The 108,677-nt window shown below is 59.8% G+C and carries 106 protein-coding genes, 4 tRNA genes, 1 pseudogene and 1 riboswitch (1 of these 112 only partly in view); of the genes and pseudogenes, 56 read left to right on the forward strand and 55 right to left on the reverse strand.

The features are described 5' to 3' along the window. Both BLS87_RS26170 and BLS87_RS26175 read left to right on the forward strand, forming a co-directional pair. Positions 1 to 422, forward strand: partial view of an AAA family ATPase gene (locus BLS87_RS26170; RefSeq protein ID WP_074757190.1) — the end only. 3,223 nt of this gene lie to the left of the window's left edge; 422 of the gene's 3,645 nt are visible here — the last part of the coding sequence; its start codon lies off the left edge, out of view; it ends in the stop codon at positions 420 to 422. Further along, positions 419 to 1,018: a glutathione S-transferase gene (locus BLS87_RS26175; protein ID WP_074757192.1), complete on the forward strand. Its 600-nt coding sequence runs from the start codon at positions 419 to 421 to the stop codon at positions 1,016 to 1,018. The genes BLS87_RS26170 and BLS87_RS26175 overlap by 4 nt, the downstream gene beginning before the upstream one ends. Positions 1,019 to 1,082: 64 nt before the next feature. On the opposite strand, the gene BLS87_RS26180 is transcribed toward BLS87_RS26175, so the two are convergent. The 11 genes from BLS87_RS26180 to BLS87_RS26230 all read right to left on the reverse strand — a co-directional run bounded on the left by BLS87_RS26180 (position 1,083) and on the right by BLS87_RS26230 (position 11,595). After that, positions 1,083 to 1,460 carry a hypothetical protein gene (locus tag BLS87_RS26180; protein ID WP_074757194.1) on the reverse strand — a complete coding sequence of 126 codons (378 nt, stop codon included), beginning with the start codon at positions 1,458 to 1,460 and terminating at the stop codon, positions 1,083 to 1,085. Beyond that, positions 1,450 to 2,418, reverse strand: a complete 969-nt coding sequence (locus BLS87_RS26185) for a hypothetical protein (protein WP_074757369.1) — start codon at positions 2,416 to 2,418, stop codon at positions 1,450 to 1,452. The genes BLS87_RS26180 and BLS87_RS26185 overlap by 11 nt, the downstream gene beginning before the upstream one ends. A gap of 247 nt (positions 2,419 to 2,665) precedes the next feature. After that, positions 2,666 to 2,899, reverse strand: a complete 234-nt coding sequence (locus BLS87_RS26190) for a hypothetical protein (RefSeq protein ID WP_074757196.1) — start codon at positions 2,897 to 2,899, stop codon at positions 2,666 to 2,668. Further along, on the reverse strand, positions 2,896 to 3,087 hold the full coding sequence (locus BLS87_RS26195; RefSeq protein WP_074757198.1) for a hypothetical protein: 192 nt from the start codon (positions 3,085 to 3,087) through the stop codon (positions 2,896 to 2,898). The genes BLS87_RS26190 and BLS87_RS26195 overlap by 4 nt, the downstream gene beginning before the upstream one ends. 450 nt (positions 3,088 to 3,537) lie before the next feature. Further along, on the reverse strand, positions 3,538 to 3,720 hold the full coding sequence (locus BLS87_RS26200) for a hypothetical protein (RefSeq protein ID WP_074757200.1): 183 nt from the start codon (positions 3,718 to 3,720) through the stop codon (positions 3,538 to 3,540). A 189-nt stretch (positions 3,721 to 3,909) separates the two neighbouring features. Continuing rightward, positions 3,910 to 5,076 (reverse strand): lactonase family protein, encoded by a 1,167-nt coding sequence (locus BLS87_RS26205; protein WP_074757202.1) that lies wholly within the window; start codon positions 5,074 to 5,076, stop codon positions 3,910 to 3,912. 106 nt (positions 5,077 to 5,182) lie between these two features. Further along, positions 5,183 to 5,482, reverse strand: coding sequence for a DUF5629 family protein (locus tag BLS87_RS26210; RefSeq protein WP_074757204.1), 300 nt, complete (start codon positions 5,480 to 5,482; stop codon positions 5,183 to 5,185). A gap of 239 nt (positions 5,483 to 5,721) precedes the next feature. Continuing rightward, positions 5,722 to 7,047, reverse strand: a complete 1,326-nt coding sequence (locus tag BLS87_RS26215; protein ID WP_074757206.1) for an MFS transporter — start codon at positions 7,045 to 7,047, stop codon at positions 5,722 to 5,724. 314 nt (positions 7,048 to 7,361) lie between these two features. Further along, positions 7,362 to 8,945: an aldehyde dehydrogenase (NADP(+)) gene (locus BLS87_RS26220; protein ID WP_074757208.1), complete on the reverse strand. Its 1,584-nt coding sequence runs from the start codon at positions 8,943 to 8,945 to the stop codon at positions 7,362 to 7,364. Positions 8,946 to 9,150: 205 nt separating this feature from the next. Next, the gene (gene araD1 / locus BLS87_RS26225; RefSeq protein WP_074757210.1) at positions 9,151 to 10,143 is read right to left on the reverse strand and encodes an AraD1 family protein; all 993 of its coding nucleotides are present in this window, start codon (positions 10,141 to 10,143) and stop codon (positions 9,151 to 9,153) included. A 135-nt stretch (positions 10,144 to 10,278) separates the two neighbouring features. Further along, a complete protein-coding gene (locus BLS87_RS26230; protein WP_074757212.1) occupies positions 10,279 to 11,595 on the reverse strand; it encodes an MFS transporter in 1,317 nt (438 codons plus the stop codon). A gap of 221 nt (positions 11,596 to 11,816) precedes the next feature. On the opposite strand from BLS87_RS26230, the gene BLS87_RS26235 reads away from it, so the two are divergent. From BLS87_RS26235 to BLS87_RS26265, 7 genes are all read left to right on the forward strand, one after another. Then, on the forward strand, positions 11,817 to 13,559 hold the full coding sequence (locus BLS87_RS26235) for an IlvD/Edd family dehydratase (RefSeq protein ID WP_074757214.1): 1,743 nt from the start codon (positions 11,817 to 11,819) through the stop codon (positions 13,557 to 13,559). Between the two features lie 216 nt (positions 13,560 to 13,775). Continuing rightward, positions 13,776 to 14,498 (forward strand): FadR/GntR family transcriptional regulator, encoded by a 723-nt coding sequence (locus BLS87_RS26240; protein WP_074757216.1) that lies wholly within the window; start codon positions 13,776 to 13,778, stop codon positions 14,496 to 14,498. A 262-nt stretch (positions 14,499 to 14,760) separates the two neighbouring features. Next, positions 14,761 to 15,987 (forward strand): alkaline phosphatase family protein, encoded by a 1,227-nt coding sequence (locus BLS87_RS26245; protein ID WP_244165905.1) that lies wholly within the window; start codon positions 14,761 to 14,763, stop codon positions 15,985 to 15,987. 481 nt (positions 15,988 to 16,468) lie between these two features. After that, positions 16,469 to 17,716 (forward strand): HlyD family secretion protein, encoded by a 1,248-nt coding sequence (locus BLS87_RS26250; protein WP_244165906.1) that lies wholly within the window; start codon positions 16,469 to 16,471, stop codon positions 17,714 to 17,716. Further along, positions 17,713 to 18,951 carry a hypothetical protein gene (locus tag BLS87_RS26255; protein WP_244165907.1) on the forward strand — a complete coding sequence of 413 codons (1,239 nt, stop codon included), beginning with the start codon at positions 17,713 to 17,715 and terminating at the stop codon, positions 18,949 to 18,951. The genes BLS87_RS26250 and BLS87_RS26255 overlap by 4 nt, the downstream gene beginning before the upstream one ends. A gap of 1 nt (position 18,952) precedes the next feature. Next, positions 18,953 to 21,118, forward strand: a complete 2,166-nt coding sequence (locus BLS87_RS26260) for a glycosyltransferase (RefSeq protein WP_074757218.1) — start codon at positions 18,953 to 18,955, stop codon at positions 21,116 to 21,118. Positions 21,119 to 21,268: 150 nt separating this feature from the next. Then, the gene (locus BLS87_RS26265; RefSeq protein ID WP_074757220.1) at positions 21,269 to 22,711 is read left to right on the forward strand and encodes an efflux transporter outer membrane subunit; all 1,443 of its coding nucleotides are present in this window, start codon (positions 21,269 to 21,271) and stop codon (positions 22,709 to 22,711) included. A gap of 666 nt (positions 22,712 to 23,377) precedes the next feature. Here BLS87_RS26265 and BLS87_RS26270 read toward each other — a convergent pair. Both BLS87_RS26270 and BLS87_RS26275 read right to left on the reverse strand, forming a co-directional pair. Continuing rightward, the gene (locus BLS87_RS26270) at positions 23,378 to 24,070 is read right to left on the reverse strand and encodes a sensor histidine kinase (protein ID WP_074757222.1); all 693 of its coding nucleotides are present in this window, start codon (positions 24,068 to 24,070) and stop codon (positions 23,378 to 23,380) included. Next, on the reverse strand, positions 24,067 to 25,671 hold the full coding sequence (locus BLS87_RS26275; protein ID WP_074757223.1) for a response regulator: 1,605 nt from the start codon (positions 25,669 to 25,671) through the stop codon (positions 24,067 to 24,069). Before BLS87_RS26275 ends, BLS87_RS26270 begins: the two co-directional genes overlap by 4 nt. 466 nt (positions 25,672 to 26,137) lie before the next feature. On the opposite strand from BLS87_RS26275, the gene BLS87_RS26280 reads away from it, so the two are divergent. The 8 genes from BLS87_RS26280 (at position 26,138) to BLS87_RS26320 (ending at position 35,331) form a co-directional block, all read left to right on the forward strand. Further along, on the forward strand, positions 26,138 to 27,778 hold the full coding sequence (locus BLS87_RS26280) for a methyl-accepting chemotaxis protein (RefSeq protein WP_074757225.1): 1,641 nt from the start codon (positions 26,138 to 26,140) through the stop codon (positions 27,776 to 27,778). 484 nt (positions 27,779 to 28,262) lie between these two features. Beyond that, positions 28,263 to 29,903 (forward strand): malate dehydrogenase (quinone), encoded by a 1,641-nt coding sequence (gene mqo, locus BLS87_RS26285; RefSeq protein WP_074757227.1) that lies wholly within the window; start codon positions 28,263 to 28,265, stop codon positions 29,901 to 29,903. Positions 29,904 to 30,139: 236 nt separating this feature from the next. Next, the gene (locus tag BLS87_RS26290; RefSeq protein WP_074757229.1) at positions 30,140 to 30,355 is read left to right on the forward strand and encodes a tautomerase family protein; all 216 of its coding nucleotides are present in this window, start codon (positions 30,140 to 30,142) and stop codon (positions 30,353 to 30,355) included. An 8-nt stretch (positions 30,356 to 30,363) separates the two neighbouring features. Then, the gene (locus tag BLS87_RS26295) at positions 30,364 to 31,020 is read left to right on the forward strand and encodes a DsbA family oxidoreductase (protein WP_074757376.1); all 657 of its coding nucleotides are present in this window, start codon (positions 30,364 to 30,366) and stop codon (positions 31,018 to 31,020) included. Between the two features lie 51 nt (positions 31,021 to 31,071). After that, positions 31,072 to 31,785, forward strand: coding sequence for an SDR family NAD(P)-dependent oxidoreductase (locus tag BLS87_RS26300; protein ID WP_074757378.1), 714 nt, complete (start codon positions 31,072 to 31,074; stop codon positions 31,783 to 31,785). A 100-nt stretch (positions 31,786 to 31,885) separates the two neighbouring features. Next, positions 31,886 to 32,305, forward strand: a complete 420-nt coding sequence (locus BLS87_RS26305; RefSeq protein ID WP_074757231.1) for an organic hydroperoxide resistance protein — start codon at positions 31,886 to 31,888, stop codon at positions 32,303 to 32,305. 125 nt (positions 32,306 to 32,430) lie between these two features. Next, entirely contained in the window at positions 32,431 to 33,381 is a 951-nt protein-coding gene (locus BLS87_RS26310; RefSeq protein ID WP_074757233.1) for an enoyl-CoA hydratase/isomerase family protein, read from the forward strand. Between the two features lie 738 nt (positions 33,382 to 34,119). Beyond that, positions 34,120 to 35,331 (forward strand): site-specific integrase, encoded by a 1,212-nt coding sequence (locus tag BLS87_RS26320; RefSeq protein ID WP_074757237.1) that lies wholly within the window; start codon positions 34,120 to 34,122, stop codon positions 35,329 to 35,331. On the opposite strand, the gene BLS87_RS26325 is transcribed toward BLS87_RS26320, so the two are convergent. Beyond that, entirely contained in the window at positions 35,303 to 36,016 is a 714-nt protein-coding gene (locus BLS87_RS26325; RefSeq protein WP_074757380.1) for a hypothetical protein, read from the reverse strand. The genes BLS87_RS26320 and BLS87_RS26325 overlap by 29 nt on opposite strands. A gap of 246 nt (positions 36,017 to 36,262) precedes the next feature. On the opposite strand from BLS87_RS26325, the gene BLS87_RS35370 reads away from it, so the two are divergent. The 13 genes from BLS87_RS35370 (at position 36,263) to BLS87_RS26390 (ending at position 45,267) form a co-directional block, all read left to right on the forward strand. Then, positions 36,263 to 36,373: a hypothetical protein gene (locus BLS87_RS35370; protein WP_425262252.1), complete on the forward strand. Its 111-nt coding sequence runs from the start codon at positions 36,263 to 36,265 to the stop codon at positions 36,371 to 36,373. Continuing rightward, entirely contained in the window at positions 36,370 to 36,609 is a 240-nt protein-coding gene (locus BLS87_RS26335; protein ID WP_074757241.1) for a hypothetical protein, read from the forward strand. The genes BLS87_RS35370 and BLS87_RS26335 overlap by 4 nt, the downstream gene beginning before the upstream one ends. A 120-nt stretch (positions 36,610 to 36,729) precedes the next feature. Beyond that, positions 36,730 to 36,942 (forward strand): hypothetical protein, encoded by a 213-nt coding sequence (locus tag BLS87_RS26340; RefSeq protein ID WP_074757243.1) that lies wholly within the window; start codon positions 36,730 to 36,732, stop codon positions 36,940 to 36,942. Then, complete coding sequence (locus BLS87_RS26345; RefSeq protein ID WP_074757245.1) at positions 36,939 to 37,265, forward strand: hypothetical protein; 327 nt, start codon at positions 36,939 to 36,941, stop codon at positions 37,263 to 37,265. Before BLS87_RS26340 ends, BLS87_RS26345 begins: the two co-directional genes overlap by 4 nt. 1,465 nt (positions 37,266 to 38,730) lie before the next feature. Beyond that, positions 38,731 to 39,933 carry a phage major capsid protein gene (locus BLS87_RS26350; RefSeq protein WP_074757247.1) on the forward strand — a complete coding sequence of 401 codons (1,203 nt, stop codon included), beginning with the start codon at positions 38,731 to 38,733 and terminating at the stop codon, positions 39,931 to 39,933. 2 nt (positions 39,934 to 39,935) lie between these two features. Further along, positions 39,936 to 40,535 carry a tail assembly protein gene (locus BLS87_RS26355; protein WP_074757249.1) on the forward strand — a complete coding sequence of 200 codons (600 nt, stop codon included), beginning with the start codon at positions 39,936 to 39,938 and terminating at the stop codon, positions 40,533 to 40,535. Beyond that, complete coding sequence (locus BLS87_RS26360) at positions 40,535 to 41,053, forward strand: HK97 family phage prohead protease (protein WP_074757251.1); 519 nt, start codon at positions 40,535 to 40,537, stop codon at positions 41,051 to 41,053. The genes BLS87_RS26355 and BLS87_RS26360 overlap by 1 nt, the downstream gene beginning before the upstream one ends. Then, positions 41,050 to 42,294, forward strand: coding sequence for a phage portal protein (locus tag BLS87_RS26365; RefSeq protein ID WP_083370767.1), 1,245 nt, complete (start codon positions 41,050 to 41,052; stop codon positions 42,292 to 42,294). Before BLS87_RS26360 ends, BLS87_RS26365 begins: the two co-directional genes overlap by 4 nt. Continuing rightward, the gene (locus BLS87_RS26370; protein WP_074757253.1) at positions 42,291 to 42,695 is read left to right on the forward strand and encodes an HNH endonuclease; all 405 of its coding nucleotides are present in this window, start codon (positions 42,291 to 42,293) and stop codon (positions 42,693 to 42,695) included. Before BLS87_RS26365 ends, BLS87_RS26370 begins: the two co-directional genes overlap by 4 nt. Before the next feature lie 160 nt (positions 42,696 to 42,855). Further along, positions 42,856 to 43,176: a P27 family phage terminase small subunit gene (locus tag BLS87_RS26375; protein ID WP_244165909.1), complete on the forward strand. Its 321-nt coding sequence runs from the start codon at positions 42,856 to 42,858 to the stop codon at positions 43,174 to 43,176. After that, positions 43,173 to 44,669, forward strand: coding sequence for a terminase large subunit (locus BLS87_RS26380; protein ID WP_074757257.1), 1,497 nt, complete (start codon positions 43,173 to 43,175; stop codon positions 44,667 to 44,669). Before BLS87_RS26375 ends, BLS87_RS26380 begins: the two co-directional genes overlap by 4 nt. Then, a complete protein-coding gene (locus BLS87_RS26385; RefSeq protein ID WP_074757259.1) occupies positions 44,666 to 44,947 on the forward strand; it encodes a head-tail connector protein in 282 nt (93 codons plus the stop codon). Before BLS87_RS26380 ends, BLS87_RS26385 begins: the two co-directional genes overlap by 4 nt. Then, complete coding sequence (locus tag BLS87_RS26390; RefSeq protein ID WP_074757261.1) at positions 44,947 to 45,267, forward strand: phage head closure protein; 321 nt, start codon at positions 44,947 to 44,949, stop codon at positions 45,265 to 45,267. The genes BLS87_RS26385 and BLS87_RS26390 overlap by 1 nt, the downstream gene beginning before the upstream one ends. Before the next feature lie 291 nt (positions 45,268 to 45,558). Here the strand turns inward: BLS87_RS26390 and BLS87_RS26395 are convergent. Next, positions 45,559 to 45,635: transfer RNA gene (locus BLS87_RS26395), tRNA-Arg, on the reverse strand. Between the two features lie 313 nt (positions 45,636 to 45,948). Between BLS87_RS26395 and BLS87_RS26400 the strand changes: the two genes are divergently transcribed. From BLS87_RS26400 to BLS87_RS26410, 3 genes are all read left to right on the forward strand, one after another. Further along, complete coding sequence (locus BLS87_RS26400; RefSeq protein WP_074757262.1) at positions 45,949 to 46,200, forward strand: hypothetical protein; 252 nt, start codon at positions 45,949 to 45,951, stop codon at positions 46,198 to 46,200. Positions 46,201 to 46,252: 52 nt separating this feature from the next. After that, positions 46,253 to 46,450 carry a PA3371 family protein gene (locus BLS87_RS26405; protein ID WP_074757264.1) on the forward strand — a complete coding sequence of 66 codons (198 nt, stop codon included), beginning with the start codon at positions 46,253 to 46,255 and terminating at the stop codon, positions 46,448 to 46,450. A gap of 443 nt (positions 46,451 to 46,893) precedes the next feature. Then, positions 46,894 to 47,220 (forward strand): Arc family DNA-binding protein, encoded by a 327-nt coding sequence (locus BLS87_RS26410; protein WP_074757266.1) that lies wholly within the window; start codon positions 46,894 to 46,896, stop codon positions 47,218 to 47,220. Positions 47,221 to 47,349: 129 nt separating this feature from the next. Here the strand turns inward: BLS87_RS26410 and mgtE are convergent, their stop codons facing one another. Beyond that, entirely contained in the window at positions 47,350 to 48,792 is a 1,443-nt protein-coding gene (gene mgtE / locus BLS87_RS26415) for a magnesium transporter (protein ID WP_074757268.1), read from the reverse strand. A 321-nt stretch (positions 48,793 to 49,113) separates the two neighbouring features. Between mgtE and BLS87_RS26420 the strand changes: the two genes are divergently transcribed. Next, on the forward strand, positions 49,114 to 49,593 hold the full coding sequence (locus BLS87_RS26420) for a DUF4124 domain-containing protein (RefSeq protein WP_074757270.1): 480 nt from the start codon (positions 49,114 to 49,116) through the stop codon (positions 49,591 to 49,593). 42 nt (positions 49,594 to 49,635) lie between these two features. Here the strand turns inward: BLS87_RS26420 and BLS87_RS26425 are convergent. The 7 genes from BLS87_RS26425 to ltaE form a co-directional block, all read right to left on the reverse strand. Next, positions 49,636 to 49,712, reverse strand: a tRNA-Arg gene (locus tag BLS87_RS26425). 135 nt (positions 49,713 to 49,847) lie between these two features. Then, positions 49,848 to 49,924, reverse strand: a tRNA-Arg gene (locus BLS87_RS26430). A 107-nt stretch (positions 49,925 to 50,031) separates the two neighbouring features. After that, positions 50,032 to 50,122 (reverse strand) — tRNA-Ser (locus BLS87_RS26435). A 62-nt stretch (positions 50,123 to 50,184) separates the two neighbouring features. Continuing rightward, positions 50,185 to 50,373 carry a carbon storage regulator CsrA gene (csrA, locus tag BLS87_RS26440; RefSeq protein ID WP_020290522.1) on the reverse strand — a complete coding sequence of 63 codons (189 nt, stop codon included), beginning with the start codon at positions 50,371 to 50,373 and terminating at the stop codon, positions 50,185 to 50,187. Between the two features lie 183 nt (positions 50,374 to 50,556). Next, the gene (locus BLS87_RS26445) at positions 50,557 to 51,789 is read right to left on the reverse strand and encodes an aspartate kinase (RefSeq protein WP_074757272.1); all 1,233 of its coding nucleotides are present in this window, start codon (positions 51,787 to 51,789) and stop codon (positions 50,557 to 50,559) included. A gap of 103 nt (positions 51,790 to 51,892) precedes the next feature. After that, the gene (gene alaS, locus BLS87_RS26450) at positions 51,893 to 54,517 is read right to left on the reverse strand and encodes an alanine--tRNA ligase (protein WP_074757274.1); all 2,625 of its coding nucleotides are present in this window, start codon (positions 54,515 to 54,517) and stop codon (positions 51,893 to 51,895) included. 144 nt (positions 54,518 to 54,661) lie between these two features. Beyond that, positions 54,662 to 55,666, reverse strand: coding sequence for a low-specificity L-threonine aldolase (ltaE, locus tag BLS87_RS26455; protein ID WP_074757276.1), 1,005 nt, complete (start codon positions 55,664 to 55,666; stop codon positions 54,662 to 54,664). A gap of 184 nt (positions 55,667 to 55,850) precedes the next feature. Continuing rightward, positions 55,851 to 55,996, forward strand: a riboswitch (FMN riboswitch). Between the two features lie 127 nt (positions 55,997 to 56,123). On the opposite strand from ltaE, the gene BLS87_RS26460 reads away from it, so the two are divergent. Beyond that, the gene (locus BLS87_RS26460) at positions 56,124 to 56,618 is read left to right on the forward strand and encodes a 6,7-dimethyl-8-ribityllumazine synthase (protein ID WP_062389371.1); all 495 of its coding nucleotides are present in this window, start codon (positions 56,124 to 56,126) and stop codon (positions 56,616 to 56,618) included. 152 nt (positions 56,619 to 56,770) lie between these two features. On the opposite strand, the gene astE is transcribed toward BLS87_RS26460, so the two are convergent. From astE to acs, 14 genes are all read right to left on the reverse strand, one after another. Continuing rightward, positions 56,771 to 57,778 carry a succinylglutamate desuccinylase gene (gene astE, locus BLS87_RS26465; RefSeq protein ID WP_074757278.1) on the reverse strand — a complete coding sequence of 336 codons (1,008 nt, stop codon included), beginning with the start codon at positions 57,776 to 57,778 and terminating at the stop codon, positions 56,771 to 56,773. 14 nt (positions 57,779 to 57,792) lie between these two features. Further along, the gene (locus BLS87_RS26470) at positions 57,793 to 58,083 is read right to left on the reverse strand and encodes a topoisomerase II (RefSeq protein ID WP_074757280.1); all 291 of its coding nucleotides are present in this window, start codon (positions 58,081 to 58,083) and stop codon (positions 57,793 to 57,795) included. Positions 58,084 to 58,161: 78 nt separating this feature from the next. Then, complete coding sequence (gene astB, locus BLS87_RS26475) at positions 58,162 to 59,508, reverse strand: N-succinylarginine dihydrolase (RefSeq protein WP_074757282.1); 1,347 nt, start codon at positions 59,506 to 59,508, stop codon at positions 58,162 to 58,164. A gap of 175 nt (positions 59,509 to 59,683) precedes the next feature. Further along, entirely contained in the window at positions 59,684 to 61,153 is a 1,470-nt protein-coding gene (gene astD / locus BLS87_RS26480; RefSeq protein WP_167362108.1) for a succinylglutamate-semialdehyde dehydrogenase, read from the reverse strand. Continuing rightward, complete coding sequence (astA, locus tag BLS87_RS26485) at positions 61,150 to 62,175, reverse strand: arginine N-succinyltransferase (RefSeq protein WP_074757286.1); 1,026 nt, start codon at positions 62,173 to 62,175, stop codon at positions 61,150 to 61,152. The genes astD and astA overlap by 4 nt, the downstream gene beginning before the upstream one ends. 103 nt (positions 62,176 to 62,278) lie before the next feature. After that, entirely contained in the window at positions 62,279 to 63,310 is a 1,032-nt protein-coding gene (aruF, locus tag BLS87_RS26490) for an arginine/ornithine succinyltransferase subunit alpha (RefSeq protein ID WP_074757288.1), read from the reverse strand. 175 nt (positions 63,311 to 63,485) lie between these two features. Beyond that, positions 63,486 to 64,706 (reverse strand): aspartate aminotransferase family protein, encoded by a 1,221-nt coding sequence (locus BLS87_RS26495; RefSeq protein ID WP_074757290.1) that lies wholly within the window; start codon positions 64,704 to 64,706, stop codon positions 63,486 to 63,488. Positions 64,707 to 65,130: 424 nt separating this feature from the next. Then, on the reverse strand, positions 65,131 to 66,120 hold the full coding sequence (locus BLS87_RS26500) for a GlxA family transcriptional regulator (RefSeq protein WP_074757292.1): 990 nt from the start codon (positions 66,118 to 66,120) through the stop codon (positions 65,131 to 65,133). Positions 66,121 to 66,267: 147 nt separating this feature from the next. Continuing rightward, positions 66,268 to 67,032, reverse strand: coding sequence for an ABC transporter ATP-binding protein (locus BLS87_RS26505; RefSeq protein ID WP_074757293.1), 765 nt, complete (start codon positions 67,030 to 67,032; stop codon positions 66,268 to 66,270). 21 nt (positions 67,033 to 67,053) lie between these two features. After that, positions 67,054 to 68,166 carry a succinylglutamate desuccinylase/aspartoacylase family protein gene (locus BLS87_RS26510; RefSeq protein ID WP_074757295.1) on the reverse strand — a complete coding sequence of 371 codons (1,113 nt, stop codon included), beginning with the start codon at positions 68,164 to 68,166 and terminating at the stop codon, positions 67,054 to 67,056. Position 68,167: 1 nt separating this feature from the next. Beyond that, the gene (locus BLS87_RS26515) at positions 68,168 to 68,866 is read right to left on the reverse strand and encodes an ABC transporter permease (protein WP_074757297.1); all 699 of its coding nucleotides are present in this window, start codon (positions 68,864 to 68,866) and stop codon (positions 68,168 to 68,170) included. Further along, entirely contained in the window at positions 68,863 to 69,552 is a 690-nt protein-coding gene (locus BLS87_RS26520) for an ABC transporter permease (RefSeq protein ID WP_074757299.1), read from the reverse strand. Before BLS87_RS26520 ends, BLS87_RS26515 begins: the two co-directional genes overlap by 4 nt. A 90-nt stretch (positions 69,553 to 69,642) precedes the next feature. Continuing rightward, a complete protein-coding gene (locus tag BLS87_RS26525; protein WP_074757301.1) occupies positions 69,643 to 70,419 on the reverse strand; it encodes an ABC transporter substrate-binding protein in 777 nt (258 codons plus the stop codon). 651 nt (positions 70,420 to 71,070) lie between these two features. Beyond that, positions 71,071 to 73,026 carry an acetate--CoA ligase gene (gene acs / locus BLS87_RS26530; RefSeq protein ID WP_074757303.1) on the reverse strand — a complete coding sequence of 652 codons (1,956 nt, stop codon included), beginning with the start codon at positions 73,024 to 73,026 and terminating at the stop codon, positions 71,071 to 71,073. Between the two features lie 450 nt (positions 73,027 to 73,476). Here acs and BLS87_RS26535 point away from each other — a divergent pair, with 450 nt between their 5' ends. Next, positions 73,477 to 73,743 carry a DUF2790 domain-containing protein gene (locus BLS87_RS26535; RefSeq protein WP_074757305.1) on the forward strand — a complete coding sequence of 89 codons (267 nt, stop codon included), beginning with the start codon at positions 73,477 to 73,479 and terminating at the stop codon, positions 73,741 to 73,743. An 82-nt stretch (positions 73,744 to 73,825) separates the two neighbouring features. On the opposite strand, the gene BLS87_RS26540 is transcribed toward BLS87_RS26535, so the two are convergent. Beyond that, entirely contained in the window at positions 73,826 to 75,379 is a 1,554-nt protein-coding gene (locus tag BLS87_RS26540; RefSeq protein ID WP_074757307.1) for a sigma-54-dependent transcriptional regulator, read from the reverse strand. A 285-nt stretch (positions 75,380 to 75,664) separates the two neighbouring features. Here BLS87_RS26540 and phhA point away from each other — a divergent pair, with 285 nt between their 5' ends. From phhA to BLS87_RS26565, 6 genes are all read left to right on the forward strand, one after another. Then, positions 75,665 to 76,453, forward strand: coding sequence for a phenylalanine 4-monooxygenase (phhA, locus tag BLS87_RS26545; RefSeq protein ID WP_074757309.1), 789 nt, complete (start codon positions 75,665 to 75,667; stop codon positions 76,451 to 76,453). A gap of 14 nt (positions 76,454 to 76,467) precedes the next feature. Next, on the forward strand, positions 76,468 to 76,824 hold the full coding sequence (locus BLS87_RS26550; protein WP_074757311.1) for a 4a-hydroxytetrahydrobiopterin dehydratase: 357 nt from the start codon (positions 76,468 to 76,470) through the stop codon (positions 76,822 to 76,824). After that, positions 76,825 to 78,021: an amino acid aminotransferase gene (locus BLS87_RS26555; protein ID WP_074757313.1), complete on the forward strand. Its 1,197-nt coding sequence runs from the start codon at positions 76,825 to 76,827 to the stop codon at positions 78,019 to 78,021. 618 nt (positions 78,022 to 78,639) lie between these two features. Next, positions 78,640 to 78,777 carry a hypothetical protein gene (locus tag BLS87_RS34285; RefSeq protein WP_167362109.1) on the forward strand — a complete coding sequence of 46 codons (138 nt, stop codon included), beginning with the start codon at positions 78,640 to 78,642 and terminating at the stop codon, positions 78,775 to 78,777. 76 nt (positions 78,778 to 78,853) lie between these two features. Beyond that, positions 78,854 to 79,033, forward strand: a complete 180-nt coding sequence (locus BLS87_RS26560; RefSeq protein WP_074757315.1) for a hypothetical protein — start codon at positions 78,854 to 78,856, stop codon at positions 79,031 to 79,033. A gap of 187 nt (positions 79,034 to 79,220) precedes the next feature. Continuing rightward, positions 79,221 to 80,435, forward strand: a complete 1,215-nt coding sequence (locus tag BLS87_RS26565) for an MFS transporter (protein WP_074757317.1) — start codon at positions 79,221 to 79,223, stop codon at positions 80,433 to 80,435. Between the two features lie 48 nt (positions 80,436 to 80,483). On the opposite strand, the gene arfB is transcribed toward BLS87_RS26565, so the two are convergent. Both arfB and BLS87_RS26575 read right to left on the reverse strand, forming a co-directional pair. Beyond that, on the reverse strand, positions 80,484 to 80,897 hold the full coding sequence (gene arfB / locus BLS87_RS26570) for an alternative ribosome rescue aminoacyl-tRNA hydrolase ArfB (RefSeq protein WP_074757319.1): 414 nt from the start codon (positions 80,895 to 80,897) through the stop codon (positions 80,484 to 80,486). A gap of 143 nt (positions 80,898 to 81,040) precedes the next feature. After that, complete coding sequence (locus BLS87_RS26575) at positions 81,041 to 82,465, reverse strand: amino acid permease (protein WP_074757321.1); 1,425 nt, start codon at positions 82,463 to 82,465, stop codon at positions 81,041 to 81,043. A gap of 219 nt (positions 82,466 to 82,684) precedes the next feature. Between BLS87_RS26575 and BLS87_RS34290 the strand changes: the two genes are divergently transcribed. From BLS87_RS34290 to BLS87_RS26580, 3 genes are all read left to right on the forward strand, one after another. Continuing rightward, positions 82,685 to 82,876, forward strand: a complete 192-nt coding sequence (locus BLS87_RS34290; protein WP_167362110.1) for a hypothetical protein — start codon at positions 82,685 to 82,687, stop codon at positions 82,874 to 82,876. A gap of 123 nt (positions 82,877 to 82,999) precedes the next feature. After that, on the forward strand, positions 83,000 to 83,137 hold the full coding sequence (locus BLS87_RS34295; RefSeq protein WP_167362111.1) for a hypothetical protein: 138 nt from the start codon (positions 83,000 to 83,002) through the stop codon (positions 83,135 to 83,137). Positions 83,138 to 83,211: 74 nt separating this feature from the next. Further along, on the forward strand, positions 83,212 to 84,183 hold the full coding sequence (locus BLS87_RS26580; protein ID WP_074757382.1) for a CgnE/CgnB domain-containing protein: 972 nt from the start codon (positions 83,212 to 83,214) through the stop codon (positions 84,181 to 84,183). 119 nt (positions 84,184 to 84,302) lie between these two features. On the opposite strand, the gene rluB is transcribed toward BLS87_RS26580, so the two are convergent. The 6 genes from rluB to BLS87_RS26610 all read right to left on the reverse strand — a co-directional run bounded on the left by rluB (position 84,303) and on the right by BLS87_RS26610 (position 89,233). Next, positions 84,303 to 85,529 carry a 23S rRNA pseudouridine(2605) synthase RluB gene (gene rluB / locus BLS87_RS26585; protein WP_074757323.1) on the reverse strand — a complete coding sequence of 409 codons (1,227 nt, stop codon included), beginning with the start codon at positions 85,527 to 85,529 and terminating at the stop codon, positions 84,303 to 84,305. Between the two features lie 209 nt (positions 85,530 to 85,738). Beyond that, positions 85,739 to 85,927, reverse strand: a complete 189-nt coding sequence (locus BLS87_RS26590) for a DUF1289 domain-containing protein (RefSeq protein WP_074757325.1) — start codon at positions 85,925 to 85,927, stop codon at positions 85,739 to 85,741. Between the two features lie 160 nt (positions 85,928 to 86,087). After that, on the reverse strand, positions 86,088 to 86,879 hold the full coding sequence (scpB, locus tag BLS87_RS26595) for an SMC-Scp complex subunit ScpB (protein WP_074757327.1): 792 nt from the start codon (positions 86,877 to 86,879) through the stop codon (positions 86,088 to 86,090). Positions 86,880 to 86,896: 17 nt separating this feature from the next. Next, on the reverse strand, positions 86,897 to 87,595 hold the full coding sequence (locus BLS87_RS26600) for a segregation and condensation protein A (protein WP_167362112.1): 699 nt from the start codon (positions 87,593 to 87,595) through the stop codon (positions 86,897 to 86,899). 131 nt (positions 87,596 to 87,726) lie between these two features. Continuing rightward, on the reverse strand, positions 87,727 to 88,359 hold the full coding sequence (locus BLS87_RS26605; protein WP_143024490.1) for an L-threonylcarbamoyladenylate synthase: 633 nt from the start codon (positions 88,357 to 88,359) through the stop codon (positions 87,727 to 87,729). Positions 88,360 to 88,372: 13 nt separating this feature from the next. Next, positions 88,373 to 89,233: a PHP domain-containing protein gene (locus BLS87_RS26610; RefSeq protein ID WP_074757331.1), complete on the reverse strand. Its 861-nt coding sequence runs from the start codon at positions 89,231 to 89,233 to the stop codon at positions 88,373 to 88,375. Positions 89,234 to 89,298: 65 nt separating this feature from the next. Here BLS87_RS26610 and BLS87_RS26615 point away from each other — a divergent pair, with 65 nt between their 5' ends. The 6 genes from BLS87_RS26615 to BLS87_RS26640 all read left to right on the forward strand — a co-directional run bounded on the left by BLS87_RS26615 (position 89,299) and on the right by BLS87_RS26640 (position 93,602). After that, positions 89,299 to 89,907 carry a septation protein A gene (locus BLS87_RS26615; protein WP_074757333.1) on the forward strand — a complete coding sequence of 203 codons (609 nt, stop codon included), beginning with the start codon at positions 89,299 to 89,301 and terminating at the stop codon, positions 89,905 to 89,907. A gap of 1 nt (position 89,908) precedes the next feature. Further along, complete coding sequence (locus tag BLS87_RS26620; protein ID WP_074757335.1) at positions 89,909 to 90,208, forward strand: YciI family protein; 300 nt, start codon at positions 89,909 to 89,911, stop codon at positions 90,206 to 90,208. Between the two features lie 159 nt (positions 90,209 to 90,367). Beyond that, a complete protein-coding gene (locus BLS87_RS26625) occupies positions 90,368 to 90,787 on the forward strand; it encodes an SH3 domain-containing protein (RefSeq protein WP_074757337.1) in 420 nt (139 codons plus the stop codon). Between the two features lie 7 nt (positions 90,788 to 90,794). After that, a complete protein-coding gene (locus BLS87_RS26630; RefSeq protein ID WP_074757339.1) occupies positions 90,795 to 91,472 on the forward strand; it encodes a response regulator transcription factor in 678 nt (225 codons plus the stop codon). Between the two features lie 250 nt (positions 91,473 to 91,722). Next, positions 91,723 to 92,157 carry a Spy/CpxP family protein refolding chaperone gene (locus BLS87_RS26635; protein WP_074757341.1) on the forward strand — a complete coding sequence of 145 codons (435 nt, stop codon included), beginning with the start codon at positions 91,723 to 91,725 and terminating at the stop codon, positions 92,155 to 92,157. Positions 92,158 to 92,261: 104 nt separating this feature from the next. Then, positions 92,262 to 93,602: a sensor histidine kinase gene (locus tag BLS87_RS26640; RefSeq protein ID WP_074757343.1), complete on the forward strand. Its 1,341-nt coding sequence runs from the start codon at positions 92,262 to 92,264 to the stop codon at positions 93,600 to 93,602. An 83-nt stretch (positions 93,603 to 93,685) separates the two neighbouring features. Here the strand turns inward: BLS87_RS26640 and BLS87_RS26645 are convergent. Then, positions 93,686 to 94,247 (reverse strand): annotated as a pseudogene (locus tag BLS87_RS26645) (nitroreductase family protein). 172 nt (positions 94,248 to 94,419) lie between these two features. On the opposite strand from BLS87_RS26645, the gene BLS87_RS26650 reads away from it, so the two are divergent. Beyond that, entirely contained in the window at positions 94,420 to 95,874 is a 1,455-nt protein-coding gene (locus BLS87_RS26650) for a TrkH family potassium uptake protein (RefSeq protein WP_074757345.1), read from the forward strand. A 136-nt stretch (positions 95,875 to 96,010) separates the two neighbouring features. On the opposite strand, the gene BLS87_RS26655 is transcribed toward BLS87_RS26650, so the two are convergent. Beyond that, on the reverse strand, positions 96,011 to 97,018 hold the full coding sequence (locus BLS87_RS26655) for an AraC family transcriptional regulator (protein ID WP_074757386.1): 1,008 nt from the start codon (positions 97,016 to 97,018) through the stop codon (positions 96,011 to 96,013). A gap of 137 nt (positions 97,019 to 97,155) precedes the next feature. Between BLS87_RS26655 and BLS87_RS26660 the strand changes: the two genes are divergently transcribed. Continuing rightward, positions 97,156 to 97,467: an Mpo1-like protein gene (locus tag BLS87_RS26660; protein WP_074757347.1), complete on the forward strand. Its 312-nt coding sequence runs from the start codon at positions 97,156 to 97,158 to the stop codon at positions 97,465 to 97,467. A 154-nt stretch (positions 97,468 to 97,621) separates the two neighbouring features. Next, the gene (locus BLS87_RS26665; RefSeq protein ID WP_074757349.1) at positions 97,622 to 98,227 is read left to right on the forward strand and encodes an HD domain-containing protein; all 606 of its coding nucleotides are present in this window, start codon (positions 97,622 to 97,624) and stop codon (positions 98,225 to 98,227) included. A 126-nt stretch (positions 98,228 to 98,353) separates the two neighbouring features. Here the strand turns inward: BLS87_RS26665 and BLS87_RS26670 are convergent, their stop codons facing one another. From BLS87_RS26670 to recQ, 6 genes are all read right to left on the reverse strand, one after another. Then, a complete protein-coding gene (locus tag BLS87_RS26670) occupies positions 98,354 to 99,169 on the reverse strand; it encodes a UDP-2,3-diacylglucosamine diphosphatase (RefSeq protein ID WP_074757351.1) in 816 nt (271 codons plus the stop codon). 468 nt (positions 99,170 to 99,637) lie between these two features. Beyond that, on the reverse strand, positions 99,638 to 100,537 hold the full coding sequence (locus tag BLS87_RS26675; protein WP_074757354.1) for a bestrophin family protein: 900 nt from the start codon (positions 100,535 to 100,537) through the stop codon (positions 99,638 to 99,640). A 121-nt stretch (positions 100,538 to 100,658) separates the two neighbouring features. Further along, positions 100,659 to 100,955 (reverse strand): Rdx family protein, encoded by a 297-nt coding sequence (locus BLS87_RS26680; RefSeq protein ID WP_074757356.1) that lies wholly within the window; start codon positions 100,953 to 100,955, stop codon positions 100,659 to 100,661. A gap of 3 nt (positions 100,956 to 100,958) precedes the next feature. Beyond that, positions 100,959 to 103,268: a FimV/HubP family polar landmark protein gene (locus BLS87_RS26685; RefSeq protein WP_143024491.1), complete on the reverse strand. Its 2,310-nt coding sequence runs from the start codon at positions 103,266 to 103,268 to the stop codon at positions 100,959 to 100,961. Positions 103,269 to 103,404: 136 nt separating this feature from the next. After that, positions 103,405 to 103,839 carry a MarR family transcriptional regulator gene (locus BLS87_RS26690; RefSeq protein ID WP_074757358.1) on the reverse strand — a complete coding sequence of 145 codons (435 nt, stop codon included), beginning with the start codon at positions 103,837 to 103,839 and terminating at the stop codon, positions 103,405 to 103,407. A gap of 524 nt (positions 103,840 to 104,363) precedes the next feature. Further along, entirely contained in the window at positions 104,364 to 106,490 is a 2,127-nt protein-coding gene (gene recQ, locus BLS87_RS26695) for a DNA helicase RecQ (RefSeq protein WP_074757360.1), read from the reverse strand. 211 nt (positions 106,491 to 106,701) lie between these two features. Between recQ and BLS87_RS26700 the strand changes: the two genes are divergently transcribed. Both BLS87_RS26700 and BLS87_RS26705 read left to right on the forward strand, forming a co-directional pair. Beyond that, positions 106,702 to 107,289, forward strand: a complete 588-nt coding sequence (locus tag BLS87_RS26700; RefSeq protein ID WP_074757362.1) for a UPF0149 family protein — start codon at positions 106,702 to 106,704, stop codon at positions 107,287 to 107,289. 10 nt (positions 107,290 to 107,299) lie between these two features. Next, entirely contained in the window at positions 107,300 to 107,713 is a 414-nt protein-coding gene (locus BLS87_RS26705; protein ID WP_074757363.1) for a YbaN family protein, read from the forward strand. Positions 107,714 to 108,557: 844 nt separating this feature from the next. Here the strand turns inward: BLS87_RS26705 and BLS87_RS26710 are convergent. Beyond that, positions 108,558 to 108,677, reverse strand: a 120-nt coding sequence (locus BLS87_RS26710; protein ID WP_143024435.1) for an IS3 family transposase, incomplete at its 5' end; no start/stop codon positions are given.

Genomic DNA, 108,677 nt, shown 5'->3' on the forward strand with positions numbered 1-108,677 from the left:
TAGATCTGCTGGTGCATCACGCCAACGCGCAGCTCAAACAACTGGTGCGGCGTTATCGCCTGAAGCGCGGCGGCAGCATGCTCGGCTTGCTGGTGATGGACACCGAAATGGGCGATGAGCTGCGTTCGGTGCATTCGTTGTCAGGCGGCGAAACCTTCCTGGTGTCGCTCGCCCTCGCACTCGGCCTGGCGTCCATGGCGTCCAGCACCTTGAAAATCGAGTCGCTGTTCATCGACGAAGGCTTCGGCAGCCTCGACCCCGAATCGCTGCAGCTGGCGATGGATGCCCTGGATGGCTTGCAGGCTCAAGGGCGCAAGGTGGGGGTGATTTCCCACGTACAGGAAATGCACGAGCGGATTCCGGTGCAGATTCAGGTGCGCCGCCAAGGCAATGGCCTGAGCACCGTGGAGGTCAGTGGATGAGCACCCTGCTCTATTCGTTCCGACGTTGCCCGTATGCCATGCGTGCGCGCATGGCAGTGGCGTATTCGGGCGTACCGGTTGAGTTGATTGAAGTCAGCCTCAAGGCCAAGCCACCGGAGATGCTCGAGCGCTCGCCCAAGGGCACCGTGCCGGTGCTGGTGTTGGATGACCAGGTGCTGGAACAGAGCCTGGACATCATGCGCTGGGCACTGGCCCAACATGACCCGGACGATTGGTCCATGGCCTCTGATCCGGAGGCGCAGCGGCAGATCGCTGACCTGATCGCGGAGAACGACACCGGTTTCAAGACCGATCTGGATCACTACAAATACGCCGTGCGCCATCCGGAATTCACTCAGGCCGAGTACCGCGCACGTGGGGAAGTGTTCCTGAATAAGCTGGAAGGTTTGTTGAGTGATCGCGACTTTCTGGTGACTGATCACCTGACGCTGGCAGACATTGCGCTGGCGCCTTTCGTGCGCCAGTTCTGCGGTGTCGATCCGGACTGGTTCTGGCAAGCGCCGTATCCAAGACTGCAGGGATGGCTCACGCGGTTTCTGGAGTCGGGGTTGTTCAAGCAGGCGATGAAGAAGTAGATACGGCACGCCCCGGCTCTCGTAGCCGCACGGCTTGCCGGCGGGGGCGTATTTGAGTTCGCCGTCAGAGTATTTTTCCGGCCAGCAACAGCTGAACAAACATCACCAAGAGCAATACGGCCCCCGTCACATTCGGAATAATGGCCCAACGTTTGAGGTGGATTGGCATGTTTTTAACATCGTCTGGGTCTACTAAGCCTTTGCGCGCATACATTTTTGTGAACAACAATGCCCCCGTTGCCGTTGCGTACCTCCATTGACGCCCTTGCAACCCTAAATTCTGACGCTGTCGCCTGGAATCGATGATGATTTGGCAATTTCCCAACGCGTCTTCTATTTGCTCCAGCCTGAAGAGTGCGGCCCACAACGAGACCGCCCCATCGACAAGTAAGATAACCATGCTCAAAACCATGCTCCAGTCCAGGATGAATTTAGCGTCCATGGATTTCCTCGTATAACAGGATGGTTGAGTCTTCTCCCACCATCGATCCGATTTTTCCACCACCCCATGCTGTAACTGCTCCTGCCACTACGGCGCATGCAGCTAATATCATCCCGCCGGACGCGGCCCCCAGCCCAACGCAAACTGCTTCGCCCGCCAGTGTTCCAACAGTTCCGCCAGCCCAGGAGCCTGCTATCCCCCCTGCCGTTTTCCCGGTTTCCACATATTTCGCCCTGGTACATTCCTCCGCTCGTCCCTTAGAACACGCCTCTTTGATCTCCAGCGCTCCAGCGCCCACGTCGAGGGCAATTCCTACATAAGCCCCTTTGCTCAATGCTCCTGCCAGTTTGGAAACACCTCTAACATTTTTCGCATACCCCCGGATCTCGCCCGTATGCAGATAACTCTTGCTGGAGATACCGAGTATTCGCTTCATCTTGCCATCCCTGCCGAGGCCCGACCCAAAGCGACCAATTCCCTTGAGGTTGGCTTCAATACGGGTAAACAAGACACGGCGCTGTGCGAAGAACTCGTCGTTGGTCACACCACTAGCACGCCACCGCCGATGCAGCGCCTCGGTCTGCTTTAGCAAGTCCTCCAATTCCTTGAGATATTTGCTCCATACAGACGTGGTGGCTCCGATACCAATGGACCCATACGACATGATGCTCTGGATCATGTCGTAGTTATGCACCATCGCGTAGCTGGCGTCCCCTTCCACGCCAATCAGCGCGCCTCGAACGTCCGATGCCAATTGCATCAATTGGGTTTCTTCCGGAGTGCACAGATGAGTGGAGCCTTCACTCACTACCACTATCTCTCCCGGCATCACCACGCCGTTGCGAAGAAAAGGATTGAGTTGATCGAGTTTCGCGCGAGTGCTCGCGGGCAGAAGGTTATCGCGCATATGGTTGTAGATACGGATTTCGTCGTTAACGAAAGCGTAGGGTTGCGACACGTCAGGCTCCTTTTGCGTGAAAGGACTGCCGCCGCGCAGCGTCCTTTCCATTTCCATGGAAGCCGGACAGTAAGTTCAGAGCTTGGCGATGTCATTAAACAAACTGATGAAAAAGCCATAACTTCGAGATTTTCAGAAATGCCCTACATACGCAACTCAACGTCCCACCTGGCAGCATGGTTTGCTGGCGCGAGTGTCTTGGAATCGCTATCGCCGAAAAGCCGCACTGCTACGTGGTATCCGGAGATCACGCCATCGTGTTCAACTGAAAAACCAACGAAAACAACTCGCCGTGTTTCGGCGGCGGGTTGCCGGCGTTGAGCTGTTGCGCGCGCTGCATTTCGATGGCTTCGGCAACTTCGGTCTTGAATTCCATGCTGCGCGCCACACCGCCCACCGACCCTTCGCCGTGACCCAGCAACGAGCAGCCGTTGTTGATCAGGGCGAAAAACACGATCACCCAAAAATTCACGCCTCTCACGACGCACGCTCCTGCGTGTTGACAGCAGCACGATCAAGTTTGACGACGGACGATTGAGCCGACACCGATGCCGGTGCAGTCAGTTGTGGATTCATGCTGGTAACGGTGACCACTGCAATGAAAACAACATACAACGCGATGGCGGTGTAAGCGCCGTGTTTAAGTGAATGAAGAATGGCAGTGGCCATAACAGTTGCTCCAGGATGTTTCGTTTCTGGCGCCCAGAATGCCCGGAGTGACTATTAATGAAAAACGATGCGCAGCGATTCAAAAGATCGATTCGGTTGATTATTTAAGAACTTAATCAAGCCGATAGCGTAATGCCTTTTGTAGGAGCGCACGCCTACACAACAACACTATTAAGATGAAGGCATAAAAAAATCCCCGTCGCTTATTCAGCAGACGGGGACCAAAGGGAGGGAATTCAACGCTTTCGCGAGCAAGCTCGCCGACATTTGATGCATGGCCTGACACGCAGTGGTCAGTGGGTCGCATCAACCTGTTAAAGGCGAATTTGCTCGCGAAAGCGTTCTTGCACTCGGAGCAGGTATAACAATTGAACCCGTTCACTTCTTACAAATCCATTCCCCGGTATCGTGTGCTTCGTTAACGGGGAATGGATTCACATCGAGTTCTATTCATTGCTGGGTCTTATGATCCAGAGCCGCATAGAAGTTAGCACTTTGTTGCAAGTACTTCGGGGTGTAACTCTGGGTCGAGCTGACTTTTTTGTCTGTGACGTCGACACTGGCACTGGCGGGCAATGCAACAGTAGCGGAGATGGCAGACGCGGCGATGATGGAGAAGATATTGAAGTTCATGGGGTGTACCTCGGTGTTGATGTTTCGTTTCAAGTCTTGACCGTCTAGGCCGTGGAATTAAAAGTACGCCCGAGGAGCTTTCAGAAAAAATCTTTTCTGGCACTAGCCCTTATCACCTGAATTAATACATGGCTCCAGCCCTTGATTTTCAAGGGCTGGAGCCTGCGTCAACGTGTCACTTGCCAGCCGTCACGGCTTCAAAAAACGGAAATCCGAGGGGGAATCGAAGTCGACTTTCTGCACGGTGTCGCCCAACACACCGGTTTTGGGGTCCACACGGACCGTCACGATCTGGTTGCTCTTCTGGTTCGCAATCAGCACGAAATGACCGCTAGGGTCGAAGCTGAACTCACGAGGCTCCTTGCCTTCCACCGAGCGGCGCTGGATTTCCTTCAACTGGCCAGTGCCCGAATTGATGCTGAAGACCAGCAGTTCGTTGACCTCGCCCCGATTGGCGACGTAAAGGAACTTGCCATCCGGCGAGGTGTGCAAGCCACCGGCTGCGCGGTATTGCTGACCGTCTTTATTGGCCAGGTCCACCAACGCCGTGCGCTTGAACACGCCATCGTGGTAATCGAACACCGCCACCTGCGCGCTCATTTCCATGGTCAGCCACGCGTGCTTGCCGTCCTTGCTGAACAGCAAGTGACGTGGACCGCTCCCCGGCGGCAGGTCAACCGATGGCGCTTTGGCGGGTGTCAGGGGTTGGGTTTTCTTGCCGTCGTAGTTGAAGACGAACATCTTGTCGGCGCCCAGGTCCATGGCGATCAGGTACTTGCCATCGGGGGTCGGCACGGCGGCATGCACGTGGGATGACGCCTGGCGTTCCGGGTTGACCTTGCTGGCTTCGTGCGTCGCAGTCTGCGCGACGGCAGACAGCTTGCCATCCTTGCCGACCGGCACGACCGCCAGAGAACCGCCCGGATCGGGGTGTACGGCGTAGTTGGCCACGAACAGGAAGCGCCCATCCAGACTCAGGTTCGAATGCGTCGGCTCTTCACCCTTGCTCTCGATCTGGTTGATGAACGACACCGCGTGGGTCTTGGGGTCGATGGAGAAGCTGCTGACCTTGCCGACGACGTCCGTCTGACCGGGACCGTTCTCGTTGACCGCAAACAGGTGGCGCTGGTCTTTGGAGAGGGTCAACCAGGACGGGTTTTCGCTTTTGATCACCTGACGTGGCTTCGCTTCGAGCTGGCCGGTCTGGGTGTTGAAGCCATAACGATAGATGCCTTCGCTGGCGCCAGCGGTGTAGGCACCCACCAGTACGTCGTAGTCGGTCATGGATTTCGCCTGAACGGAAACAGCGGTGAGGCTGCTGGCAAGCACCAGCCACGGCAGGAGTCTTGGGGTCATTGGGGCATTCTCTTTTTGAAATTGTTGGCGCGGTAAACGCGAGAATCAGGTCTATGACAGCGGTTTCAGCGCAGTAGTTGCCTGGCCTCAACACTGCAGGAAGGAATCAGCCCTGCTCGCCTTCCTCATCCTCATCACGCGCGGAGAAGCCGCTCAAGACAACGATGCGGTGATCGGCATTGCCGTCGTTGATGACCCAACTCTGCAGTTCGCTGTCGAACTCGGCAGAATCGATTTGCGCCAGCGAGAATCGCCAGACCTTGCGTTCGCGTCCGTCCATGCTTTCGATTTGCAGCATTTCGTCCAGCCTGAACTCGTAGGAGTGAAGGCCGTCGATCTGCAGCATGCTGTGAGACGTCAGTGCAGTATGCAGCGCGGTGCGCAGGGTTTCGGGGGTGTCGGTCATGGCAGTCGTTCGCGTAGGTTAAAGCGCGAATGATAGGACAAAAGCCGCCATCGCGGCGTGCGCCCAGGTTAAGCAACGCTGCATACACCTCTGTGGGAGCGAATTTATTCGCGAGAGGTCGGTGCATCCAATGAAGATCCATCGTCTGGGCCCTCTTCGCGAATGAATTCGCTCCCACAGATTCGGTGCTCGGCAACATTTACCCTGCCGCGCTCAAGCTCGCTCCCATCGGTTTCTTTTCAATCCTGAAGCGCTTCCTTCGCGTAGTAACGCTTCGGAATGCCCCACACGATCAGCGCAATGGCCAACACGCTTACCGCAAACAAGGCGAACAACGCAGGCGTTGCCGTGCCGGTGAGGTCCTTGATGCGCCCGACCATGAACGGCGCAATGATGCCGCCCAACTGACCCAGCGAGTTGATCAGCGCGATGCCCGCCGCTGCGGCGATACCGGTCAGGAAGCGTGGCGGGATGGTCCAGAAGATCGGCATCCAGGCAATGATGCCGGTCATGATCATGGTCATGCCGATCATCAAGGGCAGCAACTGGCCGGGGAACAGCGCGCAGACCAGATAGCCTGCGGCCGTCAGGGTTGCGCAGGCCGCCATGTGCCAGCGACGTTCGCGATGACGGTCGGAGCTGGCACCGATCAGCAGGTTACCGATCACCGCACCGATGTAGGGAATCACCGTCAGCCAGCCGATGTTCATGGTGTCGGTCACGCCCGCACTCTTGATCAGTTGCGGCATCCAGAACAGCAGACCTGTCAGCGCCATCACCAGGCAGAGGTAGATCGCCGACATGACGTAGGTGGTCGGGTGTTTCCAGATGTCCTTGACCTTCTGCGGCGTGGCGGGTTTGGCCTCTTTGGCCATGCGCGACAGCACCACCTGTTTTTCCTCAGCGCTGAGCCAAGGGGCGTCTTCGATGCGGTCCTTGACCAGCCAGAACACCACGCCGCCCAGCAGGATGGACGGGATGCCTTCCAGCAAGAACAGCCAGCGCCAGCCGGCCAGGCCCATGACGCCGTCGAAGTGGCCGAGGATCAGGCCGGCAATCGGACCGCCCACAATGCCGCACAGGCAGATGGAACTCTTGAAGTAGGAATTGACCCGAGCCCGTCGCGTGCTTGGGTACCACTGGGTGAAGAAATACAGCACGCCCGGGACAAAGCCGGCTTCCATCACGCCAATCAGAAAACGCAGGGTGTAGAACCAGAATTCGGTCTGCACGAACATCATGCAAGCTGAAGCGATACCCCACGACACCATGATCCGGGCGATCCAGATTCTCGCGCCGATCTTGTGCAGCAGCACGTTGCTGGGGACTTCGAAGAGGAAGTAGCCGACAAAGAACAGACTGGCGCCGAGGCCGTAAACGGTCTCGCTGAAGCCCAGGTCGCTGGCCATTTGCAGCTTGGCGAAACTGATGTTGACCCGATCCAGATAAGCGAACAGAAAACAGCAGATGAACAACGGGACGATGCGCCAGCTTACCTTGCGGTAGATGCTGTCCTCGAGCGCGTCGGTGTCGAGCTGTTCCAGCGGTATTGCATTGGCGGTCATGGGGCGCACCTCGTTTGTTTTTATGTGGGTGTCGGGTGTGTTGTGTTGATCCTGCGTTGAACAACTCTTTTGACCTGATCGTGCCCACGCTCTGCGTGGGCATGCAGCTCGTCACGCTCCGCGTCACAAAACGTCTGACGCGACAGGTCAGGTCGACCGCATTCTCTGGCTTTGCTGCCGGTTCCCGGCAGATCGCGGGACAAGCCACGCTCCTACAGGGGTTTTTGATCGTTCCCACGCTCTGCGTGGGCATGCAGCTCGTGACGCTCCGCGTCACCAGGACGCGGAGTGTGGGAGCGATCAGGTCAGGCGTATCAACCTACTGCTGCGGTGGTATTCACCCCGTCCACCAACCGCTGAATCCCCAGCGGGTTGGCGTTTTTCAGGGCGTCGGGCAAGGCACTGTCAGGGTAATTCTGGAAGCAGACCGGGCGCAGATAACGGTCGATCGCCAAGGTGCCGACCGACGTGCCGCGTGCATCGGAGGTCGCAGGATACGGCCCGCCGTGGACCATCGAGTCCACCACTTCAACCCCGGTCGGATAGCCATTGATCAGGATGCGCCCAACTTTCTGTTCCAGCAGGCCGGTCAATTCGCTGAAGCGCTGCATGTCGTCGCCGTCGACCAACAGCGTCGCCGTGAGCTGGCCATGAAGCCCGAGCAAGGCCTCGGTGAGCTGTGCCTGGTCGGCGACTTCAACCACGATTGAGGTCGGGCCGAAGACTTCTTCCTGCAGCAGTTCGTCACTCTCCAGCAACAGGCTGACATCGGCTTTGAACAGCTGCGGATGGGCCTGATCGCCCTTCTGCTCCTGGCCCGCCAGATGCTGGATGCCCGCATGAGCGTTCAATGCCTTGAGGCCACGGGTGTAACTGCTCAGGGTCCCGGCGTTGAGCATGGTCTGTGCTGGCTGGTCGTTGATCTGTGCGGCGAGACGCTGCTGGAATTCGCTGAAGGTCGGTGAACTGACGCCGATGATCAGGCCCGGATTGGTGCAGAACTGCCCGCAGCCTTGAACGATGGAACCGGCGAGTTCTGCGGCAATGCGTTCGCTGCGCAGCGCCAACGCTTGAGGCAGGATGATCACCGGGTTGATGCTCGACATTTCCGCGAACACCGGAATCGGTTGCGCACGCGCAGCCGCCATGTCACACAGCGCACGACCGCCTTTGAGCGAACCGGTAAAGCCTACCGCCTGGATCGCCGGGTGCTTGACCAGCCACTCGCCGACGCCGCCCCCATAGATCATGTTGAACACGCCCTTGGGCATGCCGGTTTTGTCGGCGGCACGCAGCAACGCGTCGGCGACCCACTCGGCTGTCGCCATGTGACCGCTGTGTGCCTTGAACACCACCGGGCAACCGGCCGCCAGCGCAGAGGCTGTATCCCCGCCAGCCGTGGAAAACGCCAGCGGGAAGTTGCTCGCGCCGAACACGGCCACCGGGCCGAGGCCGATGCGGTACTGGCGCAAGTCGGGTCGTGGCGCGGGCTTGCGATCCGGCAATGGCAGATCGATACGTGCGCCGTAGAAATCACCGCGACGCAGGACCTTGGCGAACAGACGCATTTGCCCGGTCACACGACCGCGCTCGCCTTGAATGCGCGCCGTCGGCAGCGCGGTCTCGCGGCAGACCGTGGCGATGAAGTCGTCGCCCAGTGCGTCCAGTTCGTCTGCGATGGCATCGAGGAACTGTGCGCGTTTTTCTGCGCTCAACGACCGGTAGGCCGGGTATGCGGAAGCGGCCGCTTTCGCCGCAGCGTCAACCTCTTCGACCGTGGCCTGATAGAAGTCGTGGGGCAGGTTTTCGCCGGTGCTGGCGTCGACGCTGTAAACGATGACGGTGCCAGCGGCACTGCGCTGGCCGCCGATGTAGTTGTGGCCGAGTATTTGGGTCATGAAAGGAGCTCCAGAAGCTTTTGACTCTGGCCGGAGGCCGTGGGAGCGTGGCTTGTCCCGCGAACGGCTGCGAAGCAGTCGTAAAACCGTATAACGCGATATGTCAGGTCAACCGCATTCTCTGGGTTTGCTGCCGGTTCCCGGCAGATCGCGGGACAAGCCACGCTCCTACGCCCTCCGGGCAGAAGCGATAGTGCGTGGTTGGTTAAAGCTGCTTGATACCGCCGGGCTGGAACACGCCCTCGGTTGGCGCAATGCCGTTGGTCAATGGCGCGCCGAATTCGCGCTGGCTGATCTCGAACGTGTCACCCGGCTGGGTCTTGATGCCGTCGGCGAACGACAGCGTCGCGGTGCCGAAGAAATGCACGTGCACGTCGCCCGGACGCAGGAACTGGCTGTATTTGAAGTGGTGGTATTCGAGGTTTTCGAGGCTGTGGCACATGTTGGCTTCGCCGCTCAGGAATTCCTTCTCCCACAGCACCTGACCGTCGCGCAGGATGCGGCTGGTGCCGGCCAGGTTCTGCGGCAGATCACCGACGCGCAGTTCCGGCCCGAACGAACAGGCACGCAGTTTGGAATGCGCCAGGTACAGGTAGTTTTTGCGCTCCATGACGTGGTCGGAGAACTCGTTGCCGATGGCAAAGCCCAGGCGATACGGTTTGCCATCGTTGCCGATCACGTACAGGCCGCTCAGCTCGGGCTCTTCGCCCGCGTCTTCGGAAAACGGGGGTTGCGGGAACGCAGCGCCAGGACGAACCACGATGCCGCCGTCACCTTTGTAGAACCACTCCGGTTGCACACCTGCCTGACCGGCTGCAGGTTTGCCGCCTTCGATGCCCCATTTGAAGATGCGCATGGTGTCGGTCATGGCCGATTCGTCATTGCCGTGCTGGTGCATCTTGTCGCGGGCCGAGGCACTGCCCAAATGGGTCAGACCGGTGCCGCTGACCAATACGTGCGCAGGATCCGGATGGTCCAGCGGCGGCAGGATCATCAGGTCGGCACGCAGTTGCGAGTAATCGTGACTGTCACCCAGGCCCAGGCTGTCGACCTGTTCGGCCAACGAGATCTTCTTGTCGATGGCTGCCAGCGCCAGTTCACGGGTGCTGGTCGCACCCTGCACTTCGCGCACCAGCGCGCCGTCCACCAGACCGACACGGCGTTCGCCGTTACCCAATTCGAATTGAACCAAATGCATGAAATGTCTCCTTTCCAGATGGTGTGCACGGTCCCTGTAGGAGCGCGCTTGCCCGCAATAGCTTTTTGCCTGAGACATCTTCATGCCTGACACAAAGCCTTCGCGGGCAAGCGCGCTCCTACACAGGCCGCGTCTTTAACGAGAGCTGCGCGCGCTGGCCGCGAATTTGGATTCCGGCAAGACGTGCTTGCGTTCCAGGACGCGGTACACGACGCCGGTGAGGATCAATCCGCAGATCATCACGCCCGACAGGAAATACAGGCCGGTGGCCAGGTTGCCGGTGATTTCCTTCAGCCAGCCAATAACGAACGGGCCGATATAACCGCCGAGGTTGCCGACCGAGTTGATCAGCGCGATACCGGCCGCTGCACTGGCACCGGCGAAGAAACGGCCCGGCAAGGTCCAGAACACCGCGGTGCAGGAAAACAGGGAAAACGCCACCAGAGACAACGCCGCCAGTTGCAGCACCGGCACGGTCAGGTAAGCCGACAGGAACAGGCCCAGCGCGCCGATGACGTAGAGCACGGCGAGGTGACCGTAGCGATCGTTCAGGCGGTCGGAGCTGCGGGGCACGATCAACAGACCGACGATGCCGAAGATGTAAGGCACTGCCGAAACGAAGCCGGTGACCAGATCGCTGCCGCCGAACTGTTTGATCAGCGTCGGCAACCACAGGCCCAGGCCATAGATGCTCAACGTGACGGGCAGATAGAACAGCGCCAGCAACAGCACTCGCTTGTCCTTCAGGGCGTGCAATGGATTGCCGTGACGGGTCTGGCCGTACGCTTCCAGGTCTTTTTTCAGCTCACCGGCGAGCCAGTCTTTTTCGACCGGATCCATCCACTTCACGTCTTTCGGGCCATCCGGCAACCAACGCAGCACGGGCCAGGTCAGCAGGATCGCCGGGGCGCCGATGCACAGGAACAGCCACTGCCAACCGTGCAGGCCGCCAACGCCTTCCATGCCCAGCAGACCGCCGGAAATCGGGCCGGTGATCATCATCGCGATGGGTTGGGACAGGATGAAAAGACCGAGGATCTTGCCGCGATGGCGCACCGGGAACCACTGAGTGATGTAGTACAGCACGCCCGGAAAGAAGCCCGCTTCGGCCGCGCCGAGCAGGAAGCGCATCACATAGAAGCTGGTCGGCCCTTGTACAAAGGCCATGCCCATGGTGATGGCGCCCCAGGTGATCATGATCCGCGCAAACCAGCGCCGCGCGCCGAAGCGTTCAAGCATCAGGTTGCTGGGGATTTCCAGCAGGAAGTAGCCAATGAAGAACAGCCCGGCGCCCATGCCATAGGCCGCGTCACCGATGCCGACGTCTGCGCCCATGTGCAACTTGGCGAAGCCGACGGCAGACCGGTCCACATACGCGATCAGGTACAACAGGATCAAAAAAGGGATGAGTTTCAAGGTGATGCGGCGAATAAGCCTGAGTTCCTGGCTCATGTATGCGGTCTCCACGTTGTTTTTGTTATGGAAGCTTCCGGGGATCGCCTCTGCCTTCGTGTGTGCCTTACTGCGATGAGTCAGGCTGGCAGGGTCGTCCCTCGATGGGAACCGACTATATAGTATTACTATTTGACGTTACAACACTTCCACTCAGACGATTTTCGGCCTATTTTAGTCAGCACGCGAAGCCTTTAGTCTTACAATAAGAGTGCTGATTTATGTCTGATTCCAATAAGAAACCCACCCTGCGTTCTGCCCAATGGTTCGGTACCGCCGACAAGAACGGCTTTATGTACCGCAGCTGGATGAAGAACCAGGGCATTGCCGACCACCAGTTTCAGGGCAAGCCCATCATCGGCATTTGCAACACCTGGTCCGAGCTCACACCGTGCAACGCCCACTTCCGCACCATCGCCGAACACGTCAAACGCGGCGTGATCGAAGCCGGCGGTTTCCCGGTTGAATTCCCAGTCTTCTCCAACGGCGAATCGAACCTGCGTCCAACTGCAATGCTGACCCGCAACCTGGCGAGCATGGACGTGGAAGAGGCGATTCGCGGCAACCCGATTGACGGCGTGGTGCTGTTGACCGGTTGCGACAAGACCACCCCTGCCCTGCTGATGGGCGCGGCGAGCTGCGACGTGCCGGCCATCGTCGTCACCGGCGGGCCGATGCTGAACGGCAAACACAAAGGCAAAGACATCGGCGCCGGGACCATCGTCTGGCAGATGCACGAGTCCTATAAAGCCGGGCAGATCAGCCTGGATGAATTCCTCTCCGCCGAAGCCGGCATGTCGCGCTCGGCAGGCACCTGCAACACCATGGGCACCGCCTCGACTATGGCCTGCATGGCCGAAGCACTCGGCACTTCGTTGCCGCACAACGCCGCCATTCCAGCGGTGGATTCACGCCGTTATGTATTGGCGCACATGTCCGGCATGCGCGCGGTGCAGATGGTCAACGAAGACCTGCGCCTGTCGAAGATCCTCACGAAAGAGGCGTTCGAAAACGCCATTCGCGTCAACGCTGCCATCGGCGGCTCGACCAACGCCGTGATTCACCTTAAGGCCATCGCCGGTCGTATCGGCGTGGACCTGGAACTGGACGACTGGACCCGCATCGGTCGCGGCACGCCGACTCTGGTCGACCTGCAGCCTTCGGGGCGCTTCCTGATGGAAGAGTTCTACTACGCGGGCGGCCTGCCTGCGGTACTGCGTCGTATGGGCGAAAACAACCTGATTCCCCACCCTGAAGCGCTGACCGCGAACGGCAAAACCCTTTGGGAAAACGTGCAGAACTCACCGATCTACGGCGATGACGAAGTGATCCGCGCCATCGACAACCCGCTGGTGGCCGACGGCGGCATCTGTGTGCTGCGTGGCAACCTTGCGCCGTTGGGCGCTGTGCTCAAACCGTCCGCTGCGACGCCCGCCTTGATGAAGCATCGCGGTCGCGCGGTGGTGTTCGAGAACTTCGACATGTACAAGGCGCGAATCAACGATCCGGAACTGGACGTGGACGCCGACAGCATTCTGGTCATGAAAAACTGCGGGCCGAAGGGTTATCCGGGCATGGCAGAGGTTGGCAACATGGGCCTTCCGGCCAAGCTGCTGGCGCAGGGCGTGACGGACATGGTGCGGATTTCCGATGCGCGCATGAGCGGCACGGCGTATGGCACGGTTGTGCTGCACGTTGCGCCGGAAGCGGCCGCGGGCGGTCCGTTGGCGGTGGTGCAGGAAGGTGACTACATCGAACTCGACTGCTCGACCGGACGCTTGCATCTGGACATCTCAGAAGCAGAACTTGCCGCGCGTCTGGCCGACTGGCAAGCGCCTCAGCAACTGCTGATCGGCGGTTATCGCCAGCTGTACATTGACCACGTCATGCAGGCGGATCAGGGGTGCGATTTTGACTTCCTGGTAGGGATGCGCGGGTCGGAAGTGCCAAGGCATTCTCACTGATACCTGCTTGCTGCATACGTACTGCGTGAACTGTAGGAGCGCGCTTGCCCGCGATAGCGGTGTGTCAGGTTCAAATAATTTGCCTGACACACCCTGATCGCGGGCAAGCGCGCTCCTACAGGTCTGGGTGTGACATCGAATTTCGCGTTGCGCCGCCCATTCCCCGCCAATGCTATGATGCGCGGCATTCACCGCTCAGGATCGCGCCGCGCCCCCATGGATTACCGTAAGCCCTCCGACCGCAAAAGCATGCACTCACGCATCGTCCAGGACATCGGCATGCAGATCGTTTCAGGCCGCTTCAAACCTGACGACAAGCTGCCCGCTGAAGCCTTGCTCTGTGAAGAATATGCCGTCAGTCGCCCGGTGTTGCGAGAGGCCACGCGTGTGCTGGTCGCCAAGGGCCTGGTCTATTCCCGTCCGCGTGTCGGCACGGTGGTCAAACCTCGCCGCGAATGGCACATCCTCGACCCGGACGTCCTTCACTGGCTGATGCAAAGCTCGCCGCAGAACGAGTTCTTCGCCCTGCTCACCAGCGTGCGCAGCATCATCGAACCCGCTGCCGCTGCCCTCGCCGCGCAACATGCCACCACCGATGAAATCGCCGCCATCGGCGAGGCGTATCAACGCATGGAAGCCGCGCCGACAGTGGAAGCCGTGCTGCAACCGGACCTGGATTTCCACAGCCGTATCGCCGACGCCACCCACAACGATCTGCTGGCCCATTTGTGCAACATGCTGTCGCTGGCCTTGCGCGAAGCGTTGAAGCATTCCAACAAACGCCCGAACCTGCACGAACTGGCCCTGCCCCGGCACAAGGCGATTCTGACCGCCATCGAAAACCGCGATGCCCTCGGCGCTCACCACGCCACGCTGGTCCAGTTGGACGACGCGCGTAACGCGCTGAATGTGGTGCTGGGACAAGGATTGAAGCTGTAGGCCGCCACGCAATTGTGCGAGCTTGATCTGGGCGGCATGCCGACGAATGCGTCAGTTCCGAGACATCGATACCGGATGACCCACCGCCTTCGAGATCAAGCTAGCCCCCCACCATCGCGGGCTTAGCCCGATGTCGTCTCTGCAGCCTGCACCCCGCCAAAACTCCGCTATAACCAATAGAACCCAATTCGCCATCGACACGGATTAGTCGCCCTTTCATGCCTTATTGCCCGCGACCTCAGTGCAAAAAATGAGGCTCATCATGTACCCAATCGCCAGGCTCTGCGGTATCGCTGTGCTTCTGGGGTTATTGGCAGCGCTGCTCCTGAAAAACATGCTGTTGGGCGACGCGGTCGACTTTCATCGGCACAAAGCCCTGCTGATCGGCATCGACGGTGTGCAGTACGAACAACTCAAACACGCCATGGATGCCGGCAAAGCCCCTTTCATCACCCAGCTTCATCCGGCCATGAGCTACACCGGCGGCATCATCGGCAGCTCGACTCAGCAACCCACGTTCAGCGGTCCCGGCTGGGCCACGGTGCTGACGGGCGCTTGGGTCAACCGTCACCGAATTGCCGGCAACAACAGCAGCCTGCGCAACAAGACCGACAGTCTGTTCAAGCTGATCAGCCTGTCCTCCCCCACGCGTCACACCGCGAGCATCGTCAGCTGGAACCCGATCAACGATAACTTCATCGACGACATCAACGCCGGGTTCATCGAACTGGGCGTGAAGTGTGGGGGCGATGATCAATGCACGACCGACCGTACGGTTCAGGAACTGCGCACCGGCAATTTCGACTTTATCTTCGTGCACCTCGATCAAGCGGACAACGCAGGGCACGAAAACGGGTTTGGTCCTCGCTATCAGGAGGCAATCGCGCGGGTGGACCTGCAGATCGGGCAAATCCTCGGGGCGCTGGACAAACGCAAACAACAGAACCCCGACGAAGACTGGCTGGTCATGCTGACCACCGACCATGGACGGCGCCCGCCAGACGGTTATGACCATGGCGAACAGAGCCGCAGCGAAAAAACCACCTTCATCGGGCTTAACAAACCGGCCAACGAGGAGCTGACGCACCCAATCGGCGACCCGTTCGACAGCAGGCTTGACGGCCTGTACGGGTTCGCCAGCGTCGCCGACATCGCCCCGACGATCCTCGCTCATCTGGGGATCAACTCGGATCCGGAACGCTATGTCATCGACGGCGTGCCGCTGATCGGGCATGTCGGTGTGCGACAGCTCACCGCAACCCTGAACACCGCCACGCGCTCGGTCAGTCTGCGTTGGCGCGTCACTGAAGGCAGCAAACAACCGCTGCGCATTTATCGCTCGGGTCAACTGATCGCCAAACTCACGGACTCCTCCCGCGAATACATCGACACTGAGCTGCCACAGCCCATCGGCCCCCTCAATTACACGGTGGTGCTTAATGACGTTCCCGTTTCCAGGCTGATCACGGAGCCGCCCGCCAAGCGCTGAACCATTGGCATGACAAACGGGATCCTTATATTTTTTTGCGCTGTCGCGCTTTTCACTCTGGCTTTAATCGCAGAAACGACCAAAGGTTGGCAGTATCTGGCGCCTTCATAAACATCGCCAGATCAGTGGGTTACAGGCAACCAAAAAACCCGCCTGCCGTTCATCGCGCCAAAAAAGCGTGCCACCAAACCGGCGCCAATCTTTGAGCGCGCGCAGGTGATTGACAGTAAAAGACTTCCCGCCTAGCGTAACGGCAGTGATCGTTTTCTCCTGCCTGGATCACTTCGGCTGCATTTCTACAAGACGGGACGTATCCAGCCTTTTCAGTCCTGCGCTTTCAACAAGACAGTTCCCTTACCTCGCCTCTGACCGGGCGACGCTTTCGTATGCCTTGGTTTAGCTGTCGTCGACCTGACGCAGTCACGGCGCCTGCGTGCCCGTCTGCGAACTGATTTCTACACGCTCGACCCTGGAGTGCCGGATGATGACCAATTTGTCGATCGAGCCGATCGAGATGACGGGCAAGCCTTCGAAGCCGCGCTTTTTTACGCTGTCGCTGCTGCCCAGGCTGGTGGGATTCAGCGTGCTGTTTTTCATCGTGTGGCTGCTGTTCTCCACCCTCTTCATGCCCCTGCTGTCATCGTCCGCCACCCGCGCGATCCTGAACGCTCCGGTGATTTTGCTGACCACGCCCATCGACGGGGTGGTCAGCTCGCTCAGGATCAAACCCGGTGAGGCATTCGAGAAAGGTCAGACCATCGCCACCATCGAAAACCCCCGTGCGAATCAAGAAACCCTGCTCACCTTGCAAACCCGTCGCCTTACCCTGGAACAACAACTCGCGTCACTGAAAAGTCAGGCCGAGCATGACCAGCAGTTTTACGACGCGCTGGACAAAACCAGTCAGCAATACCAGAGCGCGTACCGCACCCGACAGCTGTACGCCCAGCGCGCGCTGAAAGCCGAAAGTGTCGCGGCCGATGCCCGTCTGCAGGACGCTCAGGCCACGGTGACCCGCAACCTGGAGTTGTTCCGTCAGGGCGCAATCAGCGAGGCGGCAGTGACCTCGTCCAAAGCTCAACTGGCGTCGCTGCAAGGCGCCGCCGAATCGATTCGTTCGCAGGTGCGCATCAACAGCGGCGACGTCTCAGCGGCCAGCGAACAGGTGTATCTCGATCCGGACCAACTGCGCATGTTCGACCTTCAGGCGCAGATGACCACCTTGCAGCTGAGCCTGGCGAACCAGACGAAGAACCGCGCGACGCAACAGGAGGAACTGGACAATCTCAACCGTCTGATCGAGACCGAACAGAACCGGGTCAGGTTGATGGCCGCCTATAACGTGGTCGCCTACGCACCGGGCACCGTGCAGGAGCTGATCGCGCCGGAAGGCACGCTGGTGCGCGCCGGTTCCACGCTGGTGCGCGCCACGCATTGCAATGAAAGCAACGTCATCGCGGTTTTTCCCGAGCGCATGGCAAGCAAGATCACCCGCGATACGGTGTTGAAAGTCAATGTCGCTGGCCTGAACCAACCGTTGCAGGCCCACGTGGTCCAGCTGCTGTCCAAGCCCAGCGATACCCAGTCTGCGAACTACAGCGTGCCCTTCCCGTTCGCCGAGCAAAACTCGGTGTACGTGGTGGGCGCCTTCGACGAAGGCCTGTCAGAAAACGAGCGCGCCCGCACCTGCAACCCGGGCAACTGGGTGACGACCGAGGTCTGGCGTTGAAAGCCTTGCTGACGTCGCTGCTGATGACCCTTGTCATCACGCCCGCGCTGGCCGAACAAAGCCGCCCCCAGCTCGAACGCCTGACCTGCGCGGCCCTCGACCGTGCCGTCCAGTCCCTCCCCGACGGCCCGGTGATGCTCGCCAGTTATCCCGCGTTCGAGGGGCGTCCTCCGGCCATCGTCGCCCTGCGCGGCGTGGCCTTCACCTACGATAACGCGCTCGCCAGCATCGCCCTGTTCGGCTGCGGCAAACCGATCTCCGCGCAACGCATCGCCGATGCCCTTGTCTACGCCACCGACAACGATCCCGATTACCAGGACGGCCGTTTGCGCAACGCCTATGCCGCAGGTTCGGTGAAGCGACAGGGTCCGATTCTGCTGCCGGGCTACTGGAGCCAGGAACGCAACGCCTGGAATCAGGACGCCTATCAGGTCGGCAGCGCCACCGGCAATCAAGCCTGGGCGGTGCTGGCCTTGCTGGAAGCGTTCCGCCAGAGCGAGGAACAGCGCTATCTGCTGGCGGCGGAAAAAGTCCTGCTGTGGACCCAGCGCAACACCTACGACAGTCAGGCACCGGCGGGTTTCATCGGCGGCTTCTACGGTTATCCGCCCAACCCGGTGCGTCAGGGCTGGAAGTCCACTGAGCACAACGTCGATCTGGCTGCGGCCTGGGCCGCGCTGAACAGCATCACGGCCAGTCAGGACAGCGCCAAGCAGGCGCAAATTGCCCGGCACTTCGTCGACAGCCAGTGGCTCGCCACCGAGGGCCGGTTCCTGATCGGCACCCTGCCCGATGGCCGCACCGCCGAGCATCAACGCTCCGGCCTGGATGCCCAGATCTGGCCGCTGATTGCCGTGGGAAATCCGCCTACCGACTGGTCCCGCGTGTTTACCTTCATCGATCAGGTGCACCGTTTTGGCGGCGGTTACGGCTTCAACCGGGACCCGGACGGGCTGTGGACCGAAGGCACCGCGCAGGCCGCCGCCGTCGCGCAACTGACCGGCGCCACCGACAAAGCCAAGCCGCTGTGGTCACTGCTGATCGACCAGCAGGCAGCCGATGGCTGGCTCTTCGCGACGCCGCAACCGCAGATCAGCACCGGGCTGGCCATCGGACCGGATTCCACCGGCAACGACTTTTTCTACTACCACCTGCCTCATCTGGGGGCCACGGCGTGGGCGGCCATCGCGGCCAGCGGCGTGAACCCCTTCACCGGAGCCCAGGAGGCGAACTGACATGCACGCCCTCGATTCGCTGCAACTGTGGCAGCTCAACCTTGGCACCCTGGCCATGGTCGTGTTGTTCGCCTGCCTGACCCATCGCGACCAATGGGGCGCGCGTGCCGTGTTCGGCGTCATGACCGGGCTGCTGCTGATCAACTACGTGATCTGGCGGGTGCGCGAAACGCTACCGGACATCCATTCGGGCTTCGCCGCGCTGTGGTCGTACACGTTCCTGTTTTTCGAGATGCTGGCGATCACTTACACGCTGGTGTCGATCGTGGTCATGCTGGTGCGCAGCGACCACACGCAAGCCGCCGATGCGGGCGAGGAACGCCTGCGCGGCGCCGGCCCACACGTGCCTGCCGTCGATGTGTTCATCTGCACGTACAACGAAGGGCTGGACGTACTCGAGAAGACGATCATTGCCGCCAAGGCCATGGACTATCCCAACTTCAACGTCTGGGTACTGGACGACACGCGTCGCGACTGGCTGCGCGATTACTGCGCGCAAATGGGCGTTTACTACGCCCGCCGACCCGACAACAGCCACGCCAAGGCGGGCAACCTCAACAACGGTTTGCGCCAGTCAGAAGCCTCGACAAACGCGCCTTACATTCTGGTGCTGGACGCAGACTTCGCGCCGCAGCAACCGATCCTGATGCGCACGCTCGGCTTGTTTGAAGACCCGAAAGTCGCACTGGTGCAAACCCCGCAGTTCTATTACAACCCGGATCCGATTCAGCACAACCTTGGCTCGTCCACTTGCTGGGTCGATGAACAGCGGGTGTTCTTCGACGTGTTTCAACCGGCCAAGGACGGCTGGGACGCGGCCTTCTGTGTCGGCACATCCTTCGTCGTGCGCCGCGACCGGATCAACGAGATCGGCGGCTTTCCAACCGGCTCCGTGTGCGAAGACATCTACACCACCTACCGCTTGCTGCAACGCGGCTACGTGACGCGCTGGCTCAACGAGCGGCTGTCGATCGGCCTGTCCGCCGAAGGCCTGACCGAGTACATCAACCAGCGCGGCCGCTGGTGCCTGGGCACGATTCAGGTCGCGCTGCTTGCGGACGGTCCACTTCGAGGGCGCGGCTACACGCTCAACGACCGGCTGCATTACATCCACGGGATGCTGCACTGGTTTTCCAAGCCGTTCATTCTGATGATGCTGATCTCGCCGTTGCTCTACTGGTATTTCGGCATCGCCGGGTTCTACGCCAAGCCGATGGACTTTCTGGCGTTCGGCATGCCGGCGCTCATTGCCTTCTGGGGTTACGGCACGTGGGTCACCGACCGCAGGACGCTGCCGATCTTCACCGAAGTCACGCAGATCGTCGCCTCGCTGGCGGTGACGGCCACGATCATCAGCGCGTTGATTCGTCCCTTTGGCCGGCCGTTCAAGGTCACGGCCAAAGGACTGGACCGGTCGAAGACCATGGTGCACTGGAAGCTGTTCGGGTTCTTTTTCTTTCTCACGCTGTTCGCGCAAGTCGGTGCGTTCACGGCGATTGCGACCGCGGACACCTTCGACGGCAACGTGCAATTCAACCTGTGCTGGACGGTGGTCGCGTTGATCTACAACGTCGCCACGCTGGTGGCCTGCGTCGACCGTCCGCGCCTGCACGGCGAAGAGCGCTTCCCCTTCCTCAAACCGGCCGGGCTGCATCTGACCGGACGCATGTTCGCCGGACGCCTGACGGACATCTCGCTCACCGGCGTCTCGTTCGCCTGCGAACACGCCGAGTTGATCAAGCCGGGGTTGCGGGGCGAGGTCTGGGTCAACAAGGTGGGCCGCGTGTCCATCGAGGTGAAACGCCAGACCGGCGACGGCCGTTTGGGGCTGCAGTTCATCGACATGGACGACGCCTTGCGCCAGCGGCTGATCGGACGATTGTTCAGCGACGCCAACACCAACGTCGCGGGTAAGGCCATGCCGGGTGTCGCATTCAGCAGTTTGCTGCGCCGCTCGCTGATCGGCGAAAAACGCCCGCCTCAGCCGCTTCACACCCGCGCCGTGCGCCAACAACGGGCCGTGCGCGGCCGTCGACCGTTGCCGCGTTTCAAGACCGTCAGCATGCGCCTGCCCGAAGGCCCTATGCCAAGACTGTCGGCCCCGCGCGGGGACGTGGTGTCGTGGCTGTTCATGCACATACGCGCGTGGTTCGGGATGCGGTTGTGATCAGGTGGTTTCAACCGTCTGGGCTGAGTTGGAGCGCACTCCCTCCCTGTGGGAGCGAATTTATTCGCGAAAAAGGGTTCACCACAACGCTCAGAGGACGTTTGCCTCACAAGAATCTTTGGTTGTTCCACGTTTACCGAGAGCACGCCGATGAACAGTTCTCTACCCTTCACCTGCCTCACCCTGCTCCTGCTCGGCGGCTGCTCGCTGGAGCCGACCTATCAGCGCCCCGACGCGCCTATTGATCAGCAATGGCCTGCCAACACCAAAGGCGCGGTGGCTGATCCGAAGCGGGCGTTTCAGGAAGACTGGCACACGTTCATCACCGACCCGCGGCTGCGACAGGTGATCGATCTGGCGTTGGAGAACAACCGTGGCCTGCGCCAATACGCGGCCTCGGTGGAAGAGTCCCGCGCCGAATCCGACGGCGCGCATGCCTCGTTGTTTCCGTCCATCGGGATCAACACCTATGCAGGGCGCAGCAAGATCCCGCCCCTGGTGCGTACCCAGGGCGGTGGCGTCAGTTCGGGCAGCCTGGACAATACGTTTCAGGCCACTGCGGGTTTCACCTCCTATGAGCTCGACCTCTTCGGGCGCCTGCGCAGTCAGCGCAACGCGGCCGATGCGCGCTTCGAGGCCAGCGAGGCCGATTACCAGACCGCACGCCTGGGTTTGATCGGCGAAGTCGCCAGCACCTGGCTGACCCTGAAGGCCAATCAGACGCTGCTCAACCTTGCGGAAACCACCTACCAGTCCCAGCAGCATTACGGCGAGCTGCTGCGCAGCAGTTACAACGCCGGCTCGACGGCACGCATCGATGTGCATCAGGGCGACGCGATGACCAACACCGCCGCCGTGCAGGTCAACACCTACCGCATGAAGGTCGCACAGAACCTCAACGCACTGCGCGTGCTGGTCGGCCAACCGGTGCCCGACCAACTGTTGCCGGTCGGCGATCTCGGGAAGACGCTGGCGACGGCCGATGTCCCGTCCGGCTTGCCCTCCAGTCTGATCCAGCGACGTCCCGATATCATGTCCGCCGAGGCGCTGCTGCGGGCCTCCAACGCTGACATCGGCGCCGCGCGCAGTGCGTATTTCCCGACCCTGTCGTTGACCGGCGCGCTGGGCAGCCTGAGCGGGGATTTCTCGAAACTCCTCACCGGCCCGGCCCAGTTCTGGCAGTTGGCAGCGGCCGGCTCGATGACGCTGATCGACGGTGGTCAGCGACGTGCTGTGGTGGACGCCAGTCATGCCCGTTATGACGCCAATACCGCAGCGTACGAAGGCACCGTGCAAAACGCTTTTCGCGAAGCCGCCGACGCGCTGAACGCCCGTCAGGAAATGCTCGCGCAAGTCGCGGCGCAACAGCGGCTGGTCGGGGATTATCAGGAAGCCTGGCGCCAGTCGCGCTTGCGCTTCGAGGCCGGGCTGGACAGCTACTTCTCGACCATGGACGCACAACGCTCCCTGTTTGCAGCCCAACAGGAATACCTGAATCTGGAACTGGCACGGGAGGTCAATCAGGTCGATCTGTACAAGGCACTGGGCGGCGGATGGACGCCCCCGAAACTGAATGTCGCGGACGCGAAATGAGACACGCGGATCGCGGATGTTCCTGATTCTGGCCGGAGGCCGGAGCGCGCTTGCCCGCGATCTGGCGCGAAGCGGCAGCAAAATCAGTCGACCCGGTTCTTCCTGACGCACCGCATGTACCGGTTTTGCTGCCGGTACCCGGCAGATCGCGGGCAAGCGCGCTCCTACGCCCTCCGGGCAGAAGCAGAACCGTGCATGGGATCACGTGAGCTTCCTGCGGGCAGAAGCGGTGTTGCAAGCGCTCTCGGCTTTTGATTCTGGCCGAAGGCCGTAGGAGCGTAGCTTGTCCCGCGATCTGGCGCGAAGCGGCAGCAAAATCAGTCGACCCGGTTCTTCCTGACACACCGCATGTACCGGTTTTGCTGCCGGTACCCGGCAGATCGCGGGACAAGCCACGCTCCTACGCCTTCCAGGCAGAAGCGGTGTTGCAAGCGCTCTCGGCTTTTGATTCTGGCCAGATCCTGTAGGAGCGACCGGGGTGGCGCTCCACCTTGCCCGCGATCTGGCGCGCAGCGGCAGCAAAATCAGTCGACCCGATCGCTCCCTACACCTTCCAGGCAGAAACAATACCGTGCCTGGCGACCTAAGCCCTCCGGGCACAAACAAGGCAGTGCCTGGCATGACGTGCGCTTCCTGCGGGCAGAAGCGGGATCGCCTATTTTCTAGCTACGGCAAATAAATACTGAACAACCCGCCGCCTAGCTCGCCGCCGTTGGCGATCTCGATGTGGCCCGTCACGCCCTGACGCTGATGCTGCCTGGCGATATTCGCCGCGAAGTACAGACCGAGGCCGGTGCTGCCGCTGCTCTGGTTGAGGCCCAGTACGTAGTCGGTCTGGTGTTCGATCATGCGCTCAGGAAACCCGGGGCCGTCATCGTTGATGCGGATGACCAGTTGCTCGCCGACCTGACCGGCGCTGATCAGCACGTGCTGGCGGGCAAAGCGGATGGCGTTGATGACCACGTTCGACACCACCGAGCCGATCAGCTCGCGGTCGAAGAAGCCCGGCAATCCAAAGTCGTCCACGTGGTAGCGCGCCACGATGCCTCGGCTGTCGAGCACCTCTTGATGAAACGCCAGTTGCGCCTCGATGAAGTCGTCCAGCTCGTGATAATCCGGGCGCAACGGCAGCTGGTTCACACCCAGTTTGTACAGGCCCAACAACTGCACCAGCATGCCGTTCAGGTGCGCGAATTCGTACTCGATCACACCCTGCTCTGGCGTACCACGCTGTGCGTCGGGCAGATCCTTCACCCATTGCCCGTGGGCCTGGATCAACGACGCCAGCGAGTTCTTCATGTCGTGCACGGTGGAGGCAATCACCATGGAGAAATCAAGCCCTGTTTCCTGATCGTTCATTCGCCAAACGCCCTGAGTCGCAGTTTCTGATAACGGTCGTAACGTGGATCGGTGTCGGGCATCTTGCCCACCATTTTCAGACTGTTCTGGCACTCCAGCAGGCTGGCCGTGTCGAGGTTCTGCACGCCGACGTGCAGCAGCGACTGGGCCATGTTCAACGCGATACTGATGTTCTTCGGTTGCAGCGCCAGCGCCTGACGGAACAGGTCCTGCGCCTCGCCAAGCTTGCCCGCGCGGTAGCTTCGAATGCCCTGCAGGTTCAAGTCGATGGCCGCTTTGCCCGCGCTGAGGATTTCCGGATCGTCGGTCTGCCTGGCAATGCCTTGCATGACCACCGGATCGTCCCCGTAGATTTCCGCACAGCTTTTCAGAATGCCGGCCCCGGCAGATTCCTGACCCAGCTGTTTAAGCTGCGCGGCCACGGCCAGCGCCGCGTCGGCACTCAAAAACTGTTCCATGCCTTCCAGGCGCGCCATGGCCTGCTCGGTCAGCTTGGCGGCCATTTCCGGATCGGAGCTCGCAACGCTAGTGGCTTTCATCAACCGTGCACGCACTTGCAGGCCGGCATCGTTGGTGTGCTCTTTAGCGACTTCGCTTAACGTCGTGTTGATCTCCACACGGGTGCGCGCATCCAGACCACGCTCACCGCCGCGACTGATCAACGCCTGCGCCAGACCGAGGTTGGTTTCCGGGTCCTTGAAGCGCGAAAACTGACCCTGCGCCACCGCCTGACGATAGGCCTTGGAGGCGCCATCGAAGTCCTGGTTTTCCAGCGCCAACTGGCCAAGTAAACGTTGACGACGCACGGCGTAAGGGGACAGCCGGACAGCCTCTTCGAGCATCTTCTGCGCGCGCTTTTTGTCGCCGCTGGCGATCAGCACATCGGCCAGACCGTCAAACAACACCGGCATCGCATTGAACGCACGGATCGCGTCTTCGTAGACCGCCTGCGCTTCGGCATTACGTCCGCGCTTGAACAGCAGTTTGCCCAATGCCGCGTAGGCCCAAGGCTGAGGACGGTCGGCCAGAATCGATTTGAGAAAGGCTTCCAGCGGCTCGTGCTGGTTCAGATCACGCAGGGCGTCGGCTTTGTAACGCAGGCACAGCGGCGCGAAACGTGGGTCCTGCTTGGTCAGGTTCACGCACGCCGCCAGCACTTCGGCCGGCTTGCCGCGATCCAGTGCCTGAAGAATCGGCTTGAGCAGGTTCTTGCGCTGAACGATCTTTTCCAGACGCTGCGCAAGACTTGCGCGGTTGAACGGTTTGGTCAGGTAAGCATCGGGCTCCCACTCCAGCGCGCTCATGACCATCGCCTGACTGTTCTCGGCGGTGACCATGACAAAGACGCTTTCATGGCTGATCAACTTATCGGTCATCAGGTCTTCGAGCACCTGCTGACCGTTCTTCTTGCCATCGCCCAGGTTGAAATCGTGCAGGATGAAGTCGTAGCGCTTCTGCGAACACATCTTCAGCGCCTGTTCGCCGGTATCGGCAGTGTCCACTTCCTTGACGCCCAACTCGCGCAGCATCGACCTGACCGAACTGCGGAAATCGGAGAAATCATCGACGATCAGAAAGCTTTTTTGGTTCCACGCCAGCATCGAGATTCCTGTCACGGGAGAGAAAATCAGCCCAGGGGCAATTACGTTACGGGTCGGCTGCACCGCTCCCACTTTTTGGCGGGGGGAATGATAGCCAACATCAATTTGCCATCAAGCTATTTCGCGAAAGCTTTGGCCTGTTCAGGTGCGGCACGACGCCGCTTGTCCGGGTTATCGGCGGCACCAGGGTAAAGCTTAGGTGATGGCAGTGGGAAAAAGCGACTGCAAGGCGCCTCGCGCCGATTGCTGATGACGAATCTGTGACGCAGTGTGTCGGTCCCGAATCACCAAACATGAGCGAGGGATTTCTAACGCGTCAATGGATCCAATATCACCCCGAAAACGAGCCGAAAAGCGACGTTCATCGAACGTTATTTCAAATTGTGTAAAGTCCCTCATCCCCCCGCCGATAGGGAGTGAAAGCGGTGTTTGCATCGCCCACCCTTACCCTGTCCGAGTAATCGTCATGTCTTGGCTGACCAATTTGAAACTCAAGTCCAAACTCCTGTTTGCGTTTAGCCTGTGCGCCTTGATCACCATCGCAGTCGGGGTATTGGGACAAAACGGCATTTCACGCCTTTACGACCTGTTTCAAGGCACCGTCAACAATAACCTGGTGTCGATTACCAAGGTCGATTCGGTCAAGGCCAACGTCATCGCCACCAACCGCGACTTCTTCAAAGTCATCGGGCTGAGCGTGCTCAAAGCCAGCCCGGAAGACATCAGCTCGGCAATCCAGTCGCTCAAGGAAAACCAGGCGCAGGCAGACACTGATTTCCGCATCTACCGCGCTACGCCTCTGGCGGCCGATGAAAAAGCTGCCGGCGACGACTTCGAGCGTGACTGGCGAGCGTACATGGCGGCCGTGCAAAACACGCTCGCGGTTATCCAGAGCGGCGACCTCGATCAAGCCAGCAAACTGGCCGCCAGCAGCGTCACACCGAGCTACCGCAAAACCATGGGCGAGCTGAAAATCATCATTGAGTCCAACGCACGGCAGGCCGCCGAAGCCACTCAGGCGGGTGTCGACCTGGACCGTCAGGTGACGTGGATGCTGGTCATCGGGTCCCTGATCGCTGTGGTCTGCGCCATCACCTTGGGCCTGATCGTCACGCGGATGATCACCCGTCCGATCTATCAGTCGGTGGAAAGCGCGACGCGCGTGGCCAGCGGCGACCTGACCCATGCCATTGCCGTGGGCGGCCAGGACGAAACCGGTCAGTTGCTCAAGGCACTGTCCAACATGCAAGGCAACCTCAAAGGCACCGTGCAGCAGATTGCCAATGCCTCGGATCAACTGGCGTCGGCCGCGGAAGAGCTGACGGTGGTGACCGATGACAGCACCCGTGGATTGCAGCGTCAGAACGATGAGATTCAACAGGCGGCCACCGCCGTGAACCAGATGACCGCAGCGGTCGAGGAAGTCGCCCGTAACGCGGCCAGTGCCTCGCAAGTTTCGGCCCAGACCGCCGACGATGCGCTCAAAGGGCAGCGTCAGGTGCAGCAAGCGGTCACCGCCATGAACACCATGACGGTGGAAATCAACGATTCGACGCAACGGGTCGAAGCCCTCGCGGGCCAGATTCGCGACATCACCAAGGTGCTGGATGTGATTCGCGGCATCGCCGAACAGACCAACCTGCTGGCCCTCAACGCCGCCATCGAAGCCGCACGCGCCGGTGAGCAAGGCCGCGGTTTTGCGGTGGTCGCCGATGAAGTTCGCGCCCTCGCCCACCGCACCCAGGTGTCGACCGGTGAAATCGAATCGATGATCACCCAGGTGCGCAACGGCGCCGATGAAGCCGTGCAGGCCATGGGCAAGAGCCAGTCCATCGCGGCCAATACCCAGACGCTGGCCACCGAAGCCGGACTGGCACTGGAACGCATCAGCGAGGGCGTCAGCCAGATCAACGAACGCAACCTGGTCATCGCCAGCGCCGCCGAGGAACAGGCCCAGGTCGCCCGCGAAGTCGACCGCAACCTGGTGAACATCCAGGACCTGTCCGCCCAGACCGCCGCAGGCGCCAACCAGACCAACGCCTCCAGCCAGGAACTGTCGCGTCTGGCGGTGTCGTTCAACGCCATGGTGGGCAAGTTCACCCTCTGATTCTTGGCCGCCCCTGTGGCCGGCTTGCTGGCGAATGGAGAACTGTCGGCCACTGCCGATGTGGCTGAAAGGACACTTTCGCCAGCAAGTCGGCTCCACAAAAACGGTGTCAGTGCAGACACCGCAGCCACCCTTTAGCCACCTGAGACAAATTGGCGAATTGACTAAATCGTCCTACGATTTGTCGTAAATCTCATTTCGGGTACAATCCCGCCCCTCCCGCAGATCACTTGGACCTGATGACCGAGTCCTGCGGGGGTGTAGATGTTTACTCAAGCTGCTGAATCCAATGATCGAATAAAAAGCCAGCACCGAGGGACATAGAACGGGAAGTCCCGGACTCATTGACTTCCTGACCCTGCCTCCTCGTCTTCTGAGAGCGAAGCCTTCTGACGTTTGTACCCCGAACCGGGTTGCAGCAACGGCGGGACGTTGCCTGATGAAGGACCGCAGGTGGATAACTTTCTCTCTATTGGATGACTCAATGTTCAAGAAAACGAGCAAGGCTCTGTTGGGCCTGGCGATTTCGGCGACCTTCCTGCAAGCCCACGCGGCTGAAAGCAAGAAAGTCGACGTCCTGCTGATCGGTGGCGGCATCATGAGTTCGACCCTGGGTGTCTGGCTCAACGAGCTGGAGCCGGGCTGGTCGATAGAAATGGTCGAGCGTCTGGACGCGGTCGCCGAAGAAAGCTCCAATGGCTGGAACAACGCCGGTACCGGCCACTCGGGCCTGGCCGAACTGAACTACACGCCAGAAGACAAAGACGGCAAGGTCAATATCTCCAAGGCCATCGAAATCAACGAAGCCTTCCAGGTGACCCGTCAGTTCCTCTCCTGGCAGGTCCGCCAGAATGTCCTGAAGAACCCGCCTTCGTTCATCAACACCACTCCGCACATGAGCTTCGTGTGGGGCGATGACAACATCAAATTCCTGAAGAAGCGTTACGACGCGCTGCAAGCCAGCCCGCTGTTCCGTCCGATGCAATACTCCGAAGACCCGGCGCAGATCGCCAAGTGGGTCCCGCTGATGATGGAAGGCCGCGATCCTTCCCAGAAGCTGGCGACCACCTGGACGCCGATCGGCACCGACGTCAACTGGGGCGAAGTCACCCGTCAATACGTGTCCTACCTGCAGACTCGCCCGAACTTCGACTTGAAGCTGTCCAGCGAAGTCAACGACATCACGCGTAACGAAGACGGTTCCTGGCACGTCGAGTACAAGAACCTGAAAGACGGCACCACTTCCGGTACCGATGCCAAGTTCCTGTTCATCGGTGCAGGCGGCGGCGCGCTGAAGCTGCTGCAGAAATCCGGCATCCCAGAGGCTCGCGACTACGCAGGCTTCCCGGTCGGCGGTTCGTTCCTGGTAACCGAGAACCCGACCGTCGCCATGCAGCACATGGCCAAGGCCTACGGCATCGCTTCCACCGGCGCGCCACCGATGTCGGTTCCGCACCTGGACACCCGTGTGCTCGACGGCAAGCGTGTCATCCTGTTTGGCCCGTTCGCGACCTTCTCCACCAAGTTCCTGAAAGAAGGTTCGTACCTGGACCTGTTCAGCAGCATGACCACGCACAACTTCTGGCCGATGACCAAGGTCGGCATCGAGCAGTACCCGCTGGTCGAGTACCTCGCCGGTCAACTGATGCTGTCTGACGACGACCGTTTCAAAGCGCTGCAGGAATACTTCCCGCACGCCAAGAAAGAAGACTGGCGCCTGTGGCAAGCCGGTCAGCGCGTGCAGATCATCAAGCGTGACGCGGACAAAGGCGGCGTGCTCAAGCTGGGCACCGAAGTCGTGTCGTCTCAGGACGGCACCATCGCTGCGCTGCTGGGCGCATCGCCAGGCGCTTCGACCGCCGCTCCGATCATGCTGAACGTGCTGGAAAAGATCTTCAAAACCCAGGTGGCAACACCTGAGTGGCAAGCGAAGATCCATCAGATCGTGCCGAGCTACGGCACCAAGCTGAACGAATCGCCGGCCGCTGTTCAGCAGGAGTGGAACTACACCGCTGAAGTCCTGCAACTGGGCAAGCCTCCGGTCATTGACCAGACCGTTGGCACCAGCCCGGCGACGCCGTCCAAGCCGGCTGAAAGCAAGCCAGCGAACGACATGGCACTGTAAGACTCACTGCCGCTTGCCGGCATTGATGACGCAGTGAAGATAAAGCCTCGGGGCTGAAAACCCGTGGCTTTATCGTTTGAGGTCCGCACGTCAGGGGATTGCGACCCGTTTGATTCGTTACACCGCATCACAAATGAAGTACCCCGCCCCGCATTTATCCCGTCGCTGCAAGCTCCTAAAGTCAACTCCACTTGCTCTTCCACCCTCCCGGTGGGAAGCACACTGGAGACTTTTCCATGCCTTTCATCAGCGTTCGCATCACCCGCGATGGCGTTACCAAGGAGCAGAAAGCTCAAGTCATCGCCGAAATCACCCAGACCATGCAGACCGTCCTGAACAAGGACCCTCACCTCACCCACATCGTCATCGAAGAAGTGGACACCGATAACTGGGGATACGCCGGTATTACCACCACGGAGTACCGCAAGAACCTGGCGGAGTCAGCCTCGTGAACCCGGCCGTGAACCGTACCGTCAAGGTCGATTTCGTGTCGGATGTCGTGTGCCCCTGGTGTGCGTTGGGAGCGACAGCACTCGAGCAGGCCATAGCGAACCTCGCCGGGGAAATCACCGTCGAGCTGACCTACAAGCCCTTCGAACTGAACCCGGACATGCCGGCCGAGGGCGAGCACGCCGTCAAGCACATGATGCGCAAATATGGCCGCACCCTTGAAGAAGTCGGTTCCCGTAACGAGATGATCATCGCCCGTGGCAAGGCGCTTGGCTTTCGCTTCGACCTGGAAAAACGCAGTCACTTCTACAACACCTTCGACGCCCATCGCCTGCTGTTGTGGGCCACCCACGAAGGTCGTCAGGTCCCGCTGAAGAAAGCCCTGCTGAAGGCCTACTTCACGGATGGCCAGAACCCCGGCGATCAAGAAACGCTGGTGCGCCTGGCGGGTGAAACCGGACTGTCAAGCGACCGCGCCCGTGAAGTGCTGGCAGCCGGTGAGTTTGCCGACGAAGTCCGTGAGCTGGAGCGTTTCTACACCGACCGCGGAATCAATTCTGTCCCGGCGATGGTACTGAACGATCGCCAGTTGGTGGCCGGATCGCAGTCGGTCGAGCACTACGAAACCGTCCTCAGGCAGATGGCGCAAGAACCCGCCGCCGCTTGATAACCCACTTACCGATTCACACCCTATCCATTAATGAGCGAGAACATCATCATGAGCAATTCGAAAAAAGTCGTTGTGGTCACCGGTGCATCCCAAGGTCTTGGCGCTGGCATCGTCGCGGGTTTCCGCAAGCTGGGCTATCAGGTCGTCGCCACCTCGCGTTCGATCCAGCCATCGACCGACCCGGACATCCTCACCGTGGCCGGTGACATCGCCGACCCTGCGACCGCCGAGAAGATCATCCGCGAAGGTGTGGCCCGCTTCGGCCGCATCGACACGCTGGTCAACAACGCCGGTATCTTCCTGGCCAAGCCGTTCACCCAATACACCCGAGAAGACTACGTAAACACCGTGGCCACCAACATGGGGAGCTTCTTCCACATGTCGCAGCACGCCATTGCGCAGATGGAAAAACAGGGCGATGGCGGTCACGTCGTCAGCATCACCACCACGCTGGTCGACCACGCCATTGACGGTGTGCCTTCGGTGCTCGCGTCGCTGACCAAGGGCGGCATGAACGCCGCCACCAAATCGTTGGCGATCGAATACGCCAAGCGTGGCATCCGCGTGAACGCGGTCTCCCCGGGCATTATCAAGACGCCGATGCACGGCGAAGAAACCCACGCAGCGCTGGGCAGCCTGCACCCGATGGGCCACATGGGCGAAGTCCAGGACATCGTCGGGGCCGTGCTGTACCTCGACAGCGCCGCCTTCGTGACAGGCGAAATCCTGCACGTCGACGGTGGTCAGAGCGCCGGTCACTGATTGCCGACTCGATATCTTCAAAAAGCGGGCTACTGTTGGAAACGGCTCACGCCACGCTGCGCCATCCGGCGTAGCCCGCATTTATCGTAAGGAGCGCACCATGGACAAGAACATCGAGAAAGTGCTGTACACCGCCAAGGTCCACACGGCCGGTGGCCGCGACGGCACAGCGGTCAGTTCCGACAAACGCCTGGACATCAAACTCTCCTCGCCCGGCGCCAAAGGCGAGGGCACCAACCCCGAGCAACTGTTCGCGGCAGGCTGGTCGGCGTGCTTCATTGGCGCCATCGGCGTCGTAACCGCCAAGATGAAAGTCACCATGCCACCCGACACCACCGTGGATGCAGAGGTCGATCTGGGCACTAACGCCGGCGGCTACCTGATCCAGGCACGGCTCAACGTCGCATTGCCCGGACTGGACCGCGAAACGGCGCAAAAAGTCGTGGATGCCGCCCACGAAGCCTGTCCTTACTCGAAGGCAACGCGCGGCAACATCAATGCCGTAATCACGCTGGTTTGACGCGCTCACCTGATTGAACTGCGTGCACTGACGTAGCGTCGACGCCCGCTGGCCCTGCCTTTCCAGCCCGCTCTGCCCTGCGGCACGCAGTCTTCAAATAAAACTTCTTACGCTGGAGGTTCTATATGAAACTGCAAATGCTCACGGCTGCACTGATCATCGGTGGGCTGTCGATCTCTGGGGCCACTCAAGCCGCCGAAACGTCGACAGCCCCTGCGGCATCGGCTGGCAAAACCAGTGCAGTGAAACAGGAAGTGAAGCTGACCCGGGTGACGCCCGAGTACTGGCGGGTCACCTTTCACAACCCTCCGTTCAATATCTACGGCCCGGAAACCATGCCTCAGTTGAACGAAGTCATCACCGCCATCGAATCCGACCCCAAGCTGCGTGTTGTGGTATTCGACAGTGACGTGCCTGACTTTTTCCTGACGCACTACGATTTCGTACCGCCCCTGACCGACACGACCAGCATGCCAAACGGCAAGACCGGGCTGCCGCCGCTTCCCGACATGTTGGTGCGCCTGAGCAAGGCACCGGTCGTGTCGATCACCTCGATACGTGGGCGCGCCACGGGCGTGGGCAGCGAGCTTGCACTGGCAAGTGACATGCGATTCGCCAGCCGTGAAAAAGCCGTTCTGTCGCAATGGGAAATTGCCGCCGGCCTGGTGCCGGGAGGCGGACCCAGCTCTCGGCTGCCACGCCTGATAGGCCGCGGCCGTGCGCTCGAAGTACTGCTCACCGGAGAGGACATCAATGGTGATCTCGCCGAGCGTTACGGCTACGTCAACCGCGCGCTCCCCGATGGACAACTGGACGGTTTCGTTGACGCCATGGCGCGTCGTATCGCCCGTTTTGACAAAGAAACGATCGCAGACATCAAGAATCTGGTGAACAAATCCAGCCTGCCTGCTGACGAAGACATCGGTGCGGAATGGCAAGGATTCATTGATTCAGTGCAACGGCCAGCAACTCAACACCGCATCAAACAATTGATGGACATGGGTCTGCAACAGAACCCCGATGTTGAAAAACGCCTGCCTGTCTACACCGGTAAAACCGGGGAAGCCTCGAAATAAAGCGCGCTTGCCCGCGTTGATGAGCCCATTGCCTGAGCGCTCGGACGGTGGGCTTTTTTTGTCCTCGTGGATTTGCCACTGCCCGCTATCAATTCTTAAAAAACGGGATCGCCAGGTCACGTATATCGACGATGACGTCGTCAGGGCTTAAATCAAGGTCCGGCACTCGTTGAAGTCCCGGGCTGGACCGCAGCAGGACATTCGCCCCCTCAAGCCCCGCCCGGGCGCTGCCACTGATCATACGGCGTCATATCCGCAAGATCCGCACGTTAGCGCTGCCAGGCATGAACCACCTGCACCCCACCGACCGTGCGTTGCAAATCCACGCACTCATAGCAGGAAAAATCGCCCTCAGCGGCGTCGGGTCATAGCCGCTTCGCGCGAAACAACCGGTCGAGGACAGAAAATTTTCCTGCAGGTCGATCACCAACAGCGCGGTGGATTCAGGGTGGAGTAGACCGTCGTAGGGATGGCTGAAGCGCCGGGCTGAGATCATGGGGTTCCTCCGGACGCGGACAGGCGAGATTGGGAGGGAATATCGATGATTTTGGCGCGAGAAGTAGAAGATGGTGTCCCAGGCGGGGTTCGAACCTGCAACCTTCCCCTTAGGAGGGTTAAAAATACCCTATACCAATCATATAGTTACTTTATAAATCAAGTATTTATCGTGCAGTTGTGTCCGGTTATGCGTACTGATATGGTGCTTTCTTCTGTCACCCTGCTGTCACGGCTGAAACCATGAAGACAAAAATCACTCAGAAGCTAATCACCAGCCTGGCGGCAGAACCGAAAGTTTACCGAGTGCACGATACCCATCTACCGGGTTTTTTCATCCGCGTTTTACCCAGTGGGCACATGAGCTACATGGTGACGTGGGGACGCAATAAGAATGCCACGCTCGGCCGCGTTGGCGTGCTGACGCTCGATCAGGCGCGCAAGGAGGCTGGACGCTATCTCACTGATGCCCATGAGCACGGCGAGCCTCTTGCAATCACACAAGGTAGACGCGGGTCAACAACCCCCAGCCTGCGCCAGTTCATCGATGACACCTACATGCCTTGGTTCCGGGCACACCACCGCGGTGACGAAAAGACGCTCTATAACTTGGACAACAATTTCGACACCATTATGCACCAGCGCCTCGATGCAATCACGGGGCGCGATCTGGAACAACTGCGCACCGGCTGGCTCAACGCCGGGAACAAGGCCAGCACGGCGAACCGCAAGATGGGATCTATCAGTGGCGTCTTCTCGCGGGCCGTCGATTGGGAGTATCTGCCCTCCTCGCCTCTGGATAAGATCAAGCCTTTGAAAGTAGACACCAAAGGCAAGGTTCGTTATTTATCCAAAGATGAAACACGCAATCTGAGAAACGCACTGGAAGTTAGGGAGCATCGGGTCATATTGGAACGCGACAGTGCGAACCAGTGGCGAGCAGAACGGCGCAAGGAGTTATATAACGACCTGCGAGAAGTGGCATTCACTGACCATCTAAAGCCGATGATTCTGGTATCTCTAAATACCGGAATGAGGCGCGGCGAACTGTTCGGCCTGACTTGGCAGACGGTAAACTTTGACAGGAAGGTTATTACTGTGGGCGGTGATACTACAAAGACTTCGGAGACTCGCCACATACCAATGAACGGCGAGACATTCGACACGCTCAAGGCATGGAAAAAACAAAGCGGCGCCTCCGCGTTCGTGTTCCCTGGTCTGGACGGTGGCCGGATGGAAGACGTTAAAAGCGCCTGGCTTAAGCTACTGCAGGAAGCGTGCATCACTGGGTTTCGTTGGCATGATATGCGTCACGACTTCGCGTCACGCCTCGTGATGGCTGGGGTTCCGTTGAACACGGTGCGCGATCTGCTGGGGCACACCGACATCAAAATGACCTTGCGATATGCTCACTTGGCACCAGACGTCAAGGCAGCGGCGGTAGACCTTTTATAGATTTAGCTTTTTCAGGGTCTACCTTTTTCAGAAGCTCGAAAAGCTGGTCAGTTAGATAGTGAAGAGCTTCATTCTGTCGCCTAAGATTTTCCGACTCAATCGCCATCTGCTGGTAAAAGCCATCTGACTCGGTTATAGCTTTGGCTTTTCTCTCCTCAAGTTCTAAAGGTGTCGGCAGGCCAACATCCTCATAGCTAACCTGAACAATGCCGCCAGCATCTGCTATTCTTTGGAGTAAAGTTTCCCAGTAAGAACTTATTACGTCCAGTCGGGCGTTCCTCCACGGATTTGCCTCAGTCAGCACTCTAGGAGTGAATTTCCAAAACGGAGGGGATAACCTAATTGACTCCCATACAATGCTTTCGTCGAATGCCAAAAGACTAGGGTACTGAAAAGCCAATGTTACTAAACGAATGGCTTCGTCAGGCGACCACAGTTTTTCCTTAACAGCTTTGATCACGCTAATAGGTTCTGGAAGTGCCGGGCCCTTGTTGCCCTCGACAAGGAAGTCAGCAGGCATCATCACCTGATCAAGTGCTTTCTCCACTGACCACTCTACTACCCCTGTAACAGTTCGCTTCTGAACGCGAGCGGCGATGTCGATTGCATATTTGATAGCAGGGTCTACCCGCAAAGAAACGCTAACGGTTGAACTTTGATCGCTTGCTTTTCTCGGGCGCGCCACGGGCAATACTCCTCCTGATTTTGCGCAAATACTCTACGCAAACGCAAACACTGTCAATCGTCCGGTTACGTGCAGTATTTGCTTGCAACGTATTATTTTGCGTTTTACGATGCGCCCATCTGGCCAATTCAACCAACCTGCCAGGTGGAGAAAGCTATGTCACAACCTCAACCAGTTACGCCACTTGCCCTCGGGATTGACGACGCAGCAACGGCGATTGGCGTTGCCCGTTCTGCTCTCTACGCAATAGTTGCTAGGGGGGAGATCGAAAGCTTCAAGCTCGGTAAACGTCGCCTGATCTTGGTCAAGAACCTGGACGCGTACATCAACCGTGTTGCCAAGGAAGGTGCACGATGAACAACCAATTCAGCGACCTGTTCCACCCGTATCAACTGAGCAAACTGATCGTTGACTTCGACAAGGGCACGGTGATCGCCGAGGCCATTTCGGATATCGGCGTCACCCAAATCGACCTGCGCGAAGTCGCTCTGGCTGACATCGATGACGACGAGATCCTGGCGAAGTTCTTCGACTCCGGCGATCTGCAGGCGATCAAGGATTTCCGCTTTCAGCACATCGGGCAGTTCCTGTGAGCGTCCGCATCATTGGCAGGGGGCGGGAAGTCCTCGGCACCCTTCAACTACCGGCCAGCACCCGCTTGGCCGATCTGGAACCACTGCGCCGTCTCGGCGCCCATCGAGTAGAGGTGATCTATGAGCAAGCAACAGCGCGCCATTGAGGCGCAAGCGCGGGAGGTCGCGCAGAAGTATGGCTGCACGGCTGTGAAGTCCACCAAGCGTCTGCCCGTGAACGGTGGCGGTGGGTTTCAGGTAGTCGATTCAGAAACCTGTCTTGTCCGGGTCGGCCGGCACTTCGACATGAGCGCTGAACAGGTAATCAAATTCTTTGAGGGGGACGCAGCATGAACAATCAGGTGGCAAAAGGCGATGCAGAACTGATGATGGATGCCGGAATATTCATGAGCACCATTGCCGGTCTGATCAGTGATGACCTCTGCGAGCAGGCAGACGGGGAAGGGCGGTCATTCCTGAATCCGTACAGGCTTGAAGGTCTGATGAAGGGTTTGCTGCTGGCGGCTCACAGGCTGGAGGAGCGCAGCGAATGGCTGAGTGAGACAGTCGAGAATGAAGAGAAGCTGGCCCAGGCAGCGTTGGCGCGCTGCCAGGGTCGTGACGATCACCGGGAAAGCAATGTCGGGGCAGAGTGTGGCAGAGCTCGCGCAGCCTGACAATCCTCTGTTCTCAAGCGAGGGGGTGCGGATTCCGCTCACCCCTTTGCGCCTGTCTGTGAGTTCCTGAATGGCAAAGAAAAATGGTCTGCCCTACGACAAGGAGGGCGGGGTACAAGCGATCCAACGCCGCCTCACCCGGTCACAGGCATATCTAGGATTGAGCTGCCAGGCTAAAGCGCTACTCCACCTTATGCATTCATTTTGGACACCATCAGGCCCGGTAGGCTTCGGAGTTCGTCAGGCCGAAGAAGAAATCCCATGTTCGCGAAAGCTGGCCATGAGGGCTTTCTCTGAGCTTTCTGAGACGGGTTTTATCGTCATGGTCGACGAAAGCCTGTTCTGTAGTCGAACCCAGTCCAAAACCCGAACCTGGCGCCTTACCTGGATGCCGTGTTGGCGTCATCGGGCACCGACGAACGACTGGGAGAAAACTCAGATTTCGATTTCTACCGGTGTAAAAACGACACCTGAGAGGGTGCCACAGGTGTCGAATATGGACCATTGAGGTTCTTTTGGGCGTCCACAGGTGTCGTTTTCGATACCTGTGGAGCACTTTTCCGAGTTCTACAGGTGTCGTTTTTACACCACTCCTACTACGCCATACACACACCCTTTCCAATCACCTGCCAAACCACTGTCAAAACGCACGCAGCACCCCGGCGCGTCACTCGACGATACCTCGGCGGATCCAAACACCCGGAAAGCCGGGTATTCCACCGATGGCGGAACATCTCAAGGGCATCGTGAAACGCTACCCCCTTGCATCCACCCGAATCTGGGTATGTGCCTTCTCCTCAAATTGAGGGTATCTACCCCGCCAGATCGGCGGCCAGGGTAATACGGGAAAATCCCGTATCTAAACTCAGGTCCAAAAATCGGACCTCACGACTTTTGAAAATCGGACATATCGAAGACACGATTCCTGGCTGATTCGCTACGGACCACGACACATAAGGCCAGCAGCGTGTTTCTGCATCCATCCCAAAGGAGGAGCCAAAAGGGTCTGTGCAATTTGCAGACCCCTACCCCGTTGAATAGACGGGCCAGGGATCACATCCGATGTGATCCCTCCAATCCCCAGTGGGGCCGGACAACTCCCGCCGATGGCGGAAGCTAACTCTCCCCAGTGGGGGAAGTATCCGACCGGCGCTGGTGGATGGGGTAACGGATCGTTAGGACGTGGGGTGGTGAAATACCACCCCATCTGCAAGCAACGTTAACCCACCGTGAACCCACTGGGTTTTAACGTTGTATCGACACGGCATCCAGCCGGATGAGATGTCCTCAAAAGTCAGGAGATCTACCGTTCGTCAGAAACTACAAGAGACCGTTAGTATCCTCGGACACAACTGGACATAACCAGACATAGCGTCATTTAGGGGGACTGTAACCCTCTGTTTTGACTTGGAAAACGCGCCTATGGTGAGGCCTGAAGAACCCCACCCCATAGGATTTTCCCTGAATGAAACTTCACGAACTGCGCGAGAAGCGCACCGCCGCCGTCGAGGCCATGCGTACCCTGGTGGATACCGCTTCCGCTGCTGGACGTGACCTGACCGCCGAAGAGTCAACCCAGTTTGAAACGCTCAAGACCGAAGAGCGCAGCCTGTCTTTCCAGCTCCAACGCGCCGAGCACGTTGCAGATCTGGAGAAGCGCACCGCTGGCCCGGTGAGCAACGACACCTCCGAGCACTTGGAGCAGAGGGTCAGCGTTATTCGCGTCCTGCGCGCCCAGATGGAAGGCCGTCAAGTGGACGGCGCCGAGCGCGAGTACACGCAGGAAACCGAGCGCCGCACCGGTCGCAAAGCCGAGGGGGCATTCGTTCCGTTCGCTGCCCTGGAGCGCCGCGCCAACACCACCACGACCGCGCCCGAGCTGGTGGGTACTGACCATCGAGCAGACTTGTATATCGGCCCATTGCGTGAGGCACTGCTGGCGCGTTCGCTGGGCGTCCGCACCCTCACCGGCTTGGTGGGCAACGTCTCGATTCCGAAGTACGGCAGCGGCCTGGAAACTGGCTGGGTGACTGAGGGTCAGGCTGTGCCTGAAGGTCAGATGGGCTTCGATGGCGTGACCCTGACGCCGAAACACGTTGGCGGCAAAACCGAAATGAGCCGCCAACTGATTCAGCAATCGTCGCCAGGCATCGAGCAGTTGGTGCGTGAAGACCTGGCGTTCCTGATCGCCAAACAGATCGACCGCGCCATTATCACCGGCAGCGGTGCGGCTGGTGAACCGCTGGGCGTGCTGAACACTCCCGGCATCCAGACCGCTGCCATGCCCGACACTTGGGCCGAAGTTTTGGCACTGCTGGAAAAGCTGGATGACGTGAACATCACCAATGCGCGTTGGCTGACCACTGCCGCCATCCGCACCGTGCTGGGCAGCACCGAGAAGGTGGCCGGGTCGGGCAGTGGATTCCTGTACGACAACGGCACTCTAGCCAACCTGGCACTGGCGGCGTCGAAGAACGTTCCGGCTGGCAAGCTGATCTTGGGCGACTGGAGCCAGGTCATGCTGGGCGTCTGGTCCGAGGTGGACATTCTGGTGAACCCATACGCCGAACCGGCCTACAGCCGTGGCGGTGTGCAGGTCCGTGCAATGGCCACCGTCGATACCGCTGTACGTCATCCCGAAGGCTTTGTCGTGGCATCGGGGGCTTAACCATGAGCGCGCTGGCAATCGAATACACCCCGATGACCACCATCAAGCTATCCGGCTCGCTGGCGCGCCTATTCGGCCGTCTCCACAAGCGGCAGATTGACTCAGGTAGTGCGCGGGAATGCTTCAAAGCTCTGGAAGTGACCATTCCCGGTTTCAAAGAGGAAATTTCGAGACTTGCCCGTTTGGGTATGCGTTTCGCGATATTCCGCAACCGCGTCAATGCGTCAGAGAAAGAATTTGACCTTGCTGGCACCCGAGAGATCAGGATCGTTCCATTAGTGGCGGGCAGCAAGCGCGCAGGCATTCTCCAAACCGTGCTTGGAATCGTGCTGATCGTCGCCTCGTTTTTCGTGGCGCCAGGCTCGCAGCCTGCACTTCTTGCCGCCGGCATAGGCACGACTGCTGGCGGTGTTATCCAAATGCTGAGTCCACAAGCTGGCGGACTCAGGCAAAGTGCATCCCCCGACAATTTGCCGAGCTATGCCTTCGGCAGCGCAAAGAACACAACCGCCAGCGGCAACCCCGTCCCGATCTGCATCGGCGAACGTAGGTGGGGCGGCGCGATCATATCTGCCTCGATCGTTGCGGAGGACAAAGCGTGATGGAACGTCGCTCGTTCAGCATCGAGCAGAAAGGCCGGACCCTGTTCGGCTATGCAGCCCGTTTCGGTGATCCAACCCCCATTGGGGGCTGGACCGAGACAATCCAGCCGGGGGCTTTCAAACGCTCCCTTGCAGGGCCAGCCGCCGCCAGCATCCGTGCCGTTTACGAGCACAACGATGCAGCCCTTTTGGGCCGTGTCGGAGCTGGAACCCTGCGCCTATCCGAGGATGACGTGGGGTTAGCATTTGAATTGGATCTACCCGACACGACACTGGGTCGCGACCTGTCCGAACTGGTAAAACGGGGCGACGTGGCCGGGTGCTCGTTCGGGTTCATTCCTGTTAAGGAGGACTGGCAAGGCGAAGTGCGCAGCCTGCAGGACGTCGATCTGCATGAAATCACGATCACGGCCAACCCTGCCTATCAGTCCACCAGCGTTTCAGTGCGGAGCAAGAAGCCCGTCCAGGCCATCGCGCACGCCCGCCGCTATCTTGAATTCCTGGAGTGCATTCGGTGAAGAAGCTGTTTCGACTGTTCACCCGCTCCGACAACAACACACCGGCATACGATCGGTACTTCGACCAATTCAACCAGGCCAGTAATTCGGCCGGCGTGAACGTCACCGTCCAGACCGCCGAGTCGATCAGCGCCGTGTATGCAGCCGTGGCCGCGATCAGTGAGAGCGTGGGTAGTCTGCCGCTGGATGTTTACCGTCGCACCGATGACGGACGCGACAAGGCCCGCACCCATCCACTGTATCCGTTGCTCCACGACGCGCCGAACGATTGGCAGACCGCTCTCGAATTCCGCGAGCAGTTGCAGCGCCATGTTCTGCTGCGCGGCAATGGCTATGCCCGTATCCGTTGGAATGGTGCCGGTCGCGTGCAAGCGCTGGAACCGATTCACCCTGACGCCGTACAGATCCTGCGAAGCTCCGCAAGCGAGCGCTTGATCTATGAGTTCACCGACAGACACGGCAAGCTTCAGCGCCTGACCGCAGACGAAATGCTGCACATCCGCTACCACACAGAGGATGGCATTCTGGGGCGCAGTCCTATTCAGGTCGCCCGCGATACCGTGGGGCTGGCGCTGGCCGAACGCACTCACGGCGAACGCATGTTTGCCAATGGCACCAAGCTGTCAGGCGTCATCGAGACTCAGCCCGGTACCACGAAACAACAGGCCGGGGAGATCCGCGAGAGTTGGGCGGCTGGCCAAGGTGGGGTAAGCAACCACGGCAAGACGGCGGTACTGCCCCAGGGCGCCATATTCAAGACAGTCAGCATGACGCTCGAGGACAGCGAATGGATCGAGGCGCGACGTCTTTCTGTCGAGGAGGTGGCCCGCTTGTTCCGCGTCCCGCCTGTGCTGATCGGTGATCTGCGAGAGGCCAACTACTCCAACGCTGTCGAGCTGGCCCGTTACTTCGTGGTGCACACCCTGCGCCGTCACCTGGTTGCGTGGGAGCAGGCCATCAACAGCACCCTTCTCGGTACTGGGTTCTTTGCTGAGCACAACGTCGAAGGTTTGCTGCGAGGCGATAGCGTCACTCGTGCCGAGTTCTATCAGCGCGGTATCGAGGATGGATGGCTGCTTCGCTCCGAAGTGCGCCGCATGGAAAACCTGCCCACCGTAGAAGGTATCGATGATGTCCAAGCGCCCGCGCCTCAAGATGCTCCAGCCCCGGGTAAAGATGCTGGAGCCAAGGATCAAAACCCTGGATCAGCACCAAAAGGAAATACGGGAGAAGAAGCGTGAAGCCCGCCCGCCCGCGTTCGAAGTACAAGCCCAAGGCCAGGGTTATTCCATTATCCAGCGCGGCATGGAAGCGGCTGCGAGCACAGATTCTGGCTGAGGAGCCATTGTGCCGCTGGTGCTTGGCCCGGGGGCTGTATGTGGCCAGCACTGACGTGGACCATATCAGCAACGATGGCGACGACAACCGCAGGGATAACCTGACCGGCATGTGCCACTCCTGCCACTCCATCAAGACCGCACAAGACATGGGCAAGGGCACCACACGAGGACACGACCTGAACGGCCTCCCGCTCGATCCTGCGCACCCCTGGAACGTGATGAAAGGCGCACCAGAACAGTGCACTAGCGAAAGATCACGAGGAACCACCCTGCCGCTGAGCGCGCCCGACCTGCTTTCTTAACGCTAACTGCCTGAAAACCATGAAGACGACCGACCGACGCCCCCGATCTGACAGTGCCAAGGCCGCTGTAGCTGCCAGCCAGGCCGTAGCGCTTGGCCCGCTACCGCCGCCGGCTCATGTTCGGCTTCGTGACTGTGATCGGCCTTTCTGGAATGCCATCGTGACCGCTCGCCCACGCGATACCTGGACCGACGCCGACCTGGTGCTGGCCGGTAATCTCGCCCGGGCGTATGCCGATATGGAAACCCTGCAGGAGAGCATCGAGCGCGACGGCATGTTGATCGAGGGCAAGATAAACCCGGCGTGCGACCTGCTGGACAAGATGACCCGCCGCGCCCTGGCGACTGGTCGACAACTGATGGTCGCCACCATCGCCACCGTGGGCAAGGCCCAGGACATCCACAAGGGTGCCGCTCTGGAACGTGGAGCGCGCCAACATGAGGATGACGATCTGATCCCGACACTGGGAACGCTGCAATGACCCGCGCCGAAAAGATCATCGCCTTTATCGAGCGCTACTGCGTCACCCCCGAGGGTGCGGATGTGGGCAAGCCCATGAAGCTGGCCGAGTTCCAATGCCAGTTCCTGCGAGACGTGTACGACAATCCAGCGGGCACACGGCGGGCCATCCTGAGCGTAGCGCGCAAGAATGGTAAGTCTGGTCTGATCGCTGGCCTGCTACTGGCGCACCTGGTCGGTCCCGAGGCCAAGCAGAATAGCCAGCTCGTATCCGGAGCCATGAGCCGCGACCAAGCCGCGCTGGTATTCAATCTGGCCAGCAAGATGGTTCAGCTGTCGCCGTCTCTGACCAAGATCGTCCGGATTGTGCCAAGCGGTAAACGTCTGCTGGGGCTGAACCTGAACACCGAGTTTCGCGCACTCGCTGCTGATGGCAAGACCGCACACGGCCTGTCGCCTGTCCTGGCCATCCTCGACGAGATCGGCCAGATACGCGGGCCGCAATCTGACTTCGTCGACGCCATCACCACCAGCCAGGGTGCGCACGAAGCGCCGCTGCTGATCGCGATCAGTACCCAGGCAGCCAACGACGCCGACCTGCTGAGCCAGTGGATCGACGACGCAAAGATCAGCAAAGACCCACGCATCGTGTGTCGGCTATACGCCGGCGCCGAGGGCTGCGGTCTGATGGACGAGGAAGCATGGAAGGCAGCCAACCCGGCACTGGGCCTGTTTCGTTCCGAGACGGATCTACGCGAACAGATGCAACAGGCGCAGCGGATGCCCAGCATGAGCAACACCGCCCGCAACCTGCTGCTGAACCAGCGTGTCAGTCTGGACAGCCCCTTCATCAGCCCAGACGTGTGGGCCTCCTGCGACGCCGAGTCTGAGCCTTTCGAGGGACCGGTATACGCCGGCCTCGATCTATCGGCCCGGACCGACCTCACTGCCCTAGTGCTGATCGGCAAAGCCGGGGGCGTGTGGCAGGTTCGCTCCTACTTCTGGACACCCGAGCAGGGAATATTCGAGAGATCAAAGAAAGACCGGGCACCGTATGACGTATGGGCGCGGCAAGGATTCATCAGGACCACGCCAGGCGCTACCGTTGACCTGGAAGCGGTAGCGCTTGATCTGGCCGAGATCCTGAGCGACTGCGACGTGGCTGCAATCGCCTACGACCGCTGGCGTATCGACGTGCTCAAGAAAGAACTGGAGCGACTGGGCCTTGAGCTGCCTCTGGTGCCATACGGCCAAGGTTTTCGCGATATGGCTCCAGCCCTTGATGCTCTGGAAGCTGAGCTGCTGAACGGGCGAGTCGCCCACGGCGGCCACCCAGTCCTGACCCTGTGCGCAGCCAACGCTGTGGCAGTGAAAGACCCCAGCGGAAACCGCAAGTTGGACAAGAGCCGCCGCACCGGGCGAATTGACGGCCTGCAGGCCATGGCGATGGCGTTCGGCGCGTCCCTGGTGGCCGAGGCACCTTTTGAGATCGACACCGAGGTATTTTTTGTATGACCACCGTGACCCTGGACGAAGCAAAGCTACATCTCCGTGTCGACCACGAAGCCGAGGACAACTATCTCGAAGGGTTGATACTCGCAGCCGAAACGCACATCAGCACCTTCCTAGGCGATGACTGGCCCGAGCCTATGCCCGCCCCGGTAAAAGCTGCGGTACTGCTGCTGGTTGGAGACCTGTACGAAAACCGCGAGCGCCAGGCAGATCGAGCTCTGAACGAAAACCGTACTTACTCATTGCTGCTGGCGCCCTATCGTTCCATGGCGGTGCTGTGATGCAGATCGGAAAACTGCGTCACCCGATCGACATCCAGAAGCCTGAGTACACGCAAGACCCTGAGTCGGGCGAAATGTACGAGACGTGGGTGCGGGTTGCCCGAGAGTGGGCACGCGCTGAAGGGATCAGCGGCAAGGAGTTCGTAGCCGCTGCTGCTGAGCAAAGCTCGACGACCGTGCGGGTAACACTGCGATACCGGGAAGACCTGACCACCTCGATGCGATTCAAGCATGTAGGGAAGATCTACAACATCAAGGCAATTCTTCCCGACAACGATCACAAGTTGCTGGTGTGCATGTGTGAGGAAGGTTTGGCGTAGCGCGCCACGTTTTCGAATGCGCCGTTTCGTGGCGCGATAGTTCCAACCGGGGCCAGTCCGGTCGCCATAGGCGTGTCACTGGTGAGGGATTAGTCGGCGAGTACCCTCTCATGCAATAACCCCGACAGTCTGCGCAGACCATGCCTTCGGGCGCTCCGGGCCTGGTGGCAGATACAACAAGGCCCCGTCAGAGCGATTCTGCACGGGGCCTTTCTCTTGCCGCTTGCTGTCACGCTGCTGTCATACCAGAGCGATCTGTCACGAATAAACTGCTGGAAGCCTTTATTTATATGGTGTCCCAGGGCAGGTTCGAACTGCCAACCTTCCCCTTAGGAGGGGGATGCTCTATCCAATTGAGCTACTGAGACACTGTGCCGACGCTCTGAATGGCGCCAACGGGACGGCGTGCATGTTAACGGCAAGCCCTTGTTTTGTCATGTCGTCATTGTCTTTTTAGGGTGTAGTCCAGAACGCCCAACACCGGCGCCTCAAGGGCATCATGCAAATTGCAATGCCACAAAGTGACATCATTGCAAACTGCAACCTGCCTACCATCCAATCAATCGATAAGCATTTGATTTTATTGACATTTATTATGAATAAACGCTTGGCATGCAGACTGCATTATCCCTTTCTGTGCAATCCCCTTCACAACCCGAATTCCAAGCGAAGGTAATCGAGATGAACATGACTCTCTCTCTGTTGAACGCAGCGGCTCTCGTCGCTCTGGTGGCTTTCCACTTCCAGGACGATGGCAGCAAGGCAGGCAACGCTGCCAACACAGAAAGCGTGGCTGTTCAGGCTCAACCGCATTACCTCATGAAACAGGCGCCTCGCTTCGTCGCACAACCGGCACACCGCTCAGATGCGATGCTGGCCAATGACACTGACGAAGCGATCCCTGTGGATCGCTCCGAACGCTGGGTGTTTTGACGCTGAATGTGAAATCGGGCTTGCCAATCAGTCTTTCGTTTAGAGAACCGCCATGTCAAAAGCAGCACTGTCCTTTCTGATCCTGGCCATCATGGCGGTTGCCATTGACCAGTTGCTTCCACCGTCGATGGACACGCTGAGCACCGCTGCCAAGACGGCAGCTGGCGTATTCGCCAGCCTTTTCGTGGCGGCTCTGTTCGTCGGTCGCCGAATCAAGTTTGATCCAGTGCTGCGTCAAGCCAAACCCTGAGTCTCATACCTGATGGCGTGATCGGCATTTCGAGCGCCATTCGATCCGGTTCTGACACTCGCGCCGCCGAGCTGTCCACTTCTTTGACAGACCCTTCGTCTCTTTCTTGGCACCTTTCTCGTATTTTTCCTCAGACACCTCTACGCTGAAGACAGATAGCCACCATGGCGCAAACCCGCGTACCCGGCGGCTGTCGATCAGATGGACGGTGATCGGGAACTTTGCAAACCAGAACGCATTTCTGATAATTGGTGCTGGCTAAACGCCTTTATCTAGTTCAATATTTGTCACAGATTTGACGCCAAGGTTCCGGCGGACTGATGCATGATGACGGACCTTTATGTTGGACGGTTGAACATTTCGCCAAAATGACAGTCAGACCATGACATCAAGCGGCCTGATGCACGAACCGCCTCCCCCTTTGAACTAAATCGGTTAAATATATGAGCCCTATGAAACAGGCCCCTTATTCCAGTCGCACAGCTGACAAGTTCGTTGTCCGTCTCCCGGAAGGCATGCGTGAGCGGATCGCTGATGTCGCCAAGAATCATCACCGGAGCATGAACTCTGAAATCATTGCCCGCCTCGAGCAAAGCTTGATTCAGGAAGGCAACTTGGGAGACGAGCCAAGCCTGCGTCTGGACAGCCCTGAGCTGTCACTGCACGAGCGTGAATTGCTGCAGCGCTTCCGCCAGCTCGCTCATCGCCAGCAGAACGCTCTCGTGTCCCTGATCGCACACGACACCAAGATGACGAACGACGACGAATAAGTCGGCGCATCTCAGAGACTCAAAAGCCAGCCTCTCGCTGGCTTTTTTGTGCCTGTGATTTTGGACTTTCATGATTGCCGGGCACAAAAAACCGCCACAAGGGCGGTATTTGTGGGTGCTTTTATATGGCTAGAGCAAGAACAGGGTCGCCAGACCGAGGAAGATGAAGAACCCTCCACTGTCCGTCATGGCCGTGATCATAACACTGGCGCCCATGGCAGGATCGCGGCCGAACCGCGCCAAGGTCATCGGAATCAATACACCCATGAAGGCGGCGAGCAGCAGGTTAAGCGTCATCGCAGCCGTCATGACCACGCCCAGCGACCAGCTGTGATAAAGCAGGTAAGCCACGACGCCAATCACCCCACCCCACACAAGACCGTTAACCAGCGCAACGCCCAGCTCCTTGCGCATCAGTCGTGAAGTGTTGCCGGTACTGACCTGATCCAGCGCCATGGCGCGGACGATCATGGTGATGGTCTGGTTGCCGGAGTTACCACCAATGCCGGCAACGATCGGCATCAAGGCGGCCAGTGCCACCAGTTTCTCGATGGAGCCTTCGAACAGGCCGATGACTCGCGAGGCTAAAAAGGCAGTGATGAGGTTGACTGCCAGCCATGACCAACGGTTGCGCAACGAGCGCCACACTGATGCGAAGATGTCTTCCTCTTCACGCAGACCGGCCATGTTGAGGACTTCGGTTTCACTTTCTTCGCGGATCAGGTCAACCATTTCGTCGATGGTCAGACGTCCAATCAATTTGCCGTTCTTGTCCACTACCGGCGAGGAAATAAGGTCGTAACGCTCGAACGCCTGGGCCGCTTCATAGGCATCGCCGTCCGGGTGGAAACTCACCGGATCGCTGGCCATGACCTCCGACACCTGCTTTTCAGGGTCGTTGACCAACAGACGCTTGATGGGCAATACGCCCTTGAGCACGCCGTCAGAGTCGACCACGAACAATTTGTCCGTGTGGCCCGGCAGCTCCTTGAGACGGCGCAGGTAACGCAGCACCACCTCAAGACTGACGTCTTCGCGGATGGTGACCATCTCGAAGTCCATCAGCGCGCCGACCTGGTCTTCGTCGTAAGACAGCGCCGAACGCACGCGCTCGCGTTGCTGGCTGTCCAGCGCTTCCATCAACTCATGGACGACGTCACGTGGCAGCTCAGGTGCAAGGTCGGCGAGCTCGTCGGCGTCCATTTCCTTGGCGGCCGCCAGCAACTCGTGATCGTCCATGTCGGCAATCAGCGTTTCACGAACGGAGTCGGATACTTCGAGGAGAATGTCGCCGTCGCGCTCGGCCTTGACCAGTTGCCAGACCGTCAGACGGTCTTCGACCGGCAGCGCTTCAAGGATGTAGGCAACGTCGGCGGAGTGCAGATCATCGAGCTTGCGTTGCAGCTCGACCAGATTCTGCCGGTGAACCAGGTTTTCAACACGGTCTTGGTGCAGGCCTTCCTGGCGATGAGTCAGGTCTTCGACGACACGCTGACGTTGCAACAGGTCGACAACCTGCGCAAGGCGGTCCTGAAGGCTTTCCTGCGTCTTTTTTACTTCGATTTCGGTCATAGGCGAACTCCACTCCCAGCAGTGGACCACGCCGGAAGATCAATCAGTCGATTCTTGATTGGTAAAGCTTAAGGCTGAGTTGCTACTGGGTAAGTCCATGGAGGTATTCCACAAGCCCCGGCGGGGCTGACGGGCGCAATCATACACCGCTTGCCGGGCCTTCATGTTAAAAATTCAACGCGGAACAATCGGTTGCAACACAATGTTAACTATTGTCCGAGTCGTTATTGCTACGACGTCACATCCGGAGAGGAAAACACGCTCGCCTCAAAAATTTCACATGGCTAGTCTGCCCTGACACCTGTCACGGAGGACGCTGTCATGCTGTTGGACACCCGCAAACCAGTTTTTGCTGCCCTGCTCTTTTTCCCCGTTCTGGCCACTGCAGCCACAGTGCATCGTTGCGAGGACGCGAATGGAAAGATCACTTTCACCACCCTTGCCTGCCCGGCAGGCCACGAGCTGAAACTGCAGAACGCACACAATCCCCCGCCGGGCAGCGTGTTAACCCCCAGCGCCCCTTCAGAAACCAAGACCCGAAAGAGAAGCGAAGAACTGGTCATCGTAGGTCAGCGCGACGACGGCTGTGGAAACGTGCTGAGCGCCGAACAACGGCGGAGGGCGATCATCAATCAGCAGACACCCACGGGCATGACAAAACGTGACGTCGAAAGCCTGCTGGGCAAGCCGGACAAGATTGTCGGGCGCAACGCCGAGCTTCGGTACGTGTACGAGGAGAAGAAAGGGAAAAGCCGGCAGGTAACGTTCGACGAAAACGGCTGCGTAAAAGGCAAACGCTAGAAAAGCAAAAAGCCCGCATTTGCATGCGGGCTTTTCGTTTTATGGTGCACTCGACAGGATTCGAACCTGTGACCGCTCGGTTCGTAGCCGAGTACTCTATCCAGCTGAGCTACGAGTGCAGGTGGCGCTTGATAAACCAGATCACCTCTGGTTAATGCGTTTTACTTCCAGAAGTGAGTGGTACTTCCGAAGACCTGTTAAAGCCAGGCTCTTTCTTAAAGCAGTTGTTCGTATTACTACCAACAACGCTTAAATGGTGCACTCGACAGGATTCGAACCTGTGACCGCTCGGTTCGTAGCCGAGTACTCTATCCAGCTGAGCTACGAGTGCATTTGTTGCCGCGCATTATAGGCCGTTAAATCTTTTGGTCAAGAACTTTTTCCAGTAAATTCAACAACTTACCGATCAAGCCAGATTACAACGTACTACGCAAATAATGGCGGAGAACGGGGGATTCGAACCCCCGACACCCTTTTGAGGTGTACTCCCTTAGCAGGGGAGCGCCTTCGGCCACTCGGCCAGCTCTCCGCAACACGGGGCGTATAATAACCACCCTTTTCCCCGTTTGCAAACCAAAAATTCAATAAAAATTAATGGCTTGGTTCCTGGTCCTTCTCTTTCTTGATGCGCAGGTAAATCTCTTCACGGTGAACAGCCACTTCCTTGGGTGCGTTGACCCCAATCCGGACTTGATTACCTTTAACGCCGAGCACGGTCACGGTGATTTCACCGTCACCAATAATCAGGCTCTCCGCGCACCGGCGGGTCAAAATCAGCATACCTATCTCCTCAACCTGCATTCAGGGACAACAGTCTGCACAACCAAAAAGGCGTTGGCCCCCACCAGCATCGGCAGCAGGTCTACGCCTTGAGTATTGACTAGCGCTGGAAAAAAAACAGTTTTCTCGCGCACATCAGAAACACAAAAGGCGCGGTAGCCACCGCGCCCTTTGTTCAATGCCTTACTCGCCCTGGCGAGGGGCGTCGAGCTCGAACGCTGTGTGCAGGGCGCGCACAGCCAGCTCCAGATACTTCTCCTCGATCACGACCGAAACCTTGATTTCGGAGGTGGAGATCATCTGGATGTTGATGCTTTCCTTGGCCAGTGCTTCGAACATACGGCTGGCAACACCTGCGTGCGAACGCATGCCGACACCGACGATGGACACCTTGGCGATCTTGGTATCGCCAACGACTTCACGCGCGCCGATTTCCTTGGCGGTGTTTTCCAGCACGGTCAGAGCCGACTGGTAGTCGTTGCGGTGCACGGTGAAGGTGAAGTCGGTGGTGTTATCGTGCGCAACGTTCTGCACGATCATGTCGACTTCGATGTTCGCGCCGCTGATCGGGCCCAGAATCTTGAATGCAACGCCCGGGGTGTCTGGCACGCCACGGATCGTCAGCTTGGCTTCGTCGCGGTTGAAGGCGATGCCAGAAATGATCGGCTGTTCCATGGATTCCTCCTCATCAATGGTAATGAGGGTGCCTGGACCCTCCTTGAAGCTGTGCAGTACGCGCAGCGGGACGTTGTACTTGCCGGCGAATTCCACCGCGCGGATCTGCAACACCTTGGAACCGAGGCTGGCCATTTCCAGCATCTCTTCGAACGTGATCTTGTCCAGGCGCTGAGCCTGAGACACGACGCGCGGATCGGTGGTGTAAACGCCGTCGACGTCGGTGTAAATCTGGCATTCATCCGCTTTCAAGGCGGCGGCTAGCGCCACACCGGTGGTGTCGGAACCGCCACGACCCAGGGTCGTGATATTGCCGCTCTCGTCCACACCCTGGAAACCTGCGACCACGACGACGCGACCTTCTTTCAGGTCTGCGCGAATCTTCTGATCGTCGATCTGCAGAATACGCGCCTTGTTGTGCGCGCTGTCGGTCAGGATGCGAACCTGATTACCGGTGTAGGACACCGCCGGTACACCGCGCTTGATCAGCGCCATGGCCAGCAAGGCAATGGTCACCTGCTCGCCGGTGGACACGATCACGTCCAGTTCGCGAGGAACCGGTTGATCGCTGATCTGCTTCGCCAGGTCGATCAGGCGATTGGTCTCGCCGCTCATGGCGGACAGAACCACCACCAGATCATCGCCCGCGTCGCGGAATTTTTTGACTTTGTCGGCCACCTGCTCGATGCGCTCTACCGAGCCCACGGAGGTGCCTCCAAATTTCTGTACGATTAAAGCCATCTCAAAGCCGCCTCAGCCCGTGAAGGGCGCCCGTTAATCATTCAAACCGCAAAGCGCCGAAGCCCGCTGGATAGCGGACTTCGGTGGGTCGACTTAGCTTCCCTTACATTCCCTGTTCGGCGAACGGAACCGCCAGCGCGAGCGCTGCGTCCAGGCCAGCGGCATCCACGCCACCGCCCTGCGCCATATCAGGACGACCACCGCCTTTACCGCCCACGGCGGCAGCCGCTTGCTTCATCAAATCACCGGCTTTGAGTTGGCCAGTCAGGTCTTTGGTGACACCCGCCACCAGAACGACCTTGTCCTCATGCACCCCGCCGAGCAGGATCACTGCGCGACCGAGCTTGTTCTTCAACTGATCCACCAGCGCCAGCAACGCCTTGCCATCCTGACCGTCGAGACGGGCAGCGAGGACCTTGGCGCCTTTGACGTCCACTGCCGAGGCCGACAGATCGTCGCCCGCCGCACTGGCCGCCTTGGCCTGCAGTTGTTCCAGTTGTTTTTCCAACAGGCGATTGCGCTCCAGGACAGCCGACAGCTTGTCCAGCAGGTTGTCGCGATTGCCCTTGACGAGGCTCGCAGCCTCCTTCAGTTGTTCTTCGGCCGTATTCAGGTAGGCCAGCGCCACAGCGCCCGTCACCGCTTCGATACGACGCACGCCAGCCGCCACGCCGCCTTCGCTGATGATCTTGAACAGCGCGATGTCGCCGGTACGGTTGGCGTGAATGCCGCCGCACAGCTCGACCGAGAAATCACCGCCCATGCTCAGTACGCGAACGCTGTCGCCGTACTTCTCGCCGAACAGCGCCATGGCGCCTTTCTTCTTGGCGGTTTCGATGTCGGTTTCTTCGGTTTCAACCGCAGTGTTCTTGCGCACTTCGGCGTTGACGATGTCTTCCAGCGCCTTGATCTGCTCAGGCTTGATGGCTTCGAAGTGGCTGAAGTCGAAGCGCAGGCGCTGACTGTCGACCAACGAGCCTTTCTGCTGAACGTGATCGCCCAGCACCTGACGCAAGGCCGCGTGCAGCAAGTGAGTGGCCGAGTGGTTCAGCGAGGTGGCCTGACGTACCTCAGCTGCGACCTGAGTGCTGACGGTCGCGCCGACGTTCAGGCTGCCCGACACCTGGACGCCATGGTGCAGGAAAGCACCGCCGGTCTTGGTGGTGTCGCTGACGTCGAAACGCACGTCGCCGGCAGTGAGGTAACCGCTGTCGCCGATCTGGCCGCCGGACTCGGCGTAGAACGGGGTGCGATCAAGGATGACCACGCCGTCTTCACCTTCGCTCAGCTGCTCGACCGCCACGCCTTCTTTATAAAGCGCGACGACTTTGGCGTCGCCGGCAGTGGCGCTGTAGCCGGTGAACTCGGTGGCCACGTCAACCTTGACCAGGCTGTTGTAATCCATGCCGAAGGCGCTGGCGGAACGCGCGCGCTCACGCTGGGCGTCCATCTCGCGCTCGAAACCGGCCTCGTCGAGGGTCAGGTTACGTTCACGGGCGATGTCGCCGGTCAGGTCCATCGGGAAACCGTAGGTGTCATACAGCTTGAACACCACATCGCCGGGCACCACGGTGCCTTTGAGTTCAGCCAGATCCTGCTCGAGAATCTTCAGGCCCTGCTCCAGGGTCTTGGCGAACTGCTCTTCTTCGGCTTTCAGCACGCGCTCGATGTGCGCCTGCTGGGATTTCAGCTCAGGGAACGCTTCGCCCATCTCGGCCACCAGCGCGGCGACGATCTGATAGAAGAAGCTGCCCTTGGCGCCCAGTTTGTTGCCGTGACGGCAGGCGCGACGAATGATGCGGCGCAGCACGTAGCCGCGGCCTTCGTTGGAGGGCAATACACCGTCGGCGATCAGGAAACCGCAGGAACGAATGTGGTCAGCCACCACTTTCAAGGAAGCCTGATTGTCGTTGCTGCAGCCGATCGCCTTGGCAGCGGCAGACAGCAGGCTCTGGAACAGGTCGATTTCGTAGTTGGAGTTCACGTGCTGCAGCACGGCGCTGACGCGCTCCAGGCCCATGCCGGTGTCGACCGACGGTGCTGGCAGCGGGTGCAGCACGCCGTCGGCGGTGCGGTTGAACTGCATGAAAACGTTGTTCCAGATCTCGATGTAACGGTCGCCGTCTTCTTCCGGCGAACCCGGTGGGCCGCCCCAGATGTCGGCGCCGTGATCGTAGAAAATCTCGGTGCAAGGACCGCACGGACCGGTATCGCCCATGGTCCAGAAGTTGTCCGACGCGTAAGGCGCGCCCTTGTTGTCGCCGATGCGGACCATGCGCTCGGCCGGAACGCCGATTTCCTTGGTCCAGATGTCATAGGCCTCGTCGTCCGAGGCGTAAACCGTGACCCAGAGTTTTTCCTTGGGCAGGTTCAGCCATTTGTCGGAGGTCAGGAAGGTCCAGGCGTAGGTGATCGCATCGCGCTTGAAGTAGTCACCGAAGCTGAAGTTACCCAGCATTTCGAAGAAGGTGTGGTGACGAGCGGTGTAGCCGACGTTTTCCAGGTCGTTGTGCTTGCCACCGGCGCGCACGCACTTCTGGCTGCTGACGGCACGGGTATAGGCTCGTTTTTCCTGGCCCAGGAAGCAGTCCTTGAACTGGTTCATGCCTGCGTTGGTAAACAGCAGGGTCGGGTCATTGCCCGGAATCAAGGAGCTGGAGGCTACACGGGTGTGGCCTTGCTCTTCGAAGAAGCGAAGGAAGGCTTCACGGATTTCTGCGCTTTTCATAGGTTCTTCCACGGGAACTGCGGCCTGAGGCAAGTGCATAACGTCATTCGACGTAGCGACGGCAAAGGGCCGCATTATATAGGCGTTGCTTCCACGGTACAGTGACTTTGTACGATAGAAGCAGCCAATTGGATTATCGGTCGATTATCGGCTTGCGAATTCGGCAAATGCCGCGACCACCTGCTCCATTTGCGCGGCGGACACGTCAAGGTGCGTCACCATGCGCAAACGGGACGCCGCGCTCAGGACGATGCCTCGCTCGGCACAAAAAGCCTTCAGCGCCTCGGCGCGGTCACCGATCTGCACATAGACCATGTTGGTCTGCACCGGCTCCACCTCGTAGCCCAGTTCGGTCAGCCCCTTGGCGAGAAACGCCGCGTTAGCGTGATCGTCAGCCAGACGCTCGACTTGATGCTCAAGCGCATACAACCCCGCCGCTGCCAGCAAACCGGCCTGGCGCATGCCGCCGCCGACCATTTTGCGCAGACGACGCGCCTTGGCAATCAGTTCGTTCGAGCCGCACAGCACCGAGCCGATCGGGGCGCCCAAGCCCTTGGACAGGCAGACCGACACCGAATCGAAGTGCTGCGTGATTTCACGTGCATCCACGCCCAGCTTGACCGCTGCGTTGTACAGACGAGCGCCGTCCAGATGCAGCGCCAGCCCTTTGTCGCGGGTCAGTTTGCGCGCGGCAGCGAGGTAGTCCAGCGACAGAACCTTGCCCTGCATGGTGTTTTCAAGCGCCAGCAGGCGGGTGCGCGCGAAGTGGAAATCGTCCGCCTTGATCGCGGCAACGACCTGATTCAGATCCACAGAACCGTCCGCCTGGTTGTCCAGCGGCTGTGGCTGGATGGAACCCAGCACCGCTGCGCCTCCGCCTTCGTACTTGTAGGTGTGCGCTTGCTGACCCACGATGTATTCGTCGCCACGCTCGCAATGCGCCATCAGGCCAAGCAGGTTGCTCATGGTGCCGGTCGGTACGAACAGCGCGGCAGCAAAACCCAGACGTTCCGCCAGCCATGACTCCAGTGTGTTGACCGTCGGGTCTTCGCCATACACGTCGTCGCCCAATGGCGCACAGGCCATGGCGTCGCGCATGCCGGCGGTGGGTTGGGTCACTGTGTCGCTGCGCAGATCGATAACCGTCACGATGAAGCTCCCTGAGAAATGGTTCAGGCCTCAGTTCTGAGGCCGGGACGATCGATAATCAAGGCTTCGGTTCACGATGCCAAGCCGTGCTTATAAGAAAAGCTGATGAAACCCATCAAAAAGGCTCCAAGCACATTCTGAAAATCTGTGTTACAAACTGCACGCCGACGACAAATGCCGTCGGCAACGTTCTCAGGGCGGGGTGCGATTCCCCACCGGCGGTAATGGCGCGCAATGCGTCTAGCCCGCGAGCGCTCGCGAAGGCGAGGTCAGCAGACCTGGTGTGATTCCAGGGCCGACGGTCATAGTCCGGATGAAGAGAGAACGGGATTGGCACCACAGGATCGTCTCGCAGTGTCGTCACGTGCGCTTGTCGCCCGGACGGCTGTCGACCGTACCCTGGCATCCCATTCGATCCAACACGCCCTGTTTTTTAATTAAACAGGAGTCAGAACAGATGCAACCCACCGCAATTCACGCCCACGACCGCATCGCTTTCATTCAAGCTTGCTGGCACAAAGATATCGTCGATCAGGCGCGCAAAGGCTTTGTCGCCGAAATGGCGAACCACGGCTACGCCGAGAGCGATATCGACTTCTTCGAAGTGGGCGGCGCCTTTGAAATCCCTTTACACGCCAAGCTGTTGGCCAAGACAGGCCGTTATGGCGGCGTCGTGGCGGCCGGTCTGGTGGTGGACGGCGGTATTTACCGTCACGAGTTCGTTGCGCAGTCGGTGATCAGCGCCCTGATGCAGGTCCAGCTGGAAACCGAAGTACCGGTGTTCTCGGTCGTCCTGACCCCGCACCATTTCCACGCCGGGGAAGAGCATCAGAAGTTCTTCTTCGACCACTTCGTGCACAAGGGCCAGGAAGCGGCCAAGACGTGTGCCGACACGCTGACCAAGCTGCGCGCCGTGCGTCGCAGCAGCGAGTCGCAGAAAGCGGTGGGTTGATGGAATGACGGCGTCCCCCGGGACGCCGCCATTCCCTTGTAGGAGCGCGCTTGCCCGCGAATGCGGTGGGTCAGTGACCGATAGTTGGCTGACACACTGCAATCGAGGGCAAGCCCGCTCCTACGATGAACCACGTCAACCCGAGACATGGCTCACACCAACCCATCCCCGGTCGTCGGCACAATCAAAATTCCTGCGCGCAACCCGTTCTTGACCTTCGGGTTCGGGAAGATGATGCGGGCGCCCTCCTCTTCCACCACCCAGCGTGAATCGGCCAGGTCCTCGGCCAGCACAAAGCCTTTATCCAGCACCGTGAAGTTCTCGATGTCGGCCGGCAGGTTCAGGCGGAATGCATCGCTGTGCTTGATGATTTCGCGCGCCACGCTGAACAGTTTGAGGCCGTCGAGCTCATCCCCGACAAGCGCCTCTTTGCCTTCGATCAATTGCTCCAGCGTCGCTTTCAACGGCGCGAGGTTGACCTGCTGGTTTTGCCCGAACGGTCGCGCCTTGCCCAGCTCCAGCGTGAAAGCCTCGGCATCCAGTTTGTCGTAGGTGTAGGCGCTGAACACAATGGACGACTTGTTCTGCAACAACACCGCTTCCATGCCCGCTTTGTGCAAACGCACCAGCTCACGGCGCGAATGCTGACGCCCTTCCTTCCACGGGTACAGGGCAAACTGCTCAATCTTCGAGCCGCGAATCGCCGTGTGCAGGTCGTAGTGCAAGCGGTAGCGATCCGGCAGGCTGAAGAAACTGGCGGCCAGTCGCTCAAGCTCACAGGCGCGCAAGGCTTCGCTGCCGCCGCTTTGTTCATGACGGCCGTTGAACAGCCGATTGACGTCCTGTTCGACGTATCGCTCTCCGCGACGCATCGCTTCGGGGTTACCGAACAGGAAAAGAATACGAGCGCGAGGCTTGAGTTCGCCTCGCGCGATGGCGTGAATCAGCTCGTCGAGCAACTCGATGGGCGCTGTTTCATTGCCATGGATGCCAGCGGACAGCAGCAAGTCAGTGCCGTTGTCCCGCGCTTCGGGTGGCCGGACTTCCAACGCACCTTCGGCCAGCCAGCGCATGCGTACGCCTTCGACGGTCAGCTGAGTCTTTTCCGCGGGTTCACGACCCGCCAGGGTCAGTTCAAGCAGTTTGCCGAGGGCGAGCATGTGTTGATATCCGCTTAGTGGTTGCAGTCCGGGCCATGCACGTGGCCGTCTTCGTCGTCGCCACTCATATCCGCCGGTTCCATTTCCAGTTGCAGGCTGACCAGGTTGGTGGCCAGCGGACGCAGCAGCAGGTTGGCGTATTCGGCGTCGTCTTCTTCGACGTCGACACCGATCAGCAGTTGGCCGCGGCCGTCTTGCTGAATCCAGACCTCTTTACCCTGCCAGATAACGGCAAAACGGGTGCAGGACGTTTCCAGCTGAGTGCCGTCGGTGTCTTCAAGGATCAAACGCAGGGCGTCGGTCATGTCAAAAATTCTCTCTGTAAAAGCAAAAACATCGTCGGCCCGACGCCGCAGGACAACGGGCGCGATGTGTGAGGGGCATCAATTGATCTGGAAAGGATAGACCGCGCCCAGCTTCAGGTGCTGCGTCAGTTCATCCAGCGCCGTGCGGCACTCGGTCAGCAGTTGCGGATCGGCCAGATCGTTTTCCGTCATGCGGTCGCGATAGTGCTTGTCCACCCACTGCGTCAGCGTGTCGTACAACGGCGCCGTCATGATAACCCCTGGATTGACGGCTGCCAGTTCGGTTTCATTCAGCGCAACGCGCAAGCGCAGGCAGGCGGGGCCTCCGCCGTTCTGCATGCTTTGCTTGAGGTCGAACACCTTGACCTCACGGATCGGGCTTTCGTCGGCGATCAGGCGCTGCAGGTAATTCCACACGCGCTCGTTGCTGCGGCACTCTTCCGGGACGATCAGCAGCATCGAGCCATCGGCATTGGACAGCAACTGACTGTTGAACAGGTACGAGCGCACGGCGTCTTCCACGCCGACTTCGGTGCGCGGCACGCAAATGGCCTGGAAACGACCGCCGCGACGACCCAGCTTGTCATGCAGCTCGCTGAGCATGTGTTCCGTGTTGAGGAACGCATCCTCGTGATAGAACAGGACCTCGCCGTTACCGACCGCGATGACGTCGTTGTGGAACACACCCTGATCGATCACCGCAGGGTTCTGCTGCGCATACACCACGCCGTCTTCGCTCAGGCCGTGCAGACGCGCGACGGCTTGCGACGCTTCGAGGGTCTGACGGGCCGGGTATTTCTGTGGCGCCGGAAAGCGGGTGTCGAACGCCGCACGTCCGAACACGAAGAACTCGACGCCAGCCTCGCCATAGCTGCGGCAGAAACGCGTATGGTTGGCCGCGCCTTCATCACCGAACTGGGCGACGGCAGGCAAGGCGGCATGGTGCGCAAAGTGCTGTTGATCGGCAAACATGGCGCCCAGCACGCGGCTGGTGGTCGGGTGTTCGATGCTGCGGTGGTACTTGCAGTTGAGGTTGGCGGCGGTGAAATGCACACGACCGTCGGCCGTGTCGGCACTCGGGCTGACCGTGGCGGCGTTGGCGACCCACATGCTGGATGCGGAGCAACTGGCCACCAGCAACGGCATGGATTCTTTGGCCGCACGCTCGATGACCTGCGCGTCGGTGCCGCTGAAGCCCAGCTTGCGCAGCCCGGCGACATCCGGGCGCTCCTGGGGCGCCAGCACGCCCTGGGTGAACCCCATGTCCATCAGCGCTTTCATTTTCGACAGACCCTGCAACGCCGCCTCGCGCGGGTTGGACGACTGCTGGCAGTTGCTCTGGGAAGCGACGTTGCCGTAGGACAGCCCGCCGTAGTTATGGGTCGGCCCCACTAGACCGTCAAAGTTGACTTCACAGGATTTCATCGGTGAGGCTCCGTGGATCTGTTTTTATGTGCACATTCTTTATCTGGCACCGCCATCTCCTGTAGGAGCCGGCTTGCTGGCGAATGCGGTATCTCAGTTACATCAAGGGTGGCTGACCTACCGTGTTCGCCAGCAAGCCGGCTCCTACAGAGTTCAGTGGCCGATTCCAACCGGTTCAGGACAGGCTTATGCCCGGCGTCAAGCTGGAAGGCAAAGTCAACGTGCCGGCCTCAAGCGACGCCACCGGATACGCGCAATAGTCCGCAGCATAATAGGCACTGGCGCGATGGTTGCCCGACGCACCGACCCCACCGAACGGCGCGGTACTCGCCGCGCCCGTCAGCTGCTTGTTCCAGTTGACGATACCGGCCCGGCTTTGCAGCCAGAACTGCTGATAGCGTTCCTGAGAATCCGACAGCAACCCCGCCGCCAAACCATACTGGGTGGCGTTCGCCTCCTCGATGGCCGCGTCAAAATCAGCGTAGCGAATCACTTGCAGCAAAGGGCCGAACAGCTCTTCGTCAGGACGATCGCTCACATCACTGACATCCAGAATGCCCGGGGTCAGCAACGCCGATTGCGTCTCTGGCTGGGTCATTTCCAGCAACGCCACGGCGCCATTGGCGAGCAGTTGCTCCTGAGCATCGAGCAACGCCTGAGCGGCGCGCAGGGAAATCACCGACCCCATGAACGGCGCAGGCTGCTGATCGAAGGCACCGACCTGAATCGTCGCGGTCACTTCGACCAGTCGCGCCATGAACGCATCGCCCCATGCGCCTTCCGGCACCAGCAGACGGCGGGCGCACGTGCAGCGCTGACCGGCGGATATGAACGCCGACTGGATCACCGTGTACACCGCGGCGTCCACGTCAGCGACCTGATCGACGACGAGGGGATTATTACCACCCATTTCCAGGGCAAGAATCTTGTCCGGGCGACCGGCGAATTGCTGATGCAAGGAATTGCCGGTGCGGCTGGACCCGGTGAAAAACAGACCATCGATGCCTGAATGGGCCGCCAGCGCGATGCCGGTTTCCCGCGCGCCCTGAACAAGGTTCAACACGCCGGCGGGCAGCCCGGCGTCGATCCAGCACTGGACGGTCAGCTCGGCGACTTTCGGCGTCAGCTCGCTCGGCTTGAACACCACCGCGTTGCCCGCCAGCAATGCGGGCACGATATGCCCGTTGGGCAGGTGACCCGGAAAGTTGTAAGGCCCGAACACGGCGACCACACCATGGGGCTTGTGGCGCAGCACAGCGGTGGCGTCGCCCAGCGGGCCGCTCTTCTCGCCGGTACGCTCGCGGTAGCTCTGAATCGAGATCGCCACCTTGTTGACCATGCTGGTCACTTCCGTGGCGGACTCCCACAGCGGTTTGCCGGTTTCCTCACCGATGCATCGGGCGATTTCGTCCGTGCGGCCTTTCAGCGTGGCGGCGAAGTTTTCCAGCACCCCGATGCGCGCGTCCAGTGTCAGCGAAGCCCAGGCCGGAAATGCCTGACGCGCAGCGTTGACCGCCGAATCGACTTGCTCGGTGTTCGCAGCCTGACCGGACCAGATCACCTGTTGCGTAACCGGGTTCAGCGACTCGAACGGCTCGCCCTGCCCGGCTTGCCAGGCGCCAGCGATATAAAGCGTATTCATCAAATGCCCTCCCGAGCAGGCGACAGAGGCACTGCACGCACCTGATCGCCCGCATTCAGGCGCAGGCGCTTGGCGGTTTTAGGATCGACCACCAGCGTGCCAGCGGCAAACCGCGCCGGAGCGGCCGTTACGCGGCAGTCCTCGCGTTTGCGGTTGTGGATAAGAAACGGCGTAGCGTCGTCACCCGGCGTGCCGACCGCCAGCACCAGTGCCTGGCTGTCACGCACTGCGCGGATCTTGCTGGTTTCGCACTCGATGGCAGGGCCCGCGTCGAAAATGTCGACGTAGCCCTGATAACTGAAGCCTTCGCCCTTGAGCATGGTCAGCGCCGGTTCGGTGCTGGTGTGTACACGACCGATGACATTGCGCGCGGCCTCCGACAGGAAGCAGCTGTACAGCGGGAATTTCGGCATCAATTCGGCGATGAACGCGCGATTGCCGACGCCGGTCAGATAATCCGCCTGGCTGAACTCCATCTTGAAGAAGTGACGGCCCAGGCTTTCCCAAAACGGCGAGTGCCCTTCCTCATCGGACATGCCGCGCATCTCGGCAATGATCTTCGACCCGAACAGCTCAGGGAATTCGGCAATGAACAGCATCCGTGCCTTGGACAGCAAGCGGCCGTTGAGGCCGTTGCGGTAATCGGCATGCAGGAACAATGAGCACAACTCGGAGTTGCCGGTCAGGTCGTTGGCCAGGAACAGCGTCGGGATTTCGCGGTAGATGTTCAGCTCTTGAGACGCGCTGACGGTCAGGCCCACGCGGTAGTTGTACCAAGGCTCACGCAGACCGACCGCACCCGCGATGGCGGAAATGCCCACCACACGACCGTCATCGTCCTCAAGGACAAACAGGTAGTCGGTGTCACCCCGCTCGGCCTCGCCGCGGAAGGTTTTTTCGGCCCAGCCGACCCGGTGCGCCAGACGCTCTTCATTAGCCGGCAGCGTGGTCAGGCCTGCGCCTGTGCTGCGCGCCAACTCGATCAGCGCCGGAAGGTCACTGCTGCGTACGGGACGAACGATCATGCTTTCTCCTCAACCCGGTTCTCTGCTTGAAGAACCGGCGAACTCAAACCCGCGATACGGCGTCAGGCTGTGACTCTCGCACTGACCGCCGACGACTCAACTGTCAAACCGCAACGATGCGCACACTCGCGCCTTCGCCGACGCCCAATGCCTCGGCGGCCGCCAGACTCAGGGTGACCGGCTTACCCGGCACCCAATCGAGCTCCAGCATGACCGCGCGGTAGTCCTGCAACTGGCTGTTGGCGACCAGATAAGGACGGCCGCCCTTGACCGCGTCGCCGCTGCTGACAGGGTCAACCTTGACCGGCACGACGCGGCTCTGGGCAATCGAACGAATGCCGGAAACACGGGCATGCAGGGTCGGACCGCCGTCGAAGATGTCGATGTAATGGTCGGTCTCGAAGCCTTCACGCATCAGGATGTCGAAGGTGATCTGCGCACGCGGATGCACCTGACCCATCGCTTCCTGAGCTTCGTCGGGCAGCAGGGGCACGTAGATCGGATAGTGCGGCATCAGTTCGGCGAGGAAGGTCCGGCTCTTCAAACCGCACAAACGCTCGGCCTCGGCGTAATTGAGGTCGAAGAAGTTGCGACCGATGGCGTCCCAGAACGGTGAGTCGCCGTTCTCGTCGCTGTAACCGACGATCTCGGTCACCACCGAATCGGCGAAGCGCTCGGGATGGGCCGCGACGAACAGCAGACGTGCACGGGAGTTGAGCTCCGACCACAGGGTCCCGACCAGCTCCGGCAAGACGTAGAAGCTGGTGAGCAGGCTGTTGCCGGTCAGGTCGTGGCACTGCGAGAGCACGTGGATCTTGTTGTGGATCTTCAGCTCGCGAGAGGCGTGAACGAAGGTCTCGTTGCGGAAACTGTAGAACGGCTCGGAATAGCCCGCCGAGGCGACAATCCCGGAACAGCCCACCAGACGCCCGGTGTCGGTGTCTTCCAGCACAAAGAAATAGGTTTCCTCGCCGTTGAAGCTGACCTCGGCGGCGAACGACGCTTCGGAAGCGGCGATCTTGTCACTCAAACGTCCAGCGTCATCCGGAAGGGATGTGACACCAATCGGGCTGTCCGCGGCGAGTCGTTGAACCTCGCTCAGATCAGCCATTTGCGCGGGGCGCATCACCAGCATGGTGTCACTCCTTGAGAAAAACAGGCCGGTTGTCCGGCATGTGAAAAAGAAAAAACAAATATGGAAATAGCGCAATTCGTAGGAGCCGGCTTGCTGGCGAACGCGGAGTGTCAGTCAATGCACACGTTGCTGATAAACCGCATTCGCCAGCAAGCCGGCTCCTACAAGGGATGCATCAAGCCTTGGTCAACTTCGCCACGGCGCGCTCGAAGCGGTCCAGGCCTTCGGTAATGTCCGCATCGTCGATCACCAGACTTGGCGCAAAACGCACGACATCAGGGCCGGCCTGCAGAATCATCACGCCTTCGTGTTCGGCGGCGTTGAAGAACTCCTTGGCCTTGCCTTTCCAAGCGTCGGTCAGCACGCAGCCGATCAACAGGCCCAGGCCACGCACTTCGCTGAACACGCCGTATTGCTGGCCGATTTTCTCCAGGCGCGCCTTGAACAGGTCGTGCTTGGCGTTAACGCCCGCCAATACTTCTGGCGTGTTGACGACGTCGATCACCGCTTCGCCCACTGAGCACGCCAGCGGGTTGCCGCCGTACGTGGTGCCGTGAACGCCGACGGCCAGGTGCTTGGCGAGTTTTTCGGTGGTCAGCATGGCCGCCATCGGGAAACCACCGCCAATGCTCTTGGCGCTGGAAAGGATGTCCGGAGTGACGCCGTAATGCATGTACGCAAACAGGTGGCCGCTGCGGCCCATGCCGCTCTGCACTTCGTCGAAGACCAGCAGCGCGTTGTGCTCGTCACACAGCGTGCGTGCGCCTTGCAGGTATTCAAGCTCGGCGGGCAGCACACCGCCTTCGCCCTGAATCGGCTCCAGCACGACGGCGCAGGTTTTGTCGCTGACAGCGGCTTTCAGCGCCGCGAGGTCGTTGTACGGCACGTGGGTGATGCCGGTGATCTTCGGGCCGAAACCGTCGGAGTACTTCGGCTGACCGCCCACGCTGACGGTAAACAGGGTGCGACCGTGGAAGCTGTTCAGCGCGGCAACGATTTCGTACTTCTCGGTGCCATACAGGTCGTGAGCCACGCGACGGGCCAGCTTGAAGGCCGCTTCGTTGGCTTCGGCGCCGGAGTTACAGAAGAACACGCGCTCGGCGAACGTGGCGTCGACCAGCTTTTTGGCCAGGCGCAACGCAGGTTCGTTGGTGAATACGTTGGAGACGTGCCACAGCTTGTTGGCTTGCTCGGTCAGTGCGCCGACCAGCGCCGGATGGGCGTGGCCCAGCACGTTGACTGCGATGCCGCCGGAGAAATCAACCAGTTCACGACCCGATTGATCCCAGACGCGGGAACCCTGGCCGCGCACCGGAATGAACGCTGCGGGGGCGTAGTTGGGGACCATCACCTGGTCAAAATCGGCACGTTGCACCGGAACTTGCTCAACGGACATCGGAGTCTCCTGAAGAGGAACGCCTGCCTGGGACTGGCGAGCGATGGGAGGATTGTAAGGACTGATTTCGGTCGGGCCTTGCCGCCAAGCGACAACTTCTTATAGCGCCAAACCGGCTTTTTCCGCGGCTTTCGGCAATGCGACAAATAGCGTCGGAAAGGCGCAGTTTAAACGTTGGGCGACGGTTGTAGCAGCGTCGTGTCGATTTGATTTACTGAAGCACTAAAGCAGAAATAGTAGAGCTCGATTTGAAGCAGGGCCTGGATTGGGCGCACAGGAACAAGGATTTCAGCGGCGCCTTAGCATCCTGTGGGAGCGAATTCATTCGCGAGACGGCCTTACATCCAGCCGACCTCTGTCGCCCGAAACATTTTTCGCGAATAAATTCGCTCCCACAGGGATTCGAATCCGCTTGAAGACTTGCTTATCCGCGCTCGGCAGGCACCGAGGACAATTCGAACGGGCTGCTGCTGCGGCGCTGGTTGCGGTCTTCGCGAGGGGTGGCACCGAAGAAATTGCGGTAGGCGCTGGAGAAGTGGGGGCCTGAGGAGAAACCGCAGGAGAGGCCGATCTGGATGATCGATTTGCTGGTCTGCATCAGCATCTGCCGCGCCTTGTTCAGGCGCAACTCAAGGTAATACTGACTGGGCACGCGGTTGAGGTACTGCTTGAAAATCCGCTCCAGCTGTCGTCGCGACACGCAGACGTGCTGGGCGATTTCATCGGTGGTCAACGGCTCTTCGATGTTGGCCTCCATCAACAGCACAGCCTGGGTCAGCTTCGGATGGCTGGAGCCCAAACGGTTCTGCAACGGAATGCGCTGACGCTCGCCACCTTCACGAATGCGTTCGACCACCAGTTCCTCGGAAACCGCACCGGCCAGCTCTGCGCCATGATCTCGCGCCAGCACCGCCAGCAGCAGGTCCAGCACCGACATGCCGCCGCACGCGGTCAGGCGATCACGGTCCCAGTCGAACAGATGACTGGTGGCGATGACCTTGGGGAAACGCTCGGCGAAATCATCCTGCCAGCGCCAGTGCACCGCCGCCCGGTAACCGTCCAGCAACCCCAACTGCGCCAGCGGATAAACCCCCGCCGACAGACCGCCAATCACACAGCCCGCACGCACCAGTTGTTTGAGCGCACCGGCCAGTGCTGACGCCATGGGCGCTGGCGGCTCATCGGCGAGCAGGAACACTTTCTGACACCCTTCGAGACGACCGCCCCACGGCTCACCCGGCAATTGCCAGCTGGCACCGTCAACCGCCGTGGCGGGCTCTGCCTGCATGAACGTCAGTTCGTAAACCACGTCGGGATGAACGCGCTGAGCAACACGCAGGGCTTCCTCCGCCAGTGCCAGCGTCAGGGCTTTGGTACCGGGCCAGATAAGAAATCCAATTCGATGGGCAGTCATGGCGTGCAATCCGAAACGTGTCGCTGTTATGGGCCGCACGGCAAGCGTGCGGTAAATCTCTTGCGCTCAGTTCATGGCAGCGGTTTGGGTGACGCGCAGCATGAACTGTTCTGACACAAAACGCACCGTTCGAGACGGTGCCGATCCCTACTTCAAACTGCCGGACAGGAACTGCTGCAGCCGCTCCGACTTCGGATTAACCAGCACTTCGCGCGGGTCTCCGCTCTCTTCGACCAGACCCTTGTGCAGGAAGATCAACTGGTTCGACACCTCGCGGGCAAAGCCCATTTCGTGGGTCACCACCACCATGGTGCGGCCTTCCTGCGCCAGCGCCTGCATGACTTTCAGTACGTCACCCACCAACTCCGGGTCCAGCGCTGAGGTAGGCTCGTCGAACAGCATGACCTCAGGCTCCATGGCCAGCGCCCGGGCAATCGCAACCCGCTGCTGCTCGCCACCGGACATGTGCCCCGGGTAGGCATCCTTGCGATGGGCCACGCCCACTTTGTTCAAGTAATGCTCGGCCTTTTCCAGCGCTTCTTTCTTCGACACGCCGAGCACATGGATCGGGGCCTCGATGATGTTTTCCAGGGCCGTCATGTGCGACCACAGGTTGAAGTGCTGGAACACCATCGACAGGCGCGACCGCATGCGCTGCAGCTGTTTGGGGTCGGCGGCCTTAAGCCCGCCGTCCTTGTTGTCGACCAGTTTCAGCTCTTCGTTGTTGAGCAGAATGCGGCCAGACTTAGGTTGTTCCAGCAAATTGATGCAGCGCAGAAACGTACTTTTGCCCGAGCCGCTGGAGCCGATGATGCTGATCACATCGCCCGCCTTGGCGGTGAGCGAAACGCCTTTGAGCACTTCGTGACTGCCGTAGCACTTGTGCAGGTCCTGGACTTCCAGTTTGTTCATGATGTCGGTTCTCACAAGTAATCAGTCACTGAGCAAGCGGCCGGTGCGCAACGGGGTACGACCCGCCACTTTGGCCATCCAGTAGCCCGGCTGGGCATAACGCAGTTTTTCGATGGCGAACAACACGCCTGCCGTCCCCGCGCACACGGTGGTCGCGCGATCGTTCAAGGGGTCGATGACTTCGAACAGCGGTTCGCCAGGCTCGACCCATGCTCCGGCCGGGCGCAGGAATGTCAGGACGCCCGCGTGCGGCGCGTAGATCATTTCGGTGCCTTCGAACGGCATGCCTTCGCAGGCTTCGAACGCCGGCTGCGGCCACTCACCGCTGATCAAACCGTGCTCGGCGAGGAACGCCAGGATGCCTTCGGCGTAAGCTTCGGCGTCGGCCTTGCCGGTGTTGGTCTGGCCGCCCAGTTCCAGGGTGGTGGACATGCACGCCAGCGGGATCTGTGCATCCGCAAACTGCTTGGCCAGCCTCAGCCATGGTAACGAGCAGGCTTCGTCGAACGAGCTGCCGCCGGAGTCTTCAGCCAGCAAACCGACACTCACGCCCAGGTGCGCCGACAATGAACGCCATTGCGGCCAGTGCTGCGGCAAGGCGTACATGTGCAGCGACGCGTCGGTGTCGCAGTGCAGATCCAGCACGATGTCTGCCGTGCAGGCATGGCTCAGCAACACGCGCTGCATGCCGGCGAGTTCGCTGCCCGCGGGCGGCAACTGGTCAAGCACATCGACCATGGCCTGACGAATCAGCTTCACGTTCGCGTGCGCATCGTCGCCCAGCTTGCCCGCCAGGCGCTCGGCGACCGGCTCACTCAGTTCAGTGAAGTCGCGGTTGAAATTCTTGCCGCTGCCGTATTCGAATCGGCCCTGATGATTGCCTTGCAGCAATTGACCCAGACCGATCGGGTTGGCGACCGGCACCAGCTCGATGACACCGTTGAGCAGGCCCTGCTCTTCCAGTTGAGTCAGGCGCTTTTTGAGCTCCCAGGCGGTGCGCATGCCGGGTAATTCGTCAGCGTGCAGGCTGGCCTGAATGTAGGCCTTGCGCCCGCCCTCGCCGAAGCGAAAGACGCTCAGGGTGCGTTCCGTGCCCAAGGTGCTCCAGGGCAGGCTGTGATCGATGCGTTGCATATCAGTGCTTCCTCGGTGCGAGGTAACTGAGCCAGCGGCGCTCGGCCAGCTTGAACAGTTTCACCAGAATGAAAGTCAGGCACAGGTAAAACACGCCGGCGGTGATGTAGGCCTCGAAGGGCAGATAGAACTGCGCATTGACGGTGCGCGCCGCGCCGGTGATGTCGATCAGCGTGACGATGGAGGCCAGACTCGTGGTCTGCAGCATCATGATCACTTCGTTGCTGTATTGCGGCAGCGCCCGGCGCAAGGCCGACGGCAGCAGAATGCGGCGGTACATCTTGGCCTTCGACATGCCCATCGCCCGAGCGGCTTCGATCTCGCCGGGCGGTGTGGACTTGAGGCTGCCGGCGATGATCTCGGCGGTGTAGGCGCTGGTGTTGATGGCGAACGCCAGGCACGCGCAGAACGTCGCGCTCGACAGCCACGGCCAGAGGATGCTCGCGCGCACCGCTTCGAATTGCGCCAGACCGTAATAGATCAGGAACAACTGCACCAGCATCGGCGTGCCACGAATCACGTAGGTGTAGCTCCAGGCCAGCAGGTTGACCCAGGCGACCTTGGACACGCGCATCAAGCCCAGCGGCAATGCCGCCAACAGGCCGAAGAACAGCGACAGCGCGAGCAATTTGAGGGTGATCAACAGACCGCCGAAGTACAGCGGCAGGCTTTCCCAGACGACGTTGTAATCGAAGATCATAGGTCTGCCACCCTTACGCCGGCCGAGTAGCGTTTTTCGATAAAGCGCAGTACCAGCAGCGAGACACTGGTGATCACCAGGTACATGGCCGCGACTGCGAGGAAGAAAGTGAAGGGTTCGCGGGTGGCATCCGCCGCCTGCTTGGCCTTGAACATCATGTCTTGCAGACCGACCACGGATATCAGCGCGGTGGCCTTGGTCAGCACCAGCCAGTTGTTGGTGAACCCCGGGATCGCCAGACGAATCATCTGCGGCACCAGGATGCGGAAGAACACCCGCGAGCTGCTCATGCCGTAGGCCATACCGGCTTCGGCCTGCCCTTTGGGAATCGCCATGAAAGCGCCACGGAAGGTTTCCGAGAGGTACGCACCAAAAATGAAACCCAGCGTACCGATGCCGGCCATCAGCGGGTTCAGATCGATGTAATCGTCGTGACCCAGCAGGGGCGCGACGCGGTTGAGCAGGTCCTGACCGCCGTAGAAAATCAGCAGGATCAGCACCAGGTCAGGAATGCCACGAATGACCGTGGAGTACAGATCGCCCAGCCAGGCCAGCCAGCGCACCGGCGACAGGCGCAGCGACACGCCGATCAGACCGAGCACGATCGCCAGTGCCATGGAGCACAGAGCGAGTTGCAGGGTCAGCCATGCACCGTCGAGGATGACGGCTCCGTAGCCTTTCAACATGTTGTTTGGCCCTCGAGCGCGGGATAGAAAAATGGCGCAATCAGGAGGATCGAATACCCACTGCTTGCGCCATCAGGTGCTGGCTTCGACTTACTGGCCGTAGATGTCGAAGTTGAAGTACTTGTCTTGAATGGCCTTGTATTTGCCGTTGGCACGGATGGCTGCGATGGCTGCGTTGATCTTGTCCAGATCGGCCTTGTCGCCTTTGCGAACCGCGATGCCGACGCCGTCGCCGAAGTAGTTGACGTCGGTGAACGCCGGGCCGACAAACGCATAGCCCTTGCCTGAATCAGTGTTCAGGAAGCCGTCCTGCAACAGGGTGGCGTCTGCAACGGTACCGTCAAGACGACCGGCACCGATGTCCAGGTAGATCTCGTTCTGCGAGCTGTATGGCTTGATTTCAGCGCCCAGTGGAGCCAGGACTTCCTTGGCGAAACGCTCGTGGATCGAACCACGCTGCACACCGATGTTCTTGCCCTTGAGTTCGGTCAGGCCGTCGCTGACGACGGTGCCTTGCTTCATGACCAGACGGGCCGGGGTGTTGTAGTACTTGTTGGTGAAGTCGACGGACTTCTTGCGGTCTTCGGTGATGGACATCGAGGACAGGATGGCGTCGATCTTGCGCACTTTCAGCGCAGGGATCAGGCCGTCGAACTCTTGCTCGACCCAGACGCACTTGACCTTCATCTCTTCGCACAGGGCGTTCCCGATGTCGTAGTCGAAACCGACGATGCTGCCATCAGGCGCTTTCGAGGCGAATGGAGGGTACGCCGCTTCGATGCCGATTTTCAGTGGCTTTTCATCGGCGAACACCGGCTGTGCCAATACGGACAGCGCCAGCGCACCCAGCAGCATGAGCTTTTTCATTCTTGGAACTCCATCGGTATAACGCGACAAATGGCAGTGAGCGAAACGCTCAATGTGCAGAAGGAATAACTGAAATTGCGACGCGAGGTGCCATCGAGTCTCAGGGCTCGACAAGCCTTCGGCGAGTGATCGGCATTTTAGCGACAGGTTGAAAGTCGATATTTCTTCAATGCGACAACTAGTTACAGAAGCACTGGAAATGCCGATCAGCCTGATTGACAGCCCCAGGCGTTTATGCAAGAGGCTCTTTTGGCAAACCTATCAACGAAGCAAATAACGCGCCCATTATTGGCAAAGCCTTCTAATCCGGCAAGTCTGGCGTGGAGGCACGCCGGTTTGAGGCGATGAAGTGCATCAATTTCGGGGTGAAATGCCCCACCCAGGTGCGCAGGGTGACAGCCTGAGGGGGACGGTAACAAATCGATATATATCCCGGTTTCCAATCCCCCTATTGTCCCTGTAGGAGCTGCTGGAGGTTACGACAGTGGCGAACGCGGCCTGCCTGACACTCCGCATTCGCCACTGTCGTAACCTCCAGCAGCTCCTACAGGGATGAGTGCGCTTTCACTAAGAGAATGCTGATCCTGAGGGACAGTCATAAAAACGCCCCGCCCGGCTTTCACCGAACGGGGCGCTTTCGACCGCTGAGCGTCAGGCGACGTTCATGGTCTTGTGGGTTTCGACCAGATGCGCCACCACACCCGGGTCGGCCAGCGTGGAGATATCGCCCAGCGCGTCGTACTCGCCCGTTGCAATCTTGCGCAGGATGCGGCGCATGATCTTCCCGGAGCGGGTCTTCGGCAGGCCCGGCGCCCACTGAATCACGTCAGGTGAGGCAATCGGGCCGATTTCCTTACGCACCCAGTTACGCAGTTCGATGCGCAGCGCTTCGTCCGGCACTTCACCGCCGTTCAGGGTGACGTAGACATAAATGCCCTGCCCTTTCAGATCATGGGGCACACCGACCACGGCCGCTTCTGCGACTTTCGGGTGCGCCACCATCGCGCTTTCGATTTCGGCAGTCCCCATGCGGTGGCCGGAGACGTTGAGCACGTCGTCCACGCGCCCGGTGATCCAGTAGTAGCCGTCCTCGTCGCGACGCGCGCCGTCACCCGTGAAGTACATGCCGCGGAAGGTCTTGAAGTAGGTGTCGACGAAACGGTCGTGGTCGCCGTACAGCGTGCGCGACTGGCCCGGCCAGGAATCGAGAATCACTAGATTGCCTTCGGCCGCGCCTTCGATCAGGTTGCCCAGGTTATCCACAAGCGCCGGAATCACACCGAAGAACGGACGGGTCGCCGAGCCTGGCTTGAGCGCGGTGGCGCCTGGCAACGGGCTGATCAGGATGCCGCCGGTTTCGGTCTGCCACCAGGTGTCGACGATCGGGCAGTTTTTCTTGCCCACGGTGTTGTAGTACCAGTTCCAGGCTTCCGGGTTGATCGGCTCGCCCACCGAACCCAACAGACGCAGGCTCGAACCGTCAGCGCCTTCAACGGCCTTGGTGCCTTCGGCCATCATGGCGCGAATGGCGGTTGGCGCGGTGTAGAGGATGTTGACTTTGTGCTTGTCGATGATTTTCGACATGCGGGTGATGTCCGGGTAGTTCGGAATGCCTTCGAACAGCAGCGTGGTCGCGCCGTTGGCCAGCGGGCCGTAGACGATGTAGCTGTGGCCGGTGACCCAGCCCACGTCGGCGGTACACCAATAGACTTCACCCGGCTTGTAGTCGAACACGCGTTCATGGGTCAGCGCGGCGTACAGCAGATAGCCTGCGGTGGTGTGCAGCACGCCTTTCGGTTTGCCGGTAGACCCCGAGGTGTAGAGGATGAACAGGGATTCTTCGGCGCCCATTTCTTTCGGGGCGCAGGTGGCCGATGCCACTTCCAGCAGGGTGTGGTACCAGATGTCGCGATGACGGTTCCACTCGATCTCGCCACCGGTGCGCTTGCAGACGATGACTTTCTGGACGCTGCTGGTTTCCGGGTTGGTGAGTGCACGGTCGACATTGGACTTGAGCGCCGTGCGCTTGCCGCCACGCAGACCTTCGTCAGCGGTGATCACCACTTTCGACTTGCAGTCGATGATGCGACCGGCCAGGGCCTCAGGTGAGAAGCCGCCGAACACGACCGAGTGAATCGCACCGATGCGGGCACACGCCAGCATGGCGACCACGGCTTCGGGGATCATGGGCATGTAGATCGTGACGACGTCGCCACGGTGCACATCCTGGCCGCGCAAGGCGTTGGCGAACTTGCACACTTCTTCATGCAGTTCGCGGTAGGTGATGTTGCGGCTTTCGGAAGGATCGTCGCCCTCCCAGATGATTGCGACCTGATCGCCTCGTTCGGCCAGATGGCGATCCAGGCAGTTGTAGGAAACGTTCAGGGTGCCATCGGCGAACCACTTGATGTCGACGCGGTGATCGTCGAAGGAGGTCTGTTTGACGGTGGTGAAAGGCTTGATCCAATCCAGGCGCTTGGCCTGCTCACGCCAGAAGCCATCGGGATTGACCACCGACTGCTGGTACATGGCCTTGTAGGTCGCCTCGTCAGTCAGCGTGTTTGCTGCCACTTCAGGGCGAACGGGGTACAGGGAAGCCGCACTCATCTTTCTTACCTCGGTGGAAATGTTGTTTTTGTATGGAACCGTTGTATCCGCCGATGGCCGCGAAAGCCATTCGACGATGGTCTTACCGGACCTCAGCATAACGCCGAAAAGCGCTCAAATGCGCCATTTGTGGCAAATCTTCATGTATGAACTACGACCAAAGCACTATAAAACTGAAGGCCCGCGAGACCGCTTCAGCGATTGTTGCGCATTTGCTCAATAGTCTTTATCAGAATGGTTTCTATATGAATCCATGACAGCCACTTAGAATTCATCTCGCCAACACGGCAAATGATTGACAACTAACAGCCCCCCCACACTGGCCTGTCAATCAACAACCCATCACGTAAATAACTGGCTTCACGCAGAGCCCCACAAGGGTTCTGTGCACCCTGCCGAATGGAATTCCTGTTTCGCAGCGTTGATGAAGCAACCAAGAGGAAACATGTAATGAAAGCTGCACTGGTTGTAATGGCTCTTTGTGGTTTCAGCGCCGCGGCAATGGCGCAGGACGGACCGAGTGAGATTTCCAGCCAAGCACAACCCGTCGAGCAATACACGTACTCGACTCATCTGGACATTGCCAAAGTCATCTCCGTGGACGAAGTGCCCAACGTCTGCAGCGTCGTGCCACAGCACATGACGTACGAAGACTCTCAGGGCAAGCGCCATGTACTGGAATACCAGGTCATGGGCAACGGGTGCAGCAACGGATAATCAAAACGTTTTATATGAACGCCCTGACGATTGTCATCGCCGGGGCGTATTTAATATTCAATAACTCCCCTCCCGCACGGACTTAACTCTTATCGACACCATACTGCTTTAACTTGTTGGCAATCGTGGTATGAGAAACACCCAGTCGTTTACCCAATAATCGACTGCTTGGATGCGCCGCATATAAGTGTTCAAGTACCGCTTTTTCAAAGCGCCCGACAATATCCTCCAGCCCGCCCTCCAGCGAAAAGTCCCCGAGCGGTTGTGGCGCGCCATAATCCGGCAGACGAATGTGCTCGGCCTTGACCACCCCGCCCTCGCACAACGAGACCGCCTGAAACAGTACGTTTTCCAACTGCCGCACGTTGCCGGGCCAATGGTATTGGCCGAGACGGATCATCGCGCCCGGAGCGATCTTTGGCAGCGGACAACCGATCTGCCGACTCGCCTGATCGAGGAAATGCTGCACCAGGGGTTCCAGACCGTCGAGGCATTCACGCAGCGGCGGGATGTGCAATGACAGCACGTTAAGCCGGTGATAAAGGTCCTGCCGGAACTCGCCGCGCGCGCACAACTCCGAGAGGTCCACTTGCGTCGCGCAGATCACCCGTACGTCCAGATAAACCTCTTCGTCGCTGCCGACCCGGCGAAAGCAGCCCTCTTGCAGATAACGCAAAAGCTTCGCCTGCAAGCGCGCACTCATTTCCGCGACGCCGTCGAGGAACAATGTGCCGCCCGCCGTGAGTTCCAGCAGGCCGAGTTTGCCCTCGACCCGCGCGCCCTCGAAGGCACCCGGCCCGTAACCGAACAGCTCGGTTTCTGCCATCGACTCGGACAGGCCCGCGCAATTGAGCGCCATCATCGGCGACTGCCCGCGCGGGCTGGCCAGATGACAGGCGCGGGCCAGCAATTCTTTGCCGGTCCCCGTTTCGCCCTCTATTAACAGGGGCGCGTCCAGCGGCGCCATGCGACGCGCCTCGCGCACCACTGCCGCCATGACTTTCGAGCTTTGGAAGATGCTGTCGAAACCGCGCAACTCCTGCTTGCGCACGTTATAGATGTGCTCACCCACGCGGTCCGCGCGATGCAGGGTGAGCACGGCACCGGCCATCGCTTCGCTGTCCTCATGCTCGGACTGCAGCGGCGCGATGTCCGCAAGAAAAACGTCGCCCTTCACCTTCACCCGCAGGCCATTGATGCGCGAACGATTGGCGCGCACCAATTGTGGCAAATCGAAATCTTCGGCATAGCGGGAGAGCGGAATACCCGGCACCTCATCCACGCGCACGCCAAGCAGTTGTGCCGCCGAGCGATTTGCCGCCACGATCGACCCGTTCATGTCGATGGACAGCACCGGAAATTCCAACGCGCCGAGCAGGGCGTTCAGCTCCATATGCCGACGCTCACTCGGCATCAGTCCCACACGCTTTACGCCAAACACACCCGCAATGGTCTCGAACTTCGGCACCAGCGCCTGGAACTGAAGATTGACCAAATTGGGACAGCGCAGATAAATCGCATCGCCGTGTTCACCGCCGACTTCGCCGCCAGAGACGTTGACACCATAGGAAACCAGCAACTCAAGGATGTCGCGCAGGATCCCGACGCGGTTTTGGCAGTGCACTTTGATGCGCATGGGCAGTCGACTCTTCTAAGCAGGAAAGCTTTCTAGCAGGGAAGGTTTTTGTCATGAAGCGAAGTTTATCGTCAAGATTACGTTACAGCGCAAGCGGATCAGCGGCAGGAATGCTGCAGATTTCAGGCTTTACTCATACAGGTGTCAGGTTTTCTTTACGGTATTGATGCAGTTCTGGAAGTCACTACGGCGTTGACACCGCTGCAAACGGCATGAAAAACGTTATCTATAGCGTCAGGCACCTTGCCTCGCTCCAGATAACAAAAAGCCATTCAGGAGAGCAGCATGAGCACGCAGTACGTCGCCCGTGAACCGGATGCCGTCGGGTTTATCGACTACCCCGACGCCGAGCATGCCGTGTGGAATACGCTGATCACCCGCCAGTTGAAGGTGATCGAAGGCCGCGCCTGCCAGGAATACCTGGACGGCATCGAGCAATTGAACCTGCCTCACGACCGGATTCCTCAACTGGGCGAAATCAATCGGGTGCTGGACAGCACCACGGGCTGGCAAGTCGCCCGCGTGCCCGCGCTGATTCCCTTCCAGACCTTCTTCGAACTGCTGGCCAGCAAGCGATTTCCCGTGGCCACGTTCATTCGCAGCGAAGAAGAACTGGATTACCTGCAAGAGCCCGACATCTTTCATGAAGTCTTCGGACACTGCCCGCTGCTGACCAACCCCTGGTTTGCGGAATTTACCCACACCTACGGCAAGCTCGGGCTGGCAGCCAGCAAAGAGCAGCGCGTGTACCTTGCCCGCCTTTACTGGATGACCATCGAATTCGGGTTGGTTGAGACCGTGCAGGGGCGCAAGATTTACGGCGGAGGAATTCTTTCCTCGCCGAAGGAGACCGTGTACAGCTTGTCCGAAACACCCGAGCATCAAGCCTTCGACCCGATCGAAGCGATGCGCACGCCCTACCGCATCGACATCCTGCAGCCGCTGTATTTCGTACTGCCGGAGCTCAAGCGTCTGTTCGACCTCGCCCACGAAGACATCATGGGCATGGTCCAGACTGCCACGCAGCTGGGGCTGCATGCCCCTCGCTTCCCCCCTAAAACAAAAGCCGCCTGAACAGGACACCCTTTATGACCTCCCTCAACCAAGCCCACTGCGAAGCCTGCCGCGCCGACGCGCCTCACGTCAGCGAAGCCGAACTGCCAGAGTTGCTCCGCCAGATTCCCGACTGGAACATCGAAGTTCGTGACGGCGTGATGCAGCTGGAGAAAGTCTTTCTGTTCAAGAATTTCAAATTTGCGCTGGCGTTTACCAACGCGGTCGGCGAAATTGCCGAAGCCGAAGGTCATCACCCCGGTCTTCTGACCGAGTGGGGCAAAGTGACCGTGACCTGGTGGAGCCATTCCATCAAAGGGCTGCACCGCAACGACTTCATCATGGCCGCCCGCACCGACGAGGTGGCCAAAGGCGCCGAGGGCCGTAAGTAAATGCATTTTTCACAGATTCAGCGTGTACCGGATGATCCGATCCTGGGCTTGATCCAGGCCTATGCCAACGACCCGAACCCGAACAAGTTCGACCTGGGCGTTGGCGTGTACAAGGACGCGCAAGGCCTGACCACCATCCCGCGCGCGGTCAAGCTGGCCGAACAGCGTCTGGTGGATTCGCAACCGACCAAGACCTACATCGGTGGCCACGGCGAACCGCGATTCGGCACGTTGATCTGTGAACTGGTGATGGGCGCCGATTCGCCGTTGATCACGACCAAACGCGTCGGCGCTACTCAGACGCCGGGCGGCACCGGCGCTTTGCGATTGTCGGCTGACTTCATCGCCAACTGCCTTCCGGGCAAGGGCATCTGGCTCAGCGATCCGACCTGGCCAATTCATGAAACGATCTACGCCGCGGCCGGTTTGAAGGTCAACCACTACCCGTACGTGGGCAGCGACAACACGCTCAATGTTCCGGCCATGCTGGAAACGCTGAACACCGTCCCGGAAGGCGACGTCGTGCTGCTGCATGCCTGCTGCCACAACCCGACCGGATTCGACCTCGGCCACGATGACTGGCTTGAAGTGTTGAAGATCGTCAAGCGCCGCAACCTGCTGCCACTGATCGATTTCGCCTACCAGGGTTTCGGTGATGGCTTGCAGGAAGACGCTTGGGCCGTCCGCCTGTTCGCCGCCGAACTGCCGGAACTGCTGATCACCAGCTCCTGCTCCAAAAACTTCGGCCTGTACCGCGAACGCACCGGCGCGTTGCTGGTGTGTGCCGACAGCACCGACAAACTGATGGATGTGCGCAGCCAACTGTCGGCCACCGCGCGCAACCTGTGGTCCAACCCGCCGGACCACGGCGCCGCTGTTGTTGCTGAGATCCTGGGCGATCCAGAACTCAAAGCGCTGTGGGCCGACGAAGTGGAAGAAATGCGCAGCCGCATCGCGCAGCTGCGCCAAGGCCTGGTTGAAGCCCTGACCCCATTGGGCCTGGGCGAACGCTTCGCCCACATCGGCGTTCAGCGCGGCATGTTCTCCTACACCGGGATGAGCGACGATCAGGTCGCCCGCCTGCGCAAGGAACACAGCGTATACATGGTCGCCGCTGGCCGTGCGAACGTTGCAGGGATTGACGCTACGCGGCTGGATGCATTGGCGGCGGCGTTTGCGGAGGTCTGTAAGGACTGACCTTCGACTCCTACAGGAACGCCACCGATTTGCGCTTCAACGTGGTCCCTGTAGGAGACGTCCGAGGTTACCAGGGTAAGGCCCTCAGTTCGGACGGAGGCAGTGGATTATTCAGCCTCTGCGCTGCTGAACCACCGCATCGCCAGCAAGCCGGCTCCTACTATTTCAAAGAGTGCCACCGATTTGCGGATTGACGTGGTCCCTGTAGGAGACGTCCGAGGTTACGAGGGTAAGGGCCGCAGTTCGGACGAAGGCGGTGGATTATTCAGTCTCTGTGCTGCTGAACCACCGCATCGCCAGCAAGCCGGCTCCTACAGTTTCAAAGCGTGCCACCGATTTGCGGATTAACGTGGTTCCTGTAGGAGACGTCCGAGGTTACGAGGGCAGCGAATGCGGTGGGCCATTTAGCGTCAATGCCGCTGACCCGCCGCAACCGTTGCAGCACCGCCCGGGCAAACGCGCCACTAGAGAACTTTGGTTGTAGGACTCAATCGCCACTACATGACCAACGGCCAGCATTAAAAGTCTGTTTGTCATCTCGTGTGCTGTATCCTCCCTAAGCGTTTTTTGGACGCGCTGTTCAAACCAGCAGCAACAAAACTTGTGAGGAGCGACGCTATGCATGAAATCCCAAACTTCCCCTTCCCAAGCCAAAACCAGCAAAGCGCAGCAGCCCGTCAGGAACTCGGTCAGCCGATCGAGATGAAAGCCAGCGGGAAAAGTGGTGATAGCAAGAAAGCCCAAGGCCAACGCTGAAGGCTGATTTCAGCCCCTATGCAAGAGCGTCTCTCAGGCGTACTTCCATAAGGGCTGATTGCTTTGAGATGACTCGATGAACGAATTTAATGAAACACAGGCTCAGGCCTTGATCGGCACCGCCGAGAAGATGATTGAAATCTGGGCACGTCTGAGCCCGGAAAAACAGAACGCGTTGCTGGCCCGCTTCGGCACTCAGGAAAACGCGCTCGCTGCTTTGGTCACGACGCAACTCGTGGCACCCGCCGCCCAATAATCATAAAAGCCGTTATCGGCACCCCGCGTTCGGTTCATCCTTCTGCTGCCGTGAGCGAAGCCTTCTGCTGCCATCAGCCAGCAAGCCTCGTTATCATGTGTGGCATCGCTTGGCTTTCAAGCGTCTACGCTTCAATCTGTTTCTGCCCTCTCTGTACCTCCCCTGTCGTAATCGTGGATGGATGCCCATGCCAGACGCTTCAAGCGCCGCTTCACCTCGCCCTATCGCCGTCACGCTTCAGGTCGTTTCCATTGTTCTGTTCACGTTCATCGGCTACCTGAACATCGGCATTCCGCTGGCCGTACTGCCCGGATACGTCCACACCGACCTGGGGTTCGGTGCCGTGGCTGCCGGTCTCGTGATCAGCGTTCAGTACCTTGCGACGTTGCTCAGCCGGCCGTACGCCGGGCGCATCATCGACACCAAGGGGCCGAAGAAAGCCGTGATCATCGGCCTGTTCGGCTGCGGGCTAAGCGGCGTGTTCATGCTGCTGGCCGGATGGCTCGATGCCTGGCCGATGGCAAGCCTCATCAGCCTGTTCATCGGCCGCCTGGTGCTGGGTAGCGCCGAGAGCCTGGTGGGTTCGGGTTCGATCGGTTGGGGGATAGGCCGAGTAGGCGCTGCGAACACCGCCAAGGTGATCTCCTGGAACGGCATCGCCAGCTATGGCGCATTGGCCATCGGCGCGCCGCTGGGCGTCTTGCTGGTGAATGCCATGGGGCTGTGGAGCATGGGCGTGAGCATCATGCTGCTGGCGGCGCTGGGGATTTCGCTGGCGTGGAAAAAGACGCCTGCGCCCATCGTGCACGGCGAACGCATGCCGTTCCTGCATGTGCTCGGTCTTGTCCTGCCCCACGGTACGGGGCTGGCTCTGGGGTCTATCGGTTTCGGCACCATCGCGACCTTCATCACGCTGTATTACGCGAGCCACACGTGGCCGAATGCGGTGCTGTGCCTGAGCCTGTTCGGCGCCTGCTTCATCGGCGCGCGACTGCTGTTCGGCAACATGATCAACCGCATTGGCGGCTTCCGCGTGGCGATTGCCTGCCTGTCGGTCGAGGCGCTGGGCTTGCTGCTGTTGTGGCTGGCGCCCAATCCAAACCTGGCGCTGGCGGGCGCCGCGCTGACCGGTTTCGGGTTCTCGCTGGTGTTCCCGGCGCTGGGTGTGGAAGCCGTGAATCTGGTGCCCGCTGCCAGTCGAGGGGCCGCGGTGGGCGCGTACTCACTGTTCATCGACTTGTCGCTCGGGATTACCGGTCCGGTGGCGGGCGCCGTGGCCGCAGGCTTTGGCTTCTCATCGATCTTTCTGTTTGCAGCACTGGCCTCGCTCGGCGGGCTGGGGCTGAGCATTTACCTGTACAAACAGGGGAAGGTGATGCGGGACAAAGCAGCGCCGGTCTGACGAAGACAGGGCTGCCACGCCTTCGGCAGTGAGAGCCCTGTCGCAACGTCAAAAATCCACTTTCCCCCGCCCCGCCTTGATCGACCCGCGTTTGGATTTCGATTCCAGCCTGCGGGTTTTCGACCCCAATGTCGGTTTGGTTGGCCGACGCTTTTTCTCGACCTTCGCCGCGCTGACAATCAATTCGCTCAGCCGCTCCAGCGCGTCCGCGCGGTTCTGTTCCTGGGTACGGTATTGCTGAGCCTTGATGATGATCACGCCGTCACTGGTGATTCGACTGTCGCGCAGTGCCAGCAGCCGTTCCTTGTAGAACGGGGGCAAGGACGACGCGTTGATGTCGAACCGCAGGTGCACCGCACTGGACACCTTATTGACGTTCTGACCGCCCGCGCCTTGCGCGCGAATGGCCGTCAGCTCGACTTCGTTGTCCGGCAGGTGCACGTTGTTGGAGATGATCAGCATGGGACATCGCAGCTCGTGAAGGGAGTGAAAACCTTGTAGAAGCGCGCTCGCCCGCGATTGCAGGGTATCAGCCACCGAAGAGGTGATGGACAGATGGCAATCGCGGGCAAGCGCGCTCCTACATACAGCCGCCGTTCCAGCGCTTACTTAATGATCGACGTGCGCTGCGCCATCGACTCGCCGTCGGCATAGCGCTTGTTCTTGATCACGTAGAACACCCACATGACCACCAGCCACACCGGAATCGCATAGACCGACACCTGAATACCCGGAATCATCAGCATGATGCCCAGGATCAGCACAACAAACGCCAGGCACAGGTAGTTGCCAAACGGATACCAAAGCGCCTTGAACAGCGGTTGCCTGTCCTTGCGAGTCATGTGCTGGCGGAATTTCAGGTGCGAGTAGCTGATCATCGCCCAGTTGATCACCAGCGTCGCAACCACCAGTGACATCAACAGTTCCAGCGCATTCTGCGGGATCAGGTAGTTGAGCAACACCGCAATCAACGTCACCGCCGCCGACACCAGAATCGCCCGCACCGGCACGCCTCGACCATCGACCCGCGCCAGCGATTGCGGCGCATCGCCCTGCTCGGCCATGCCGAACAGCATCCGCGCGTTGCAATAGGTGCCGCTGTTGTACACCGACAACGCGGCCGTCAGCACCACAAAGTTGAGAATGTGCGCCGCTGTCGTGCTGCCCAGCATCGAGAACACATGCACGAACGGGCTGCCACTGTAGGCATCGCCCGATGCGTTGAGATCAACCAGCAAGGCATCCCATGGCGTCAACGACAGCAGGACCACGAGCGATCCGATGTAGAAAATCAGGATGCGGTAGATCACCTGATTGATCGCTTTGGGGATGATAGTTCTCGGCTGATCGGCTTCGGCTGCAGTGAAGCCCAGCATTTCCAGACCGCCGAACGAGAACATGATGAACGCCAGGGCCATCACCAGACCGCTGACCCCATTGGGGAAGAAGCCGCCGTGGTCCCACAGGTTACTGACGGAGGCCTGCGGGCCACCGCTGCCACTGACGAGCATGTAACTGCCCAGCGCGATCATGCCCAGGATGGCCACAACCTTGATGATTGCGAACCAGAATTCCGCCTCGCCGAAGACTTTGACGTTGGCCAGGTTGATGACGTTGATCATCACGAAGAACACGGCGGCAGATGCCCAGGCCGGGATCTCCGGCCACCAGTACTGCACGTATTTGCCGACGGCGGTCAACTCCGACATGCCCACCAGGATGTACAGTACCCAGCAATTCCAGCCGGACAGGAAACCGGCGAAACCGCCCCAATACTTGTGTGCGAAATGGCTGAACGACCCGGCGACCGGCTCTTCGACGATCATTTCGCCCAGCTGGCGCATGATCATGAAGGCGATGAAGCCGCACAGGGCATAGCCGAGAATCATCGACGGCCCCGCCGATTTGAGAACGCCCGCCGACCCCAGGAACAATCCTGTGCCGATGGCGCCTCCGAGGGCGATCAGCTGGATGTGACGGTTTTTAAGACCACGCTTCAAGTCACCCGAATGGGACATGTGTTCACTCATTGAATAGTCACCTTCTTGTTCTTGTCTGTGACGGAATCGAACCCGACGCGCTCATGACGCGGCGGAATGAAACGGAGTGGGTAAACCCCGAATTTTTGTGGCGTCCATACGCCGATGATTCACAGAAAAAACGCGGCGCATTGTACACCGGCAACGTTGTCGTTCGCCGAGAAAACCTGTGCGCTCGGTCAGAGACCTGCCCCGGAAAACAGGAGGCTTTTGGCTAAACGTCAGACTATTTCGCGTTCGAATGGCACGGAAAATTTTTCAAAACCGACACAATTCCGTCGTAAAAAAAATTCAGAAGAAACGCTTCAGCTCTGGCGTTGTTTTTCCAGCAAGTTTTTGTTTTTCAGGCAGATTGCCAGTATTTTGCATCTGAAATTTCTTTTGCAACAGTCGGACTATTGAACTAGTTTTTTCATCGCTGCTGGCCAAGAAGGTCAGTGTGCTTCCATGACGAGGCAGCCTCGGGCGCCAGCCAGTGGTCCTCGTCGCATTCGGCAAGTACGTCATTCCCCAGGAGATTCACCTATGCAATCAGTGGAACATACTCTGGAAGAAGAACTGCAACTGGACGACTGGTTTGAAGCACCGACTCATGACGCTGCCGTGGAGATGATGCAAGCCGACGCCGTGGTGGCGTTTGGCACCGCGATGTGGCCGTTCTAAGGCAGACAAAGGGCGAACGCGTCTGACGCGTTCGCTTTTTTTGTTTTCAGCATTTGCAACGGAGCGCCCCCATGATGGAACAGAGCAGCGCAATCGAGCACTTTCTTTATTACCTGCGACACCATCCGGCTATCGACGGCATGTCCTCACCCAACGTGTTGCTGGCCCACACCGGAGATTACACGGCAATCGTCGGCAACATCGTCGAAAGCGCCACCGCCCATAATGCCTTGCGCTTCAGCACGATGGCGCTTGATGCATCCCCCATTGATGAGTTGGCCCAAGCCATTACCCACGCCGACCTCTACGTGCTGTTCTACGATGCCTCAACCCTGCCCCATCCAAGCGCCGAAGGCCCGGCCTTCATTCGCTCGTTGCAGACGGTGATGTCGGATCAATGGAAGAAATCCCTGCTGTTCAAGGATTACGGCCGCTATTTCTACGACACCTTCAGCGTTAAACCCGAACGCATCGCCCACCTGAACGCAGCCCTGATCGACCATATGAATCAAGGCGAGACGCTGAGCTTCAGCGATGAACGTGGCTCTTACTTCGAAGCGCCGCTGCGTGAGTTGAAGAAATGGACCAACATCAATGGGGTCGGCAATTACGACCTGGCGCCAGGTGAGATCGCGACCCACAGCGACTCGATCAATGGCCACGTTAAATTCGTCGGCACCTTTCTCAGCACGATCCCCTTCGCCCGCAAATACGGGGTGATCGAATCACCGCTGGAACTGCGGATCGAAAACTCCACCATCACCCGCGTCGCAACCGACGTACCGGGGCTGGAAAACGACTTCAACAAATACCTGGATGCCAACCCGTCTAACCGGCGGGTGGAGGAGTTGGGCATCGGCACCAACGAGGGCGTGACCCGGCTGTATGCACGCAACGCCGGCTTCGAAGAACGCCATTGCGGCCTCCATCTGGGACTCGGCGGCGGCGCGAAGGGCAGCCATCACCTGGACCTGATTTTCAACAGCGGAACGCTGGCTGTGGATAAACGCGTGGTGTTTGACGGGGCGTTTCATCTGAACGTTTAGGCGTCGACTTCTCCAGTGGCCGCGCGCAAGCATCGCGATGCAAGCTCACTCTCACTGACCTTTGCAACAGAAACAAAAACGCCAGTCTCTCGACTGGCGTTTTTTATTTCACACCGCAATCACTCAGGCTTGCGACGACCGAAGCCCGGACGCTGACCGGAACCGGCTGGCGGGCCACGGCGCTTGCCGGACGGGCTTTTGTCATCGACCAGCTTGATGCCGGGACGCGAGGTCTTCGGTTTGGCCGGGCGCTTGTTCATGTCGCTAGGACGTTCGGCCACGGGTGTGCCGCGGCTGCTGTCGCCACGGTTTTCACCACGGCTGTCGCTACGACCGCCAACTGCCGGACGTGGCGTACGGGCTGGACGCCCCCCTTCGGCCGGCTTGCGCGCAGGGCGCTCGCCGTCGGCCATGCGCGGCTCGCGAGGTGCACGCTCGGCAGGCACGGCATCCTTGGCCGGACGCAACTGACGCACGCGTTCGCCTTTGCCCAATGGACGCGAAGACTGACGCTGAAGACGTTCCAGCTTGTCCTTGGTCTTGGCGTTCATCTGTGGCATGGCAACCGGCGTCAGACCGACTTCAGCGCTGAGGATGTCGACTTCCTGCTGACTCATTTCGCGCCAGCGGCCCATCGGCAGGTCGGAATTGAGGAACACCGGACCGAAACGCACGCGCTTCAGACGGCTGACCACCAGACCTTGGGATTCCCACAAGCGACGCACTTCGCGGTTACGGCCTTCCATCACCACGCAGTGGTACCAATGGTTGAAACCTTCACCGCCCGGCGCTTGCTGGATGTCGGTGAAACGCGCTGGACCGTCTTCCAGGATCACACCGTTCTTCAGGCGCAGCAGCATGTCGTCGTCGACTTCGCCACGCACACGCACGGCGTACTCGCGGTCCATCTCGAACGAGGGGTGCATCAGGCGGTTGGCCAGCTCACCGTCGGTGGTGAACATCAGCAAACCGGTGGTGTTGATGTCCAGACGACCGATGTTGATCCAGCGGCCTTCTTTCGGGCGCGGCAGACGATCAAACACGGTCGGACGGCCTTCAGGGTCGTCACGGGTGCAGATTTCGCCGTCTGGCTTGTTGTACATGATGACGCGGCGAACGGTTTCGGCCGCTTCTTCGCGACGGATAACGCGACCGTCAACGGTGATGGCGTCATGCAGATCGACGCGCTGACCCAGGCTTGCCTGAACGCCGTTGACCTTGATGCGGCCTTCGCCGATCCAGGCCTCGACGTCACGGCGCGAGCCGACGCCAATGCGTGCGAGGACCTTTTGCAGTTTTTCGCCTGCTGGGCCGATCTCTTTGTCCTGCTTGTCTTGTTCACTCATCTGGGCACCTCCCGGTGTGTCGAATCAGGGCGTGCGCGAGTGGGCACGGCCTGTTGCCCTGTTCTCCGGCAAGAGTGACTCTCTGGGCCGGAAGGGCTGAAAACTGAAACCTGTGGCGAGTGTGGATCGCCAAAAGGTCGCGAATCATACGCTCATGGAACGCGTTGCGCATCAGAGACTAGACGAAAACGCCGATAACGATGGCGGGCTCACTTCTTTTTCCGCCGACCGGACGCCTTGAGCTTGACCAACCTCATGGCCGACTCGGCCAGGACCGAACGTTTCTCGTCCTTGTCCATCTTCTTCCACGACTTGATCTCGCGCTTGCTGCGCCCGCAACCAAGGCAGATGTCGTCGTCGAATTTGCAGACGCTGATGCAGGGGTCTTTGGTGCTCATGGTTTCTTTAGCCACCGCGATAACACTGTGGGAGCGAATTCATTCGCGAAAAAAAGTCCAGGCAAAAAGGGATATGTCGGTCATATGGGCCTCTCGCGAATGAATTCGCTCCCACAGGATCTCGCCTCATCGCAATATTGTGGCGACCGTCACTCATTGCCTACCGCGGATCTTCGTCGTCCGCCGGCTCATCTTCCAATTCAGACTCTTTATCGTCCTGATCGAGCAATAAATCGTCGAAATCAGTTTTCAGGCCCTGCTCCATGGTGTCGAGCTCAGCCAGCAGGCTGCGGAAACTGGTTTCATCGCGCGGCGGTTCCGGCTCGGCGTCGGGGTCTGCTTCCAGGCTGGCGTCGGCCAGCGCTTGCAAATGCGCGGGCACCGGGGCGTCGTCGAAGTCCAGGATCGGTTCGGCTTCCATCTCGCGAAGGTCGGCCAGCGGCGGCAACTCATCGAGGTTTTTCAGGTTGAAGTGATCGAGAAACGCCTTGGTGGTGGCGAACATCGCCGGCTTGCCCGGCACATCGCGGTAACCGACGATCCTGATCCATTCACGCTCAAGCAAGGTCTTGACGATGTTGCTGTTGACCGCCACACCCCGAACATCTTCGATTTCGCCCCGGGTAATCGGCTGCCGGTAGGCGATCAACGCCATGGTCTCGAGCAGCGCGCGGGAATAGCGCTGCGGGCGCTCTTCCCACAAGCGACCGACCCACGGCGCGAACTTTTCGCGAATCTGCAGGCGATACCCCGTCGCCACTTCCTTCAATTCAAACGCACGGTTGTCGCAGGATTTGCTCAGCAACGTCAGGGCTTTCTTGAAGACGGCGGGTTCGGGACGCTCGCCCTCCTCGAACAGCTCGTACAGCCGCTCGAGCGATTGGGGTTTACCCGAGGCCAGCAGGAAGGCTTCGAGCAGCGGCGCGAGTTCGCGGGGTTCGGTCAGGTTCATCGATCAGCTCTTGCTCTTTATTCGGCTCGCGCACGCACATGAATGACAGCGAAAGGTTCGTTCTGGACCAGCTCGACCAGTTGCTCCTTGACCAGCTCAAGGACGGCCATGAAGGTGACGACTACGCCCAGACGCCCTTCCTCTGCCGTGAACAGCTCGGCAAAGGGCACAAACCCGGCACCTTTCAGGCGCTCCAGAACATCGCTCATCCGCTCGCGGGTCGAGAGCGCCTCCCGGCTGACCTGATGGCTTTCGAACATGTCACCACGGCGCAGCACCTCGGCCATGGAGATCAACAATTCTTCCAGCGCGACGTCGGGTAACAACTTGCGCGCCCGCGCTTCCGGTGCGTCGAGCTTCGGCACCACGACATCGCGCCCGACGCGGGACAACCCGTCGATGCCTTCGGCTGCGGCCTTGAAGCGCTCGTATTCCTGCAAGCGACGAATCAGTTCGGCGCGCGGATCGTCTTCTTCCGCTTCGACCGACTCCGAGCGCGGCAGCAGCATGCGCGACTTGATCTCGGCGAGCATCGCGGCCATGACCAGGTATTCGGCGGCCAGCTCCAGGCGCACGGTCTTCATCAGCTCGACGTAGCCCATGTACTGGCGAGTGATTTCCGCCACCGGGATGTCCAGGATGTTGATGTTCTGTTTGCGAATCAGATACAGCAGAAGGTCGAGGGGGCCTTCAAACGCTTCGAGAAAGACTTCCAGCGCATCCGGCGGAATGTACAGGTCAAGCGGCATCTGCGTGACGGCCTGACCGTAGACCATCGCAAAGGGCAGTTCCTGCTGCGCATCGGCTTGCGGGTCGAGCACTGCAACGCCAGGCGTTTGGAGGTCGGTCACTCGACTTCGACCCCGAACGGCGTCGGATCGCCACAGCCCACACGGACCACTTGCGGGTCGCCTTCGGACAGATTGATCACGGTGGATGCGGATATCCCGCCCTCGCCGCCGTCAATGATCAGATCGACCTGATGCTCGAGCACATCACGCATTTCGTGGGGATCGCTCATCGGAAGGGTTTCGCCCGGCATGATCAGGCTGACGCTCATCAGCGGTTCGCCGAGCTCGCGCAACAGCGCCTGAGCGATCGGATGCTCCGGCACCCGCAAGCCGATGGTACGGCGCTTGGGATGCAGCACCAGTCGCGGCACATCGCGGGTCGCCCCGAGAATGAACGTGTACGGGCCAGGGGTGTGCGCCTTGAGCAACCGGAACGCGGCGGTGTCGACTTTGGCAAACGTGCCCAGTTGCGACAGGTCGCAGCACATCAGGGTGAAGTTGTGCTTGTCATCGAGCTGACGCAGGCGGCGAATGCGGTCGACCGCCGTCTTGTCCTCCATTCGACAACCCAGGGCATAGGACGAATCGGTCGGATAAACCACCAGACCGCCGGCCCTGATAATCTCGACCGCCTGCTTGATCAGACGCGACTGCGGGTTCTCCGGGTGGACCTGGAAAAATTGACTCACGGTATCTTCCTGTTCAGACGGCAGTAGGCTGGTCATGTTTGAATCGCCCCCAAAGTGGCGGCAGATCCTCAGGCAAAGGGCGATAAACACCAATTTCGGACCAGGCGCCAGGCGCATGGAAATCACTGCCGGCGCTGACCAGCAGACCGAACTCACGGGCCAGAATGGCGAGGCTGCCGACCTGATCGGCAGGCTGCAGCCCGTTGACCACTTCTATTGCATGGCCACCCGCCTCAATGAAGTCGGCGACCAGCCTGCGACGCTTGCTGCGAGTGAAATCGTAATGCGATGGATGCGCCAGACTGACCCAGGCACCCGCGGCCCGCAGCGTCGCGACGGTGTCTTCCAGCGTTGGCCAGTGCTGCTTGACGTCGCCCAGCTTGCCCGCACCGAGCCATTTTCGAAATGCTTCGGCGCGGTCTTTCACGAAACCTTCATTGATCAGGAAGTCCGCGAAGTGCGGCCGGGCCGGTGCATTACCGCTGTCGCCGAGTGCTTGCTGGACCGCGCGAGCACCTTCCAGCGCGCCGGGCATACCTTTCATCGCCAATTTGCGACTGATTTCTTCAGCGCGCAACCAGCGTCCGGTGTGCAATTGCTCAATGGCGTCGAGCAAAGGCCGGGCATCGACATTAAAGCCATAGCCCAGAATATGAATGGTGGCACCGCCCCACGTGCAGGACAGCTCGATGCCGTTGATCAGTTGCATGTCCAGCGCAACCGCCGCCGCGCGGGCTTCTTCAAGGCCCTCAATGGTGTCGTGGTCGGTCAGCGCCAGCACCCGAACGCCGTTCTCGTAGGCACGCGCGACAAGTGCCGCGGGCGCAAGCGCACCATCGGAAGCGGTACTGTGGCAGTGCAGATCGACATTCATAGGGGCGCTTTCGCAGTCATTGATGTTTGTTATTATGCCGTCACATCCAGCTTCTGGCTCTTACTGTGAAACAATTCATCGACTTCATCCCGCTTATCCTGTTTTTCATCGTCTACAAAATCAGTCCTCAGGCCGTCGACATCCTCGGTCACACCTTCATGGTAGGCGGGATTTTCAGCGCCACCGCGATGTTGATCGCCAGCTCCATCGTGGTCTACGGCATCCTGTTCATCCGTCAGGGCAAACTGGAAAAAAGCCAGTGGCTGACGCTGATCGCTTGTCTGGTATTCGGCAGCCTGACGCTGGCGTTCCACAGCGAAACCTTCCTTAAATGGAAAGCTCCGGTGGTCAACTGGCTGTTCGCGCTGATCTTCGCCGGCAGCCATTTCATCGGCGACCGCCTGCTGATCCAGCGCATCATGGGTCACGCACTCACGCTGCCTCAGGCGATCTGGGTCAAGTTGAACATCGCCTGGATCGTGTTCTTCCTGTTCTGCGGCGCTGCCAACCTGTACGTGGCGTTCACGTATCAAGACTTCTGGGTTGACTTCAAAGTCTTCGGCAGCCTGGGCATGACCCTGATTTTCCTGATCGGCCAAGGCATCTTCCTGGCCCGTCATATCCACGATGCCGACGCATCGACCCAGCCTTCAACAAAAAAGACCGAGGACTGAAATGCTCTACGCAATCGTAGCAACGGACGTCGCCAACTCGCTGGAAAAACGCCTTGAAGCGCGGCCTGCGCACCTTGAGCGCCTGAACGCAATGAAAGCCGAAGGCCGCATCGTACTTGCCGGCCCCAATCCGGCCGTCGACAGCAATGACCCGGGCACAGCGGGATTCACCGGCAGCCTGATCGTTGCCGAGTTCGAATTCCTGGCCGCGGCGCAGGCCTGGGCCGACGCTGATCCGTACGTCAAGGCGGGTGTCTACGACCACGTCGTGGTCAAGCCTTTCAAGCAAGTCCTGCCATAACGGCTGACGCCTGACAGGCCGCCCGACCTCGCCATGAGGTCGGGTTCGCAACACGTCCCTTCTGACTGCTCATTATTCGCATTCTGCTGCCGATACCCTGCCAAATGCCCAATAAAGCCGGCGCGCTTTCAGGTGCCGCAAGAAAAGTCAGGAGTTCAGATGCGTCCACGTCCGTGGTGTCTGCTAGCGGCCGCGCTGGCCGTTTCGGCAATGAGTTTCGATGTCCAGGCCGAAGAAACAACCGATACCGTCAGCCACGCGTTGCCGTTGCCCAGCACCGCCAGCCAGCTGACCGACCTTCGCCAGCGTCTGGCCGACAGCGAGAAGCAGCGCGAAGAGTTGACCCGGCAATTGCAAAATGCCGACACTGAACGCGAAAGTATTCAGCTCGGACGCCTGCGTCAGGAGAACCAAAGGCTTAAACTGCAGCTCAAAGAAGCACAGTCGGTCATGCCTGCGCGCGTACTGACCGAGCAACAACAATGGTTCGTCACGGGGGGCGGCGTTGCAATGGTGGCCCTGCTGTGCGGTATCTTTGCCAGCGGCTGGCGTAGACAGCGTCGGCAATGGCTAAATTGAGTGAGTCATGAGCGAGCTGTTACTTATTGATGATGACCAGGAGCTGTGTGAGCTCCTGAGCAGTTGGTTGAGCCAGGAAGGCTTTCAGGTCCGGGCGTGTCACGATGGCCAGAGTGCCCGCAAGGCGCTCGCCGAAAGTGCTCCCGCGGCCGTGGTGCTGGACGTGATGCTGCCCGACGGCAGCGGTCTGGAACTGCTCAAGCAATTACGCACCGATCACCCTGACCTTCCCGTGCTGATGCTGTCGGCACGCGGCGAGCCGCTGGACCGCATTCTGGGTCTGGAACTGGGCGCTGACGATTACCTCGCCAAACCCTGCGACCCTCGCGAGCTGACGGCACGCCTGAGGGCGGTCCTGCGTCGCAGTCATCCGGCCGCCGTGTCCAGCCAGATCGAACTGGGCGACCTGTGCTTCAGTCCGGCCCGAGGCGTGGTGACCATCGATGAACAGGAGTTCACCCTGACCGTCTCCGAAGCCCGTCTGCTCGAAGCACTCCTCGGTCAACCCGGTGAACCGCTGGAGAAACAGGAGCTGGCGCAACTGGCACTGGGTCGCAAGCTCACGCTTTACGACCGCAGCCTGGACATGCACGTCAGCAACCTGCGCAAGAAGATCGGCCCGCACGCTGACGGACGCCCGCGCATCGTGGCATTGCGCAGCCGGGGCTATTACTACGCCGTTTAAGTCAAATAGGAGATGAATGTAGGCGCTTGCTTGCCCGCGATAGATGTCTGGTCAGAGACATCGTGATACCTGACAGATCGCGATCGCGGGCAAGCAAGCGCCTACAGGTAACTGGCCCCACATCGATCTGTCAGCCGCATCACGAAACCTCTTTACCCAAGCTTTACCCACGCCTGACCTCGCTTGACCTTGATCTCCCTAAACTGGCCACAACCGGCACAGAGCCGGATTCGAGACAAGGAGATACACCATGCGTAAGACTCTGATGGCTTTGATGTTCGCTGCTGCTCTGCCAACCGTTGCGATGGCAATGCCTCCGGAAGGCGGCCCGATGGGCGGCCCAGGTTTTGACGGCCCCGGCATGCATCACCGCAAAGGCCCGTTCGACAAACTGAACCTGACCCCGGAACAACGTCAGCAAGTGGGTAAGCTGATGGGCAATCAATGGCACGGCCGCTCCGAAATCACCCAGAAGTACCTGGCCAAGCTGTCGCCAGCCGATCAGAAGGCAATGCAGGACGAACTGGCAGCCAAACACGCCAAAACCCAGGCCGACATCCGCGCCGTGCTGACACCTGACCAGCAGAAGACCTTCGATCAGATTCAGAAGGACCAGGCGCAACGTCGCGCAGACCGTGCCGAGTTTGAAGCCTGGAAAGCGCAAAAAGCGCAGAAGGCTCAGTAATCTTCCGGTAACACGCTGCTGGCGCGGCCGTACACTTGCAACCCGACACGCTCTCCCCGGCGTGTCGGGCTTTTCCAGTTCAGGGGTTTGACCGAGGGATTCACGTGCGTTCATTGTTCTGGCGAATCCTGGCGAGCTTCTGGCTCGCGATCGCGTTGGTGGCGGGTCTGTCGATCCTGCTGGGGCACATGCTCAATCAGGATGCCTGGATCCTCAGTCGCCACCCCGGCCTGCACAAACTGCCGGAAAAGTGGACGACGCTTTACGAGGAACAGGGTGAAGGTCCGGCGCAGGCGTTTCTGCAGAATCTCAAGCGCAAGTATCACATCGACGTTCAGGTGCTGAACGACAGCGGCGAGGCAGTGATTCCCGGCACCTTTCCGCCTCGCGCAGCCGCGTTCGAAGCGCGCCAGCAAAAAGACGATGAACGCCCCCTGCCCTGGCGTCGCCTGACCGCGGAATACACCAGCCCCAAAACCAGCGAAACCTATTTGCTGATTTACCGCATTCCGCACCCGGAACTGGATGCCTGGCACCGCGAAAGCCTGCTCTGGCCACTCAGTGCGTTGGGGATCGCGCTGGTCGTGCTGACGCTTTTCAGCCTGTTCGTCACCCTGTCGATCACCCGCCCGCTGAGCCGTCTGCGGGGCGCCGTTCACGATCTGGGGCAAACCACTTATCAACAGAACAGTCTGGCCCAGCTCGCTAACCGTCGCGATGAGTTCGGCGTGCTGGCCAATGACTTCAACCGCATGGGCGCTCGCCTGCAAAGCCTGATCGGCAGTCAGCGTCAGTTACTGCGGGACGTGTCCCACGAACTGCGTTCGCCCTTGGCGAGGCTGCGGATTGCCTTGGCGCTGGCTGAGCGCGGTGGACCTGCCGAGCGGGAAAAACTCTGGCCGCGCCTGACGCGCGAATGTGATCGGCTGGAAGAGCTGATCAGCGAGATTCTCGCCCTGGCTCGCCTGGACGCTGACATGGGCGATGCGACACCCGTTGACCTGCCTGGGCTGCTGTATCACTTGAAGGCTGAAACCGAATTGAGCAGTAATGACCAGACCGTCAGTGTCGACGCTCAGTCAGGCATTCAGTTGCAGGGCTGGCCGAACGTACTCGAACGCGCCCTGGACAACCTGCTGCGCAACGCCGTGCGGTTCAATCCGTCAGGAAAACCCATCGAACTGAGCGCGCGCAATGAGGATGCCATGCTGTTCATCAGCGTACGCGACCAGGGTCCCGGGGTGAGCGAAGAGCATCTGGCGCAGCTGGGTGAACCCTTCTACCGCGCGCCAAACCAGACCGCGCCGGGCTACGGTCTGGGTCTGGCCATCGCCAAGCGCGCGGCGGAAAAACACGGCGGCAGTCTGGTTCTGGAGAATCATCCACAGGGCGGGTTCATTGCCAGTATCGTCGTGCCGCGCGACACGGGCACGGCCGTTGGCTGAGGCTTAAAAGCAGGTGTACGGCCGGACATGGCTTCTTGGGTGAGCCCGGTGCAAACCGGCGCCCACAAGGTCCGCGCTGCCTGTTAACCCTGCCAGGCGCTGACAAACTCCGCGACGTCGAGCTTCGGCGCTTCACGTGGCGGATTCAGTGGGGTGCCGAGGTACAGGAACGCTACGACCTCCTCATCTGCTGCCAGACCCAACCCTTTGGCGACCTGTGGGGCGTAAGACAGATCACCGGTGCGCCAGACCGCCCCCCACGCCCAATGCGTAGGCCGCCAGCAGCACGCCGTGAGCGGCGCAGCCTGCGGTGATGGCCTGTTCCTTCTTCGGCACTTTAAAGTGGTCCTGCAATCGGGCGACCACCACGACCACGAGCGGGGCACGCAGCGGACCCGAGCGGGCTTTCTCCAAGGCCTTCTCGTCGTCACCTTTGCCGCTCTCGATCAGCGCCTCCGCCAACAGATCGCCCATGCGGTTGCGTGCATCGCCTTCCACGGTGAGGAAGCGGTAAGGCCGCAGTTGCCCATGATCGGGGGCACGCAAGGCGGCGCTGAACAGGATTTCGCGCTGGGCAGCATCCGGGGCTGGCTCGACCAGCCGGGGAACGGACACGCGATTGAGTAATACGTCGAGCGCTTCCATTGAATCGTCTCCTTAAATGATGGGGCATTGTAGTGCCGCCAATGCGTTCTTGAACTTCAATAACGAATGACAGAAGCATTTACTTACATGACACCCGAAGCCGGACTCGGTTTACTTGCCTTGACCCACGGGTAGAATGTGCGCCTTTCCACTACCTGATCAGAGCGACTGCATGGCGTTGCCGACTCTTCGCATCATCGGTTTCATTATCGGCATCTTCCTCATCACCCTGGCCATTGCCATGGTCGTGCCCATGGTCACGCTGTTGATCTTCGAGCGAACCGGCGACATGCCGTCGTTCCTGTGGTCGAGCATGATCACGCTGATCGCCGGGCTGGCGCTGGTGGGCCAAGGGCGTCCCGAGCACATTCATCTGCGCCCCCGCGACATGTACCTGTTGACCGTCTCAAGTTGGGTGGTGGTGTGCGTGTTTGCCGCGCTGCCCTTCCTGCTGACGCAACACATCAGCTACACGGATTCCTTCTTCGAGAGCATGTCCGGCATTACGGCCACGGGCTCGACCGTGCTCAGCGGGCTGGACAGCATGTCGCCGGGCATTCTGATCTGGCGCTCGCTGCTGCACTGGCTTGGGGGCATCGGTTTTATCGGCATGGCGGTGGCGATCCTGCCGCTGCTGCGTATCGGTGGCATGCGCCTGTTCCAGACCGAATCCTCCGACCGGTCGGAGAAGGTCATGCCGCGCTCGCACATGGTGGCCAAGTTTATCGTGCTGGTGTACGTCGGCATCACCGTGCTGGGGAGTCTGGCGTTCTGGTGGGCCGGCATGAGCCTGTTCGACGCGATCAACCACGCGATGTCGGCCATCTCCACAGGCGGTTTCTCCACCTCTGATCAATCCCTCGCCAAATGGCCGCAACCGGCCGTGCACTGGGTGGCGATCGTGGTGATGATTCTTGGCGCGCTGCCGTTCACCCTCTATGTCGCCACCCTTCGCGGTCATCGCAAGGCGCTGATCAAGGATGAGCAGGTTCAGGGGTTCATCGGCCTGCTGTTGGTGACCTGGCTGGTGATGTCGGCCTGGTACTGGGCGACCACCGACCTGCCGTGGTACGACGCGCTTCGGCACGTCGCGCTGAACGTGACCTCGGTGGTGACCACCACGGGCTTTGCGCTCGGGGACTACAGCCTGTGGGGCAACTTCGCGCTGATGTTCTTCTTTTATCTGGGCTTCATTGGCGGATGTTCCGGCTCCACGGCAGGCGGCGTGAAGGTATTCCGCTTTCAGGTCGCCTACATTCTGCTCAAGGCCAACCTGCATCAGCTCATTCATCCGCGCGCGGTCATCAAGCAGAAGTACAACGGCCATCGGCTGGACGATGAGATCGTGCGGTCGATTCTGACGTTTTCGTTCTTCTTCTCGATCACCATTTGCCTGATCGCCCTGGCGCTCTCACTGCTGGGTCTGGACTGGATGACCGCGCTGACCGGCGCCGCCAGTACGGTGTCGGGCGTCGGCCCGGGGCTGGGTGAAACCATCGGCCCGGCAGGCAACTTCTCAACGTTGCCGGACGCGGCCAAGTGGATTCTGTCGTTGGGCATGCTGCTGGGTCGTCTGGAAATCATCACCGTGCTGGTGCTGTGCATTCCGGCGTTCTGGCGGCATTGATTTAACCCAGGCCTGTAAGCCACACCAGTTCCCTGCAGGAGCGCGCATGCCTGCGATGGCGTTATGTCAGTTACACAGAGGCTGGCTGACCAACAGCTATCGCGGGCAAGCGCGCTCCTACGGGAGTCGGTGGTGACTACTCGATCGCTTTACGCACCCTGTATTCCCCCGGTGTCTCATCGAACCAGCGGCGGAACGCGCGGAAGAAGTTACTCGGGTCGGCAAAACCCAGAAGGTAGGCGATCTCCAACAGCGTCATCTGCGGCTGCGCCAGATATTGCTCGGCGAGTTCGCGGCGCGTGTCGTCGAGCAGGGTCTGAAAGCTGGTGCCCTCTTCCTGCAACCGTCGCTGCAACGTGCGCTGCGACAGGTGCAGGCTCTGGGCGACGGCTTCGCGCTTGGGTTCGCCTTGCGGCAGCAGACGGCAGAGCACCTGCCGCGCCTGATGCGTCACGCGGTTGCTCGCAAAGCGGGCCAGAAATTCTCCGGCAAAACGATCATGCAGCTTGGCCATTGCCTCATCGGCGGTCGGCAGCGGCGCTTCCATGTCTGCACGGTCAAACACCAGCGCGTCGTAAGGCGCATTGAACGTCAGTGGCGCGTGGAAGAACTTTTTATAGGGTTCGACGTTCTTGGGTTGATCGCCCTGAATCAGCACCTGACGCGGGTGCAATGGACGACCGGTGAGCCAGCCACAGAACGCCAGCGCGAACGCCAGAGAGGCCTCCGCGCTTTGTCGCGTGGGGGGCAAAAGATCCCCGTGCACCGTGAGTATCAGCGCATAGCCTTCAGGAAGAAGGCGAAAACTCAGGTCGGCACTGTCGGCGATGATCCGCTGATAACGCACCAACCGCTCGAACCCTTCTTTGAGGGTCCGGCTGGACATCAAAGCATAGCCGGCAACACTGAACGAGGCGGGTCGAACGACCCGGGCCATGTTAAGGCCAACCGCCGGGTTGCCGGACAGCTCGACAGCGCGTTGCCAGAGTCGGGTCATGGAGTCCTGCGGAAAGCGGGCGTCAGGGTTTTCCAGATCGGCATACACCAACCCCAGTTCCTTGAACAACGCCTGGCAGTCCAGCCCATCCATTTCCAGGGACTTGACGATCCCCATCGCCCAACTTGAAGAAGTCGTTTTTTCCATGCTCACGTCTTCTTGTTCAGAATCGGTCGCCCCCTGCGACGGATAGCCGAAGGATACTACGTTGGCACCCATTGTCACTGGCCGCCGGGCGTGCTCGGCTAAACTCAGTGACATGACAGGCATCAGAGAAAAACGCTGTGGATGACGCAAGAAGCTTCAATCGTTTCGCCGATTTCTATCCCTATTACCTGCAGGAGCACCGTGACAGCACCTGCCGTCGCCTGCATTTCATCGGCACGAGTCTGGTGATCCTGATACTGGCGACCGCTCTGCTCAGCGCCAGCTGGGTGTTGCTGTGGGTGCTGCCGCTGGCGGGTTACACCTTCGCATGGGTGGGGCACTTCTTTTTCGAGAAGAATCGGCCCGCCACGTTCAAGCATCCGTTCTACAGTTTGCTCGGCGATTTCGTGATGTACCGGGACATGCTGACCGGCAAAGTGCCTTTTTAAATGAGCAACGCAGGCTGATGACGGCCTATCAACGTCGCTTATAGCGCCGAGGGCAAGGCCCGCTGAGCCATCAAGCCGTCCCGCTCAGTCACACTATGGTGATCGACCCGGCCTACACTTCTTGCGTCACTGACAAGAAGAGCCGAAGCCGCCGATGAGCCACACAGACCAAGCACGTTTCACCCACATGAAGGACGGCACGCAGGAAGACTGGGCGATCATCGCCAAGGATTTCAGCGCCTACGCGCGACAACTGCCCGCGCGCATTCTCAGTCATCTTCGTTTGCTGGACGGTGATTTCGGCGGGTTCCCGGTGGACCGTCTGACCCATTCGTTGCAGACGGCGACCCGCGCGTATCGCGACGGTCGGGATGAAGAGTACGTGGTCTGCGCCCTGCTGCACGACATTGGCGACACGCTGGCGAGTTACAACCACCCGGACATCGCCGCCGCGATCCTCAAGCCTTTCGTCAGCGACGAAAACCTGTGGATGGTCGAGAAGCACGGGATCTTTCAGGGGTATTACTTCTTTCATCATTTGGGAATGGACCGACACCTGCGCGACACCTTCGCCGACCATCCGCAGTACCGCCGGACCATTGAATTCTGCGCCAAATACGATGCGGCGGCATTCGATCCCCATTACGAGAGCCTGCCGTTAAGCGTGTTCGAGCCGATGCTGGAACGGGTCTTCGCTCAACCTAAAAACTCGATCTACAAGGCTGCGATCGAGCAGAACTCAGCGAAGGTCCAGGCCTGACCAAAGACCTTATGCAGGCGCTTGCTTGACCGCGATGGCGTTAGGTCTGCACCCGGTTCGTTGACGGGTACACCACACCGCAACGCAGGCAAGCAAGCGCCTACAGGTCCCCCGCGGTGCGGCGTATCAGACCGTCTCGCCCACCGCCTCGGTCGCCAGGCTCTTGGCTTTGATGTGCGCATCGGCCAGCCGGAACAGCTCGATGGTGCCGTCCCAATGTTCGATCAGCGCGGTGCAAGACTCGACCCAGTCGCCGCAGTTGAGGTATTCCACCCCGCCCACCTGACGAATCTCGGCATGGTGGATGTGCCCACAGACCACACCGTCCAGCCCACGCTTCACGCACTCGTGAGCGATGGCTTCTTCGAAGTCGCTGATGAAGTTCACAGCCGTCTTGACCTTGTGTTTCAGGTACGCCGACAGTGACCAGTAGCCATAACCGTACTTGGCACGCCAGTGGTTGAGCCAGCGGTTGAGGGTCAGGGTGAACTCGTAGGCCGAATCACCCAGAAACGCCAGCCAGCGGTGATAACGGGTAATCACATCGAATTGATCGCCATGAATCACCAGCAGGCGTCGGCCGTCGGCGGTGACGTGCTCCGCCTCGTCCACCAACTGAATGTTGCCCAGAATCAGCTTGGAATAACGACGCAGGAATTCGTCGTGGTTACCGGTGACGTAGATCACTTCAGTGCCGCGCTTGCTCATGGTCAACAGACGGCGGATGACGTTGGTGTGCGCTTGCGGCCAGTACATGCCGCCACGCAGCTTCCAGCCGTCGATGATATCGCCGACCAGATAAACCCTGTCGGCATGATACTGCTTGAGAAAACCGGACAGGTGCTCGGCCTGACAATCCCGGGTTCCCAGATGTACATCGGAGATCCATAAGGTCCGGACACGTTGCTTACGACTCGGTTTCACGTTCTCGGCAATGCTCATGGATGACCTCCACTTTGGTTTCCACAAGGGTGGACCGGGTCAGTGAAGTGAACATGACGGCATTGTTGAGGTTTGATGACATGACAAACGAAGCAACACACTGGCGGGGTTCCAACGTTGCGGAGGCCGAACGACAGAACATCGATCACGGTGGGAGATTCTATGGCTCTCAAACCAGTGGTCTCAGTCCGTTTCTTTAGGGTCCAAAGCCTGACAGCACGCGCCACATCCCGGATGACGCAGAGCGTCATTGAATGTGTTACCACGCGGAGCGTGGGAACCATCAGATTGCTTGCGATGGGTGAATGACACACCGCATTCGTCAGCAAGCTCCCACAGGGTTTGTGTTCAGCCAGTGACAAGAATTCTTTACCCAAACAGCGAAAAGCGCTCTTCGCTCTTGATCTTCATACCGCAGCAGCCCAAACACCTCGCTCAGACGGATCAAACGTGACCCGGGGTCAAGCCTCAGGTCAACACGAAATCCACAGGCTCAAGCAGCGGCGGCAAGGGCGTTTCACCCAGGGCGTCGAGGATGTCGCGTTCAATCACGCGCACCAGCGCATCCAGCGGCAGGTCGTTTTCGTCGAAGCCAAACGGGTCCTCCAGTTCGTTACCAATCGCATCCAGCCCGAAGAAGGTGTAGCTGACGATCGCCATGAACAAGGGTGTGACCCAGCCCAGAGGTTCTGCAATCACGAAGGGCAAGAGGATGCAAAACAGGTAAATCGTCCGGTGCAGCAGCAAGGTGTACGGGAACGGCAGCGGCGTGCCCTTGATCCGCTCGCACGCGGTCACCGCGCGACTGATCACGCTCAGATGATTGGCCAGCAGCGTATAGCGCCACTCGTTGATCTGCCCGCTGTTGCTGGCATTGGAACATTGCAAACCAACCTCGCGCAGCACCCTGTCGCAAAAATTCGCGCCCTCTTCGGACGGCATCCGACTCAACCACGGCTGCGCGACCTTGCGCGCGTCCTCTCGGCGCAGCGTCGCACTCAGGGCGTGGGCAAACCCGCACAAGTCTCGCAGGACAGGACGGCGTACGCTCACGTCCTTGATCACCTGGGTTTCACGGATGATCGAGCGGATCTCGGTAATCACGTCGCCCCACGCCTTGCGCGCTTCGTACCAGCGGTCGTAGCAGGCGTTGTTGCGAAAGCTCATGAAGATCGACAGCGAGAGGCCCAGCAGGGTGAACGGCACAGCGCTGACCTTTGAAAAATACTCCGGGTGCAGGTTTTCAATCAGCACAATAAACGCGGCCAGCAGCGTCACCGCCAGACTGCGGACGGCAATACGTCGAGCAATCGACCCTTTGAGGGCAAGCAGCACGTTCAGCAGGTTGGGATGCGGTCGGACAATCATGAGGTCGGTCTATGCTCGGCGAAAGTGTCAGAAAGCCGGTTGAGCATAGGTCGGTGGTATCAACAGCGTCCAATCACTGTTAATGAAGACCCTATCGAGGGTTTCGATCAGTGATCGGGCGTCAGCTGTCGAGCGGGGTTTTGCGATCGTTATGGCCGAGGTCACGTTCGGGGTCGATCTGGTCGCGCACGCGCTGTTTGAGGACCTTGGCTTCGGGGAAGCCGCCGTCGGCCTTGCGCTCCCAGATCTGCACCGCGTTGCAGCTGATGTGGAACACGCCACCGGTGCCAGGCACCAACGACACCTTGCCCAGATCGTCACCAAAGGTGCTGAGCAATTCCTGAGCAAGCCAGGCCGCACGCAACAGCCACTGGCATTGCGTGCAATAGGTGATGACGATCTCAGGTTTCGCGGTCATGGCTCAGCCCAGTCCAGCCAGTAAATCACGGGCCGTTTGTTGAGGACCGTCGTCGGACTCATCGATGACCTGCTGCAACAGACGGCGTGCCTCATCGACATTGCCTTCATCGATCAACACCTGCGCTTCGTTGATCTTGCTCAGCGGCGCTTCATCCAGGTCCATCAGGTCGAATTCGGTGTCATCGGTCATGAAGCTGTCGAGAAACGCGTCGTCCATCAGGTCACTGTTGCTCTGTACGATCAACGCAGGCTCAGGTTCTTCCTCGAACTGCACGTCCATGTCCATCGTCTCGTCTTCTTCGGCGAAATCGCTGAGGAACTGCTCCTCCGGCATTTCGAAGACTTCCGGCAACTCCGTGAGGTTGGAGGCGAACGCTGGATCCAGCGCGGGCTCGGCATCAGGTGCAGGCTTGCGCGGGGCGGGTGCGCTGTCGAATGGATCGACCAGGTCCCAGTCGGCGTCCATCGACAGGTCGTCCAGGTTGAGCTGGAAGTCGTCCGCCGGATCGGGATTCAAGGCGGCGGCTGCGTTTTCGTCCAGTTGGCCTGCCTGCGTGTCGCTGGCTGCCGCAGCCGCCGCTGCTACCGCAACAGCAGCGCCCGCCACAACGGCCGGAGCCGCTGACGGCTCTGTCGTCGCCGGAGCCGGCGCCGTCGGGGCGACCTCCACATTGAGCTTCGGATAACGAGCGCGGATCTCTTTGAGCTTTTGCGCCTCAATCCCCTGACTCAGCAGGACCTTTTCCTCGGCGTCGAAGCCCGCAGTATCGCCCTGCTCTCCCAGCAACTCGAGAATGCGCATGCGCACGTCGGTGCGCTGCGGCTGCTTGTCCAGCGCCTCCCGCAGGATCGCCAAGGCTTCAGCAAAACGACCGTAAGCAATGTAGATGCTCGCACCGTCCAGCGCGTCAGTCGCTGCACCGGCGAGCCGCTGACCTGCGGGCGCGGTGGTGCTGGCAGCAGGCGCAGCGGTCGCGACCGGGCGCGGCGTCACGGCAGGCACTTCAAACACCGGCGTGACCGTCGCCTGCGCCGGTTTGATGATCGGCTCGACAGGCTCCGGTTGCAGCGCCAACTCGTTTTTGATCCGGTTACGACGAACCGACCACGCCAACGCAAGCAGTAACAGCAGCACCAGCAATGCGGCCAGGATTGTCGTCCATGGCAGATCGTCGTCATCCACCGGTTGCACCGGCACTGGCGCAGTCACCGGCGCAGGCGTTGTCGCCACCGGCTGGGTTTTCTGTACGGGAGGGGTTGCAGGCGCAGCAGCAGGCGCCGGGCGCGACGCCAGCGCTTTCATTTCCGCCAGTTGCGTCTGCAACTCGATGATCTGTTTGTCTTTGCCCGCCTCTTCCTCGTTCGCCTGTTGGACCTGCCCTTTGAGGTCGTCCACGGTCTTGGCCAACTGCTGGTTTTCCAGTGCGGTGGCGGTCAGTTGCTGACCCGCATCCGGAGTCGGCGCAGGGGCTCCCGGCACAACGGGCGCGGTGGCAGAAGCGGTGACCGGAGACTGGGCACCCGCTGCGGTGGCGGGTGTGGACGGCTTGGGCTCGATGGCGCTGTCCGGCAACAGAAGGCTTTGGCCCACCTTCAACTGGCTGCGATCCCCATTCGGGAACGCCTGAGGATTGAGGGCCTGAATACCGCTGATCAACTCGTTGCCAGAGGTCTTGCTGCCCGGCGCCTGCACACGGCGCGCGATGCCCGCCAGGGTGTCGCCGGCGGCCACTGTATAACGCTTGCCCTGCACAGCCTTTGGCGGTGCGACAGGCAATCGGGACTCATCGTTTTTCGCCCCGGCGGCAGGCGATTGAGTACGGCTGCGCGTCGCGGCAAGCCCTGTCGGCGAGTTCGGCGGGTCCAGCAAGACCGTGTATTCGCGCAACTGATCGCCGTTAGGCCGCACCAGGCGCACGACAAAATCCATGTAAGGTTCAGTGACGGCCTTGCGCGACTCGACATGCACGACGGCACGGCTGCCACGAATCACGGGGGTAAAGCGCAGGTCGTTGAGGAAAAACACGCGCTCCACGCCTGCCTTGGTGAAGGCTTCGGCCGGTGCCAGGGCAACAACGATTTCTTCAGGGGTCAGGCCGCCCGCCTCGATCAGTTCGATGTCAGCGTTGAAAGGCTGGCCGAGCGCCGAATGCAGGGTGATCTCGCCCAGGCCCAGCGCGGCCGCCATGGAGCTGTGGAGCATGAATGCCGACGCGACCGCCACGGCGAGCAACCCTGTGCGAAGACCCGACTGAACGCGAAGTGATGCGTGACTCCCGCGCCGACGACCGGCCTGAAAACTCTTCAGCATGCGAACCCTTATAAGGCAGGCTTCCCTGCAATTTCGTGATGCGGACACCGTGTCCGGGAAAAACCAGTATGGGTGCAAATAGAACAGGATGTTTCGACACGATCAACGTATTTGTCGCTGGCTCAACGCCATGAGCTCAGGATTTTTCCAGATTCGCCAGAATTGTCGAGTGAACCCGCAGGCAGACGCGCAAATCTTCCTCGTCGATGCCTTCGAACAGCTCGTGACGCAACGCCGTGGCAATGGTTTCGATTTTCTCGATCAGAGGCCTTGCGGTGTCGCACAGCAGGATCTTTTTCGCGCGGCGGTCTTCGACCACGGCCTGACGACGGACCAGCCCCTGATTCTCAAGACTGTCCAGCAGGCGGGCCAGTGTCGGGCCTTCCACGCCCACGCTTTGCGCCAGTTCACGCTGAGTTGGCGCTTCCTTGAAACGCGCCAGGTGCAGGAGGACCAGCCAACGGGCCTGGGACAACCCAAGATCGGCCAGACGACGGTCAAGCTCGGCACGCCAGCCACGAGACAAGCTGGCCAGCTGCATGCCAAAGCGGTGTTCTTCTGTTAACGGCATAGGTAACTCGATGGTTAAAGACGATTCCTAATTAATAGGCAGCTAACCATGGAGCTCGAAGCGAGGCAAGTGGCCGGACGTGGTGTTTCGTCGCAGAGGCAGGGTGAGTCCCAAGAGCGGCGGGTTTGGCGTGGAGAATGCGGCGCTGGGCGCGCTCTGGCTTTTAATCTTCATACCGCAGCAGGCCAGACATCTTTGATCGTTCCCACGCTCCGCGTCAGCGTGGACGCAGAGCGTCCTGGCAGGCATTCCCACGCAGAGCGTTGGAACGATCCTAACGTCGACGGGGGGCTGAACACAGAAACTGTGGGAGCTGTCGGAGGTTACGACGGTGGCGAATGCGGTGGGTCAGCAAAACAGATACCGACGGGCACCTCGCCTTCGTCAGCAAGCTGACTCCCACAGGGCCTCTGTCAGCCGAAAATCCGTGGGACATCGCCACACCTGCAGGCGCTGTCGGAGGTTCTGCAAACTCTTGGTCAAGCACCGGAGAGTCTTCCGATATGGGTGTGCGAGGGCGTGACCTAAACCTCAAACTCCGACTGCAACGCCGCGCGCACGCAATACAGCACGCCTTCGGGCACGCGGCCGGTGAACAGTTCGGCGATCGCGGCGACGGGAGGCAGCTCGCCTTCGCCGTCGAGGAAAGCATCCTGAATTTCACTGAGCAGGTCTTCGGGCAAATCCAGCGCCTGCTCCAATGACAGCTGCTGTTTGCCAATCGCCTCGGCGAGCATCGTGTAGACGTTCTTTTCAGAGCACTGGAGTTGACCGGCAATCTGCATCGGGGTCATCCCGGCTCGGGCCAGACTGATCAGTTCATGCCGCAGATCGGTCACGACACGCGGAGCAGGCGCTGAACCGCCAAGCACCTCCAGGAACGCCTCGCCATAACGCTCCAGCTTGCGCGCGCCCACACCGCTGACCCGTCCCATCTCGGCCATGGTACCCGGCTGGCTGCGCAGCATTTCCAGCAACGTCGAGTCGGGGAAAATAACGTACGGCGGCACACCGTGTTCTTCGGCGAGTTTACGGCGCAAGGCGCGCAAGGCTTCCCACTGTTCGCGCTCCTCGCCACGGACCAGTTGACTGGCCGGGCTGCCCGACGCTTTCGGCGTGGTTTGCGGTTTGAGGTCACGGCGCAGCTGCAGCGTCACTTCGCCACGCAGCAAGGGGCGACAGGTGTCACTCAAGCGCAGGCCGCCATAGCCTTCCAGATCGATGTCGGCCAGACCACGCGCCACCAACTGACGGAACAGGGAGCGCCATTCGCCCTCGCTGCGGGCCTTGCCCACCCCGAACACCGCCAGCTTCTGATGGCCGAAGCTCTGGACCTTGTCGTTTTCCTTGCCCAACAGCACGTCCACCAGATGACCGACGCCATAACGCTGGCCGGTACGGTAGATCGCCGACAGCGCCTGACGCGCCGGCTCGGTGGCGTCCCAGGTCTGCACGCCGTCGACGCAGTTGTCGCAATGGCCGCAAGGGTTGGGCATGTCTTCGTCGAAGTAGGCCAGCAGCGCCTGACGCCGGCAGCGCGTTTCTTCACACAGCGCCAGCATCGCATCCAGCTTGTGGTGCTCGACGCGTTTGTGGCGCTCGTCGCCTTCGGAGTTCTGCAGCATCTGCTTGAGCATCAACACGTCTTGCAGACCGTAGGCCATCCACGCATCAGCCGGCAGGCCATCACGCCCTGCCCGCCCGGTTTCCTGGTAATAAGCCTCCAGCGACTTGGGCAGGTCCATGTGCGCAACGAAGCGCACGTTGGGTTTGTCGATGCCCATGCCAAAGGCGATGGTGGCGACCATGATCAGGCCTTCCTCATTCAGGAAGCGGCGCTGGTTTTCCGAGCGTGTTTCGATGGGCAGGCCCGCGTGATACGGCAGCGCGGGATAACCGTTGTCGCTCAAAAAGGCGGCGGTTTCTTCGACTTTCTTGCGTGACAGGCAATAGACGATGCCCGCATCGCTGCGCCGCTCGGAGAGAAAGGCCAGCAACTGCTTGCGTGGCTGCTCCTTGGGCACGATGCGGTAGAAAATGTTGGGGCGGTCGAAACTGGACAGGAAGCGCTCGGCATTCTGCAAATGCAGACGGGTGACGATTTCTTCCCGCGTGCGCTTGTCGGCGGTCGCGGTCAGCGCAATGCGCGGCACCTCCGGGAACAGCTCGGCCAGTTGCCCCAGTTGCAGGTATTCAGGGCGGAAGTCATGGCCCCATTGCGAAACGCAGTGGGCTTCATCGATGGCGAACAGGGCAATGTTGAGGTTCTGCAGAAACGACAGCATGCGCGGCTGGACCAGACGCTCCGGCGCCAGGTACAGCATCTTCACTTCGCCCAGGCGAATCCGGTTGGCCAGGTCCCGTTGCTGTTCGGCGCTGAGGGTCGAGTTCAGCGCCGCCGCCGACACGCCCAGTTCTTCCAGGGTGGCCACCTGATCGTCCATCAGGGCGATCAACGGAGACACCACGACCGCCAGACCGTCACGCAACAGGCCGGGCACCTGGAAACACAGGGATTTGCCGCCGCCGGTCGGCATCAGTACCAATGCATCCCCACCACTGGCCACGCGCTCGATAATGGCACCCTGAAAGCCACGAAAACTGTCGTAGCCGAAGATGTCTTTAAGTACGCGTTGAGCCTGGTCGAGCATAAATACCCCGGATGGTGCCACTGCAGCGGGTGAAGATTCGCTGTAGAAATCGCAAAGCGCGGCAGTATACCGGAGCGCCCGGACAGATAGGACAGCCGTGACACGAGCGGTCGAAATTAGCAGCAATGCCGATTCCAAGGGCCTCGTGACTGGCATCTGCAGCGCTCAGGGCCTAGAATTCAGCATCGTTTATTTCCAAGGTAGTCCTTCAATGTCCTTCGCTGAGCAATTACACCGCCTGCAAGCCTTCCTCGACGCCGATGAGCTGCATGACGAAGCGCTGGACTATGTAGCCGCCCACGGCTACCTGACCGCGCTGTCGATCTGTGCCGAAACCGTGCCGGACCGTGAGTGGATCGACGCCTTGTTCGCCGAGCCACCGCACTACGCGGACCAGGCTCAGCACGAAGAGATCGAATCCACCCTGATCCTGCTCAAGGCGCACATCGCCCGTCAGCTGGCGTCGGACGAAGAATTCGAACTGCCTTGCGACCTTGACCTGGGCGATGACCCGGACGATTCCGAACTGCGCGGCTGGTGCATCGGTTTCATGGAAGGTGTCTTCCTGCGCGAATCGGCCTGGTTCGAGAACGACGAAGAGGAAGTCAGCGAGATGCTGCTGCCAATCATGGTCGGTTCGGGCCTGTTCGACGAGCAACCTGAGTTCGCCGACATCGCAGCGGATGCCAATCTGATGGACGACATGATCGTGCAGATCCCTGAGGCGCTGACCGCGCTGTATCTGCTGCTGCACGCCCCGGATGAAAAACCGGCGATCCTCAAACCTCGCCACCACTGAGTCGGCGCCTATGGCGCACGGCAGTTCCGGTGATTCCACACCCCGCACGAGCCGGTCCCGGTTCGTGCGGTATCTGTTGCAGGGCATCGGCTGGCTGAGCGTGGCGTTGGGTGTGATCGGGATTTTTCTTCCGGTGTTACCGACCACGCCTTTTCTTTTGCTGGCTGCCGCTTGTTTCGCGCGCAGTTCTCCCCGCTTTTATCACTGGCTGGTCGATCACCCTCGGCTCGGTCCGTGGATCGGTGGGTATCTGAACGGGGAAGGCATTCCGCTGAAAGGCAAGGTGTATGCGATCGGCCTGATGTGGATCAGTATCGGGGTTTCTTGCTGGCTGGTGCCGATGGTCTGGGCGCGGGTGTTTATGGGGGTGAGTGCGGTTTTGGTGACGGTTTATATCTTGCGGCAGAAGACGTTGCGGCGGTGAGGGCTTTTTCTGCTTACGCACGCTTGGCGCTCACAACGTTTATATATCCCAACATTTCGGGTGGCGGTTAAATCATGGTTTGGCCTAACGGCCAAACTGTTCCGCCTTCGGCGGGTTACTTGAAAAGACCCCAAGTAACCAAGGGTCTAGGCTCCTGGTTGGGCCCGACTGCGTCGGGTTCCTTCACTCCGGCGACACTCCGTGGGCCCGCCGCCATCGGCCATCCATGGCCGGGGGCGGCTCTCGCGGCATCCATGCCGCTCGGCCCACTGCGCATCGCCTGCGTTCAGCCTGCACCCAAGTCGCGTTTTGTGGCGTCTGGACTTACGAGGCAGGAAAAGCAAAAGCAGGATCAGGATCAGGATCAGGATCAGGATCAGGATCAGGATCAGCTTGCAGCTCTGCTTTTGATTCTGCCGAAGGCGTAGGAGCGCGCTTGCCCGCGATCTGCCGGGGACCGGCAGCAAGACCTGTGCATGCGGGTATCAGTCACAATTGAGTTGCCTGATTTTGCTACCGCTGCGCGGTAGATCGCGGGCAAGCGCGCTCCTACAGGAATCGCGTGATCCAATGCTTTTGATTTTTGCTTTCATAGCGCGATAGTCCAAACACTACAAAACGCGACTTGGGTGCAGGCTGAACGCAGGTGGCGCACAGTGGGCCGAGCGGCATGGATGCCGCGAGAGCCGCCCCCGGCCATGGATGGCCGATGGCGGCGGGCGCACGGAGCGTCGCCGGAGTGAAGGTACTCCGACGAAGGAGGAGCCCAACCGGGAGCCAACCCTTGGTTACTTGGGGTTATCAAGTAACCCGCCGATGAACTGACCCCCGAAAGTTGGACAAACTACAGACTCATTATCTGGCTTCGAAATTGTACCGGACTGAGGCCGTTGAGCTTCATGCTGATCCGCTCGTGGTTGTAGTAATGGATGTACTCGTCGAGCCCGGCTTCTAATTGCTCAAC

This window comes from Pseudomonas abietaniphila (assembly GCF_900100795.1).
GTDB classification, from domain to species: domain Bacteria; phylum Pseudomonadota; class Gammaproteobacteria; order Pseudomonadales; family Pseudomonadaceae; genus Aquipseudomonas; species Aquipseudomonas abietaniphila.

Coding starts and splice junctions, on each gene's coding strand:
- BLS87_RS26610 (WP_074757331.1), bottom strand. CDS start 89,233: ATGAATGTCGATCTGCACTGCCACAGTACCGCTTCCGATGGTGCGCTT.
- BLS87_RS26290 (WP_074757229.1), top strand. CDS start 30,140: ATGCCTTTCATCAGCGTTCGCATCACCCGCGATGGCGTTACCAAGGAG.
- BLS87_RS26500 (WP_074757292.1), bottom strand. CDS start 66,120: ATGACTGCCCATCGAATTGGATTTCTTATCTGGCCCGGTACCAAAGCC.
- csrA (WP_020290522.1), bottom strand. CDS start 50,373: ATGCTGATTTTGACCCGCCGGTGCGCGGAGAGCCTGATTATTGGTGAC.
- BLS87_RS26270 (WP_074757222.1), bottom strand. CDS start 24,070: ATGAACGATCAGGAAACAGGGCTTGATTTCTCCATGGTGATTGCCTCC.
- BLS87_RS26665 (WP_074757349.1), top strand. CDS start 97,622: ATGAGCCACACAGACCAAGCACGTTTCACCCACATGAAGGACGGCACG.
- recQ (WP_074757360.1), bottom strand. CDS start 106,490: ATGCTCGACCAGGCTCAACGCGTACTTAAAGACATCTTCGGCTACGAC.
- BLS87_RS34285 (WP_167362109.1), top strand. CDS start 78,640: ATGCATGAAATCCCAAACTTCCCCTTCCCAAGCCAAAACCAGCAAAGC.
- BLS87_RS26520 (WP_074757299.1), bottom strand. CDS start 69,552: ATGTTGAAAGGCTACGGAGCCGTCATCCTCGACGGTGCATGGCTGACC.
- BLS87_RS26675 (WP_074757354.1), bottom strand. CDS start 100,537: ATGATTGTCCGACCGCATCCCAACCTGCTGAACGTGCTGCTTGCCCTC.
- BLS87_RS26565 (WP_074757317.1), top strand. CDS start 79,221: ATGCCAGACGCTTCAAGCGCCGCTTCACCTCGCCCTATCGCCGTCACG.
- BLS87_RS26445 (WP_074757272.1), bottom strand. CDS start 51,789: ATGGCTTTAATCGTACAGAAATTTGGAGGCACCTCCGTGGGCTCGGTA.
- BLS87_RS26175 (WP_074757192.1), top strand. CDS start 419: ATGAGCACCCTGCTCTATTCGTTCCGACGTTGCCCGTATGCCATGCGT.
- BLS87_RS26680 (WP_074757356.1), bottom strand. CDS start 100,955: ATGACCGCGAAACCTGAGATCGTCATCACCTATTGCACGCAATGCCAG.
- BLS87_RS26655 (WP_074757386.1), bottom strand. CDS start 97,018: ATGGAAAAAACGACTTCTTCAAGTTGGGCGATGGGGATCGTCAAGTCC.
- BLS87_RS26560 (WP_074757315.1), top strand. CDS start 78,854: ATGAACGAATTTAATGAAACACAGGCTCAGGCCTTGATCGGCACCGCC.
- BLS87_RS26210 (WP_074757204.1), bottom strand. CDS start 5,482: ATGACCGACACCCCCGAAACCCTGCGCACCGCGCTGCATACTGCACTG.
- BLS87_RS26540 (WP_074757307.1), bottom strand. CDS start 75,379: ATGCGCATCAAAGTGCACTGCCAAAACCGCGTCGGGATCCTGCGCGAC.
- BLS87_RS26670 (WP_074757351.1), bottom strand. CDS start 99,169: ATGAGCATTGCCGAGAACGTGAAACCGAGTCGTAAGCAACGTGTCCGG.
- BLS87_RS26420 (WP_074757270.1), top strand. CDS start 49,114: ATGCTGTTGGACACCCGCAAACCAGTTTTTGCTGCCCTGCTCTTTTTC.
- BLS87_RS26280 (WP_074757225.1), top strand. CDS start 26,138: ATGTCTTGGCTGACCAATTTGAAACTCAAGTCCAAACTCCTGTTTGCG.
- BLS87_RS26235 (WP_074757214.1), top strand. CDS start 11,817: ATGTCTGATTCCAATAAGAAACCCACCCTGCGTTCTGCCCAATGGTTC.
- BLS87_RS26250 (WP_244165906.1), top strand. CDS start 16,469: ATGATGACCAATTTGTCGATCGAGCCGATCGAGATGACGGGCAAGCCT.
- BLS87_RS26380 (WP_074757257.1), top strand. CDS start 43,173: ATGACCCGCGCCGAAAAGATCATCGCCTTTATCGAGCGCTACTGCGTC.
- BLS87_RS26355 (WP_074757249.1), top strand. CDS start 39,936: ATGAGCGCGCTGGCAATCGAATACACCCCGATGACCACCATCAAGCTA.
- BLS87_RS26200 (WP_074757200.1), bottom strand. CDS start 3,720: ATGAACTTCAATATCTTCTCCATCATCGCCGCGTCTGCCATCTCCGCT.
- BLS87_RS26685 (WP_143024491.1), bottom strand. CDS start 103,268: ATGCTGAAGAGTTTTCAGGCCGGTCGTCGGCGCGGGAGTCACGCATCA.
- BLS87_RS26360 (WP_074757251.1), top strand. CDS start 40,535: ATGGAACGTCGCTCGTTCAGCATCGAGCAGAAAGGCCGGACCCTGTTC.
- BLS87_RS26335 (WP_074757241.1), top strand. CDS start 36,370: ATGAACAACCAATTCAGCGACCTGTTCCACCCGTATCAACTGAGCAAA.
- phhA (WP_074757309.1), top strand. CDS start 75,665: ATGAGCACGCAGTACGTCGCCCGTGAACCGGATGCCGTCGGGTTTATC.
- astB (WP_074757282.1), bottom strand. CDS start 59,508: ATGAAATCCTGTGAAGTCAACTTTGACGGTCTAGTGGGGCCGACCCAT.
- BLS87_RS26300 (WP_074757378.1), top strand. CDS start 31,072: ATGAGCAATTCGAAAAAAGTCGTTGTGGTCACCGGTGCATCCCAAGGT.
- alaS (WP_074757274.1), bottom strand. CDS start 54,517: ATGAAAAGCGCAGAAATCCGTGAAGCCTTCCTTCGCTTCTTCGAAGAG.
- BLS87_RS26240 (WP_074757216.1), top strand. CDS start 13,776: ATGGATTACCGTAAGCCCTCCGACCGCAAAAGCATGCACTCACGCATC.
- BLS87_RS26510 (WP_074757295.1), bottom strand. CDS start 68,166: ATGCAACGCATCGATCACAGCCTGCCCTGGAGCACCTTGGGCACGGAA.
- BLS87_RS26275 (WP_074757223.1), bottom strand. CDS start 25,671: ATGCTGGCGTGGAACCAAAAAAGCTTTCTGATCGTCGATGATTTCTCC.
- BLS87_RS26215 (WP_074757206.1), bottom strand. CDS start 7,047: ATGACCGCCAATGCAATACCGCTGGAACAGCTCGACACCGACGCGCTC.
- BLS87_RS26625 (WP_074757337.1), top strand. CDS start 90,368: ATGCGTCCACGTCCGTGGTGTCTGCTAGCGGCCGCGCTGGCCGTTTCG.
- BLS87_RS26580 (WP_074757382.1), top strand. CDS start 83,212: ATGGAACAGAGCAGCGCAATCGAGCACTTTCTTTATTACCTGCGACAC.
- rluB (WP_074757323.1), bottom strand. CDS start 85,529: ATGAGTGAACAAGACAAGCAGGACAAAGAGATCGGCCCAGCAGGCGAA.
- BLS87_RS26320 (WP_074757237.1), top strand. CDS start 34,120: ATGAAGACAAAAATCACTCAGAAGCTAATCACCAGCCTGGCGGCAGAA.
- BLS87_RS26575 (WP_074757321.1), bottom strand. CDS start 82,465: ATGAGTGAACACATGTCCCATTCGGGTGACTTGAAGCGTGGTCTTAAA.
- BLS87_RS26260 (WP_074757218.1), top strand. CDS start 18,953: ATGCACGCCCTCGATTCGCTGCAACTGTGGCAGCTCAACCTTGGCACC.
- BLS87_RS26495 (WP_074757290.1), bottom strand. CDS start 64,706: ATGTCCGTTGAGCAAGTTCCGGTGCAACGTGCCGATTTTGACCAGGTG.
- acs (WP_074757303.1), bottom strand. CDS start 73,026: ATGAGTGCGGCTTCCCTGTACCCCGTTCGCCCTGAAGTGGCAGCAAAC.
- BLS87_RS26265 (WP_074757220.1), top strand. CDS start 21,269: ATGAACAGTTCTCTACCCTTCACCTGCCTCACCCTGCTCCTGCTCGGC.
- BLS87_RS26305 (WP_074757231.1), top strand. CDS start 31,886: ATGGACAAGAACATCGAGAAAGTGCTGTACACCGCCAAGGTCCACACG.
- BLS87_RS26350 (WP_074757247.1), top strand. CDS start 38,731: ATGAAACTTCACGAACTGCGCGAGAAGCGCACCGCCGCCGTCGAGGCC.
- BLS87_RS26525 (WP_074757301.1), bottom strand. CDS start 70,419: ATGAAAAAGCTCATGCTGCTGGGTGCGCTGGCGCTGTCCGTATTGGCA.
- astA (WP_074757286.1), bottom strand. CDS start 62,175: ATGATCGTTCGTCCCGTACGCAGCAGTGACCTTCCGGCGCTGATCGAG.
- BLS87_RS26550 (WP_074757311.1), top strand. CDS start 76,468: ATGACCTCCCTCAACCAAGCCCACTGCGAAGCCTGCCGCGCCGACGCG.
- BLS87_RS26410 (WP_074757266.1), top strand. CDS start 46,894: ATGAGCCCTATGAAACAGGCCCCTTATTCCAGTCGCACAGCTGACAAG.
- BLS87_RS26195 (WP_074757198.1), bottom strand. CDS start 3,087: ATGGCCACTGCCATTCTTCATTCACTTAAACACGGCGCTTACACCGCC.
- BLS87_RS26705 (WP_074757363.1), top strand. CDS start 107,300: ATGGCGCACGGCAGTTCCGGTGATTCCACACCCCGCACGAGCCGGTCC.
- BLS87_RS26385 (WP_074757259.1), top strand. CDS start 44,666: ATGACCACCGTGACCCTGGACGAAGCAAAGCTACATCTCCGTGTCGAC.
- BLS87_RS26390 (WP_074757261.1), top strand. CDS start 44,947: ATGCAGATCGGAAAACTGCGTCACCCGATCGACATCCAGAAGCCTGAG.
- BLS87_RS26245 (WP_244165905.1), top strand. CDS start 14,761: ATGTACCCAATCGCCAGGCTCTGCGGTATCGCTGTGCTTCTGGGGTTA.
- araD1 (WP_074757210.1), bottom strand. CDS start 10,143: ATGCATTTGGTTCAATTCGAATTGGGTAACGGCGAACGCCGTGTCGGT.
- BLS87_RS26405 (WP_074757264.1), top strand. CDS start 46,253: ATGTCAAAAGCAGCACTGTCCTTTCTGATCCTGGCCATCATGGCGGTT.
- scpB (WP_074757327.1), bottom strand. CDS start 86,879: ATGAACCTGACCGAACCCCGCGAACTCGCGCCGCTGCTCGAAGCCTTC.
- BLS87_RS26650 (WP_074757345.1), top strand. CDS start 94,420: ATGGCGTTGCCGACTCTTCGCATCATCGGTTTCATTATCGGCATCTTC.
- BLS87_RS26220 (WP_074757208.1), bottom strand. CDS start 8,945: ATGACCCAAATACTCGGCCACAACTACATCGGCGGCCAGCGCAGTGCC.
- BLS87_RS26345 (WP_074757245.1), top strand. CDS start 36,939: ATGAACAATCAGGTGGCAAAAGGCGATGCAGAACTGATGATGGATGCC.
- BLS87_RS26635 (WP_074757341.1), top strand. CDS start 91,723: ATGCGTAAGACTCTGATGGCTTTGATGTTCGCTGCTGCTCTGCCAACC.
- BLS87_RS26515 (WP_074757297.1), bottom strand. CDS start 68,866: ATGATCTTCGATTACAACGTCGTCTGGGAAAGCCTGCCGCTGTACTTC.
- mgtE (WP_074757268.1), bottom strand. CDS start 48,792: ATGACCGAAATCGAAGTAAAAAAGACGCAGGAAAGCCTTCAGGACCGC.
- BLS87_RS26205 (WP_074757202.1), bottom strand. CDS start 5,076: ATGACCCCAAGACTCCTGCCGTGGCTGGTGCTTGCCAGCAGCCTCACC.
- arfB (WP_074757319.1), bottom strand. CDS start 80,897: ATGCTGATCATCTCCAACAACGTGCACCTGCCGGACAACGAAGTCGAG.
- BLS87_RS26700 (WP_074757362.1), top strand. CDS start 106,702: ATGTCCTTCGCTGAGCAATTACACCGCCTGCAAGCCTTCCTCGACGCC.
- BLS87_RS34295 (WP_167362111.1), top strand. CDS start 83,000: ATGCAATCAGTGGAACATACTCTGGAAGAAGAACTGCAACTGGACGAC.
- aruF (WP_074757288.1), bottom strand. CDS start 63,310: ATGCTGGTGATGCGCCCCGCGCAAATGGCTGATCTGAGCGAGGTTCAA.
- BLS87_RS26230 (WP_074757212.1), bottom strand. CDS start 11,595: ATGAGCCAGGAACTCAGGCTTATTCGCCGCATCACCTTGAAACTCATC.
- BLS87_RS26470 (WP_074757280.1), bottom strand. CDS start 58,083: ATGACCGACGCCCTGCGTTTGATCCTTGAAGACACCGACGGCACTCAG.
- BLS87_RS26460 (WP_062389371.1), top strand. CDS start 56,124: ATGCAACCCACCGCAATTCACGCCCACGACCGCATCGCTTTCATTCAA.
- BLS87_RS26400 (WP_074757262.1), top strand. CDS start 45,949: ATGAACATGACTCTCTCTCTGTTGAACGCAGCGGCTCTCGTCGCTCTG.
- astE (WP_074757278.1), bottom strand. CDS start 57,778: ATGCTCGCCCTCGGCAAACTGCTTGAACTGACCCTGGCGGGTCGTGAA.
- BLS87_RS26590 (WP_074757325.1), bottom strand. CDS start 85,927: ATGAGCACCAAAGACCCCTGCATCAGCGTCTGCAAATTCGACGACGAC.
- BLS87_RS26555 (WP_074757313.1), top strand. CDS start 76,825: ATGCATTTTTCACAGATTCAGCGTGTACCGGATGATCCGATCCTGGGC.
- BLS87_RS26535 (WP_074757305.1), top strand. CDS start 73,477: ATGAAAGCTGCACTGGTTGTAATGGCTCTTTGTGGTTTCAGCGCCGCG.
- mqo (WP_074757227.1), top strand. CDS start 28,263: ATGTTCAAGAAAACGAGCAAGGCTCTGTTGGGCCTGGCGATTTCGGCG.
- BLS87_RS26180 (WP_074757194.1), bottom strand. CDS start 1,460: ATGGACGCTAAATTCATCCTGGACTGGAGCATGGTTTTGAGCATGGTT.
- BLS87_RS26690 (WP_074757358.1), bottom strand. CDS start 103,839: ATGCCGTTAACAGAAGAACACCGCTTTGGCATGCAGCTGGCCAGCTTG.
- BLS87_RS26505 (WP_074757293.1), bottom strand. CDS start 67,032: ATGAACAAACTGGAAGTCCAGGACCTGCACAAGTGCTACGGCAGTCAC.
- BLS87_RS26630 (WP_074757339.1), top strand. CDS start 90,795: ATGAGCGAGCTGTTACTTATTGATGATGACCAGGAGCTGTGTGAGCTC.
- BLS87_RS26310 (WP_074757233.1), top strand. CDS start 32,431: ATGAAACTGCAAATGCTCACGGCTGCACTGATCATCGGTGGGCTGTCG.
- BLS87_RS26620 (WP_074757335.1), top strand. CDS start 89,909: ATGCTCTACGCAATCGTAGCAACGGACGTCGCCAACTCGCTGGAAAAA.
- BLS87_RS26340 (WP_074757243.1), top strand. CDS start 36,730: ATGAGCAAGCAACAGCGCGCCATTGAGGCGCAAGCGCGGGAGGTCGCG.